The organism is Daejeonella lutea, from assembly GCF_900168015.1.
Taxonomy (GTDB): domain Bacteria; phylum Bacteroidota; class Bacteroidia; order Sphingobacteriales; family Sphingobacteriaceae; genus Daejeonella; species Daejeonella lutea.
Genome location: NZ_FUYR01000001.1, coordinates 791,957 through 907,299, shown reverse-complemented (window position 1 = coordinate 907,299; position 115,343 = coordinate 791,957). Strand labels below are relative to the sequence as shown.

The following is a 115,343-nucleotide window of genomic DNA, read 5'->3' as shown; positions in this document are numbered from 1 at the left end:
CGCAGTAATAGGGGCCCACACGTACGATAGCAAACATATCCAAACTTTTCACGAGGTTCAGAAAAGCATCCAGATCATGATCTCCGGAAAAATTGAATTTTCCTTCTTCAGCCTCATGAAAGTTCCAGAAGGTATAGATCTCGACAGCATTGTATCCGCCTCGTTTCAGACGTTCCAGACGGTCTTTCCAAAGGGCTCGGGGAACGCGCGCATATTCGATCCCGGCTGAAACTAAAAATGTCTTCCTGCCATTAATGATGAATCCCCGCCTGTCGAAATTGATGAATGCGGAAGCTTCCTTGGACGGGGGGAAAATGTGATCGTTCCTGTTTGGGTTTTCAGAGCTTGTAGATTGCCCGATAGCTTCGACAGTTAATGTAATCAGAAGGAATAGAATTACGGAGTTTCTGTATCCCCAACCACTAGTTTTCATGACGCTGGTAAAAGGATTGCAGCTTAATTTTCGCATGCTTGTCATTATATGCCCGATATATCGCCTAAACTTTCTTTTGGGTAATAAAATAGGTGCCATTTTAGGATGTTAGTTCCTTTTTAACACAATAAGTAATTGATTAATATTCACTTATGTGAGGAAAGGTGTTTTGTTTAAATACTTATGAAGTGGGACGTCTTTCGATTAAAATCAATATACATTAGGTAAAAGTGAATAAACCTTAACCTCTCTGAAATCATTTTTTCAAGGTAGTTCTTTAAAGTTTACACATAAAACTTAATCATTAAATGCTAACTAATTTAATTCAACTATGATGAAATTCTACTCTTCTGGTTCTCCGCTTTCTGGACGAACAGAACAGCAAAGCTATGCAAAGCTCCTAAAAAAGCTATTGCTTTTCGCGTTTGTATTATGTGTTTCAAATGTTGCCTTTGCTCAAAAAAGTATTAAGGGCCAGGTAACAGAAAACGGTGCCGGCTTGCCCGGAGTATCAGTTAGTGTAAAAGGTACCAACCGCGGGACTTCCACTGATGCTAACGGAAACTATTCAATAATGGTGCCCGATAAGGAAGCAGTTCTAATATTTAATATGATAAGCTTCACCCGTCAGGAAATTAAAGTTGGTGATCAATCGACAATAAACATCAGTCTAAGGGCTGAAAATATGGACCTCAACGAAGTTGTTGTGGTAGGGTATGGTGTACAGAACCGTCGTGACGTAACAGGTTCTATTGCAAGAATTGATAACTCGGTGCTATCCACCGTTCCGGTCGGATCGTTTGATGCAGCCTTGCAGGGCCGCGCAGCGGGAGTTCAGGTAATTCAGTCGACCGGTATGGCAGGGTCAGGGGCTCAGATCCGTATCCGCGGAACAGGATCTATTACTGCAGGGGGAGAGCCACTTTATGTAATGGATGGTATCCCTATTCCCAATGTAGCCGGTACGTACGGTGCTAATAATGTTAACCCGCTTGCATCTATCAACACAAATGATATAGAAAGCATTGAAATTTTAAAGGATGCATCTGCTGCAGCAATCTACGGTTCTAGGGGTGCAAACGGTGTAGTACTAATTACTACCAAGAGAGGGCAAAAAGGCAAGCCGCGTATCAATTTCGCCAGCAGGCTTGCAACTTCTAATCTTACGGCAGGTCCGGAGATGTTAAATACACAGGAATTTATAACGCTTTACAAGGAAGCCGTTGCAAACGATTTTAAATTTAACCCTACAGGTGCGCCGGCAACACGTCCATTGCCTGGGAACGTCGTTGAGTCAGAAGCACTGAAAACTAATACAGACTGGGCATCCCTTGTTGTGCAGACTGGGCTTTCCACTTTTAACGATTTCTCTATTAGTGGCGGAACTGAAAAGTTCATAGCTTACCTGGGACTTTCCAATGTAAACGAAAAGTCATTCCTTGTGAATGACGCATTCAACCGAAATAGTGCGCGTTTGAATCTGGACTATAATCCCTTCAAGTTTCTAAAAGTGGGGGGGAATATTTCCTACTCGAGCACAAGGCGTAACGTGATCCCCAATGCCTGGGATGGAGGTTACGGTTTGGCGATATCTAATGCCCTTCCGTATTTTCCGGCCTATAATGCCGATGGATCATTGTATACCCCGCCTGTTTCGGCCAATCCTGTTGCTCAGATTGAACAAAGAACGCGTAAAGCCTGGGGTGGAAGAACGCTTTCAAATCTTTTCACAGATGTTACTTTCCTGAAAAATCTTTCGCTGCGTCTGGAAGGAAATCTTGACTACAGTGATAACAGCAATTATGCGTTAACAACGTCAGTTGTAAGTCCAACACCTACTGCTTCAGATGGCCGATCATACCTGACAAATTGGAACACAAAAGCGCTTTTGAACTATTCCCTTGACCTGAATAAAGTTCACCGCTTCCGTTTCATGGCTGGTACTGAACAATTAAAGTATACTACCGGTGGAAAAACCCGCAACGTAACATTCGATCCGGGTAAGGAGGACTGGCTGTACAATAACCCGGCACTTCCGGCAGAAGTAAATCCTGATGGCACTCAAAACACCAATAACAGGCTTACAATAGCCGTTCCATCTGAATACACATTTATCTCACTATTCGGGAGAGTTAACTATACGCTGAAAGATAAATATATCTTCACAGGTACTGTACGCCGCGATGGGTCGTCGCGATTTGGTGTGAACAATAAGTTCGGAACATTTCCCGCAGTTTCTGCAGCCTGGATAATTACCGAAGAAAATTTCATGAAATCTGCCAAAGCATTGAGTTATCTTAAGCTTAAGGCGGGTTACGGACTTACAGGAAACGCTGAAATTGGCAATTACGCTCAATGGGGAACAACCAATGTTCAGAACACTAACATTTACAATGGCCAGCAATTCTGGACAATCAACGCCCTGGCTAATCCAGATTTAAAATGGGAGACAACCACCAAGTATGATGCCGCCCTGGAATATGGTTTCTTGAATAACAGACTCACCGGAGAGCTTGCGTATTATGTGAATAATGCAAAGGATTTGTTTTTAGGCGTGAGAACCCCGACTTCAACAGGCCAGGGATCAGTTCTTGCTAACGTAGGCAAGCTCCGTAACGAAGGTGTGGAGATTAGCCTTAACTCAAAGAATATTGTTAAGAAGAACTTCACATGGTCGACAGATTTGAATCTCGCTCGAAATACCAACAAAGTTATCGATGTTGGAACAGCAAGCCCCGATGCTCTTGGCGGTGTAGGTGACACCCGTGTTATAGTCGGTCAGCCAATCAGTACTAACTTCCTTGTTAAAACACTTTATATAGATCCGGCAGATGGAATGCCTGTTTATGAAATGCTTGACCCAATTACAAAAAAGCCTAACGGTACAACCAAGGTTTATAATTCTCAGCGCGACCGACAGGTTGTAGGCCAGCCTTACCCGGATTTCATCGGCGGTATCGAGAACAGGTTCTCCTGGAAAAACATTGATTTCGGTTTTATGGGATCATTCCAGGTAGGGGGAAGCATCTATGATGATGCTGATAAATTCCAGATGAATAATATAGGCGCATGGAATTTGAAGAAGAGAGCTTTGCAGAGATGGCAAAAGCCGGGGGATGTTACTGACGTGGCCAGACTCACGCTGGGTTCAAGCGGACTTGAGCGCGTGAGAAATACTACCGAGACACTTTATGATGGAAGCTATTTCCGTTTAAAGACTGTAAATCTGGGCTATACATTTCCAACAACGCTTGTTAAAAGACTAAAGCTTTCCAGTGCCAGACTTTCTTTATCAGCAAGTAATCTGTTTACCATCACCAAATTTCCGGGAGATCCAGAGATTTATCGCGACCTGGGAAATGCCCAGCAGCGAAATCTTAGCGCTAATGTAAGCTACCTTACAACTCCTCAGTCACGAGGTTTTACCCTGGGATTAAATGTTAACCTATAACTACAAGAACATGAAAATATTAAAATATAAAATAACTACGCTCCTGGCTGGATCAGTTTTCCTGCTTGCTTCCTGCGAGGATATGGATTTCCTTGACGTAAAGCCGACGAATAATGTTATCACAGATGATGCGATAAAGACCCCAGAAGATCTTCAGAAACTTATGGGATCAGCATACACCCAGGTTCGTGGTGCAGGTTTTATGGGCGGAACTGCTTTGGTTGCTGGTGATGTGATTGCGGATGACGCGACGACTACTAACAGTACTTTCGACTGGTCACAGATCGCCAATCACTCAATGGACCTTTTCAATCCGCCTGGACGAACAATCTGGGGAGGGACGTACAGCGCTATAAACAGGGCTAACATAGCTGCATCAAGTGCTTTGGCAGATGCCATCCTAGGTGGAGCAACAACTCCGTTGGCGAATACCCTTAAAGGAGACGCCGCGTATATCCGGGGACTGGGCCACTTCCATCTGGTAAGATATTTTGGTTTGCCTTACGCAGATAACACAAAAGGAACAGCGAATATGGGAGTTCCAATTCGCACCAGGGGTACAACAACTATTGCTGAATCATACCTGGCCTTGCCACGTGCTACGGTGGACGAAGTATATAACAGTGTAATTGCAGACCTTAAAATTGCAGCAGCAAACCTGCCAGCTACCCGTACATACAACGGTGGTTTTGCCACTCCTGATGCAGCAAAAGCACTGTTGGCCAAGGTGTATTTTTATAAAGGAGATATGGCAAATGCCGCTGCGGAAGCTAAGCCTCTAATGGAATCAGGCAAATACGAGTTGGACGCAGATATGACCGCGAAATATTCACGGGCTCAATTAAAGGGAACCACTAAAGAAGTGATATTCATGATCCCAAGTAGTGCTACATCTGATGATTCTTGGGGATCAATACGTGGCAATTACCGTTCGAATAATACCACGAACCCTATTCCGCAATGGACACCTTCACCAAGCCTTGTCGCAGCTCATCCTGCTGGTGATGCCAGACGGACTCGATACTATGTGACCAAAAGCAATATTGTTTATTCAACCAAATTTGACTACACCCATATGGATGGAATCATTGCCGGCTTTGATGAGCTAATCCTGATCTATGCAGAAGCACTCGCAACTTCAGGAACTCCGGCCGACCTGACCAATGCCGTATTATGGTTGAATAAAATTGAATCCAGGGCATATGGATCTCCAAAAACCACTGTTGCCCTTGGAAAAGATGCAATTATCGCAGCAGTTCGCTCGGAACGTCGCCTGGAACTTGGCCTGCGGGGAGAACGCCTGCACGAACTTAAACGTCTTAAATTGCCTGTTCGGGGAGATGCCTGGGATTCGCGCAAACTTCTTTTCCAGATTCCTGATGAAGAGCAGAGCGGAAATCCAACGATTGGACTGAATTAAAAAATAAACTTAACAAGACTGGTGCAGAAACAAAATGCACCAGTCTTTTAAATTCAACTTATGAAGAAATTATTTGTTTTGAAAGCCGCTGCCATATGCCTTTTGTTCTTAACGTCATCAATTAGTTTATTAAATGCTCAGCAAAACTCTAATGTGAGCGTCTGGCCTAGAGGAGTGTCATATGAAATCTTTGTCCAGTCCTTTGCGGACTCCGACGGGAATGGAAAGGGTGATATTAAAGGGATGACGTCAAAACTAGATTATCTGAAAGATTTAGGGGTTGAGGGCATTTGGTTGATGCCGATGAATCCTTCACCGTCTTATCATAAATACGATGTCACCGACTATTATGATATTCACCCTGATTACGGGACCCTGGCAGATTTCAAGGAATTTATTGCTGAAGCGCATAAAAGAAATATTAAAGTGATAATGGATATGGTGATTAATCATTCCAGCAGATCTCATCCCTGGTTTGTAGACGCCAGATCCAATCCCAACAGTCCATATCGTGATTATTATGTCTGGACCCATAAAGATGATCCCCAAACAACTGTTGAAGGCAGAATTATTGCCGGAGATTCGAATAACCGTAATCGCTGGGTTAAAGTTCCTAATAGCGATTATTTATATTATTCATATTTCGGAGGCAGCATGCCCGATTTGAACTTTGATAACCCTAAACTTCGTGAAGAGATTTTCAAAGTGGGTCGCTTTTGGTTATCTGAAGTAAAGGTCGATGGATTCAGGCTTGATGCTGCCCGGCATATTTTCCCTGATGAACGTCCGAAAGACAACCACCAATGGTGGGTTTACTTCCGCAATGAAATGCAGAAAGTTAATAAGGATGTATATCTGGTGGGTGAAGTTTGGGCACCTGCCGAAATCGTTGGTCCATACATGAAAGGACTGCCTGCATTATTCAATTTTGATATGGGTGCTGCTATTACGAAAGCAGTAAACGAAGAAAAGGAGGGTGCTCTAACCGCTGATCATAAAAAAATAAGGGATTTCTATCAAACCATTAACCCGGAGTACGTAGATGCAACTTTCATCACCAATCATGATCAGAACCGGATCATGAGCATGGTGAACAATAATCCCGACAAGGCGAAAATGGCTGCCGCACTTCTTTTAACCCTTCCAGGATCGCCGTATCTGTATTATGGCGAAGAAATCGGAATGCCAGGTAAAAAACCGGATCAGAATATAAGAGAACCATTTTTATGGGATGCTAAAGCGAAGGACAAATCGCGTGCTACCTGGATAGTTCCGCGTTATGGGACTGATTCAGCAGTGGTATCCGCCGCACAGCAGATTAAGGACAAATCTTCAATGTTTAATCATTACAAGACATTCATCCAGGTCAGAAATACAAGCAAAGCACTTACCTACGGAGAGTTACAGCCAGTAAAGCTGGAAAATGCCGCCCTATGTTCCTTTGTACGTACCACGCCTGATGAAAGTGTGCTCGTATTGCACAACCTCTCCGGCGCTCAAGCGGATGTGAATCTCCCTGAGAATCTTCAAGGCTACAAAAACATCTTATTCAAAAACAAAGACGCCAGTATTAGAAACAGTAGCGTGAAAGTCCCGGCATACAGCACATTGATACTAAAGCGCTGATCTTTTGTCTAGTCCACTCTGAAATAGAAGCCCCCGGGCTTCTATTTTTTTTAGGAATTAATCATAAGTTTGGGAGGATTAACCCGTTTAACTAATGATTTTGAAGCTGAACACTAAGATTGCCCTTGTCTCGCTGCTGACACTTTTCCTTACATCTAAAGCCTTTTCGCAACAGGTTCCTTTAATTCCTCTCCCCAACAAATATGCAAAGGGCGAAGGCAGTTTTACGCTTTCATCGAACACACCAATAATCCTTAATGATCAGTCGCTCCGCGCCAGTGCGGCTTTTTTACAGCAAGAGTTGCTTAAACACACCGGGATCACCCTAAGTGTTCAGCAAAAAGCAAGCGCTCCCGCAATAGTTCTGTCTCATCTTAAAACCGCTTACACTGTTCCTGGTTCCTATCAGCTGAAAGTCAGCCCCGATGAGATACGCCTTGTGTCAGGAACAGAGGAGGGCTTATTTAACGGCCTGAATTCTCTGTTACAACTTGCGAGAACGGCGCCTTCAAAGGGAGGTGAGATTACACTTGCAGCCTGGGATATCACTGATTCCCCGAAATATGAGTGGCGAGGGCTGATGCTCGATGAGTCGAGGCAATTTTTCGGTAAAGAAACAGTAAAGTTCCTCATCGATTGGATGGCTTTCTATAAACTTAACCGTTTTCACTGGCATCTTACAGATGAACCGGGATGGAGGCTTGAGATCAAGAAATATCCAAAACTCACTCTGGTGGGTGGCATTGGCAATCATATAGATCCAACCGCGACGGCAAAATATTACACACAGGAAGATGTTAAAGATATCATTGCTTACGCCGCAGATCGTTTTATTACTGTAATTCCCGAAATAGATATGCCTGGCCATGCTGCTGCTGCTAACAAGGCATATCCCGAATTTAGCGGGGGCGGATCCGAAAAATATCCCGACTTCACTTTCCATCCCGCGAAAAAGGCGACATACGATTACCTTACAAATATTCTCAAGGAAACAAACGTTCTTTTTCCTTCGGGGATGGTTCACCTTGGCGGCGACGAAGTGCATTTTGGAAACGAGCAATGGAGCAAGGATAATGAAGTCCAGTCGCTTATGAGTGATAAAAAGCTGGGCGACTTAAAAGCGGTTGAGGAATATTTTATCCAAAGAATGGCTGACTCGCTGGCAAAGATCAATTCTAAGGTCTTGTTGTGGGACGAGGCAGCGAGCAGCAAACTTTCACCGGCTAATACAATTATTTTCTGGTGGCGTCACGATAAACCTGAACAGCTCGCACTGGCGCTATCAAAGAAGTTTCCCGTGGTAATTACTCCAAGACTGCCACTTTACTTCGATTTTGTCCAGGACAGCAGTCAACGGGTTGGCAGAAGATGGGAGGGCGGATTTAACCCTGTCGATAGGGTATATAACTTTTCTCCATCCAAACTACACACCCCAGGGCAGGCCAGCCTGATAAAAGGAATACAGGCCGCTTTGTGGACTGAACGAATTCCGACGATCACAAAACTCGAACACATGCTGTTCCCGCGGATCAGCGCACTAGCTGAATCAGCGTGGACCAATGATGTTAATAAAAACTATGAGCAGTTCGAAAGCAGACTTGTAGGCCACCTTGAATTATTTCGCAAAGACAAGATATATTTCTTCAACCCGTTTAATATTTCCGAAAATCCAGAGCCATTTGTTGCAGGTCAGAAGGATAATTAATTAACTGGGTGTAGAAATATTAACCCTCATTGGGGTATATAATCCTCAATTCGGGAAAAATAGTTGAATTGACATGGCGATAACGACGATCTTTGCAACTTTATTGCTCTGGCATATCATTTGAACATATAAATATGCCCTCCAAAAGGGCATGTTTTTCATAGGTAGATGTAGGGTCGAATACTTGTATTCGGCCCTTTTTTGTTTAGGATGTATAATGAATCGAATAGGGGTCTACCGCGCCTGACTTTAGAGTTTTAGATAACTAAAGTTAACTCAGAAATTGTTTGGTACGTATTCTCAGACTTCCGGTTTCTTCTCAAATATTCCCGATGGCCATCATCTGCTCCATGGTGGGATTCACACTTCCACCTTTCGGTTCCAGGGTTACGGCAAAGGCTTGAGCGCCTTTCACTGATTTCATACGTTTCATGCCGGAATGGTCATCAGTAGAATCGAAAACCCCGAGATCCACAGGTTTGCCATCAACGAGTGCCCAAAGCTGATATTGATGTTGATCATCATTTGATGGCATGTTCAGCGAAGAAAGGTCAATCATTACTTCTTCCTTTTGCGGACTAAAAGCTACGGTCATTCGTGCGGCAGGAGCTTTTGGAGAACCCTTAAGGTTAACAAGTTTGTATTGTCCGGGTTGCTGATATATCTCAAGGAATTTTTTGTTGTCTTCTAATTCCTTATCCATGTAATTTACACGATTAGAGAATTGCTGGTTTTCCGCTTGCAGAACAGCTAGCTGAGTGTGCGATTCTCTAAGTCTGTTATTGAGGTTTATCAGCAGAATTACGCTGACAAGCAGTAAAGCAACCGAAGCGGCAAATGCATATTTATAAAAACTCGAGGAGCTTTCAACCGGTCGCAAGTGTGTCACACGGGCTTCCTCCACAGGAGAAGTTTCTAATGAATTCAGAATTTTACTACGTACTGACTCTGAAGGCTCAATGGCATTAGATATTGCGTAAGCCTGTAAAGCGTTTTCAATTGCCTCTACCTCGGCCTTTACCTCCGGGTATTGCGCAATCGACTGCTCAACCTCACGAATCTCCTCCCTGCTTAAGTCGCCCAGAACATAAAGTTCCAGGATACCGCTCTCCAAATATGTTTTCAGGTCTTTCACTTAATTAAATACCTTTCTTAACGTAATAATTGCATTTCGTAGTCTCGTTTTTACTGTCCCTAAAGGAATATCGAGTTCCTCTGCGGCTTCAACATGTGTGAAGCCACGGAAATAAACAAGATCAAGTATAACTTTTTGATCCGGGTTTAACTTCTCCACAAGCTCCTTCAAACCGAGTGTTTCAGGATTGATGGATGTGGTAAAACCTTTGTCCACAGATAATACGATATTTTCTATGTCTTCGGTTTTCGAGTGATTGCGAAAATCTTTCGATCTGGTTTTATCTATTGACAGATTCCTGGCAATATTAACCATCCAGGTAAACAAGCGGCCCTTAGAGTGGTCATATGAGGATATTGAATTCCAGATTTTTACAAACGCTTCTTGTAACAGATCTTCAGCAATCTCTTCATGCTGTACAACCCGGTAAATAACACCATAAAGTGCAGCCGAGTACATATCATATAGGGCTTCGGCTCCTTTACTATCCCTGCTGCGTAAAGCCTGAATTAATTCCGGCTCTGATAATGAAAGTTTAATGGTCCTGCTCAACTATTTTTCTGCTTGCCTCTAAGGTCGAATATTTTTTGTGAAAAAAGTAGTTTGGTGGAAAATATCTCAAGACAGAGGTCTGAAGTCGGAGTCAGAGGTCAGCGGTCGAAGCTCAGAGTGGGTAAGATAAGTTGTCGTAAACCTTAGATGGCAGAAATTCATCAGTGTTCAAACCTACAACTTCTGACCACCATCACCAATTGTCGGAAATCCATCAGACCTCGGACTTCAGGGTTCCGTCATCAGATCGCATTCCCGAAAGTTGTATCATTTAATTCACCCCATTAAATCCGCCATCACCGCAATCCCGTAATTCATCGCAACTAACAAAATTTAAATTATGAAAAAAATATTTATCCTAACGATCGCATTAGCAGCTTCTGCGATCACTTCAACTTTCGCACAATCAACTAAAATAGTAGGCGGTGCTGAAATGTATCCGACAAAAGACATCGTAGACAACGCGGTAAACTCCAAAGACCACACAACACTTGTTGCAGCGGTGAAGGCAGCAGGCTTAGTTGAAACTTTAAAAGGCGACGGTCCATTTACAGTCTTCGCACCAACCAATGCAGCATTTGATAAACTTCCTGCCGGAACAGTTGGTACATTGGTTAAACCAGAAAACAAAGCTATGCTTACCAAAATCCTTACTTACCATGTTGTAGCTGGGAAATTGGGATCAAAGGAAATTGCCAAAGCTATTAAAGATGGGAAAGGTACAGCTGAGTTCAGCACCGTGAGCGGAGGTAAAATCTGGGCGATGATGAATGGGAAAAGCCTTGTTTTGAAAGATGAAACCGGAGCAACGTCGATAGTTACCATTGCCGATGTGTTCCAGAAGAACGGAGTAATTCACGTGATCGACTCGGTCATCATGCCGAAGTAATTGCTTTCTCTTTTTTAAAAAGAGCCCTGGTTTAGCCGGGGCTTTTTTTTGTGCTGGAGATTGGAGGTCAGAAGTCGGAGGTCAGAGTTCAGAGTTGGGGAGGTATATTATAAAATACTGTTTAAGAAACTCAGATGTCGGAAATCCATCAGACCTGATACCTCATACCTATATTCACGGAAATCCATCATACCTGATACCTGATACCTAATACCTCATACCTAATACCTCATACCTCTATTCACGGAAATCCATCAGACCTCAGACCTCAGACCTCAGTCCTCATACCTCAGTCTTTCCCCGTTAAATCATAGATATCCTTGATACTCTCCAGAATTTTCTCAAAATTGATATTGAGATCAATGATCCTTCCGGTATGGATATCAAAAACCCAACCGTGGACGATCGGATAACCGGCACGTTTGTAATTCAATTGGAGGACTGCTGTTTTGATCACATTAGTACATTGCTCTTCCACATTCAGTTCAACCAATCTGTCGTAACGCTTATGTTCGTCGGTGATTGAATCAAGCTCATTCTTGTGCATGCGGTAAACATCCCGAATACTTCGCAGCCATGGGTTGAGAATCCCCATATCTTCAGGCTGCATTGCTGCTTTCACACCTCCGCAGTTGTAGTGCCCGCATACAATGATGTGTTTAACCTGCAGGTTTCTAACGGCATAATTAATAACCGACATTACGTTTAGGTCAACGTTATTTACCAGATTGGCAATATTCCTATGAATAAATGCCTCACCCGGACCCAGACCCATAATTTCCTCAGCGGTCACCCGACTGTCGCTGCATCCAATATACAGGTAGTCCGGATTATGATCCCTGGCAAGTTCACTGAAAAAGTCAGCATCGGTACCGGTTTTGCTTTGGATCCACCTTTTATTATTTTCAAAGAGTTCTTCGTATGAGGTCATGTTTCTTCGTTGTTTGTGCAGCTGATGTGAACAAAAATAGGATTTTTATGGTGATTAGGTGAATCTCGCCAAGTCGATAACACTTCCCGACGTGGCACCAGCAAAATTTTCCTGTTCAGGATTTAGTCGATCGGCTTCGTCCCATTTTTTCGCGAGCCCGTCACATTTATTAGCTGATCCGTTGGAAGCATATTACTATTGTACGAATTAAACAACCTGATATTATGAAAGCTTTAACTCTGGTATTCCTGATCCTCTTCGCATTCTCTGATAGAAGCTATTCCCAATGCGGTAAAAATATTAATCTCACGGGATCCAAAACCCAGCATCTCAACGAGAGCGGCAAAGTAACCCGGACGGAAGAAGAAAAATCGTATGTTCATATAAGCAAATCAATCATCACGATAACTGTAAAGGATGAATTCAAAGCTTCCTGCACTATCAAGTCTGTGCAGTGCGACTGGAGTATTCCTTTCAAAAAAGGTAGGACTACCATTCACGCTGTCATGACTAATGATATGGGTGAACCAAAGGATTTGGTTTTGTCGATTGAGGGGAGTGATCTGGGATTGTTCCTTCTGTTTGAGATAATCGGCAGTCCCGGGGATAAGGTTAAAGTAGCGCTGGACAAATTCGAGGAGGCGGCATAGGGTCCGAACTGTAGCTCGTGGCTTTTTTAATTGTCCATTTATCCTCTGTCAATTTCCGCCTTCGTCAATTCAAGGATCATCTGAATAATCCTCTCATCCTTGATTATCCTCTCGTGGCCAACACCCACGTAGTTTTGTGTTTGTATAGACGGATGTTTCTGGATAAAATCCTGTAGATAAGGATAGGGTGATACCATATCCTGACTGTCATAAGCAAGCCAGTGTTTTACGTTTTCCCCAAACCGGTAAACATCGTTCATGTTAAAGTCCGCCGGATCCATGTCAAACCGCTCATTAAAGGTTTGAAAAAAGTAGTCCTGGTCCGGTTGTGAAACATTCTGCGATATCATACTGGAGATAAAATTCTCCTTCAGGCGGATGAGCGGGCTAAGATTGATTAATGAACCAGGAGGTGTATCTGATAAGCCGATTGCATTCGCCATCGCACCCAATGAATGTCCTATTGCAATGCCAGGTGCACCATGATGTTTAACAACAGCTTTCACCGCTCCGGCATAAAGCAGGAGATTGGAAAGCTCTCCTTCAGAACTACCGTTCCCCGGCGCATCAAAGCTGATAATCATGGTGTCGAGCTGCCTAAGCGCATCAATAAGCTCATAAAAGTCAGCCGCTTTGGATCCCCAGCCATGGGTTAGTAAGATTTTTATTTTCCCGCTGCCCCAGATGTATCCGTTGACATTCAGTTCTCTGTTTGCAAAATGGGGATCGCTTACACTTACACTGAACTTCCGTGCTTCGTCCAGCAGTTGCTGCTGATGGTTTCGTACAGGCCATTGGGGAGAATAGCAGATAAATTCCCAGATCAGGGTATTAAGTTCCTCCTTCTTCATATGGTCGGTTACAGCAAGTTGCTTAATGAGCGACCGGAGTTTCTTCATGGCGACAAGTTACTACAATTCATGAATGTTGATTACGCAATCAATCACTACCACTTTTCATTTTCACCGACACGAAACTGCACAATTTTTCTGATCAAGTCGTATGGAATCGGTTCATTCAAAGGAAATTGCACAGAGCCTTTACCCTGTTTGTAGCCGGCCAGTTCTGCTGCAAATTCACTGTGACCGGTAGGGGTAGCATAAAGTCCAATATGTTTTTTATAGCCGGCAAAGTACACCAGCGGCTTGCCTTTTAGCTTGTAGGCTGGCATACCATATGAAATACTTTCAGCAGCATTTGGGGCTATCTCACTAATAATTTCGCGGATCTTTCTTAAAGCCGATTGTACTTCCCCTGGGGATTTATCGATATACTCGTCAACAGATTTGAAGTCAACATTCATAGTATGTACATTAAATGAGTTTTAACAAATTTAGCCAAACTGACAAATGCAGTAAGGGTTAATGACGACAAGTTGGAGGGGGGATTGAGACAGGACCAGGTGAAAGTGGAAAGTTGAAAGTGGAAAGGTGAGAATTGAGAATTGAGAATTGATGGACGGTCGTTGCTAGGCACTTGCCGCATCATAGCGCGCCCGGTTATCATTATGCTTTAGTCCCCACTTTACCATAGCTTCCATCATTTCACTAAGTTCTGCTCCTGCAGGGCTTAAACTATAAGTAACAGACGGAGGAATAACTTCCAGCGCCTCACGCACAACAAGGTCATCCGCAGCCAACTGCTTCAGGTGCTGAATAAGCATCTTTTCTGTGATAGCGGGAATAGCTCGTTTTAACTCACCATAACGCTTTGGCCCGCTCATCAATTGATGAATAATGATAGGCTTCCAATATCCCCCGATCTTTTCCATCACATAATTCACTGGGCAATCTAAAGTAAGTTGCCTGTTAAGATTTCGTGTTGAGCTTTCTTTGATCTCTGTCATATCTACACACTTTGGGGTAAGTACTTGTATAAAAGTAAGTACAAATATACCTTTGGTGTATCATTAATTAAAATAAATCAGATATGAAATTTGTTATAACAGGATCATTGGGTAATATCAGCAAACCGCTGGCCCAAAAATTAGTCGAAGCCGGCCATCAGGTTACGGTGATTTCCAGTCAGCCAGAAAGAGCTAAAGACATTGAGAATCTTGGCGCTAAGCCTGCAATTGGAAACCTTAAGGACATTGCGTTTCTCGCGCAGACATTCCAGGGCGCGGATGCCGTGTATACCATGGTGCCGCCAAACTACGAAACTTCGGACTACCGTCAGTACTTCCGTGATATGGCAAACAGTTATGCAGCAGCCATTAAGAGCGCAGGAGTGAAGCGCGTGGTCAACTTAAGTAGTATTGGCGCCCATTTACCAGAAGGTACCGGGCCGATCAAAGGCTTACATGATTTGGAGCAGATCTTCAGCAGCCTGGACGATGTCGCGATCGTACACCTGCGCCCGGCATATTTTTACACCAATTATTATGCAAACATTGATATGATCCGCCATGCGGGTATCCTGGGGTCTAACTATCCGGCTGATGCGAACCTGGTAATGGCTCACCCTTCAGATATCGCCGATGTAGCTGCAGAGCTTATTCAACAGCCAATTACCGGTAAAACTGTGCGCTATATTGCCAGTGATGAAATCAGCGCAGGGGAAGCGACAAAACTCCTGGGCAGTGCCATTGATAAACCTGAGCTTCCATGGGTGGAATTCAGCGATGAGCAATCATATGCAGGGATGGTGCAGGCAGGCTTATCAGAAGAACTGAGCAGGAATTATACAGAAATGGGCAACGCTGTGAAAAGCGGGATACTATTCGAAGATTATAAAATAAACAAGCCGGAGTTGTCGAAAAGGAAGTTTAAAGACTTCGCGGGAGAGTTTGCTTCGGCTTATTAAACTACGAGCCCATTAATTGCCTCCAGCGAAGCTGGGGGCAATTAAACTATCTGCAAGTCAGACTCAAGCTGAAATAACCATGATTTCTACGCCCATACTGATTACCGATTTACCGGTCACTCATTACTATTAGCCGATCACCCGATTACCACTTAAACTTTCAACCTTTCCTGCAAATAACCACAAAAAACGGAAAGTCCTCATACTCGGAGTGCTTTGGCGGTTTTTCAGAGATTTCCTGAATGTCCAGCAATCCGAATTCACCAAATTCCGCCTCCACTGAAGCCTTGTCATAAAAATAAAGGGGAGCACCTTTTACCAGTTCGTAGCGGTCTTCGCTGATCTTTTTGCCTTTCCCATACGTGGGGGCCGTTTTTGGAATGACTGTGAAGATCATCAGGCCGCCGGAGACAAGCTGATCATAGCAATCCCGAATGAGCTTATGTCTTGCATCTTCACCGAGCAGGTGTATCAGTGCGTAACAGAATATGCCATCGTATTTCACCTTGTCGAAAGGCATCTCAGAAACTGAACCCTGGTAGACAGTCATATCCCTGCCGTAAAACTCACGCAGGAGCTCTATAGCGGTTACTGAGATTTCTATGCCAGTGACTCGCATTCCAGCTTTCGTGAACTCCTCGGCATTTCGGCCGTAGCCAATTCCCGGCACGAGCACGGTTTTAGCGTTTTGCTTTTTGAACAGGTCCTTTGCGATTAACGCAGATTTTGCTGGCTCCAGTCCCCACATTGCTTGCTTTTCAGCAAAGGCAGATTCCCAGAACTCCGGATCATTACTATTACCTGACCGCTTTCTTTTCGCATCTTTCATAGAATGTTTGCTTTTGCTTTTCTGCTAGAATTGCTCATCATCGCTTTAAAGTTAAAACTACTGCTTCTTCCCTTCAAGTTTTCTAAAATACCTATCCAAACTTTCATCCAGATCTTTACCGTCGGTATGTATTTCTTTACAAAACTCCTGGCAGGCTGCCGGATTTTCACTATCGTCACATTGGGTTACACAGTCATTCTGCGTATTGCGCGGCAGAATATCATACATATGTGTAATCGTATAAACAAACAGTATAAAGGTTAGGAAAATGCTGGCAAAAAACTTGATTGGGAATTTGTTATTCTGAACTACTGGAACAGTCGGCGGAGTATTGAAGGGCAATATATATTTTATACGGTCATAATTCCAGCACAAAAGATAGATACAGGCAACCACCATTGCCGGGGCAGTCAACAGCGATCCTTCAAAGCGCACAGCCAGTGAAAGGATACAGATGTTTAGGATGATCGGCAGGTAAATAAGCACTCCTAAAACCACCGTACGGGGGAAGAGCAGGAGCAGAGCAGCCAGGATCTGCGCATACCCGACGAAAGTGTAGTAATAACCCGTATGATGCAAGGCTTCCAGATAATGTCCCATGGGCTGGTTGTTATGCAGGTCTGTAAATCGCTCACCTATAATTTTAACCCAGCCAGGAGGCAAAAAGCCAGCAATAAGCGCAAAGCGGGTAAAGGTGGTAAAATATCGCATCCATCTGTTGCTGACAGTCTTAGCATGTAATGACTCTAATCTTTCTGAAAATCCCATATGGCGAAAGTACTTTGTAGTGCAAAGCTAAGTAATATTATTTCATTTCCTAAAGAAATAAAAGATAGAGGAAGGATCAGTCAGAAAAAGCAACGCAACCCTGTTTTGACCCCAGGTTTGGCTAGGCGAAGAAAATGACGAGGTACCTATCTTCAACATTCTCAAAACCAGGCTGATGTAGGGGGAAGTATTGATAGCCGTACCAAGCAATCAGTTTCTTCTGCTATTGAACGCTATATCCATTGTCAATGTGTCGGAAATCCATCAGACCTCAGACCTCCGACTTCTTACCTCCAACCTCAACAATCGTCCTGAAAGTTAAATTCACTCTGGGCCTTGTAATAAGTTTGCTTGGCGGCAGCCTGTGCAGCCAATGGCTTTGGGTTGTTCCTTTCATCACCAGCAAACTCCCATGCTCTAGAATGAGGGAGACTGTTTCTTTAGATTCCTTATGCTTGAAAGCGAATTTACGTTCGGCGCCGAAGCTCAGGGAGCCTATGGCGCCATTCTTTTGCAGGTCTTTTTCCGCGTCGCTGTGCCAGGCCATCCCCACATCACCATTATGATATAAGTTGAGGAGGCAGGAATTGAAGTGTTCGCCGCTCTTTTCCTCGGCGACTGCTTTTAATTCCAACAGTTCGTTAGTCCAGGGGAGTGCCTGCTTGGTGGTGTTCGAGTATGTATATTCAAAATTACGATCCCCATACCAGGCAACTTTTCTTTTGGTAATGATCAGCTTTCCGTAGATTACCGCCTGATCGTTTTTCCATTCGATATTATTCAGTAAGGTTTCGTAATAATGATCTGCCTGCCGCCGGTCAAACAGCCTGCCGTAATAATTCACTATACCATCCACTGGCAGCAGATTTTTATCAGGTGACGCTATTTCATTGTTGAAGAGATCCATTTTTGATAAGCTGTTTTCATACAATTTCCGCAGGGACGGTAACCTGCGTTAATTGCCTGGCTTTGCGATGCAAAGAAAACCCTGTTTTCGGGTTTCATCCGTTTGCCGGATTTACAATGCAAGGTGCCGAATATTTTTAATTTCTGGTTCCCGCCAAGCGTGATTTTTGTATCCCGGATCAATCGCATTAATTCCGCACTGCTTAAATCAATGTGATGTATCATATGTTAACTGACCGCATCATGAAATATTATTCCCATTGTATACCGTTCGCCGGTGTGGACTTCACTCACCCCATGTTTCATGTTTACCCTGTAATAGCCCTTGGATCCTTTTACCGGCCGGAAGTTCGTTGTAAAGATCAGCATATCTCCCTTTTTTGGAGTCAAAACTATAGCTTTTGATTGAGCCCGGGGTGTTTGCTGTGTGAGTACAAATTCTCCGCCGGTATAATCCTTGCCGGGTTCGTTAAGAAAAACTACAGCCTGGATTGGGAAATAGACTTCGCCGTAGAGGTCCTGATGCAGGGTATTGTATCCGCCCGCACCATACTTCAGGATCAGAACAGTCGCTTTTAACTGGTTATTTGCGCGGCATTCTTTCAACAGTTCTGTGTGTGCTGCAGGGAAGATGGTAGCTATATTCAGCACCTTCATCCAGGAGTTTGCAATGGGAGCGAGGTAAGGATATACATGTTCCCTGATATCCTGGATCAAGCCCGGAAGCGGGTAATTGAAGTATTTATATTCACCCAGGCCAAAGCGGTAACGCTCCATCACGACAGTCTTGCGAAAGATATTTTGATTACTGTAATATGAGATCAGTTCCTGACACAGCTCGTCCGGTAAGAATCGGGAGATGATAGCATAGCCTTTTTCATTCATTTGATCCCTGATGCCTTGCCAGTCCTCTGATGCGATTTTTTCTTTCATTACGGATAATTTATTTAAAGATCAGTAGGAGCATGGTAACGTGAAACCCGAAACTTGCTCTTTTCAGTTACGAGCTACGAGCTGCGCGATATGAGCTTCCACAAAGCGGACGAGAAATGAATTGTCCGCGGTCAGGGCGCTGTTACCACCTCTTATTTCGCTCCGGTTGGTGTGCAGAAATCTTGAGACTTATACCTGATGCTTGCCGCCTTCACTAAAGTTATGGCGGGGGAAGAAAAATAATTTTTAGCAGAGTCTTCATACTTACCGCCTATTTCGCGTTCGGTGTACTGTCCATCCGGGTCGGACCTCACCTTACTAACGGCACCATTCGGGATTAGAACCCAATAACTGTAATGCACCAGTCGTAGTGTTTAAAGCAACAGTAAGCTTTCGTCCGCTATTGCGGTTAATTGAGAGTAGAAAGTGGAGAGTGGACAGATATCCTAGTGCACGTGGCTACACGCGATAGGTGGCCGTCTCAGACTTCCAACTTCATTCCTCATGATTCATTTTTCATTTCTCCATAGGCAGTCATTTTTTATTAATCACAATACCGGTACCTGGTTTTATGTAAAGATAAACCAGGCTTGATGGCAATCGAAATTTTGGCAGTGTTTGGCGGAAAATGGCGGTGCTTGGCGGTGCGCGTAGCATAAACCCGCAGAATTAAGGTTGAAGGGGAAATTCCCGCAGTTTAACGCAGGTCTTTTCCCCGAAGATATGCAATGGAATGGTAGCCCTATCTCAGTGTGATCTCAGTGTTATCTCTGTGTGGTCTCAGTGTTATTAATGTGTTAAAATAAAGCTGGCCCAAGGACATTTAGTTATGCGGGTTTTTTGCGGGTTTTAGCATTTTGTCCGCCCAAACTATTACCTTAGTCACAAAAATATCCAAACATGAGACTTTTAATCATCTTCCTCGCAGCCTTAACTCTGAGCTGTTCTTCAACCAAATCTCAAATCTCATCATCCTCTAATTCAGGAACTACCATTAAAACGGGTGCTGAGCGAACAGAGGAATACGTACCATACTTAAAAGGAAAGCGGGTAGCTATTATGGCAAACCCGACTTCTATCATAGGCAAGACCCATTTGGTCGACAGTCTGCAAAAGTTGGGGATAAATGTCGTTAAAGTTTTCGGTCCGGAGCATGGCTTCCGCGGCAACGCGAGTGCTGGTGCACATGTGGAAGATGAGATTGATGCAAAATCAGGCATTCCTGTGATCTCTTTATATGGCAAAAAGAATAAACCGTCTAAAGAGGACATGGCTGATGTGGATGTGATGGTATACGACCTGCAAGATGTTGGCGTGCGTTTTTATACAAATATCAATGCTTTAAGCCGCCTGATGGAGGTTTGTCATGAAAATGATAAAGAAATGCTGATCCTTGACCGCCCCAATCCGAATGGCTACCTTGTTGACGGTGCGGTTCTCGATATGAAATATAAATCAGGAATCGGCATGTTCCCAATCCCGATGTCGCATGGCCTCACGGTAGCCGAATTTGCGCAAATGGCAAATGGACAGGGCTGGTTGACAAATGGAGTGAAATGTAAGTTGAAAATCGTAAAAAATGCGAACTACCATCATGATATGCCGTATGTACTACCAGTTGCACCTTCACCTAACTTAAATACGCAGCAGGCAATTTTACTCTATCCTTCTACCTGCATGTTTGAAGGAACTTATATCAATCTGGGACGTGGTACTAAATTTCCTTTCACGGTATTAGGTAGTCCGGAGTTAAAAGGAAAATACGAATTTAATTATACCCCGGTGAGCATTAAAGGGATGGCAGAAACGCCACTTTTTATGAACCAGGTTTGCTACGGACTTGACCTCCGCAATTACGATGTGGAAGAATTGAGACGGAAAAAGCAGATAAACCTCGGTTTTATCATGGAGCTGTACAAAGCGCATCCTTACAAAGAGAAGTTCTTCGACTCTAAGCTGAGCAATCAAATGAATAATATTGAGATCCAGATAGGATCGGGGTTATTCAGACAGCAGATTATTGATGGTAAATCAGAAGCTGAGATTAGAGCGAGTTGGGAGCCAGGGTTGAGTCAGTATAAAGAGATGAGGAAGAAGTATTTGTTGTATAATTAATAACTTTCCGCCTCATGCCTGCGGACTGGCACTTACTTTTCCTTCAGCTGAAAAGTAAGCAAAAAGCCGTCGCTGCGCCTGCTGCTGTTGAAGGCACTGCTTTGGCTTGGCTAATGCTTGCCGCACCAGCCGATGCGAAAGAAAGCTGAACGGGGATTCAGTGCTTGGGCTCAAGAAGCGTACACACCGTTTAGCTGGTGTAGAGGGGCCGGCCTGCGGCCTGCGGGCAAACGACGTGCTACTAATCTATTGAAGTCGATGTGTACGATAGGTACGATGTGTACGTCTCGCGCTCCCCTTTTTTCAAGGGGAGCTGTCCCGCTTATTGCTGGACTGAAGGGTCGGTCCCCATATAATTACATTTCGCTTGTTTTCGTGCTTGTCGTTAGGTACGATAGGTAGCTGCCGTTAATTAATCTTTCATCTCTGCAAGTTGCAGAACTCGCCCTCCTGAGTTTTGGCAGTAAAGGCGCGTTTTAGCCCCTGAACAACTTTTCAAAATTTACCAACCATTTAAGTAATGCGGAAGTGGTGTACTGACATTCATACTTGTGCTAACATTAACACGGCTTGCATTGCGCCTTGGGGCTAAAATGTGGATTTACAACAAAAATCGGGCAGGCGCGGGATTTTTGCTTACTTTTTTTCCTGAAGAAAAAAGTAAGTGCCCTTCCCGCGGCACGAGCGGGGAGTAATGAAAATTGTTATCTTCGAATTAATACCTTTCACCCGTAACAAAAATACCGTCTCCTTCACACCATGAAAGCAAAAACCCTTTTACTTCTTATAACCCTTCTCATCACCCTAATAAACCCCACTTCTTCCCAAACTAAGTTTGACTTCTCTAAAAAAGGCAACATCCATGATGAAGTAATCTATTCATGGGACAACTATTATCGCGACTATTTCGCCGGGGAAATTAAAAAGAGATTATTTGAGCAAGGTGATGTCTATATCCTATACGACGCTCAGATTGCCGGACTGCAATCCTTTGTAGAGATGACCCGCAGGTGCAAGGATACAAAACAAATGGCCGAGCTTGTCGATCTGTTAAGCCCGGTTTTTTCCCAATTAAAACCGATAGCCCCCGACAATAGCGCCGGCTGGATCTGCACAGGAGGGAGTATATGTACAGCATACGGACTGCTTGGTAAGGAGGTACCTCTTTGCAGCGTGCAGTTCCTGGGTTTGTTAGGGGCCCTGGCTACGAATATTACGGAAAATATTCCACTGCGTAAGCAAACTCCGGCAGAAAAGACTTTCGTAGCGAACACATTCAATACCATTTCGGTCCAGTTAGACCGTTGGTTTACCCCAAACTATTTTAAGTCGGTTGATAACCGGCTTCCGCGGACCGCTGCCGATATGAAAGATGCGAGTGCAGGTCATTATTTTTCGGACAGAGATCTGTGGTTTTTAACGGTTCTTTCGGATCTGTCTGAACTCCACCTGGCAGGAGTGAAGCCTGCAGCTGAAGATGGACAAAAGGCCTGGGCTGATCTGCAAACTCAGAAGGAGGGTATTGCAAAAATATTTGATCTCTTTGTTGCAAGGAGCTACATCACAACATCTCCTGCTGGCAACAGGGCTGAAATAGATAAAGGCTTTTGGAAGAACCATTTTGACAACAGGTATGCTAAATACGCTGGTCCTGAAGCACCCGTCACCTGGGAACAAGACGCCGCCGGAGAATGGAAGATGATCACCCGGGTTAAATGGGATAGCACTTATCTATCGGACGACGTATCCTGGGACATTAGTCATGCAAGAAGATTGGTCCCTGCTTTCGAAACGTTTGTCAGGAACCACGAAAATATCAAAAAGGTGTGGGGTTATACTAATCCAGCTTTTGACCCCGTCGCCCTTCGCCAGGCCTATGCCAACCAAATCATTCAGAAGATCTGGAATAAGAGCACAACATCCCCTTTATTTACCAATTTCTGGAGCGGAGATAATGGCTGGTACCGGGTTGCCTATGCACACCAGACCGGCAGGAGAATGGAAGGTTACACGCCGTATGGTATGAATGACTCAATGCCCTTAGGGGGTTATCCGATTTGGGGGGCATTTGATCCGACTTTAAGGACAGTTTTCCAGAATCTTTTTAGTTTGTCGCATTCCAATGATCCTGAGGCAAAAAGTTTTATATCTCAGTATTACAAATCGGTCTTTGCCAACAGGTCTAAGAGTTCTGCAAAACCGGTTGGCAGTTTGGCGTTTCTGTCGGATTTGGTTGAGGTATCTGGAGGGAAAGGTAAATAACACCATTAATCGCGCCTCATGCCGGCGCAAGTGCACACACTTTTTGCTTTTGGTCAAAAAGTATGCAATGCCAACCGGAGGGAGACCACGAATTCCATTAAAAACAAATAAAAGTGCTGAGTAAACCCCACCGCTGCACCTGATGCTATTAAAGTCAGTGCTTTGGCCTGGCCTGTAGGTGCCGCACTCCCGCAATTGCGAGACGGAAGAACGGTGAACGGAGATAATGTGCTGATGCTTAAGAAACGTACCTAGTGGTGCTAATGTAAATATGCTGGCCTGTAGCCCGCGTTGTGTACGCTCGCGCTCCCCTTATTTGAAGGGGAGCTGTCAGCTTCTTCAGCTGACTGAGGGGTTTTTTAAATTCGTTTCTTGCTCCTGAACGCCTCTAATCCAAATACCATACGAGCGTTAGATAAATGGCAAGTTGACAATAGACTACTTCTTTTGCCACGTTTCCAACAACCCAAATATCCCCTTATTCTCCAAAATCCACATTCCAATATGATCATCATTAATACCGTCCAGCAGCTCATAGTTAAATACCGGGGTGCCCGCACTCATATCCGTTTTAAAGCAGCGGAATAATATGTCTTCGCGGGTGTTTAGAACAGTGGCAACCTCTGTGATATGCGTTGATAGCAGGAAAAAGCAATTCTTGATGCCTGAGAATAAGCCGGAGATCCGGAGCGAAGCTTCGTAGGCATCTTTGATATTTGTACCTCGGAAAAACTCATCGAATACAACTAATAGCTTCATATGATTATTGATTTGTTCGGCTACTAATTTTACGCGATTGGCTTCAGCGTAGAAGTGGCTTTCGCCGAGCCTGATATTGTCCGGTAAGTTGATAGTTGAGATTATTCCGTCTAAAAGGGACAGGACCATCTTTTCGGCTGGTACCGGAAAACCCAGATGAGCGAGATATACTGCAATGCTCACCGATTTCATAAAAGTTGATTTCCCGGACATATTTGCGCCAGTAATGAACGCCATATTGGTCTGATTGTCCAACGTCAGATCATTCAAAATAGGACGTTCTAAAAGCGGATGGAACACCCCTGTAAGCTCCAGTGTGCTGCCTTTGCGGAAAACCGGGAGTACATATTTCCGGGCTCTGGAACTGGAAGCAACTGAATAAAATGCATCTAAAAGGTACAAGTCGGAAAGAAGCTGCTTTAAAGTTTTATAATGTTTGTTGCGCAGGAGAAAATCTGCACGTTCAACTTCGTACCGGCTGAATGGTTTTCTAGCCCTAAGGCCTTTTAAAATTAAAGGGATCTGCTGAAATTCCTGCAAGCCTTCTGCCAGGCGGGTAAAAAGTGGGAGGGTAGTTTCTTTGCAGAATTCATTGCAGAAAAGAACAATGAAGCGGAGATTTTCTAAGGTTTCGGCAACACCCCTGCGCTTGATATAATAATCCGCCGATGGCATCCAGTAGCGTTTCACGACATTCTTCATGGCATTAACGCGTGTAAATTTTCGCGGTTTGTCTGGCCTGCTGAGATAATGATCCATGAAATCAACTGAGGTTTTGTCGAAGGTCAGATGCTCCACATTTACCATTAGATACCGGATGGTATTTATCCGTTCTGAGATGTTATCTTCATCTCTTAACGGATTCCCGATAATTTCTTTTAACATCAGATCACCGCCATTGGTTATGGTTCTGTTGAAGACGCATACTATGGAATCGCTTCCGCTGCCGAAGATCTGAAGGTCTGATTTGGTTTGGTCGTCGACGTAAAAGGGCTTCATAGGTGTTAGTAAGAGGTTAAGTAGAAAATGTAAGATAATGAAAGGTGCGCAATTATGTGCCTTCGGAAATTTTCCTAGTTTTATACCAAACTTCACACAAAAACTATTCAGCATGAGGCGATTAATGTTAAGTCTGTTATTCCTGGTTCTGATTCAGGCTCCCTCCGTTTTAGCTTCTAATTTTCCGAGAATTCCGCTCGAAGCTGCACTGAAAAGAGCCTCGGCCGAAGGGAAAAATGTGCTGGTTTATTTTACCGCCAGGTGGTGTGCACCATGTAAAAGGATGGACCGGTTGGTTTTTCCGGATAGTGCGGTCAAAGCTGAGCTGGAAAAGCGTTATGTGCCTATCGAAATTGACGGCGAATCAGTACGGGGGGAAGCTCTAAGAAACGAGTTTAACATAGCGGGTTTTCCAACTTTTTTGATCGTTAATGCGGACAGGGTGGTACAACAACGTCGCTTTGGCTATTTGGATGTTAAGCGTTTCATGAATTTTGTGTCCACAAGCCCTGATCCTGCACAGGACGCTGAAAACCTAAAAATAGAGCAATATATCTTGACCCGTCAAGCAAGTCAAAAGACAGCCCCGGCACTAAGTTACGGTTTGAAACTTGGCCCTAATATCTCACGGTTTACTAACTATTCCAAAGAATGGGGTTTGGGATACGAGGCAGGTGCATTTGTGGCTCTGGAAACCAAGCGTCTTTTATTGCGACCGGGACTGAACATGATTGAAAAAGGGGGTGCTGGCACTTCACGCACCTATGTTCAGTTTCCATTAGATATTGGCCTAAACCTTTATAAGGGTTCTGTATTCGGACGTACCGGAGGTTACCGTGTTATTGCATCACCTTATACAGCAGTATTACTAAATAAGAAAAGGTATGTCATGCCGGGTTCAGATCATGGTGTGAAACTCGGTCTCAGTGCCTTTATAGGTAAAAGTAAGCAATCGGAATTTATCCTATCTTCGGACACCGGTGTAAAAGATGTAAATTCTGGTTTTCCTGGGAAACAAAGAAATCAAACATTCGGTTTTCAACTTGCCTTTACATTATAATGAGAACTTTTAAGAATTACCTATTAGTATTACTGGTGTTCATTGCCAGTGGGCATGCTTCAGCGCAGATCTTTGCGCCGGTTAAATGGTCGTATTCTTCTGTAAAGGACGGAGACGGTATTTACACCCTTCTTTTCACCGCCAGCATCGATCCGGGATGGCACATTTACTCGCACGTACAGCCGAAAAAATCCGTTGCCGAACGCCTAGCTATCAAGTTTACCAAGGGCGAAGGAACTCACTTAGAAGGCAATGCACTGGAAGTTGGCAAATTGGAGAAGTTTAGTGATGAATCGCTCGGGATCTACGCATATCAATATTCCGATAAGTTGGTTGTACGGCAGAGGGTGAAGTTGAAGAATCCGGCTTCAAAACAGGTTAGCGGTGTGCTGAGGTATCAAACGTGTAATGATGTGAGGTGCTTGCCGGCAGAGGATGTGGATTTTGTTGTGAAGCTGTAGTGAATTACGAATTACCACCCCTCAGTCCGCCCGAGGCGGACAGCTCCCCTTGAAGGAAGGGGAGCGCTAGCGTACCCAACGCCAGACAATGATTTTTTTACCGAAAAGATCGCAAAGTTTTCGCAAAGGACGCAGAGGGAGAAGGGGTGCATATCCGCCCAGACTTATAACTTATAACTTACAACTTATAACTTACAACTTATAACATACAACGTATAACGTAAAACGTCAGACCTCATTCGCCACCTTTGCAAACTTATTCCGATACTCAATCGGTGTCAGCCCCGTGATTTTTCTGAAAATATCCCTGAACGCTTTAGTATCTGTATAACCGACCCCGTACATCACCTCGGTCACATTCTTTCGGGAGGCTTCAAAGAACTTTTTTGCTGCTTCGATGCGTACGCGCTGAATATATTCCACCGGACTGTTATTTGTCGCATCCTTGAACCTGCGTTCGAAGGTCCTGCGCCCAACGTTTATATGATTAACCAGGTCTTCAACGGTTATCTTGTCCTCATAATTGGTTTCAATATAATCCTGCACCTTTTGAATGTCGGCATCACCGTGGTTTTTCTGCCCGCGGAAAATGGCAAACTGCGACTGGCTGTCGCGGCCGATATCCAGCGCAAAGTATTTGGAGATCATTACGGCTGTTTCGCGGTCAGAGAATTTCTCCACCAGATATAGTATTAAATTCCATAAGCTGCTCGCACCTCCGCTGCTATAAATATTATCATGCTCGGTGATGACGGCGCCATCTTCAACTTCGATCTGCGGGTATTTTTCCCTGAACTCGGAAATATGTGCCCAGTGTGTAGAGCATTTCTTGCCGTTTAGCAATCCGGTTTCAGCCAGCAGGAAGGCGCCTATACAAAGGCTGGCAAGACGCGCGCCTTTCATATGGAGCCGGGTAAAGTTGGGTATGGCTGCGGCATTAGCGAGGATACCTGCGTTCGTATCACCAAAGGTCGGCGGTATAATGAGCAAATCGGTTTCACCGACATCCTTCAGCAGCCGATCGGTTTTAATGGTATACTCTCCATTGTTAGCTGGTACATATTCGTTCAGGCCAACGTACTCAACCTGAAAGATGGGTTTTTTACCGAAGGTGGTAAGAAATTCGTTGGCCGTATTAAAGGTTCTGAAAGCTGGTGTAATTGCTTCTATTACACCGTACTGTGGGACGAAAACTGAAATTTGCATAATTTTAATTAAAGAGGCATAAAAATGGGTGTCGTAATCCAACCCCTAAATTGTCGCTTTTACAACAGACCACCCTTTGTGATCTCTTGCATCTTTGTAGTATAATAATAACCAAAAATTTAGATATCATGACAGCACAAGAAAAAATCACTGTAGCAGCAAGCATAAATGCTCCCTTATCAAAAGTATGGGAGGTGTGGAATAATCCAGCAGATATCATGCAATGGAATACTGCAGATCCAAGCTGGCATACGCCAAGCAGTGAGAACGACCTGAGAACAGGGGGTAAGTTTAAGAACCGAATGGAAGCCAAGGACGGCAGTTTCGGTTTTGATTTTGAAGGAACCTACGACAAAGTAGACCATCACAAGGAAATAACTTACACAATGGCAGACGGCAGATCTGCAACCACACTATTTTCAGAACAAGACGGAAAAACCACTGTAGCGACTAGCTTCGAACCTGAATCACAGAATTCTCCCGAAATGCAAAAACAAGGATGGAAGTCGATTTTGGACAGCTTCGTCAGATATGTTGAAAGTAAATAAGCCCGCCTTCGCTATAGCTATGGTGGGCGATGCGAAGAAATTCTATTAATCTTATCATCCTATTAATCATAATCAATCATGAAAAAGAACAAAATTATCTTCTGCATAGCCACAACCATAATTGTTTTATGGGAAGGTTTGATGCCGCTGGCAACCTGGCTTTTTGCGCCTCAATATATGACAGTGGGCACAAGGGACCTTGGTTACCCCGACTATTTCGCTTTTGCGCTGGTGGTTTGTAAAATCCTCGGTGTAATCGCTATAGCTTATCCGAAGACTCCGGGCAAATTAAGGGAGTGGGCTTATGCGGGCCTAACCTTTAATCTGATCTTTGCCGCCCTCAGCCATGCTTGTGTGGATCAGAATCCGGGTTTCATAGCCATGCCACTAGTGTTTTTGGGAATTCTTGCAGTTTCCTATGTGTACGGAAACAAAATGCGTGCGACCGCTTAAGCCATCGTTTAACAGCAATTTAAATTTTATCAGAAATGGAAAAGAACACAGTAACACTACATCGGATAATTACGGCAAGCCCGGAGAAATTATTCCGCGCCTTTTCAAATCCTGTTGCACATGCGAGCTGGTTGCCGCCTTACGGTTTCGCCTGTGAAGTGCATGAGATGGATTTTAAAGTCGGAGGCAAGTTCAAGATGAGCTTTCTGAATTTCACCACCGACAGTAGCCAGTCTTTTGGCGGCGAGTATCTGGAGATTAAGCCTAATGAGCTTGTGAAGTACTGCGACAGGTTTGACGACCCAAATCTGCCGGGTGAGATAATTACAACAGTAACGCTAAAAAAGGTTTCAGTAGGAACTGAACTTACAGTTGTACAGTCAGGAATTCCTGACCAGATACCAACGGAAATGTGCTACCTGGGCTGGCAGGAGTGCCTGGAGAAATTGAAAAAATTGGTTGAACCAAACATCCCGGATGCATAAAGTGTAATTCATGTTATTTGACAACAGGGATAAATTAACAGGCGGGATCTTTATCACCTTCGCCGGGAATTGTAGAAAAGCTCTCACCTTTTATCAGGGCTGCTTTGGCGGCACGCTGGAGTTTGAAACGTTTGACCAGCCCTTAAAAGGCTTTACTGAAAAGCCGGTAATCAGCGGCTTGCTGGTTTCTGAAAACCTCGTTATCCACGGGTCAGACCTGGTACACGATGAAGGTCGAAGGATCGGCAATTATCTCTCTGTATTTCTCCCTTGCAAAAGCGCTGATGACCGGAGAGTAATCGCCGGTAAACTCCGTGGTGCTTTCGGTGCTTATAATGAAGACGAAAGGTTGATCGAGGTGGTGGATAGGTTTGAGGTGAGGTGGGTATTGGGAATTACAAATTAAAATTTCGAGTTAGACGGAGAGTATGTGAGACACTTCCATGCAACCGTGAATCAGTCAAGTTTGAATTTAACTTTCAAAGACGACAAATATATTTACACGGCCTCCGGTGTCGATGAGACCAAAAACCCTCCGGCAATTCGGGGGCTTTTGGTATGTCGCGGCTGAATGTCTGGATTTAAGAGCAAAGGGCATAATGTTCAGCCAGTTTTTTGGCACAGATCTATCACCGGAACCTGGGCGGGACCTTGATAAAAGAGTTTAGAGGGTTTAGCTTTGCTCCAAAATTCCTATCGCTTCCTCATTTCCCTGCTGCGCGGCGAGATCATATACTGAAAGTCCGCGGGCATCGCTAATATTTTTATCAGCTCCATGGCTCACAAGGAGACGTAGCATATCGTTACGGCCAAACATGGCTGCAAACATTAAAGCTGTGCCGCCATTACCGTGCTGAAGATTTAGGTTTGCACCTTTTTGTATCAATAATTCGACAATATCTCCATAGCCCTTGAATGCGGCCCCCATCAGAGGGGTATTGCCACCATAATCTGCAGCATTCACGTCTGCTCCGTTTTCCAGCAGAAATTTCGCGGTTTCGTATCGTTCATTATAACAGGCGATGATTAGGGGAGTGTAGCCTTTATCATCCCTCACGTCCAGACTAGCACCTGCTTTAACTATTTCTTCAAGTACATCCGCCCGGCCTTGCCGGGCGGCGTGAATTATAACCTCGGGTGTTATTTCCATAAGATTATGCAGGAACTTTCATTGGTTTTTCCCGATCCCAGAAACGATGCATCGCAATCATTTTTATAAAGGTATCACCAATTGATGTATCTCCAATGATGACACCTTCTTTTAATGCCAGTTTTGCCGATTGCTCTTTGGAGACCTTCTTGCCGAAATAAGTCGCATCTATTACCTGCCGGGCAGATGCATCAACTGCAACGGCTTTACAATGGCGAAATGCTTCATTCAAAAAGTGGATTGCATCTGGATCCGCTTCGAGCGTAGCCGAGCTGTTAGTCCCTCCGGGCACAAACACAGCGTCAAACAAAACTGAAGCAGCAGTCAGGAACGACTCGTCGACCGGGATTTCCGTGGAATCTTCAGCTACTACAGGTGCCAGCTTGGGTGCAATAACCGAAACGACAGCCCCCTCAGCTTCCAGCTTGGTTTTCATAGAGTTAAGTGATTTGCTATCCACGCCATCTGCTGTCAGGAATGCGATCTTACGTGTTTTTATCGTGTCTTTAACGGTATCCGCCATACTTAGTGCCGGAGACTTCTCTATCTCACTTTTGATGCCCTTTATTGATTCATAATCAGCCAGCTTTCCGTCCGCAGGAATGCTGAAATTCAATTGTTCAGGATCTTTTGGAACGTGCAGACCTAGATGAAGCCCTACCGGTGTTGCCAAATCAGGGTCAATTTGATTAAGTACCCCCAGCATACGTTCGCGGATGGCTACTGTTTTAACTTTGCCCAGCTCGAATGACAGTGCATCGATCATGTGCTGCTTTTCCGGGTCAGACTGGCTCTGGAAAAACAGGCGTGCCTGACTGAAATGATCGAGGAAGCTTTTGCTACGGGCACGGATCTTTCGAGCGTCGATTCGTTCGTTATATGAAACGAAGCCTCCTTCTGCAGACGGAGCTTGCAATGGGGCATTATCGTTTAAGGAATTTGGTCCGTAGCTCGTTTTGCCCTTGTTAATAGCTTGTCTCATAAAGCCGTCTCGCTGGTTATTATGCACCGGCACGACAGGGCGGTTAATTGGGATTTCATGAAAATTCGGACCGCCGAGTCGGATCAACTGCGTGTCGGTGTAGGAAAATAATCTTCCCTGCAGCAGCGGGTCGTTGGTGAAATCGATTCCTGGAACAACGTGCCCGACATGGAATGCCGATTGTTCGGTTTCAGCAAAGAAGTTATCTGGATTGCGGTTCAACGTAAGTTTGCCAATCCGTTGTACAGGGACAAGCTCCTCAGGAATCAGCTTAGTTGGATCAAGCAGATCAAACCCAAACTTGAATTCGTCCTCTTCAGGAACAACCTGTATTCCAAACTCGAACTCAGGAAAGGCACCTGATTCAATAGCATCCCATAGATCACGGCGATGGAAATCAGGATCCTTACCAGAGATCTTCTGCGCCTCATCCCACGCCACAGAATGTACGCCGAGGAGAGGTTTCCAATGAAACTTTACGAAGCTCGATTTTCCCTCTGCATTCACAAGCCGGAAGGTATGCACACCAAAACCTTCCATCATACGCAAACTGCGGGGAATCGCGCGATCACTCATTGCCCACATAATCATATGGGCTGACTCAGGCATCATAGAAATAAAATCCCAGAACGTATCATGGGCCGAGGCTGCCTGAGGGATCTCATTATCGGGTTCAGGTTTTACGGCATGGACGAGATCAGGAAACTTCATAGCGTCTTGTATGAAAAAGACCGGCATGTTATTGCCAACAAGGTCGAAATTACCTTCCTGTGTGTAGAATTTAACCGCAAATCCGCGTACATCCCGCGCCAGGTCTGTGGAGCCCCGTGATCCGGCTACAGTTGAGAAACGTACAAAGACAGGGGTCTCGCGCCCAGCCTCACCTAAGAAGTGGGCCTTGGTGAGACCTGCCTGCGATTTATAACATGTAAACACGCCATGAGCACCCGATCCCCGGGCGTGTACAATCCGTTCAGGTATACGTTCGTGATCAAAATGAGTGATCTTCTCGCGAAGGATGAAATCCTCAAGGAGGGTGGCGCCGCGCTCACCAGCTTTTAATGAATTCTGGTCATCGTTGATCGGCACACCATGATTGGTCGTCATCGTTTCTCCAGAACCAGATTCAGTATTCCCCTGAAGGTCATCGATCTTTGCATTAGATGGTTCAGGGGCAGATTTTTTCAAGTCTGTTGATTTTTTTGGCGGTGTGGCTTTACCGCTTTCGGATTTATTGGCCTTCGCTGATTTTGTTGATTCTCTTTTCATGAACAGGGATATTACTATGGTACTACAAACTGACCAGAGGTTTGTTCTACCTGAATAGACGGTATAAATACCTGGTTTGAAAAAAATAAAGCCAGGTGCATTGGGTTAAGAGCATAGCCGATGCAGTTAAAAAGACTTAATGAAATTCGTATTTTGCATCAAACAATAATTGCCTTTTTACCTTTATGTAGCGTCACGCTAACAGATCCTATGGAAAAGCCGAAAAATTCACCTGCTAAGTACAGGAATATCAGTTTTGTTTACCATTCAGGGCGCAATGAATTTCTTCATATTGATGATTCTCTTGGTGGACTTAAGCCGAGCGAACGAGAAAATATTACTCCAGAACTTGCTTTATCATTAGTTCATCCTGATGACAGGATCTATGTAAAGGAAAAATTTATAGAATTTTTGCAGGGGTCGCTTTCAGGTGGAGTTGATGTACGGGTAGAATTGAATGGAGAAATCCACCGGGTGCGACTCATACCGTTTGTAATACAAGAAGACGGAGTGGACCTTATTGCCGGTACAGTGAGCGATATTACTGCGGAATGGAAGAATCACGAATCAGTCCTGCGCTATGCAAATAAAAAGAATTCGATTCTTAATATGCTTGCTCACGATCTAAGAGGACCGCTTGAAATAGCCAATACGCTGGTAAAAAGAATTGATACAAAGCTCGAAGATGCTGCACATCTCAGGGATGTCCGAACAATCTCTTCCATCTTAAAAGAATCGATACAACTGATAGCTAACCTGATTGACAGGGAATTATTGGAGACGGTAGAGGTGGAGCTTACGATGAAGCGGATGGACATAGTGATGAAGATCAGCGAATATATCGAGGAATGTAAACGCTCGGGTTCTATTGCTGATCGTGTTTTTGAAATGAGCAGCAGTACTAAAAGTATATATGTTGATCTGGATGAGGCTAAGTTTATGCAGATCATGAACAACCTCTTAACGAATGCTTTGAAGTTTACCCATCCTGGTGGTAATATTTCGGTTGGCATTGAGGAGAAGCAGGAGAGCGTTGTTTTTTCATTTAGCGACAATGGCATTGGGATACCCGACGAATTCCACCACGAACTTTTCGAGAAATTTACCCCCGCCAGGCGTAAGGGTTTAAATGGTGAACCCAGTACAGGTTTGGGTTTGTCAATTGTGAAAATGATCGTGGGATGGCATCATGGGAAGGTTTGGTTTGAAAGTCGCGAACATGAAGGCACGACGATCTTTATAGAGATACCTAAGATTTATACTCCAGAAAGCTAGAAATTACGTTTCGAATCATGCCATCGGAACAGCAGGCATTCAGAATGAAACCTGTCCGTCGCTCAGGAACAGACGCTCATTACCTTCATACGGTCCGACATTCTCAAGGTTAGTTAGAATATCTACCGTTAGATCCAGATAAGCAAAGTTTCGGCTAACCATTTGTAAAACGTTTCGACGAACATTCCAGAATACGCGGTAGTAATGTTGCTTATAGCAAACTAGGTCATCTGCGTGGATAGGATTACCTTTTTTATCCTTTATATCTTCAGGAAAGTCCATTGTGTGAGCTCATGTGAAGTATTATTAGTTAATATACGCAATTTTGATGGTGCGCACTTAATAATGTGGTAAATGTTCGGGGATTCTTTCGCACCTAATTAAATGATAGACTGGTCCGGGAAATTGACTTGATGATGGAATGACAAAAGGTGGTGGCAGTTCAGGATTAGCTGCGCTGATCCTGAATGGGGGGCGTTACACTCTTCAACCCTGCGCTTCTCGTGCCTCGAAGCTGGGTTTGTTGTTTTTACTTCATCTCACAAGCCTGCGGCTTGCAGATTTCGTAAAAACAACAAACCCCCTTCAGCGATGCTGAAGGGGGTTGAAGTTTGTCGGGGTGGCAGGATTCGAACCTACGACCTCCTGGTCCCAAACCAGGCGCGATACCGGGCTACGCTACACCCCGAACATTTAACAATGATAACCGGTGTTCTTCATTTGTTAAGGGACTGCAAAGATAGACTTTTAAGAGTCTGTGGCAAATATTTTTGAAAATATTTTGACGCTTCAGAACAGTGTTTGAAACTGACATTTATAACGTATTGATCCACAGGTTTTATAATCTTATAAGGATTCCTCTGTATTGATTAATTTTAACATTTAAAAGTAAAGGTCTTAAATGTTTCAGGAAGTTTTTATAAGTGTGTAGCCGAATTCAATTGCTAAAAGGCGATGTCGCTTTTATCAAGTTCTTAAAACTCCGAATCAGCTTTGATGTAATGCAAGGCAACAAATCCAGACTTAAAAACCTTTGAGCTCACCAGTTCCAGATCTGTATTTCCCTTTATTAACGTGGTATCCAATAATCGTCGACCTTTTCCGGCAAGAATTGGGTGAATGACAAAATAGAACTCATCAACGAGGTTAAGGGCAATCAGTTGAGAAGGCAAGTCAACACCTCCAGTTGAAATTTTCTTCCCTGGTTCCTGTTTCAACCGGAGGATTTCCTTCTTAAGACCATCGCGGACAAGCCGCGCGTTTCCATCAACACTTTTCAGAGTCTTTGAAAAAACAAGTTTGTCGATGGCTGTGAATTTTCGGGCAAATTCATTTTCGTCCTTGGTTCCAGAGTGACTTTTTGCAACATCCGGCCAATAAGGTACCATCAGCTCGTAAGTCTTGCGGCCGTAGACTAGCAGGTCAACATCGTGCATCAGGTCGGTGAAATACTCATGAACTTCCTCGTTCGCTTTGCCTTTGGTATGCTCGCAGCATCCGTCGGCTGTTAGATTGATGCCATAGATCAAGTTTCTCATGTTACAGGTATTAAGGTATTTCTAAGAATTCTTTTAATGAATATGAAGATAAAAATAAAAATATTGAATACTGCTGTAAGGGGGTAACGCGGACAAAAGGGGGGCCGTACAAGCCAGTTTGCAAATTATATATTGATTATGCTCGATCAGCAGATACTTCGTATGCCTGTCGACAAAAAAGACTTAAGTCCTGTAGAAAAATTCAGAATCCACCGCTTTTACTTTTTTCTGACTTCGTAATAATGAACAGTCCAGACATTTATAAATAAATACCTTTTTAGTGAAAATATTTTTTGCCAGCCTGTCTGAATTACTATATTTGCAGTCCTCGAAAGAGGGTTTTTTATTTAAAGGAGAGATGCCTGAGTGGCCGAAAGGAACAGTTTGCTAAACTGTCGTACTGGCAACGGTACCGAGGGTTCGAATCCCTCTCTCTCCGCCTTCGGTCGCCGAAGCTCCCTACGGCGGACACAGTCCGCTTGAGGAAGCGAAGGAGACCCGGTCGCTAAAGCACTGTACGGCGGACACAGTCCGCTTGAGGAAGCAAAGGAGACCCGGTCGCTAAAGCACTGTACGGCGGACACAGTCTGAGGAAGCGACAGAGACCCGGTCGCTAAAGCGATCCGAGCAATTTCAAAAAGCCAGACATTTATAATGTCTGGCTTTTTATTTTAGGGAATGTGGTTCTATGTCTATATTCTAAGACTTAATTCCGGTAAACATTATGTTGGCTGTACATCAGACCTGAACGGCCGGATAAAGCGACATTTGAAAGGGTATGTTCCCGCCACCAAACAGCATTTACCGGTTGGACTGATATGGTGTTGTTCTTTTCCTGAAAAACACCGCGCTTTCGAATTTGAACTATACTTAAAATCAGGTTCGGGAAGATCTTTCGCAAAAAAGCACTTATTGAAAAAAACACCAATTTCTAACGTTTAATCTGGGATAACCATCTTCGATTTTATCATGCAAATGGAGTCATTTTATCTACAACAACAAGTTTTGACCAAGCGTATTCCCGTAAAATCTTAAATTAAGGTCCTGACGAATTGCCAAAAGGGGCGTAATAAAACCCTAGATATTGAAGCCTTTTTTGTATTTGGAGATACTCACTCTGTATAACCCGAATCAAATTCCACAATCCATTCAATGCCATATTTATCTCTGAACATGCCGGCATAGGTCCCCCAGGGGCTCTCTCCAATGGGTCCTTCTACTTCTCCGCCGGCTGATAGTCCGTTAAATATTTTGTCCGCCTCTTCACGGCTTTCAGCAGCCACTACTATTTTTGATCTGTTTTCCTGTTCATTTACCCGTCCCATAAATTCTGGGACATCATTAGCGATTAACACATTATGTTTGCCAATAGGTAAAGCTATGTGCATCATTTTATTTGCTTCATTTGCCGGTACAGGAAAATCGGCGCTTGCTAAATCTTTAAAACGAACAACCTTTGCGAACTCACCGCCAAAAACTGATTTGTAAAAAGTAAATGCTTCTTCGGCATTGCCATTGAAGTTGATCCAGGGATTGATTGCTCTCATTTTTCTTTTTTTTATTGTGATTATTAATTCGCTGTTTATTTCTTTGACGACAAGGTGGCCAGCAGTTCTTCCAAGTTTTTCAGGGTCATCGCGAAGCCTATTTTGAATCCTTCTAATAACTTTTCCAATCGCTCAAACGATTCATTAAAAATGGTAATGTTTACCGTTGTTATGCCGTTATGCTCGCTGAAATTGTAATCCCATTCAGAACCGGGCAGTTCACGATTTTCATCTTTATCAGAAAAAGCGTTGTACATTTTGAAATTGGTTTTCGGGGTAACAGACGTAAAGTCCTGCACCGCCCAACGCTCCATACCATCGGGGCTGATCATCGCGTAAAACCTTCGTCCACCTTCTTTAAAATCCATATACTTAGTCTTGGCACGCATCGGTGCAGGCGCGCCCCATTGATCCAATAATTCGGCTTTGGTAAAGGCATCCCAAACTAAAGTAAGACTGGCATTGAATTGCCTGGTTATATAAACGGTCTTCGCCGCTTTGTCGACATTGAAATCAAATAGTAAATTTTCGTTTCCCTTATCGCGGGATTTTCCTTCGTTCAACATATATTTTGAGTTTAATGGTTTCCTCTTTCATCAATTTTACTTCGTTTGCTGTTCATTATCCCGCTGGTTATTTTGAGTCGACAACAGATTATCAAGCTGATTAAATTGCACTTCCCAGTTATGTCTGAACTGCGCTAACCAATTGTCAAATTCCCGCATTTTTTTTGGGTTGAAGTGGTAATAAATCTCCCTGCCGCTCTGCTCAGGTTTTATCAGTTCGCACTCGTGCAATACTTTGATATGTTTTGACACTGCCTGACGGGTCATATCAAATTTTTCTGCCATGGCGTTTGGCGTTAAGGCCTGAATAGCGATTAAGGTCAAAATTGCCCTGCGTGTTGGGTCTGATATGGCGTGAAATAAATCTTGTTTCATTTCGAGTATATATTATGCAACCGTGGAGTTGCAAATATAAATGCAACCTTTGGGTTGCGCAAATATTTTATCATTTTTTTTGAGTTTCCGTAAGTGACTGTATTTAATGTCGCATTCCCTCGCTATTTTGTCACATACACCCTAGGGTATTAATTTTACGATTTCCGAGTTTTGATGAGCACAAAATCGAACTCCAAATGTTTTATCCAGGACTATGAGAAAAATAATCGTTTTATCATTCATTACTCTTGATGGGGTAATGCAGGGACCTGGGGCGCCGGATGAAGATCCGTCAAATGGTTTCAAGTATGGGGGCTGGGTTGCGCCTAACTCTGACGAGGTATCTGATAAAGTGATGCAAAAGGAGATGGAGCCGGCTGATCTTATGCTGGGACGAAAAACATTTGATATCTGGGAAAATTACTGGCCCCGTCATGAGGATCAATGGCCGGGCGTTAATGATGTGACAAAATATGTACTGTCCAAAACCAGAACTAAATCCGACTGGAGTAATTCGGTATTTCTAACCGGGGTGGGGGATATTGAAAAGGTAAAAAAATCGGATGGTCCTGACATTAAAATCTGGGGCAGCAGTGAGCTGGTCCAGCTCTTGTTAAAGCATGAATTAGTTGACGAGTTCTGGCTCAACATTCATCCTCTTGTACTGGGCAAAGGGAAAAGATTATTTAACGACCAGGCTGTTCCGGCAGCGTTTGAATTAGTAGAAAGCCAGGTTACGCCCAGCGGTGTTATAATGGTAAATTACAGGCGTAAGGGCGATGTCAAGACTGGAACCGCCGGAGCTTAGAGATTTACAATGGAGCCTGATTTTTAAAAATTGGTGATAGCAGTACTTTTAGGTAAGATAAGCTGGCAAAATAATGAGTCTTTGTAATTCCTTTTTCAGACCCCATGTTTCAAAGATCCGACCTCTGCATAGTCAATCCTCACATGATAGATGCCCATTAACATGGTCTTAAAGATCAGCTTGATCGTTTCAATGTCCTTTAAAGTGATATTGCTGTCTATAAGCTGTTCCTGGTCGAGCTTGTAATCGATAATGCGTTCCACAAGGTTATTGATACTTTGGGCGTCAGGTTCTTTCAGGCTCCGCGAGGCCGCTTCGACGGAGTCGGCTAACATAAGTACAGCGGTCTCCTTGGAAAAGGGGATAGGCCCGGGATAACGGAATGTGTTCTCGTCCACAAATTTCTCAGGAAAGTTCTTAAGGAACGACTGGTAAAAATAATCAACCCGTGTATTTCCATGATGTGTCCGGATAAAATCGATGAGCATTTCCGGGATTTGATTTTTGCGTGCAATCTCAACTCCTTTATTCACATGCTGAATAATGATTTGGGCACTTTGTTCGTAGGAGATGGTATCATGCGGATTAGCCCCTCTATTCTGATTTTCAATAAAGTATTGCGGATTAACAATTTTACCAATGTCATGATAAAGTGCTCCAGCACGGACAAGTAGTGCATTTCCGCCAATTTTAAACATGGCCGCTTCTGCCAGATTAGCGACCTGAAGCGAGTGCTGAAATGTTCCGGGAGCCTTAAAGGCGAGGTCACGCAGCAGTTTTGAATTGGTATTGGTTAACTCCATCAGTGTAACGTCGGAGGTAATTCCAAATCCACGCTCAAACGCGTAAATCAAGGGATAGGCAAGCAGTGAAAGCAGTACTGAAAATATGAACGGGACAAAATTCATCCATTCAATGTCCGCAACCGAACCGTCGCGGATGAGCGAAATGCCGAGGAAAGCAATGAAATAATTAAGCAGGATGAGAAGTGCCGAAATAAGGAACTGCTCTCTTTTTATCAGGTTCTTAATGCTATATATGGCAACCATACCTGCGGAAACCTGAAGAAATGCAAATTCAAAACTATTTGGTACGAAAAAGCCTGCAATAAGAACCACTAATAAATGGATATTCAAGGCCAGGCGTGTGTCAAACAATATCCTGATAATGATAGGAACGATACAGAACGGGATGTAATAAATATTAGGAATTTTGACACGAACAGCCCAGGACAAGGTAAGAAGCATTCCTGTTATGATCAAGAGGATTAAGGACATCTGTCTGTTATCCGCATATATATCTTTTCTAAACAGGTAGAGAAAGACGACCAATAGTGCTATGATCAAACCCGAAATTAGGAATTGACCGAGCATTATTAAATTTCGGTTTCCAACCACTTTAGCATCGTCCTCATACGCCGTTCTTAAGGATTCGAGCTTCTGATAAATTTCCGCACTCACACGTGTATCCCTTGCCACAACAAGCTCACCTTTTTGAACCATCCCACGAGTTGTGGAAATGCTGTTTAATGCGTTTTCTTCCTGCTTATCTGTTAGCTGTTCGTCGTAGACATAATTTGGCCTGAGATGATTCTTAGCAAGTTTAAGTAGCCATTCTTTATTTTGGATTTGCGGGTTTTGCTGAAGTTGTTTTTTCATGTACGCCAATGCGCCATCCAGCGTAAATGCATCAGCCGTATTTAATTGGGTACTAACGTTGTTGGTAAGGAGGCTAAAATTATAATGGGGGCCGTAACGTTGGTATTTTTTTACCTGATCATATAAACCGCGGCTATAGATCTCTTTTAAAAGCGTATTTGCGTACTGATTGTATTTTGCCTTATCTGCAGCAGGCAATCCTGATGTTTTCCACTTGATCTCAAATTCAGAATTTAACGCTTCGATAGCATTTTGTGACAGCTCCAGATCATTCTGGTATATTGGCAGGACGGATTTCAGGATATCTTCGCGATCCTTTTCAATCTCCGCATTCGTCTTCTTGATCGCAAAGCTGTAGGGGGAAAACAAATCCTTTTGCATCCAGACCTTTCCTCTTTCATATTCAAATCGAAAGCGTGCTTGTTTAGGAAGGAAAAGCGTGATTATGGCAACACATAAACCCATCATCACAAACTTGATATTTGAGCTATACTTCCTGTATAAGATTAAGTGTAAATGCTTTTTAAGTCTTGCCAAAGGTTTGGAGTTTGATCAAAAATAGGAAAAATTTGGCTAGGAGCTAACAGCTATGGGCTATCAGTACTTACAAATCTTATTAGACACTTAGCTATTATGATGTTTTTAAAGAACTCATGACTTAATTCCCTTTTCTCATCTTTAATTTGTCTTTTTCCTACATTTTCCTACTTTTGTCGAATAATAAGGGCGCCCATAGCTCAGCTGGATAGAGCAACGGTTTTCTAAACCGTAGGTCTTAGGTTCGAATCCTAATGGGCGTACGAATTTTAAAAAGAAAAAGCCTGTAATTAATCACAGGCTTTTTCTTTTGGAATCACTTTCTGTCCGATATCACAAGCCAATCTTAGTCGATATTAATTGGTCCGAAACCACTGTTATGTAAGTTTTATTGCCCTGGAAGTCAACAAACGATGAGGGACTCACGATCAATTGACCTTGTTCGTAGGTGGGTGTGACATCACTTATACGACGATATCCTGACGATAGTGCTTGTTTAATGAGATTTTCATGTTCTTTTTGATCATAGCTCGAATATTCAATTGAAACTACTCTGCCATTATGAGATGACTTTTTAATACTCGCATATTCCTTTGCAGTTTCCCCTTTATCGTAAAAAGATATATCTCGATCTTCCCTGATAGGGTCTTTGAACGACGCGGATAATTTAAAGCCCTTCGGTTGAACCATTTTTTCAAATTCCTTGGAATCGATAGATATACTTCTCTCCATTTCAGACAGAGTAATTACAGACTGGTTCGTAATAAAAAAGGGACTTAACAGCAGGAATAAAAGTGATTTCAAATACATGGCAATAACTTAAATTACATAAATATACTGCAGTTAAGGTTTCAGCTTATCCTTAAATACTTTTTCAAGTTTCTCGACTTTAGGGAGAATAACTAAGCGGCAATATGGCTCCCGGCCGTTCAGATTATAATAATTTTGGTGATAATCTTCGGCTTTGTAGAAAACCTGCCCCGGAACGATTTGCGTGACTATTGGATTTGGGTACACTTTCGCTTTAGCGATTTCGGCCTTGTATTTTTCAGCCTCAGCTTTTTGCTGCACATCATGATAAAAAATAGCCGAACGATATTGAGTTCCTACATCAGCACCCTGACGATTAAGGGTTGTGGGGTCGTGCATTTTCCAGAAAACTTCCAGGAGATCGGCATATGATATTTTTGCCGGATCAAAAGTAATTTGAGAAACCTCCGCATGTCCGGTTTTTCCCGTTGTTACCTGTTCGTAAGTTGGATTTTTAACCTTTCCTCCCATGTACCCTGATTCAACTTTTGTTACGCCTTTGATACGCTGAAACACGGCCTCTGTGCACCAGAAACATCCCATGCCGAATGTGGCTTTCTTTAATACCGGCTTCTTTTGAGAATAAGCCATTGTGCTAATTACGCTTATGCACAATACAAATATGATCTTCTTAATTTTCATTACGATTGATTTTTGCGTTTAACTTCTGCCGCCGGGATAAATTTTAATGAAATGGAATTAACACAATGCCGGGTGTTTTTTGCGGTAAACCCTTCACCTACGAAAACATGGCCCAGGTGGGCGCCGCAGTTTACACACTGGATCTCTGTACGCATACCATCGGGGTCGGGAAGACGTTTTACTTTACCTTCAATCTCTTCATCAAAACTTGGCCAGCCGCAATGTCCGTCAAACTTGGTTTTTGAAGTATACAATGCTTCATTACATCTTGCGCAAACATATAATCCTTCGCCCATGTCTTTAACGTATTCTCCGCTGTAAGGTCTTTCTGTTCCTTTATGGACGATAACAGCTTCCTGTTCGGCAGTGAGTTTATTGTACCCATTGCTGTCGACACCCGGCACAAAATTGCTGTCCTGTACAGCATTCGTATTTACCTGCTTTTGCTGACACGCAACCGCGAAAACTGAAAAGATAGCGAGGGTGTACAATATTAATTTGATATTTTTCATTATTTAAATTTAGTCCTTGAACAAGTTAATACAATATTATGCTTTTTTAAATCCTGAATTCAGGTTTCAGTCTACCACTCATTTCCTTTCTCATTTTCATCACTTTAGGCAAGGATACCTTGCGGATATATGGTTTGTCAGGATGATTCTTAAAGTAATCCTGATGGTATTTCTCTGCGGGATAAATTTCTTTAAAGGGTTCGATCTGAGTTACAATTGCATTTTTGTAATGACCCGATATCGTAACTTTCCTTATTATATCTTCCACTATCTGTCGCTCTGTGGGAGTCCTGTAAAATACTGCAGAGCGATAGTCGTCACCAACGTCCGGGCCCTGCCGGTTTAATGTAGTCGGATCATGTGCATAAAAAAAAGCTTCAACTAAAGTTGCATAACTTATTACCTTAGGATTGTAGTAAATCTGCACGGATTCTGCATGTCCCGTGGTACGGGAACAAACCTGCTCGTAAGTCGGGTTTTTGACAGTACCGCCCGCATATCCTGAAACGACCTGGTTAACGCCATTCAACTCTGACATTGCTTCTTCCATGGCCCAAAAACATCCGCCTGCAAATGTGGCGACATCTTCACCTTTGGCTGGCGCGGGAAAGCTCGTAAATGACCCGCCGCCTATTTGATCATACGTCCAGGCGATAAAGAGTCCCATAACAGACAAATAAAAGATGAGCTTCTTCATAGAGCTTTAGTTTAGACTACTTACGCAGAAAACGACAGTCTGGTCTTAGAGCAGCTATGGATTATTTCATTATGACACGATGGTGACCTGCTAAAGCTGACCCAGAGTAATTCAACTGGTAAACTATTTCCCCAGGCTCTATGTTATTTCTATCTACGGTCCATCGGCTGATGAAAAAACTTTTTAAACCAGTGGGTTTATAATTTTTCCTATTCATTGTCTGTGAGTTAGCGGTATAAATCCAAAATCTGAGTTTTTTGTTTGCAGATTAAGCCGGAGTTTGTACTTTTGCCCCCGGAGAGCTGGCAGAGTGGTCGATTGCGGCAGTCTTGAAAACTGTTGAACTGTTAAAGGTTCCTGGGGTTCGAATCCCTAGCTCTCCGCTTTCAGTCGCCCAAGCGACTTTCATCGGACGCAGTCCGTTTAAGTTGCGAAGGAGACCTGCCAAAAAGCCTGATAAACTTATCAGGCTTTTTCTATTTCACGATAATCCCAATACCTATCCACCCAGCACTGATTACCGATACCGATTACCTTTTGCTAACTTTTACTCTCCAGTTTCTCCTCAACCACAGGAGATTTGAAAGTATTGAATTTAGGCTTTACAATACGAATACTTCTTTTAGAAAGGTCGATGCTTGCATTTAGCTCAAAACCGACTAATATGATAAGTGAGTTAAGATAAAGCCAGATCATCAAAACGATAAGTGTTCCAATTGATCCGTAAAGTTTATTGTAGTTACCAAAGTTGTTGATGTAGAATGAAAACCCCCAGAAGGTGAGGACGGCCAGGATTGTTGCCATCCAGGAACCTGCACTAAAGAACTTCCATTTCTTAGGATGTGCCGGGCCGTAGCGATACAATAGCGAAATGGTAACAAAATATACTACGACAAGAATGAACCAGCGACCCGCATTAACCACGTAGAGCCAAAACGAATCCTTAAAACGGAGCTCAGTTTTCAGGATCCCGAAAATATATTCACCAATCGTCATGATGATCAGACCGAAGATCAGAGCAAATGAGATGAGAACCGTGAGATAAAGTGCTACAAGTCTTTGTTTGAACCATGGACGGGTTTCTATGAGCAGAGAGGATTTGTTAAAGGCTTGCATCAGCGTATTTACACCATTTGTTGCAAAAAATAAGGCCAGAAAAAAACCGAAGGAGAGGAGTTTGGAGTTCTGGTTACTTACGATATCCAATAAGGTTGTTTTGACCGCTTCATAGGCTTCCAGTGGTAACACAAGAGCTATTAACTCCATCAAAGAATTCTGGAAGCCAGCTACCGGGATATATGGAATAAGTGTAAACAAGAATATGATGGCCGGAAATATCGCCAGCATAAAATTATAAGCCAATGAAGATGCTTTATTTATCAGCTCATCCTTTCCGATCTCCTGGAAAAAGAAACTTGCAACAGTATAAACTGGCAGGGGACTAAATCCGGGTAATATCATAACCTTTGTCCACTCGATAAGCAGATGATAAGGTTTGAAATTTAAAAGGATTTTATGCAGCCAGAGCATCGTTCTTAATTAAAATGTACATTGAGCTTTTCCATGAAATCCGAAGGCGGCAGGCAGGGCCTGTTTCTTTCCTGATTGATGAATACAAGCATGGTTTCGCCAGTATTTATTAATTCTTCCTTTTCATTGAACAATTCATAACGAAAATGGATCCTTACAGAAGGCATAGTCTCCATCGTTACTTTGACCGTGATCTCTTCGTCGTATAATGCAGGCTTAATATACTTGCATTTTAACTCTGTTACGGGCATGATTATTCCGGATTCTTCCATGGATCTGTAAGTCAGTCCAAGGCTTCTAAGCATTTCAACCCGACCCACTTCATAAAATTCTGCGTAATTGCCATAATACATATAACCCATCTGGTCTGTATCAGCATAACGAACGCGAATCTTAGTTGAGTGAACAAACATTACTTCCTGATGTTTCGTGCATTCAGAGCCTGCTGAAACTTCCTGGCGTTTATTGAATGCTCAGCCATAGTTTTAGCGAAATTGTGATAACCCGAGAAATCTTCCTTCGCACACATATAAATGTAGTCGTGGGTAGCATAATTTAAAACTGCGTCAATCGCATTGATGCTTGGCATATTTATCGGGCCGGGAGGAAGGCCAGTATACATATACGTATTGTAAGGTGAACTGATGCGCAGATGCTTGTTGAGCACCCGTCTGATAGTAAAATCGTTTGCAGCGAAAATTACGGTAGGATCTGCTTCAAGCTTCATACCTTTCTTTAACCTATTCATGTAGAGTCCGGCAATTATCGGCATTTCTTTATCCTTTAATGCCTCACCGTCGACGATTGAGGCAAGAATGCTGACTTTGATAGGAGTAAGGCCAATTTTATCAGCTTTAGATTTACGCTCGGCAGTCCAAAATTTCTGATACTCATCATGCATTCTTATGAAAAACTTCTCTGCGGAAGTGTTCCAATACAGTTCATACGAGTTGGGGATGAACATTGTATAAACGTTATCCTTATTAAATCCATATTTTTCAACAAATGATGCAGAATCCAGCAAGCTTCCAATGGATGCAGAATCGGTTTCCAGCTTTTTGGCAACCATCCCAGCCAGGGTTTGTTTAAGCCTCACGTTCTGAAATGAAATTTTGACGGGCTCCTGATTCCCGGCCTTGAGCATATTTATGAATGCCCGGTTGCTCATTCCTTGTTTCAGCCTGTATCTTCCTGGTTTTACCGTGCCGGGATAATCCATATTATTTGCAGCATTCAGAAAAGAGATACTATCCTTCACCATTTCATCTTTTCTGATAGTTTCATAAACATCATCAAAGTTTGAGCCTGTTTTAATGTAGAGGTATTCCGAATTATCGGTTACGTTCGGCCCGAAGTACTTCATGTAATAGTTAAATGCTGTTCCGGCCAGCATAATCACGAACAATATGCCTAAAGCAATGAATACTTTAGTTTTGAAACTTAATGGGCTATTTTGTTTTGTAGTCATTCTATTAAGTAAATGATTTTGAGTTGAGTTTCTGGATAGCCAGTAAACCTCCAGTTAAATTCCTAACGTTTGTATATCCATTTTGTGCTAATAACCTTTTTGCAGTCTCGCTTCTGCGCTGACAGATCACTACTATTTCCTCATCTTTGTAAAAGTCAAGTTCCTCAACATCCCTGATAAGGCTACCAAGCGGAATATTTTCACCGCCGACATTAAAGGTTTGGAATTCCAGGGGTTCACGTACATCGATAACTTTTAACGTGTCATCATCCTTATAACGTAAGTTGAACTCGGCCGCCGAAATATCCATCGTATTATTCCTGGTTGCTTAATACTACATCTATTGGCGTACCCATGCTTATTTTATTCAGGGTATCGCTAAGCGCCGGAAACTGCTTTATGACTTTTGCATTTGTTGAATCCCGGATTGTACCTTCGTACGTTACGCTACCTAAGACCAAAGAAGCCTGACCTAAAGGGAACTTGATCTCACTTAATGTTAGGCCTAACAAATTTGGAATATCAACCTCACTAGCGCCCAATCCGTCTCCCAGCACGAGGTCTACTCTTGAGCCTTTGGGAATTTGTGCCCCCCTAGTAATCGTATTTCCACCAAATGATGAACTAATGACGACATCTCTTGCCACATCAGACACATAAGTGGTATCGCCGACTTTTAGCTGGTAATTATTGAGTATTGACCGGACTTCGAGGAAGGTTTTACCCGCGATATCCGGAAATTTAATATTGGGAGCATCCCTCGTAATAATAAGGTAAATTGTCCGGTTAGCTTTAACATTGGTATTGGGATCCGGATCCTGTTCCACAACAATTCCGGGCTGTTTATCAATCAGGTAAACGGAATCATTAATCTGATATCTAAGCCCCTCGGCTTCGAGAAGTTCAATTGCGCGTTCAATTGATAAGCCTTTCAGTTTTGGTACCGGCATCCCTTCCCCGTGATGGGTGTAAAACCCGAGACTGTAAAAAATAACCAACAAAAAAGAAATGATTGATACCGTTGCAATGATCAGATTCTTGCGGAATGTTTTAGTTTTTAAGTAATCTAAAAATTTACTCATTAATAAGCTGGCTTAATTTAATCTGATTCGTTTCGGATTAACAGGCTATTAGCAAAACAGCAATTAGCACCCAAAAATAATTCAAAATTCAGCAATTACCGAAGATAAAAATTAAGCCCGCTTATAGTCCAATTGTTTTTTAACAATATATTTGGGCCAATGAACAAGATTATAGCTTTAGTAACTGGTGGATTTACAGGAGAGTCCGTTGTATCCTTTAAGAGTTCTGCATTCGTAGAGTCGCAATTAGATAGCAAAAAATATGACGTTTTTAAAATCGTAATCCTTAAAGATGAGTGGTATTACGAGGACAAAAAATCGATAAAGCACCCGATTGACCGAAATGATTTTAGTATCAAAATAGGAGATAAGAAGATAACCTTTGATGCTGTATTTATAATGCTGCACGGATCGCCGGGTGAGGATGGAAAGCTGCAGGGATATTTTGACTTGCTGGGAATTCCTTATACAAGCTGCGATGCATTAACCTCATCGATCACTATGAATAAGGGATACACAAAAGCCGTAGTAGATGGAATTCAGGGACTTCATGTGGCCAAATCAGTTCAGCTTTTTGGAAATTCTAAAAATACCTCCGGGCAATTATTGAGTTCTTTGAGCCTTCCCTTATTTATTAAGCCTAATAGCGGAGGAAGCAGTATTGGAATGAGCAAGGTTACAGCCGCTGAAGAATTGCCAGGCGCCCTTGAAAAAGCGTTCAACGAAGACACACAGGTTCTTGTGGAGGAGTTTATTCAAGGAAGAGAATTTTCAGTTGGTGTTTACAATGGAAAAGACGGAATTGCGGTTCTTCCCGCTACTGAAGTAATACCTTCGAATGACTTTTTTGATTTTGAAGCTAAGTACACTCCCGGTGCAACCGAGGAAATCACTCCTGGCCGAATGACAAATGAAGAAAAATCAAATGTTGAACGGATTGTGAAGGATGTTTATATCAAGTTGAATTGCAGGGGTATGGTCCGGATTGACTATTTCCTGCAGGCAGAAACCAGTAATTTTTACTTCGTTGAGATCAATACTATACCAGGGCAGACCGCACAAAGTTTTATTCCGCAGCAGGTGAAAGCGGCAGGGATGAATATTGGTGAGTTTTATGGTGAGTTGATTGAGAAAGCCCTAGAAAAGTAATCAGTAATCAGTAATCAGTAATCAGTGCGAACGTACCGTACCTGGTAAAGGGTTTTCAATCGATCAATATCTAATACCGATTACTTGGCGCAGCCACTGATTATTGCTTACTTGGCGTAGCCACTGATTACTAAATGGAATATTGTGCGATCATGTCTTCAGACACCTTAACGCCCTTTCCGGTATTAGTGTCGATCATGACGTAATCGAACCAGCCATCACACGACACTTTTGCAGTTTTAAGGTTGACGATTTCAAATTTAACCCGGCAGCCTTTGGGATTAATTGTTTCGATGCCCGTTTCTACAGTAAAGATATCTCCCAATCCCAGGGGCCTCTTGTAGTCGACATGCGCAGTGCGAACAACCCAGCCATAACCCTGTTCGAGAAAGGTTTCCATGGGCATTTTATAGAATACTTCCATTTGTTCGTAACGGGCTGCCAGGACATAGTCGAAATAGGTACTGTTATGTACGTGGTTAAACATGTCGATATCGTCAGGACGGACCTTGAATTGGGTTTTGAAGGAACTGTATTTGCGGGGAGTTTCCATAGAGGACGAAAATCGGGAATTTATTGGGAATTCCAACGTGTGAGCTTTCGGTAAATGGTTACCCATTGTCGGTTACCAGGTTGGGTGTAAAAGAGGGCCGTTAATAAAGAGGTAGTATTTTAAAGCTTACATTCAAGCTGATGACTGCCACCTATGTCGCTTGCAATAGATCCAGCCGGGTAACTGATAACTGGCAGCTGGCAAGCAGTTCAAATCACACTTGCAAATCCCATCCCCAAAACCTATCTTTGCATCCAATTAACAAAATTTATAATCGCTTTAATATTATTCAAGTAATGTATTTAAGTACAGAGTACAAGGCAGAAATTTTTGCCAAGCACGGAAAAGGTGCTACAGACACTGGTTCTGCAGAAGGACAAGTGGCATTATTCACTTCACGTATTGCTCACCTAACCGGGCATTTGAAGAAAAACAAGAAGGATTTTTCTACACAATTATCTCTTCAGAAATTAGTTGGTAAACGCCGCGCCCTGCTGGCATATCTTTACAAGAAAGATATAAACAGGTATCGTGCTATTATCAAAGCATTAGAGTTAAGAGATATTATAAAATAATCTTAGCAAAACATTGCGAAGCCATCCTTTTTTGGGGATGGCTTTTTTACTTTATTAGAATTAAACCAATATAAAAGAAGGTGTGCTCTAAAGAGGAAAAGTACACCGCTATAAACCAATGAGTTATAACGCGATAAAAAAATCATTTGATCTGGGCGATGGCCGTATGATCGAGATCGAAACTGGTAAGTTAGCTAAACAGGCTGATGGTTCAGTAGTAGTGAAAATGGGAGATACGATGCTCCTTGCAACTGTTGTTTCGACAATAGGCGCTAAACCAGGTACAGATTTTTTACCATTATCTGTTGATTACCAGGAAAAATATGCGTCTACAGGACGTATACCAGGCGGTTTTTTACGCCGTGAGGCAAGACTTTCTGATTATGAAGTTCTTATTTCCCGTTTAGTTGACCGTGCCCTACGTCCGATGTTCCCGGATGATTATCATTCTGATACTCAGGTAATGATCTCTTTGATCTCAGCCGATAAAAATATTATGCCTGACTGCCTTGCAGGACTTGCAGCTTCTGCTGCGATTGCTGTATCTGATATTCCATTTAATGGTCCAATCTCAGAAGTGCGTGTTGCACGTATTGACGGTAAATTTGTTATAAATCCTTATCTGAGTGATTTAGAAAGAGCAACAATCGATTTCCTGGTAGCAGGTACTGAGCACGATATCGTAATGGTGGAAGGCGAGGCTGATGAGATTTCTGAAGAAGATATGGTTGCTGCAATTGAATTTGCTCACAAAGCGATCGTGATCCAGGTTCAGGCTCAGAAAGAACTTGCTGAAATGGTTGGAAAAACTAAAAAACGCGAGTATAGCCATGAGTCACATGATGAGGAGCTGAAAAAGAAAGTTTACGATGCTACATATGATAAGGTTTATGCAATTGCTAAATCTAATTCTGCAAAGCATGAAAGAGGAGATGCCTTCGGTGCCATCCTAATGGAATTCATTGGAACTTTAGGTGAAGATCTTGATGATACAACCGGATTCCTTGCGAAGAAATATTTCCACGATGTTCAATATGATGCGATCCGTAACCTTGTCCTTGATGAAGGAATTCGTCTTGACGGCCGTGATGCCCGTACTGTCCGTCCGATCTGGAGTGAAATCGGCTACCTGCCATCTGCTCACGGATCAGCGGTATTCACCAGGGGAGAAACACAATCATTAACTACTGTTACCTTAGGTGCTAAATCTGATGAGCAGATGATCGATGGAGCATTCTTCAATGGTTATCAAAAATTCCTTTTACACTATAATTTCCCTGGTTTCTCAACCGGTGAAGTTCGTCCAAACCGTGGAGCCGGCCGTCGTGAAATTGGTCATGGTAACCTGGCTATGCGTTCGTTAAAGAAAGTTATCCCTGTAGATGATAATCCTTATACTATTCGTATCGTTTCTGATATTCTTGAATCAAACGGTTCATCTTCAATGGCTACAGTTTGTGCAGGTACTCTTGCGCTGATGGATGCCGGTGTAAAGATCAAGGCTCCTGTTTCGGGAATCGCTATGGGATTGATCACTGATGAGAAAACGGGAAAGTATGCGATCTTAAGTGATATTCTGGGTGATGAAGATCATTTAGGAGATATGGACTTCAAGGTTACCGGTACAGAAGCTGGTATTGTAGCTTGTCAGATGGACTTGAAGATCAATGGCTTAAAGTGGGAAGTATTAACTGCAGCGTTAAAGCAAGCAGGTGAAGCACGCCTTCATATCCTTAACGAAATGAAGAAAACTATTTCCGTTCCTCGTGAGGATTACAAACCACATGCACCGCGTATTGTTACCCTGAAAATTGATAAAGAATTTATTGGTGCTGTTATCGGCCCTGGTGGTAAGATCATTCAGGAAATGCAACGTGAAACAGGCGCAACGATAGCGATCGAGGAAAAAGACAATCAAGGTATTGTACAGATCTTTGCTGATAACAAAGAAGCTATCGATAAGGCAGTTAGCCGTATCAGAGCCATTGCTGCAAGGCCGGAAGTTGGCGAAGTATACGAAGGTAAAGTTAAAACCATTATGCCTTTCGGTGCATTCGTTGAGATTATGCCAGGTAAAGACGGTCTTCTTCATATTTCGGAGATTGACTGGACCCGTCACGAGACAATGGATGGTGTTCTCAATGTAGGTGATATAGTTCAGGTTAAACTTTTGGACGTGGACAAACAAGGAAAATTAAAGCTTTCCCGTAAAGCATTGCTTCCTCGTCCTCCAAGACCAGAAGAAACCAAGCCTGCTGAAGCATAATTTTAAGGTGATATTTAGAAGCCTGTCCAGAGCAATCTGGTCAGGCTTTTTTTTTATAAGCTGGTGGCTTTTATATTTCCCAGCGCCAAAACGCCTCAAAATCTCTTTCAAAATTGTAAATTTGATCCATGAATCACCTAATCGCCCCATCTGTCCTTTCAGCAGATTTTGCTAATCTTGAAAGGGATATAATAATGATCAATCAAAGTGAAGCTGATTGGTTTCACATCGATATTATGGATGGGGTTTTTGTTCCCAATATTTCGTTCGGTTTCCCTGTTTTGAACGCCATTAATAAACATGCTAAAAAACCTTTAGATGTACATTTAATGATCGTCGATCCCGACCGATACCTTCAGGATTTTAAAAATTCGGGAGCTGCGAATATAACTGTGCATTATGAAGCATGCACCCATCTTCACCGAACTTTAAGAGCCATTAAAGATCTTGGATGCAGAGCAGGAGTTGCTATAAATCCTCATACTCCAATAAATGTATTGGAGGATATTATACAAGATATTGATTTGGTTTGCCTGATGTCAGTTAATCCGGGATTTGGTGGCCAGCAGTTTATTGAACATACCTATAAGAAAATTAAGGCTCTTAGATATCTGGCAACTGGCCGAAACAATGAGCTCATCATCGAAATTGATGGGGGAGTTGGACCCCAGAATGCCCTTGCGCTTTTGAAAGCAGGAGCCAATGTTCTTGTTGCCGGCAACGCTGTATTTGCAGCGGAGGATCCGTCGCTGGCAATATCTGAATTAAAACGATTAAATTCGGATATATTAACTGCCTAACCTGATTTGAAGCGTACTGGAAATTTCTGTCATTGGTATTTCTTTCCGACAGCTGCGCTTTGCTGTTTTTTACTCATCAGTACTTTCCTGTGGTCAACTGTTGCTCACGCCCAGGATGTTACATCTATCAAAGGCATTGTACGTTCATCAAAGGGAGAACTGCTTAGTGGCGTTACCGTTCAAGTCAAGGGGTCAAAATATATCACACAAACGGATCGTGATGGCGAATATCTAATAAATCCCGTTCCTGTAAATATCACCCTATCTTTCAGTCGCTTAGGTTATAAAACACTCACACTGGACCTCGGCTTGCTACCAATGCGTGAAAATGTCCAGGATGTTGAATTAGTTCCCGAGGTACAATCGCTTGATGAGATAAATATAACTGAGAAATTTAGCGGAAGTAATTTTAAAATAATTGAACCCGATAAGTTTAGCGCTTATCCTAGTGCATCCGGGAGCTTTGAAAACCTGATCAAGAATATGCCCGGTGTTTCCGCTAATAATGAATTGAGCTCGCAGTACTCAGTTCGCGGGGGTAACTTTGATGAGAATCTACTTTATCTGAATGATATTGAGATTTTTCGACCCTTATCTGTGAGCAAAGGGCAACAAGAAAGTCTAGGTTTTGTAAACCCCGATATGGCAACACACGTGAAATTTTCAGCAGGTGGATTTGAAGCGCGATACGGGGATAAACTTTCGTCTGTGCTCGATGTTCGATATTCCCGTCCCGACTCCCTCTCGTTAGAAGCTTCGGCAAGCCTTTTAGGGAGCTCAGCAACACTAAAAGTACCTCTCAAAAACAGCTATATTCTCGCCGGGGTCAGGATCAAAAAAAATCAAGATCTCCTGGAACGACAAAATTTAGCCGGCAATTACAGTTCGAAATTTTCGGATTATCAATTACTGTATCGTCAGAATTTTACCCCTAAATTAAATGTTTCTCTATTTGGTAATTACAACAGGGGAGAGCTGAATGTTGTGCCCGGACAGCGGGAAACCGAGTTTGGTACCTCTGATGAGGTATTGAAGCTATTTGTCAACTATGATGGAGTAGAGACGACTGAATTTAAGTCGGCCATTGGCGCCGTCACATTCGCTTATAACTTTTCAAATAGCGCGAGCATAAAATGGATCAGCTCAATTACAGGTATTGATGAACATGAGAATACAGATCTATTAGGGTGGTACACATTCGACGAAAGGGATGGCCTTAGCCCAGGTAATGGAGGGAGTTTGCTGGGCCGGGGCTCACAATACGATTTTGCAAAAAACAAGCTTAATACTTTAATTTATAATACGGAGCTGAGAAGTTATAAGCAGTATAAAAAATCGTTCTTGGAACTGGGAATTAGGCTGCAGCACGACCAGATAAATGATGATATTGAGGAATATATTGGTCTGGATTCGACAGCTTATTCCAGACCTCCTTCGGCCAACTGGCGCTATTCTGATGTGATTACTCAGCAGAATGACGTGACTATTCGGAGAATCAATGGTTTTTTTCAGAACACGGTTAGTATCAGTCCTTACCTCACTTTCGCTGTTGGCGTACGAGCAAACCTCAATTCATTTACCCGTGAATTGTTAATCAGTCCACGATTCTCATTAATGTATTATCCGGATAACAGTGATGGACTTTTGTTGCGGTTTTCGGCGGGATCTTACTCTCAGGCGCCCTACTATCGGGAATTAAGGAACTTTAACGGGAGTATCAATCCCAACGCTTTGTCGCAACAGTCCTATCAGCTTCTGAGTGGTATCGATCGTAAATTTGATGGTTTAGGCACACGATTAAAGTTCAGTTCGGAAATATATTATAAATTTTTAACCCGGCTTACACCTTATAAAACTGAGGACCTAAAAGTCAGATATTTTGCAGATCAGGAGTCGAAGGGTTATGCAGCTGGTGTTGACCTGAGTCTTAGTGGCAATTTTGCCAAAGATCTCGAATCGACATTTCGTTTGTCGTTAATGAAGACTGAAGAGGATATCAAGGATGACTGGTATTTTATCACCGGAGGTTCGGGGCTCCCAAATAACATTGTCAGGCCCGGATATTTGAAAAGGCCATCAGATCAACGCGTTAACTTGGGTATTCTTTTCCAGGATCGATTGCTGCAAAATCCGACTTATAAGGTCCATTTGAACTTATTATTTGCATCTGCACTACCAACGGGTCCGTCCGGATCACAGCGCTATGAGGATGTCTTCAAGATCCCTCCCTATAAAAGAGCTGATATCGGGTTCTCTAAAGATTTTGCTGATCCTGATAGCAGGAAAATACTGCCGTTCATTAAAAAATATTTTCAGTCTTTGAGTGCACACGCAGAAATATTTAATCTTCTGAATAACAAGAATACGGCATCTTATCTTTGGCTAAAAGATGTCGGCGCAGTGCAATATGCTGTACCGAATTACTTAACCTTCAGGAAATTTAATTTTCGAATTATCGCACGTCTTAAAACCCGTTAGAATATTGTCACGATTTGCAATATAGGGGCCTGAAAAGGTAGAATGTGTCAAAATATTCTGCTACTTTTGGGCAACAAATCCTTAAATCATGACACACAATTTTGGTGCAGGTCCCTGCATTTTACCTCAGGAAGTTTTTAAACAGGCATCTCAAGCCGTACTAGAATTCAATGGTACCGGTTTATCTATTTTAGAAATATCCCACCGTACACCTGAGTTTGAACAAGTAGTTGACGAGACGATCCGGCTTATAAAGGAACTTATGAATGTTCCGGAAGGTTATTCGGTAGTTTTATTACAGGGAGGTGCATCCATGCAGTTTTCAATGGTGCCAATGAATTTACTAGCAGACGGACAAACAGCAAGCTATTTAGATACTGGCGTGTGGGCCAGCAAAGCACTTAAGGAAGCTAAGATAGTTGGAAACGTAAACATTGTTGCTAGCTCTAAAGAAGCCAACTATACATATATACCTAAAGATTTTACGATCCCCGCTGATTCAGCTTACTTTCATTACACGTCAAATAATACAATTTACGGGACAGAGCTTTTCGAAACGCCGCACACAGAAGTTCCGGTTGTTTGCGATATGTCATCAGATATAATGAGCCGGGTTGTTAATGTAGCGGACTTTTCACTCATTTATGCCGGTGCACAAAAAAATATTGGACCAGCGGGTTTGACAGTTGTAATTGTTAAGGACAGCATTTTAGGTAAATCGGGCCGCAAGTTAGGTTCTATGCTTGATTACCAGGTTCAGATAGAAGGCGGGTCGATGTATAATACCCCGCCCGTTTTCGCAATATATGTAGCCATGTTAAATCTTCGCTGGTTAAAATCAAAAGGCGGCATTGCTGATATTGAAAGAGAGAATTTAGCTAAAGCCGAAGCTTTGTATAAGGAAATCGACCGTAATCCATTGTTCAAAGGCACATGTAATGTTGAGGACAGATCGCGAATGAATATATGTTTCGTGATGGAGAATCCTGAGCTTGAAAAACCATTTCTAAAATTTGCAGAAGACAGAGAGATCATTGGAATCAAAGGACATAGAAGTGTTGGAGGATTCCGCGCATCGATGTACAATGCCTTGCCAATAACAAGCGTACATGCTTTGATTGACGCCATGCAGGATTTTGAAGAAAAACATCGCAATTAAGCTGTTCGGACTGATGTTCAGTCCTTTGGTATTAAATGCACAAATTGACCATTAGATAATTTCAATTTACTATAATTATTATGTTTCGAATACTCGCCAATGATGGCATCGACCCAATAGGTAAACAATTGTTAGAAAAAGCTGGGTTTCAGGTAGACACTGATCACATTCCCCAGGCTGAATTATTTGAAGGCTTAAAGAGATATGATGGTATTACTGTCCGAAGTGCAACAAAACTCCGCCAGGATCTTATTGACGCATGTCCTAACATAAAGTTAATAGGCAGGGGTGGAGTTGGGATGGACAATATTGATGTCGATTATGCAAAAGGAAAGGGGATTGCAGTTGTAAATACACCTGCGGCATCTTCACTTTCGGTTGCAGAGCTTGTATTTGCACATTTATTTACAGGAATACGCTTTTTGCAGGATGCAAATCGTAAAATGCCTGCTGAAGGAAATTCAAAATTCAATGATCTTAAAAAAGCCTATGCGAAAGGTGTTGAACTTCGGGGCAAGAGAATAGGTATAATCGGATTTGGCAGAATTGGTCGTGAGACTGCCCGCGTAGCTCTTGGACTTGGAATGGAGGTTCTCGCTTATGATCTCTTTGAAGTTCCGGCAGAGCTTGATATTCAGCTTGCAGGAAACATTACAGTAACCTGTCCAATAAAAGCGCTGAATATTGATCAAGTTATTAAAGAATCTGATTTTATCAGTTTACATGTTCCATTCTGTGAGAAGCCTGTTCTAGGTAAAGAAGAATTTGATAGCATGAAGGATGGTGTTGGAATTGTGAATTGCTCACGAGGGGGTACTATAGACGAAGAAGCTCTAATTGAAGCCTTAAATTCAGGAAAGGTTGCATTTGCCGGATTGGATGTTTTCGACAATGAACCTAATCCTCGTCAGGACCTGCTTTCTCATCCTAAAGTTTCCTTAACCCCGCATATTGGCGCATCAACAAACGAAGCTCAGGAAAGAATTGGTACCGAACTGGCTAACCTGATCATCGATTTTTTCAAAACCATTAAGGTTTAGTTCATTGTAGGTTTGAATCAGCCATTGAAATAAAATGCCAACGATCAAACCCTTTTATGGAATCCGGCCAAACCCTGACTATGCAGGAAAGGTTGTTTTAGATGTTGAGAATTTAAGCCTTGATGAGGCTAAGATTATCCGGCAGGAGAATCCGTATTCTTACGTGAATATGTTGGTTCCGAAGCTGGATAATCTTTTTTTAAGGGGATCCAAGAACGAACTTGCCTTTAAGAAAATAAACGAAAATTTCGAGGAATTTATCGAGAACGGCGTATTAATACAGGATGTAAAACCGTCAGTCTATGTTTATCGAATCTCAAAAGATGGGAAAACTCAGACCGGCATTTGGACAATTACATCGGTAGATGACTGTCTGGATAATACCATAAAGAAACATGAGCTGACTAAGCCTGATCGGGAAGCTGTCCTTATTGATTACCTTCAGCAAACAGGCATAGACGCTAATCCAGTTCTCATTACCTACAAACCTGTTGCGGAAATTGATCGTGTTATCGATCAAATTTGCCAGGGTCTTCCTGATCTTTCCTTCAGTAAAAACGATTCCCTTCATGAATTGTGGAGGACCGATGATAGTCACAATATTCAAACTATTGTTGATGAATTCAAAAAATTGCCATCAGCTTATATCGCCGACGGCCATCACAGGGCGGCAGCAGCATCCCTTTCGGCACTGAAGCAACGTCAATTTAAGCCTGGGTATTCTCGAACCGAAGAGTTCAATTTCTTTACAACAGTGTACATGGCTTCAAACCAGTTGAAGATCTATCCCTTTCACCGTATGGGCAAAGATTTAAATGGACTGACAAGCACTGAGTTTATTGAAACTCTGGGCAAACATTTTGAACTGGAGCGCAGTAATTGTGCTATCATGCCTGAAAGACTGCATAAATTTGGGATGTACATTTCGCGGCAATGGTACAAACTAACACTAAAGACTGCAAAGAACGATCAGTCAAATGCTGTTTCTGATTTGGACGTTAGCATACTCCAGGAATTAGTATTCCACGATATTTTAGAGATTGAAGACTCAAGGGTCGACCCAAGGATAAGTTTCGTAGGGGGGCTTGTAGCACCAGATGTCATTGAAGCCCAGGTTGATAATGGTGAATATGCTGTCGCGTTTACTTTATTCGCTACCTCGATTGAACAACTGATAAAGGTAGCAGATCAGGGAGGGGTGATGCCACCTAAATCCACCTGGTTTGAACCCAAATTCCAGGCAGGTTTGTTGATACACAAGATCAATCAGGTCTAATCTAGTAAGTAAGTTTCACCTTTAACTGCTATTTCCGCAGAATATCCTTCTTCATGTAATGACTGTCTAAAGCTTTCCATAGAAGATATTTCGCCATGTACAAGAAATACTTTTTTTAAGCTTGAGGGTTGTTGGTGCTTCACGAAGTTCATCAGGTCATTGTGATCACCATGGCCACTAAATAAATCAGTCTGTTTAATTGTAGCGTAGACCGATAACTCCCTGTGCCTTATATTTACAATTGGGTCTCCACGTAGCAAACGATTTCCCAGAGTACCCTTTGCACAATAACCGATAAAAAGGATGGTGCAATAGTAATTTGAGATGTTGTAATATAGATGGTCCTGAATACGTCCGCCCTCGAGCATTCCAGCTGAAGAAATGATTATACAAGGTTCGTAATAATTTGAAATTGCCTTACTGGCATTCATATCCTGTATGTATTCAAGATTTTCAAATTCAAATTCGTCTCCTTGCTTCTTATAAAAATCCTGAGCTTCCTGATTCAAAAGGGGGTGATGTTTCCTGAAAATATCTGTAGCATAAGTTGCCATCGGGCTATCCACAAAAACCTTTACACGAGGTAGCAATCCTTTGGTAAATATGCGATTAAGCGAATAGACAAGTGCCTGGGTCCGGCCAACACTGAATGCGGGAATGATCAAACGCCCAGGTGATTTGATACAGGCTTCATTAACTGTTTCGGTAAGCAGTTCTTCAACGCTTTTGGTAGCTTTGTGCCAACGTCCGCCATAGGTCGATTCACAAACGAGGTAATCTACCTGCGGTAATGCTTCCGGATCGTTCAAAACGGGATAATTTTTCCGGCCAAGATCGCCGCTAAAAGCAACAGTTTTAATGCTGCCATTTTCATTTACAGTGAATACGGCTGCTGCCGCTCCCAGCAAATGCCCCACGGGTACGAATGAAAGGCTTATATTTCCCGTAATCGCAAAAGGCTTGTTAAAGCCAATGGTGACGAAACGATCAACCGTTTCCATCACGTGTTTTTGAAGGTATAGGGGTTTGGGCCCGGAGTTGAAACCACGTTTGCTTTTACGCGCCTTGCGCTGCTTGTTCAAGAAAATGTTCACTGAGTCTAATAAAAGAAGCTCGGTAAGGTCGGCGGTAGGTGGTGTGCAGAGGATTTGTCCGTCAAAGCCATGGCGTACCAGTGTTGGCAAATTTCCGGAATGATCGATGTGAGCATGTGTGAGGATGACGACATCAATTTCCGACGGAAGAAAAGGGAACTGTTCATTTTCTTCAAGCCAGGTATCTTTCTCATAATCCAAACCGCAATCAATGAGAATATTGTAGTTAACGGTTTCCAGAAGATGCATACTTCCGGTAACCTGTTGCGCAGCACCCCAGACGGTTAGTTTCATATCAGTAGACAGTAATCGATAAACAGTAATCGGTGGTTAGGCCGAGTAAACAGTGACGGGTATTAATCATTCAGAATCTTCTTTATACTTTACGGTACCTTTGCACTGATCACTGATTACTTCTCAGTAGTTTCGAGCTGCAACTGACTCAAATACCTATAAAGCCCCTCCTTATTTTTCATCAAATCCGCATGGCTGCCGCTCTCAATGACTTTTCCTTTCTCGAGAACAACAATTTTGTCCGCTTCACGAATTGTAGACAATCGGTGGGCAATGATTATCGACGTGCGGTTTTTCATAAGTTCTTCCAATGCTTCCTGTACCAGGCGTTCAGACTCAGAATCCAATGATGACGTTGCCTCGTCAAGGATCAAAATGGCAGGATCTTTCAGAAGTGCACGGGCAATTGCTATCCTTTGCCGCTGCCCTCCAGATAGTTTAACCCCACGCTCGCCAACTAATGTATTATAGCTTTCCGGGAAGCCTGCTATGAAATCATGAGCATTAGCTCGCTTTGCAGCCATAATAATTTCCTCTTCCGAAGCATTTAGACGTCCATATGCTATGTTTTCGCGGATGGTGCCACCGAATAATAAAACGTCCTGTGGAACAATTGCAACCTGGTTTCTCACATCGGTCAGCGAATAAGCTGATGATTCCCTTCCGTCGAACAATAAGCTACCTTCCTGAGCTTCGTAAAAACGTAATATCAAACCTGCAATAGTTGATTTTCCAGCACCGCTTGGACCTATAATTGCAACTTTCTCACCTCGCCTGGCTTCGAACGAAACGCCATTCAGGACGGTAATTTCCTTTCTGGATGGATAAGCAAAAACAACATTTTTAAACTGTAAATCCCCGTTGATCTTTTGAGTGATTTTGTTATTTTCTCTGTGCATAGAGATTGGTTCATTTTGCTCACCAAGTATTTCCAGAACACGCTCACTTGCGCCGAAAGCTTTTTGCATAGTCGCATACAATTCCGGGAAGCTTCCCATCGCTGCTCCCACAAAAGTAGAAAGCAGGATAAACGTGAACATGCTTGCAAGACTTATTTCTCCAGCTTGAACAAGATGGGATCCATACCATACTACTGAAACAATTGTTCCAAATAAACAAAAGACAATAAACGATGCAAATATTCCTCTGAACTTCGCACCCCGCATAGCTATTTTTACTACTTCCCGGATACTCGTATTGTATCTTCCCACTTCATAGGCTTCATTCACAAATGCTTTTACATTTGAAATTCCCTGAAGTGTTTCTTCCACTATGGTGTTTGATTCTGCAAGTTTATCTTGTGCCTTTCTGGATAGCTTACGAATAAAGCGGCCGAAAACAACGGCGATCACCACCATAACGGGTAAGACAGCGAGCAGCATGAGTGTCAATTTTCCTGATACGAGCACAAGAAAAATTATACCTCCTGTAAATATGATCACTTGTCTGATCATCTCAGCCAGGGTAGTTGTTATGGCGTCCTGAATCTGGGAAAGATCGGCTGATAGCCTGCTATTTAATTCACCAACTCTCCTTTGCGAAAAGAAGTTCATGGGTAAGGTAATAAGCTTATGATAAGTGTCACGACGAATGTCTGCCAGACCTTTTTCGGCAACCTCTACAAACCAATTAATTCTGAAATACGAGAATATTGACTGAACGAATAATACTCCAAGAAGTGTCAGAGCTACGGTGTTAATATCAGTAGGGAAGGAGTCAAGTATTTCCCTTGGCATTATTGCACCAGTAGGCTTTGCCGGTGCGCCAGTGCCAATTAACCTGCCCATCAGGAGCGGGAATAAAAATGAACTTCCGCTGGATACTATAAGACAAATAAGACCTAGAAAAAATTTTGTACGATATGGCTTAAGGTAAGATAATAACTTCATTACCTGCCTGATACTTTCCTTATTAATCTTAGCCTTGGGTAGTTCTTCAGCCTGAGCGTTACCGCTGTTCAATCGAGCACGTGCCATTTAAAATTTGGAGTTATTCGTCAGTTATATGACGGGGCAAAATTAGCCTAATTTGGCCAAGTTAGATGCGCTTGATATCAGCTTTACGTAATTTTTTACCTCGTATTGCATAAATTATAGCAAGCGCCAGTGCTATTAATGATGTCGTTAAATAAAATTTCATCTTGTCAAAGCTGGCTGAGTGTTTTATGTTTTCGTCTTTTAGCTTATCATTTTCTTGCTGAAGCTTTGTTATAGTTGATTGAAATCTTTCTATTCTACCTTCTACTGTCACAGCACGGTGTTCTACTTCTTTTTTCTCGAAATCTTTGTAGTCGAGGAGTATTTTTAGCTCAGAAAATATTTCATTGTCCGTTAGCACAATCTTAGTCAGGATATCATTCGAAACCTGCATATCCCTTTTAGTTTTTAAACCGAAAATCCCGGTTCGTTTCGTGAGGCTGTTATCATATTGGCTGAATTTCATGCTTCGGTTTTCAAGAAGCTTATTTATTTTAATTCGTTGTGAATTATAGGCTGAAGTGTCGGTCTGAGCTGAAAGACTCAGGTTGAATATAACCAATATGAACGCCGTAAGAATTCGTTTCATCGTATCAGTTTGTTGAGTTCAGGGTCCATGCCTCGGCTTTTTCAGAAAACAAAGGTTTTACCTTCGCCCACGTTGTCTGAAACAGAACTGAAGATCTGTAGGCATTTAAATGAGCCTCACTTTCCCACTTACTCAACGTAAAAAATATCGTCTCATTACCCGCATCCTGCAAAAGCTCGACACCGCCGCAGCCATCAAAAGAACTAATTAAGCTGGATGTAAGTGAAAAAATTTGCTTGAAACTGTTTACTTTTTCCAACTGGAAGGTCATCTTGACTATCCGCGTTATCACGACTGGAATTCTATTCGGACAATATCGCCGAGGTGAAGACCCAATAAGCCACTGGCGTTACCCTTATTAATCGCAATTTCGAGGTGATTGCTGATCCCAAATAAGCATAATTTCTCACCCTCAGGAACTTCATTGTAGTGCCAGCTCAGCTGTGAAATGGATTCATTTCTTTTAAAGAACAGTGTGAAGTCGCGATTTAACTGGACACGAGTGAATATTTCTTTGGTAATGTTGGTGATAATGTTCTGGAATGAATCGATGTAAATTACGCTTCCCCGGATGATGTCACGCTCTATGACGGGTTGAAGAGTCATACGATCCTCAACACCGGACACCGGAATACCAATGTCCTTTAACTTACCACCTTTTGCTAAATGACTGGCCGCTTTGGGAAAGATATCCGAAAGTGGAAAGTGCAGGTATTTCAAGTCCTGCATAATGTTTAATTCAACAATCTCCGTAGGTTCTTCTTCAAATAACAGGGAGAATATACCGTTATCGGACCCAACAAAATAATGTTCCCGGTACTTCAATGCCAGGTATCTGGTCCGTTCGTTAAATACAGAATCAATTCCAATTAAGTGGACAGTTCCTTTTGGGAAATAGTGAAACGCATTTCTAAGAATGAAGGCTGCCTGAGGAATATTAAAGGCAGAAATATCATGACTTATATCAACAATATTTGCATTTGGCAGCTGGCTCAGGATACTTCCCTTGAGGGCAGCCTGATAAAAATCTTTATAGCCCAAATCGGTCGTTAAAGTAATTATTGCCATTTAAAATGTAAATATTTATTGTTAATCTTGCGATAGATATTGTTGGTACAAATATTGAATTTTAATCTCAAATAAACACCGTGAACTAAAAATAACCACAACTTGAACGAGCTAAATCTAACTTTAGAAAATGTGAACCCAGTCGTGATCTGGGGCGCCAATAATGAAAACTTTGAGATTATAAAAAAACATTTTCCGAAGATAAAACTCGTAGCCAGAGGAACTGATCTGAAAGTTCTGGGAGATGAAGCAGAGATCAATAACTTCAATCTTAAGTTCACCGAGATAGTGAATCATTCGGATAAATTCCAGAGCCTGAGCATTAACGACATTGAGCAGATTTTGGGGGCACCAATTACCGCAATTTCAGAAACCGAGGCAAATTCTCCGAGAAATGGCGGAGGTGGTGATCCAATCGTCTTCGGTCCCAATGGGATTGTAGTCAAGGCACGTACGGCTAATCAACGCCGCATGGTGGACAGCATCAGCAAAAATGACATCATCTTTGCCATTGGTCCAGCCGGAACCGGAAAAACATATACGGCAGTAGCACTTGCTGTTAGAGCCTTGAAAAACAAGGAAATAAAAAGGATTATATTAACTCGACCTGCAGTTGAGGCTGGTGAGAACCTGGGCTTCCTGCCGGGGGATTTAAAAGAAAAGATTGATCCGTACTTACGACCACTGTATGATGCCCTGGATGATATGATCCCGGCTGAAAAGCTTAAAGTTTTTTTAGAAAACAGAACCATAGAAATTGCACCACTCGCTTTTATGCGTGGGCGAACCCTCGACAACTGCTTTGTAATTCTTGATGAGGCTCAGAATTCCACTGACATGCAGCTGAAAATGTTCCTTACCAGGATGGGTCCTACAGCAAAGTTTATCGTAACCGGTGATGTAACTCAGATTGACTTGCCACGAAAGCAGCAGTCTGGGTTAAATACAGCCTTACGTATTCTGGGCGACATCAAAGGGATTGACATCATATATCTTAACGGGGACGACGTAGTGCGTCATAAGCTTGTTAAAAATATCCTCAGGGCTTACGGTGATATCCAATAATAATTCATAATAGCATAAAATACATGAGTGCCATCAAAGAAACCCATTTTAATTTCCCCGGTCAACAGAACTTCTACAAGGGGAAGGTGAGGGATGTATATACCATCGGCGATAAATTTCTTGCTATGGTCGTCACCGACAGGATTTCAGCATTTGATGTTGTTTTACCAGAACCAATTCCTTTTAAAGGTCAAGTTTTAAATCAGATTGCAGCGAAATTTCTCCAGGCTACTGTTGATATCGTTCCTAACTGGGTTCTTGATATTCCTGATCCAAATGTGACGATCGGTAAGATTTGTGAACCATTCAAGGTAGAGATGGTGATAAGAGGTTATTTGGCAGGTCATGCCTGGAGGGAGTATAAGGCAGGTAGACGTTCTGTTTGCGGAGTGGAACTACCGGATGGTCTTAGGGAAAATGATAAGCTTCCCGTTCCGATAATTACACCGACAACGAAGGCATCTGTTGGCCATGATGAAGATATTTCGAGAGAAGAGATCATCAGCAGGGGAATAGTTTCGGAAGAGGATTATTTAGAACTGGAAAAGTACACACGCGCCGTTTTCCAGCGAGGAACAGAGATGGTTGCTGAACGAGGGCTTATATTGGTGGATACCAAGTATGAATTTGGGAAAGCTGATGGGAAGATATATCTCATAGATGAAATTCATACACCCGATTCGTCACGTTACTTTTATAGTGAGGGTTATGAAGAGCTTCAGCTGCGAAATGAGCCCCAAAGGCAATTATCAAAAGAATTTGTCCGGAAATGGCTAATTGAGAATGGCTTCCAGGGTAAAGAGGACCAGGCAATCCCGAAGATGAGTTCCGAATTTGTAAAGTCGGTATCAGATCGTTATATTGAACTTTACGAACATATTACAGGCGATACGTTCATCCGGCAGGAAAATTCTGATCCAGCGGCACGGGTTGAGAAAAATATTAATGAGGCGCTCAAAAGACTCTCTTAATAATTACCTTAAAACCGGAATAAATAATTAAATTAGTACCAACCTGTTCAGGTGTGTTCTGCTTCAAACTACATCCAATGAAATTTACAGTCGATAAACACGAGAAATATGTATTAATCAAGCTGAATGAAAACAAGCTTAATAGTTTGATTTCTCCCCAGCTTAAATCTGAGTTAATCCTTACTAATACTGAGGGCCAGCGAAATATCATCCTGGATCTGTCGAATGTAAAATATTCTGATTCGTCGGGTTTAAGCAGTTTGTTAGTTGGGCACCGTATTTGCAAAAATGCTGAAGGGACTTTTATTCTTACAGGGATCAATGACAATATAGCCAGGCTTATCACTATTTCACAGCTGGAAAACATATTGACCATTGTTGCCACAGTTGATGAGGCCATAGATCTTATTTTTATGGAGGAGATTGAAAAGGAGCTTAAAAGAGAATTGAAATAGGAATAATGAACACACTGCATGAAATTCGAGGTAACAATTTTAGGTAGCAGTTCGTCAACTCCAATTTTTAACCGAAATCCAACCGCACAGCTTCTTAATGTTAACGAAAAGTTTATTCTTATCGATTGCGGAGAAGCCACACAAAACCAGTTATTACATTTTGGCCTAAAGGCAAATCGGATTGACCAGATTTTTATCAGCCACCTCCATGGCGATCATTATTTGGGACTCGTTGGGCTATTATCCTCTCTTCATTTAAATGGGCGAACAAAGCCCATGGATATATTCGGTCCGCCAGAACTAAAGGAAATAATTGATTTACAGTTCCGACATTCGCAGACGTTTCTTAGGTACCCTTTGAATTTCAACGTTACCAATCCATCCAAAAGCAGTAAGATTTTTGAAAACTACGATATCGTCGTGGAAAGTTTCCCACTGGATCACAGAATTCCATGTACTGGGTTCCGGTTTACGGAAAAGCAACGGTTGCGGAAAATGATAAAAGAAAAAATTGAAGAGCTCAACATACCAACTGAACAGGTGCAATTAATAAAGAAAGGTGCGAGTTTCACAGATAAAAAAGGAAAGGTTCACCTGGCTAAAGACCTGACGACCGATGCTGACCGTCCAAAGGCATATGTATACTGCTCTGATACAATCTGCAGCTGGAAATATCTGGATTTTATTAAAGATTCAGATACCTTGTACCACGAAGCAACTTTCCTTCATGATATGCTGGCGAGGGCAGAAGAGACTTTCCATACCACCGCGTTACAAGCAGCGGAGGTTGCGCTTAAATCAAATACCAGGAAATTACTAATTGGTCATTTCTCAGCCCGCTATCGCGAACTTGACCCTTTACTTACAGAGGCAAAAACTTTGTTTCCCAACACATTTCTGGCAATAGAGGGGATGACTTTTGAGATCTAAGGGCACAATAAAATAGGTGAACTGCAGGTTCATTCTAACCTTGTTTCATTAAGAAGCTTTCCCGCAGAGAATTTTATAATTGTCTAAAGGCTCGTTATCAATCTTTCTTCCCACCAAACACAGAGAAACTTACGTATCGTTTTGGATTCGCTTTCAGGTCGATCATAAGCTTATCCAGATTTGCCGCGGCATTGTTAAGATTATTGTACATCTTCTCGTCGTTGATCAATTGTCCCAAAGTTCCCTGGCCGGTATTAACTTTATTTACAATAACTTGAAGATCAGCTACAGCTTTATTAGCTTCAGCAATTGTTTGAGCGAAATTTGCTTTTGCTACATCATCAGACAACTTCTCAAAGTTGCTCATGATATTCGTAATTTTTGCGTTGTTATTCTTGAAATTGCCTGTTATAGATTCAAGGTTACTCATTATAGCTGCAATTTTAACACTTTGCGAAGTAACTAAACCGTCAACGGTTTTGGTCGTTCCTTCCATCGTTTCCAGAGTCCGTGCAATGCTTGCAAAGCTTCTGTCAAAATTACGCTGAAATTCAGGACTTAATGTTGCATTTACTGATGTAAGAACTGAATCCATTCTTGCAATGATCTGCTCCGCCTTCTTTTGGATTGGCTCGATCTGATCTGTCAGATTTTTCTGAATGTTAGCATTAAGTGTGTCGCCATCCTTTGCAAAATCGCTTCCGGTCCCTAACTCGAAAACTATCGCTTTTCCCCCAAGCAAATCGGTGCTTTCGAGTTTTGCTATGGTATTTTTAGGAATAGCGTATTCAGGATCTATTTTGAACTGAGCTAGAATCTGGCCATTTGGTTGGAGTGTGAGGTCGGAAACCCGGCCTATTTGATAACCGTTAACTAAAACAGGTTTGGAAATTGCCAGCCCGTCGACCCGGTCATATCGGGCGTAAAATTCGTTTTCGCTTGAAAATACGTCATTGCCCTTCAAAAAACTGTATCCTATAATCAATATTGCAATTGCAACTGCAGCTAATACACCAACTTTGGTTTCGTTTGTTATCTTCATTTAAACTTGTTTATCAAGAACTTATCAGGGCCCAAGGTATTTTAAATAATGTTATAAACCCACTTTTGGATTTCTTATTACAATAATATTATTTATCACTGAGTTCTGCTTGCTTCTTATAGGTCTGGATTGCTTTTAACAAATTAATCACTATTTCGTTTTGCCCAGCTTCTGAATTCATATATTCTTCCTCCTCCGGATTTGAAACAAAACCTATTTCAGTTAGTACAGCAGGCATTCCGGCTTTTGCCAGGACCGCAAGACTTTGTTCCTTTACCCCTCTATCCGTTCTACCTGCGAGAACATATTCGTCCTGCATATAAGATGCCAGCTTTATGCTTTGTTCACGAAAGGCGTTTTTCATCAGTGAAAGCATAATAATACTTTCCGGGTCTTTTGGATCGTATCCTTCATAATTGTTCTTGTAATCCTTCTCAAGTAAGATGGACTCGTTCTCCCTAATCACAACATCCTGCTCATCAAGTCGCCCAAATCCGGAAACAAAAGTCTCGGTACCGCGTGTCGATGTACTCTGACGGTTCGCATACCGGGGGATTTTTCGCCCTCTACTGTCCTTTCCGTAGCCTACGATCACCCGTTTGATCGGCATGGAATTGCAATGAATCGATATAAATAAGTCTGCCTTTATATTATTAGCTATCCCTATACGTTCATAAAGCGGAACAAATACGTCAGTTGACCTGGTGAGAACGACTTTTACATCTTTTAAATTCGCTTCAATTGCTTTACCAAGCTTTAAGGCAACTTGCAGCGCAATATCTTTTTCCTTTGAGAATAATCCGCGGGTTGCTCCATCATGCCCTCCATGTCCGGCATCAATCACAATGGTTTTAATTCGGTAGGGGACTTCGGTACTAGTTGTTGAGAAAGAAGTTAAGGTTATTAAAAGTAAGACAGGCAGTAATACGTAAATGTATCTAATCAATGGTATATTTTTCATTAATTTTGAGCGTATATTATTATCTATCATCGCAAAAATAATATTCATCATCGGATTTGAAATTAAATAGACCCCTTTTTCTTCATTTTTTAATATTGCTGACTTGTATGGGGTATTTTCATCCGACTTCATATGCACAGCAGCTTATCCTTCGGCCTGACAGCACCAAGCGCGATACTACATTACAATTGCCCCTTAATAAACCAGATACAACAGTAAAAAAAACGACAAGTAAAGGGGGACTAGAATCTGAAGTACTTTACTCTGCAGAGGATTCAATTATTTCGGATCGGCAAACTAATATAGTAAAAATGTATGGTAAGGCTCGGGTGAAGTATCAGGACATGGAACTTGATGCCGACTACATCCAGTACGATCAGAAGAATAATACGCTCTTTGCCAAAGGTTTAATAAATCCCAAAACTAAAAGATATACAGGCAGGCCGCTATTCAAGCAAGGTTCGGAACAGCCGATTACGACGGATTCTTTATTCTTTAATTATAAGTCGAAGAAAGGGAAATCCTACGGAGTTTACACTGAAGCGGAGGGTGGATACCTGCAGGCACAGCAGTTCAAAAAGAACGAGTATGGCGAAGGTAATTTTGTACATGGGGTTTATAGTTCTTGTAATTTGCCGTATCCGCATAATCATTTTGGAATAAACATTACCAAAGGTATTGTTACCGAAAAGCAAATTATAACAGGCCCGGCATATCTTGATATAGAGGGGGTTCCGCTTCCACTCGGTGTACCATTCGGCTTTTTCCCAAAACCCAATAAGCGTTCAGGTGGACTTCTTTTCCCAACGTTTGGGGAAGATGTCAGAGGATTTTTTATGAGAGACCTGGGTTATTACATCGGGCTAAATGATTATTGGGATCTTGCAACACGTGGTACGCTGTACTCCAAAGGATCCTATGAACTAAGCTCGGCAGCCCGCTACAGGAAGAACTACAAATACGATGGCAGTCTTAATTTTCGATTTGCTTCGACGAGAAATGGGGTAGAAGGTACCGAAGCTTTCAAGCATCCAAACAAGGACTTTAATTTAACCTGGAGTCATTCACAAAGCCCGCTTGCAAATCCAGGCACCACCTTTAGTGCATCAGTAAACGCTGGGACAGGATCGTTTTTTCAAAATGTTCCGGGTGCAGTTGCTTACAATCCAACAGAAATAGCACGAAACACCCTTTCATCTAGTATAAGTTACGGGAAAGTGTTTTATGACGGCCTGTTTAATTTTACATCGAGCTTAAGTCACAGTCAGGATATTGAATTAGGAACTGTTGCACTACAATTGCCTCAGTTTAATCTTGGAATGACAACGATCAATCCGTTTGATTCTAAAGATAGAGCCGGCGAACAAAAGTGGTATCAGAGAATTAGCCTCGGTTATACCATGCAGGGTAGCAATTCAATAAATACTACAGAAAGTGAGCTTTTTGACCGAGAAACTTTAAAGAAGTTTCAAAACGGTATACGACATGATATTCCGATTTCGATGTCATTAAATGTGGCAAAATTTTTCCAATTCAATTCAAGTATTAATTATAGTGAGAGATGGTATCTCCAGACTAAGAGGACGAGTATGATCAACACCCGTGACGGGTTCAGGGACACCTCGTATATGGTTTCCGGATTTAGCCGAGTTTACGACTACAGTGTAAATAGTGGTTTTTCGACGAAACTATATGGTAAGTTTAATTTCAAAAAAGGAAACCTGATGGCTTTACGCCATGTTATGACCCCATCGATATCAGCCAACTACCAGCCAGATTTTGGCGCATCCCGATACGGATTTTTTAGGAATGTAGCCAATGATACATCTACGGTTGCTCCACGACGTTATTCGATATACGAAGGTTCCTTGTTCGGTGCGCCTTCAGTAGGACGGGTAGCTGGAATAGGTTTCAGTTTGGATAACAACGTGGAAGCAAAAGTCCGTTCAACTGCAGATTCAACGAAGAGTTCGGTAAATATTCCAATCCTTCAGAGTTTGACTTTTTCCGGGGCATATAACTTTGCTGCTGAATCGTTTAAACTATCGACGATTGGTTTTTCCGGGCGAACGGCATTATTCAAACAGAAAATGGGCATTAACTTTTACGGCACGCTTGACCCTTATCAGCTTGATGGGAGAGGACAGCGGATCGATAAATTTACAATAAGCAACGGCAAACCTGCAAGGCTTACTAATTTCGGTCTGTCCACAGATTTTAGCCTGAATTCAACGGCAATAAAAAGCCGTAATAAGAACCTGAACCAGTTGGAAGCCAATAAGCAGAATCTAACGCTTCAGCAGCAGGACGAATTAAATGCTATCAGTCGCGATCCAAATGCCTTTGTAGATTTCAATGTGCCATGGAATATTAGCGCCTCCTATAGTTTTAACTACTCAAAAAATGACCTGAAAGCAGTTGTCACTAATACTCTCAACTTTTATGGTGATTTTAATGTCACTCCAAAATGGAAGGTTCAATACACTTCTGGCTATGACTTCCAGAGAAACGACCTAAGTTTAACAACGTTTTCTATTTACAGGGATCTGCACTGCTGGGATCTTTCTTTCAGATGGTCGCCTATCGGTCCTTACAAATTCTATAGTATGGATCTGCGTGTGAAAGCATCTATCCTTCAGGACCTGAAATTGAGCAAGCGTCGCGACTTTTACAATAATTTCTAATTTATGCTAGCCGAACTTATTACCATTGGTGATGAAATTCTCATTGGTCAGATTGTTGACACAAATTCTGCCTGGATGGCTCAAAAGCTGAACCTGGCTGGAATTAAAGTAAAACAGATTTCATCGGTGTCTGATGAGAGGCAACATATTTTAAATGCTCTAAGGGAGGCTTCACAACGGGCAGATATTATATTAATTACCGGCGGCCTGGGACCTACTAAAGACGATATCACCAAGAAAACCCTTGCTGAATATTTCAATGTCGGACTCAGAACGGATCAGGGTGCGCTTGACAATGTAAAGCGAATATTTTCTAAGTACAGCTCTCCAATGCTGGAAACTAATCTGCGTCAGGCAGAGGTGCTTGAAAATTGCACAACCATTCTTAATCAGAATGGAACCGCACCGGGAATGTGGATAGAAAACAAAGGAAAAATATATGTGTCAATGCCTGGTGTTCCTTTTGAGATGATGTACATGATGGAGGAATTGGTGATTCCAAAAATAAAAGAGTCTTTTAAACTTGAGTCCATTGTTCACCATACCATCCTTACTGCTGGCATTGGAGAGTCGCTGCTTGCTGATAAAATTTCAACGGTCGAAGATTCACTTCCCGAAAACATTGGACTGGCATATCTCCCGAAGCTTGGAGTTGTAAGGCTCAGGCTGAGCGGCAGAGGTTCGGATAGCGAATCCCTTAAAAAAGAGATCGCACACTACGCCTCTCGAATTGTAGGGCTTGTTGATGAGTTCGTAGTTATTGAAGCTGACCTTCCCCTTGAGAAGGCGATTTTGGATACTATGTCAGCGAAAGGATTGACCTTGTCGACAGCTGAAAGTTGTACCGGCGGATATATTGCCAGTTTGTTAACTAAACACGCCGGAAGCAGTAAGGTTTATTTAGGTGGTGCTGTGTCATATTCAAACGATCTGAAAACGACAATGCTCTCTGTTTCTGAAGAAACACTTTATGAGTATGGGGCTGTGAGCGAGGAAACTGTTTTGGAAATGGCTAACGGCGCATTGGCAAATTATAAATCCGATTATTCTATCGCTGTCAGTGGAATTGCTGGCCCGGATGGCGGAACGGAAGACAAGCCAGTAGGTACTGTATGGGTAGCCATAGCGGGAAAAACAAAAACAATATCCCGGAAATTTCAGTTTGGGAACAAGAGAGCACAGAACATTGAACGATCTGCAATCAACGCCCTGTTTCTTCTGCACAAGCTGGTGAAAGAAGAACAAGCATAACGAAGATGTTCGAAAAAGCTTAGTTTTGTAATCAAATAACCAATTCATTAACTAATATGGCCAGATACGAATTAGTGCTACCTAAAATGGGGGAGAGCGTTGCCGAAGCGACGATCATCAAATGGACAAAGCAGCCAGGTGATTCAATAGATATAGATGAGTCTGTTTTAGAAATAGCAACTGATAAAGTAGATTCTGATGTCCCATCACCGGTAGCGGGAAAGCTTGTTGAAACACTTTACAATGTTGACGATGTAGTTCAGGTAGGAGCGACCATCGCTATCATTGAGACTGGCGGTTCCTCTGATAGCAGTGAAAGAACTCAAGCATTGAAGGATAATACCAAGGCCCCTGAAGTTCCCGATCCTGCAAGACTTCATGCGGAGGAACAAGAACAAGCAAAGCCAAGCCAAATTCCATTGCGCGATGAAGCTCCTGCGCAGGTCGCCGGAACGGCAACGGCAGGAAGATTCTACTCGCCCCTGGTGAAAAGCATGGCGGCGGAAGAAGGGATAAGCTTGTCGGAACTCGATGCCCTCCAAGGCTCCGGATCCGAAGGCAGAGTTACCAAACAGGATGTTCTGGATTATATTTCTAATAAAAGGTCCGGTTCTGCTTCATCAGGATCGGCAGCTCAAACTACTATTGGAGCAACCAATCCTGTGCAGCCAGAATCTCAGGCAGCGGCGCGGATTAAAGTATCCGAAACTAAAGTTCAGCCTGTTGTCTCCTTGTCAGCTGGAGATGAAATAATTGAGATGGATCGCATGCGGAAGCTGATAGCTGAACATATGGTGATGAGTAAACATACTTCCCCCCACGTTACATCTTTTGTTGAGGCCGACGTTACGAACCTTGTTCAGTGGAGAGACAAAGTTAAAAGTGGTTTTGAAAAAAGAGAAGGTGAAAAGATCACGTTTACTCCAATCTTCATGGAAGCAGTTGCAAAGGCGATCAAGGATCTTCCAATGATCAATGTTTCTGTCAATGGAACACAGATCATAAAGAAACGCGATATAAATATAGGTATGGCTGCTGCTTTGCCGTCGGGTAACCTGATTGTACCCGTTATTAAGAATGCTGATCAGCTGAATCTTGTTGGTCTTACAAAAGCAGTTAACGACCTGGCCAAAAGGGCTCGAAATTCTCAATTAAAACCGGATGACACAACTGGAGGAACTTTTACATTAACCAATGTCGGTACTTTCGGTAACGTTATGGGCACTCCAATAATAAACCAGCCTCAGGCAGCGATTTTAGCGGTTGGAGCCATAAAGAAAAAGCCAGCTGTAATAGAAACCGAATACGGCGATGTTATCGCGATCCGGCATATGATGTTTCTTTCCTTATCTTACGACCATAGGGTAGTCGATGGATCGTTGGGTGGATCGTTTATCAGGAAAGTTGCAGATTATCTTGAAGCCTGGGATATCAACCGCGAAATCTAATATCAACTCAATTATTTAATAAGATGAAACACATAAGAGGGTTTTTGATTTGCTTCCTTTTTCTACAATGCCTTAGCCTTACTGGATTCGCCCAACAGTCGCCACCATTTTTTAATGAGATCGAAACTTTTAAGAAGCAGGATGCGATTAATCCTCCACCCAAAAACGCTATTGTTTTTGTAGGAAGCTCTTCTTTCAGAGGCTGGACCAATGTTCAAAGTTATTTTCCAGGTTATACAATCATTAACAGGGGATTTGGTGGCTCAAGTTTGCCTGATGCTATTCGATATGCCCAGGATATAATAATTGCATACCAGCCTAAACAGGTCGTGATTTATTGCGGTGAAAATGACTTTACTGCCGAAGGTGTAAATGCCGATATCGTATTTGATAGGTTTACTACATTATTTGAGATCATACGAAAGGACCTTCCTAAAGCACATGTGGTTTTTGTTTCCTTAAAACCCAGTCCAAGTCGACTGAAGTTTCTACCGGAAATGGTCAAAACAAATGCTATGATCAAGGAATATCTTAAACAGTACCGTCGCACAGGTTATGTGGACGTATACTCAAAAATGCTCCTTGCAGATGGAACGCCGATGCCTGATATTTTTAAAGCTGATAAGCTGCACATGACCGAAGCCGGATATGTGATCTGGCAAAAAGCGATAAAACCATATTTGAAGAAATAGAATAAGGAGCAAAGAGCAACGACTTTGCAACACACGGTCTTCGTTCTTTGCTCCTTGTTCCTTAATTCAATATTAGGCCGTTTCGAATTGCAATCTGGTAAGCTCCTCAAATTTTCCTGTTAGCGCTCCAGCCTGGGCGATGAATGCGCCATCTTTTTCGATTAGGTCTTTCTTTGAAATTAGTTCACTTATCTTAATTCCACCTAAAACGTACTTGAGTTCAACACTTTGATGTTGTTCGGCTATAAAATCAAAATTAAGCTGCCCAATGAGACCATCACTTTTATATCTGATGTATACAGGAATTACATGATCATTTTGAAGCTTTAATTTTGAATCATTAAGAAACTTCTTGTACTCATAACGGTATTCGTAGCGTAAAGCAGCAATATCAGAAAGAACAGCGGACCCGGTTGGATGACCACCTGCACCTTTTCCGTAGAATAATTGCTGATCAGCAAAAGCAGCTTTAACAGACACGGCGTTATATTCGTTTTCTACATTGTAAAGGAAGTCGCTCTTCGGCACCAGGCGCGGGAGTACATATAACGCGATCTCTTGCTCATTTAATTTTTTCGCCGTTGGAACTAACTTGATCTTAAGGTTATGTTCCTTGGCGAAGTGTAAATCAGCCCCCGAAAAATTCTGGATACCTACATTCAGAACTTGTTCTGGCTTTACAAAAGCACCATAAGCATGAGCTGCAGCAATTACCAGCTTATATTTCGCGTCATACCCTCCAACGTCCAACAAAGGATCTGTTTCTGCAAAACCCAGGTCCTGAGCTTGTTTTAATGCATCACCATATTCTAGCCCCTCATTAGCAATTTTTGAAAGAATATAATTTGATGACCCATTGAAAATACCACTGATTGAATGCAAAAGCTCATTATCATAGTATTCTTCCAGATTCCTGATAATTGGAATACTGCCACAAACTGCTCCCTCATAGAGGAGAGAAGTTCCATGGGTGTTTTGGAGGGCAACAAGTTCATTAAGGTGTTCAGCAATCATTTTTTTATTGGCTGAAACAACATTTTTCCCATTTTTTAATGCATTTGCAGTGATATCAAAAGCTGCATCTGCATCATTAATTAACTCAACAATAGTATTGATTTCCGGATCATCTAAAATATCAGAGGCATCAGCCGAAAACAAGCTTTCCCGAAGCGTCCTGGGTTTTGAGGGATCCTTAATTACGATCTTCCGGATCTCAATATTAAGGTCTTTAGTGCTAATTATATCATGAAGTCCCTGGCCCACTACACCAAAGCCGAATAGGCCAATAGTTAATCTTTTACTCATTTAAGCAATCTTATGTAAGCTAATCACCTGATTTTCGGTTTCAGCGTTGTTTATAAAAGTCCCAATTTCTTTAGTTAATATTTCTGTTTCAATCAAAAAACCATCATGCCCGTAAAAGGAATTTAATTCAGCAAAACGGGCTCCGGGTATGTTTTTAGCCAGAAATTGTTGCTCTTCCAATGGGAATAAAACATCATTCACAATTCCGATCACCAGGGTTTTAGCCTTAATCTGCCGTAATGCATCTCCTATTGAAGCTCTTTTTCGCCCAACGTTGTGGCTGTCCATTGCTTTTGTCAGATACCAGTAGCTGTAAGCGTTGAAACGATTTACTAATTTTTCACCCTGATAATTCTGATATGATGAAGCCTTAAAATCTTTAACTTTTTCATTACCAACTTCTAATTGCGTAGCTCCATAGGTACCATAAGTTCTGTATGATAAAAGGGCTATGCTTCTTGCAACTTTTAAGCCTTTTTTACCCCCGCTTGGCGATTGAGAGTAAAAGGTACGGTCGGAAGTTATAGCTAACCTCTGGCTCTCATTGAAAGCTATGCCCCATGCCGAATGCTGGGCGTTGGCGGCTATAAGGACAAGTTTTTTAATCCTATGTGGTTCGAGGATTGACCATTCCATTGCTTGCTGACCACCTAACGACCCGCCGATCAGCAAACTAATTTCCGGCAATTCCAGATAATCGGCAAGGATCTGATGTGCGGCAGCGAGATCTCTCACTGTAAATTCAGGAAAAGACAGGTAGTAGGGCAGTCCGGTAACTTTGTTTTTGCTTAACGGGTTGGTTGTCCCATAATTGGAGCCGAGTACATTTGCGCAGACAATAAAATGCTCTTTAGGATTAAACAAGCAGTTATCGCCGAAGAGTCCCTTCCACCAATCAAATACATCGGAATTAGCCGTAAGCGCATGACAAACCCATATAACGTTATCCTTTTTTTCATTCAAAGAACCAAAGGTGTGATAAGCGATCTGTAAATCGTTTATTTTTTTACCACTTTCAAGCTTGAATGGCTTTTTATGATTATGTAATTTTTCAGAGTTCATTCTTGTTTTAAATCATCGGGCAGATACCCAATAAGAAAGTTATGATCTATTTAATAGCGGCAAATGCCTGTTCCAGGTCAGTTTTAATATCATCAATGTGCTCAATTCCTACCGCAAGCCGCAATGATGACGGATTTACTCCCGCAGCCAATTGTTCCTCATCAGTTAACTGTTGATGTGTAGTTGCAGAAGGTTGAATGATTAATGTTTTTGTGTCTCCAACATTAGCTAAATGACTTATCAGCTTCAAGTTGTCGACAAATTTAGTTGCCGATTCCTTTCCACCTTTCACTTCAAATGAAAGCACTGCACCGAAGCCATTCCGCAGATATTTCTTTGCTCTTTCATGAGTAGGACTACTTGGCAGACCCGGATATTCAACTTTGTCTACTTGTGGGTGACTTTCCAACCATTTAGCAATTTCCAGGGCATTATCTACATGACGTTGTACCCGCAGAGATAATGTTTCCAGGCCTTGTATTAGCAAAAATGAATTAAATGGAGATTGGGACGGACCAAAATCGCGTAAACCCTCTACACGTGCACGTATAATGAACTGAATATTTCCAAATGGTCCGCCGATTCCGAAAACATCCTTAAATACTAAACCATGGTAACCTTCCGATGGCTCTGAGAATTGAGTGAATTTTCCGTTTCCCCAATTGTAATTCCCACCATCGACAATTACACCTCCAATGCTTGTACCATGGCCGCCTATCCATTTCGTGGCAGATTCCACAACGATATTGGCTCCGTGTTCCAGGGGACGGAAAAGGTAACCTGCTGCGCCAAATGTGTTATCAACAATCAGCGGCAGATCATGCTTCTTAGCGATTTCAGCAATTTTCTCAAAATCAGGAATACTGTAACTAGGATTTCCGATGGTTTCGAGATAAATCGCCTTAGTTTTATTGTCTATCAATGAGTCAATACTTGCCGGATCATCCCCTTTAGCAAAGCGGGCCTCAATTCCTAACCTTTTGAATGATATTTTAAATTGGTTGTATGAGCCACCGTAAAGAAATGATGAGGTTACAAAATTGTCACCGGCCTGCAGGATATTGGTTAAGGCAATGAATTGTGCAGCCTGGCCCGATGAAACTGCAAGAGCTGCAACACCACCTTCCAGGGCGGCTACCCGTTTCTCAAAAACGTCAGTGGTAGGATTCATTATCCGGGTGTAAATATTTCCGAATTCTTTTAAGGCAAACAGATTTGCACCATGCTCAGAGCTGTTGAACACGAATGAAGTGGTTTGATATATCGGAACTGCACGTGAACCAGTTGTAGGATCTACTTCCTGACCTGCATGTAATTGTAATGTTTCAAATTTTAAATTTGGAGTCGACATAAGTTTAATTTGTAAAAAGGGTGAGTTGTAAACGGGTGCATGAAACTTCAGTGACCTGACATTAAATCAACCCTATAAGGCTAATAGCCTTATAAGACTTTAATAACGACAGGTCCAGCGCATGCAAAATCTGATATCACACTGATCAGATTTAAACTTTACTTTTTCCGTTTCGGAAAATACAAGGGTGGTGTTTTCTCTTTTCATTCTAAAAAATTTATATTTCCCTTACGGGACAGGAATTGGCACCTTCCCCGAATTGACCGGGGGGTTGTCAGTGGGTCATAGAGCCTGATCTCTCGCCACTTCTGTATAAATCAATAAACCAAGAGCTTACTGAAGACAGATTGGTATTGCTACCAAATAATATTTCAAATATAGGTTCTTCTGTATAATCAAACCAAATTTAATTTGTAAAAATTTTTATTTCATTGATTATCAATCAATTGCCTTAAAAGCATTTTCCAGGTCTTCTATAAGATCTGAGATATTTTCAAGTCCGACCGACACTCTGATTAAATTTTGCGGGGTTTTCGTGGCTGGTCCTTCGACGGATGCACGGTGCTCAACCAGGCTTTCTACCCCTCCTAAACTAGTTGCCTGAGTAAAAACTTTAAAGGCATTTACTACTTTAATTGCTTCGTCCGCTCCGCCTCTCACTAAAAATGACAGCATACCCCCGAAAGAACTCATTTGATTTTTGGCTATGTCATGCCCGGGATGGGTTTCAAGTCCAGGATAGTATACCTTTTCAACGAACGAACTTTTTTCCAGGAAACGCGCTATAAGAACAGCATTTTCGTAATGCCCTCGCATACGATAGGGCAGCGTTTTTATCCCCCTAACGGTCATATAACAATCAAATGGTGCTGGCACAGCGCCACCAAGAACCTGAATTGCCCGGATTTTATCCCACATCGAATCTTTCACTGCAGTCACCAGGACACCTCCAAGAACATCGCTGTGTCCGCTGAGATACTTTGTGGTTGAATGCATAACAAAATCACATCCGAGATTTAAAGGAAGCTGGAAAATAGGAGTACTGAACGTATTGTCGCAAGCAGTAAGAATTCCCCGGGATTTTGCCAGGACAACCAGAGACAGAACGTCACAGACTTTTAACAAAGGATTGGAAGGGGTTTCGATCCAGATCAATTTGGTTTCCGGTCGAATCAGCTGCCGGACTTTAGCGATGTCAGACATATCTACAAAGTCGACCTCCAACACACCTTCAAAAACCTGAAGCAATTGCGTTCGCAATCCATGATACATATCATCTGGTGCAATAATATGTGAACCACGGGGCAGTGACTGGAAAAGTGCGGCAGCGGCCGCATTACCTGATGAAAATGCGCATGCATCCGGACCCTGTTCTAATCTTGCTATTACATTTTCGAGTGATTTCCTGTTAGGATTATCTATCCTGGAATAGATAAATCCTTCGGGATAGCTTCCATCAGCGGCTCGCTGGTAAGTAGTAGATAAAGAAATTGGCTGAATAACCGCCTTAGAATGTTCGTCAATTTTATTTCCGGCGTGAATGGCAATGGTTTCGATTTTCATCTGGTATTTTGTCTAACAGGCTGCCAGGCCTTAATGAGTAGCTATATTTGTGCTTTTAATCGGGCTTAATTTACAACTACCTATTGATATTATTAAGAACGTTGTCTAAAGGATATTTTTTACGCGCTTTTACAAGCAAATGATACGGGTTCGGTACACTAATCGTATTTTTGCACAAAGTAATCTGAATGAATTCTGAATTAAGTTTCAATCTGCTTCTTGCTGATCAAAGCCTTTCCGCAGATCTTCGTGCAATTGCAGAGAAGGTGAGATCGGGAGATCGTATTTCTTTCGATGAATGTGTTTTATTATATGAAAAGGCTGAGCTGGGATACCTTGGAATACTAGCCAATTCCATCCGCGAAAAGCGACATGGCGACAAAACCTACTTCAATCGTAATTTTCATATTGAGCCTACTAATCTTTGTGTTTACGATTGTAAATTCTGTTCGTATTCGGTATTAATAAAAGAACGTTCGGACGGGTGGGAGTATACGATGCAGGAAATGCTGGATATTGTAAAAAAATATGATGGCCAACCTGTTACGGAAGTTCATATTGTTGGCGGAGTTCTTCCACAATATGATGTAGCATTCTATTCGGAATTGTTTACGTCCATCCGGAAGCACCGCCCTGACTTGCATATTAAAGCATTAACACCGGTTGAATATCATTACATTTTCAAGAAGGCAAAAATTGATTATGCTACGGGTATGAAAATGATGAAGGATGCGGGACTGGAGTCTATTCCTGGTGGTGGTGCTGAAATATTTCACCCGGACATTCGGGTCCAGATCGCAAAGGATAAATGTACCGGTGATCAATGGCTGGAGATTCATGAGGAATGGCACAAACTGGGAATGAGATCTAATGCCACAATGCTTTACGGACATATCGAAGAATACTGGCATAGGGTGGATCATATGGAAAAGCTGAGATCTCTGCAGGATAAAACCGGCGGCTTTCAAACATTTATACCCTTGAAATTCCGAAATCAGGACAATCAAATGTCAGATATTCCGGAAGTTTCAGTAATAGAAGATCTGAGAAATTACGCTATAGCTCGCATCTATTTGGATAATTTTGAGCACATAAAGGCATATTGGGCAATGATAAGCCGCAGTACCGCCCAATTATCGCTGAATTTCGGTGTTGATGATATCGACGGCACTCTTGATGATACGACTAAAATATACTCTATGGCAGGAGCTGAGGAGCAGCACCCAGCAATGACTACCCAGGAATTGGTTGAACTCATCAAAAATGCTGGACGGCACCCGATAGAACGTGATACTCTTTATAATGTAATCACGGATTATCAAAATCATGAATTTCCTCAGGAAGAAAAACCTAAATTTTACAAATTACCAGTGCTGAATTGAAGAAAACACTATTTATAATCCGCCATGGCGAAACAGATCTGAATAAGAGAGGTGTTGTTCAAGGCCGCGGAATGGACACAAACCTGAATGATCACGGCAGAGCGCAGGCGGAGGCCTTTTACCAGGCATATAAGGACGTCCCTTTTGATAAAATTTATACCTCTACGCTCAAGCGGACACATCAAACCGTTAAACAATTTATTGATTCTAATATCCCATGGACGCAATATCCTGGTCTCGATGAGCTTGGCTGGGGCATTTATGAAGGGTTGGAAAGCAACGATCAGATTAAAAACGAATTTGTAAATATTCTTGGTAAATGGAGTGCTGGAGAGCTTCATCATAAATTCGATAAAGGAGAAAGCCCACTGGAAGTTAAGGAAAGACAGCTGACTGTTCTGGAGAAGCTTATAGAGGTTAACGATGATAAGAATATCCTTATTTGTATGCATGGACGCGCGCTTCGATTATTCCTCTGCCTTTTAACTAACAAGCCCCTTACTGAAATGGACTCTTTCCCTCATCTCAACACTACTTTGTACAAAGTCGAATTCGACGGGAAGGATTTCCATATCGTTGACTTCAACAATACCGATCATTTAAAATCCCTTCCGATTCGTTTTGAATAAGATTAAAATATCCGCTGTTTCCTATACTAATTCCAAACCATTTGTATTCGGTTTAATGCATTCCGGAATATTGAATCAGATTGATTTAAGCTTAGATATTCCTTCAGAATGTGCCCATAAATTGATTAGTAATCAAGTAGATATAGGATTGGTACCTGTAGCTGCTTTGCTTGAAATTCCAGATTATAAAATCATATCGAGCTATTGCATTGGAGCAACAGGCCCTGTCGATTCAGTATTTATATTTAGCAACAAGCCTATCGGAGAAGTTAACACAATTAAACTCGATGAACAATCAAGAACTTCAAATAACCTGGCAAAAGTGTTGCTAAAAAACTATTGGAATCTTAGTCCGAAAATAGTCGATGACGGGCCCGCTGATGCATTTGTACAGATTGGTGACCGGACTTTTGGCAAAAAGAATGAATACGCCTACAGGTACGATCTCGCGGAGGAATGGCAAAAGTTTAATGGCTTACCCTTTGTGTTTGCTGTATGGGCTGCTAATAAAGTGATTCATGATAATTTCTTACTGGACTTCAACGCGGCATTAAAGTATGGCCTTGATCACCGTAATGTTGTGATAGAACAACTCCCTTCCCGGGAAAACTTTGATTTTGGAGATTATTTAACCAACAAAATCGATTATCGGCTCGATCATAAAAAACTTGAAGCGCTTAGCACATTCCATCAATTCATACGTGAATTGTGATGGCCTCAATGGAGTCGGTCTAAAACTAGTTTAATAGCCTTATCAATAACTATCCCCGGATTTGCTGAGAATTCCCTATTGGTCCTACTTGCTAGGATAGCATTAACAGAGATTGCTTTGTGTCCTAATACAGACGCTAATGCATAAATCCCGGCGGTTTCCATTTCCAGATTGGTCAAGCGATAATTTCCTGACCTAAAGGAACTGAATAAGGAAATAAGATTAGAGACAGCAGTTTTTGCGCGAACTTCTCGTCCCTGAGGTGCATAAAATCCAGGTGCGGTAACTGTAATCCCTTTTTCCAAGTCTTTCCCAATGGTATCCATGAGACTTTTATCTGCCGCTGTAAGATATGGTGAAATACCTTGAATATGTTTGAAATGTGATCTTATTGAGTCGAGCAATTGATGCTCATCGCCTGATAGGTTAGGTAGGTAATAATTCATCAAGGCATCCAGCCCTAATCCAAACTCAGAAACTAAAATGGTATCCATAGGAATATCATTTTGAATTGCTCCGGATGTACCGATGCGAATGATGCTTAGGTTTTTTAATTTATCATTCACTGTCCGTGTATGAAAATCGATGTTAACTAGCGCATCGAGCTCGTTTAAAACAATATCTATATTGTCTGTACCGATACCGGTGGATATAACAGTGATGCGTCTTGATCCCAAATAACCAGTATGGGTAATAAATTCGCGCTTGCCTTTTTTTAGTTCGATCCGGTCAAAATGCTGGCTAACCTCGCTAACCCTGTCAGGATCACCGACTGTTATAACAGTATCGGCGATATCCTCGGGCAAGAGGTTCAGATGGTAAACGCTGCCGTCAGGATTTATTATTAGATCTGTATCTGATATATTTTTCATTCAAAGCAATTGATTAGGCAAAGCTATATCTAATCTTAAAGGGTGTTAATAAATTTGAGATTTATGGTGCTTATCTTTTTAAATCGCCCTATTATACGCTCTTGGCCTGATTGACGTATTTCGAGTTTGATGAGGCAAATTGTGTCTGATGCTTGCTCCATTATTTTAAGATTTTCATCTTTGATTATCTTCATTACTTCGTTCATCTGTGCATGCCCGAACCTGATCTCATATGCAGAACTTATACTTACTTCAACAACTTTTGCGCTGCTTATTGCTTCTACCGTAGCTTTTTTATACGCATTGATAAGTCCTGGTACTCCCAAGAGCGTTCCGCCAAAGTATCTAACTACAACCACCAGCACATTCGTGAGATCATACGAAAGGAGGGTATTCAGGATTGGCCGGCCTGCTGTCCCAGATGGTTCACCATCATCACTAAGGCGGAAGACAGACTGGTCGGGTGTCAGGCGGAAGGCCCAGCAATAATGGTTAGCTTTGGGATGCTCAGCTCTCAGAGAGGTTAACATAACCTTTACCTCAGATTCATTTTGGAGAGGGAAGATGTAAGCAATAAATTTACTGCCTTTGTCACGGAAAGTGCCTTCAGAGGTAGTTTTTACAGTTTTATAGGTATCGTCGAAGAGCATATTTTTAGGCGCGGGATATTAAGACGATCGAGATAAGGGCTAGTAATACCCCCAGGTAATTTATCTTGCTTAGCTTTTCATGAAAGATCAAAACGCCTACCAGCGATCCCAGAACAATTACTCCAATGTTCATCGCTGAAAAAACCAGTGAGGGCTGGCTTGCCAGGGCTTGATGCGCCTTGAGGTAGAAGAGAATGTTTCCAAAATTAGCAATTCCCAGAATCCAGCCGCAAAGAACATTGATGAGTGCAAACTTGATCTTTCCGGCAATATATAATGTAGATAAGTAGATGGCGGAAATAGTGAATGCCATAATGAAAACGACTAGTAACGAAGATGTAAATGGAACTGCAACTGTTTTAGCGATCTGTTTAAAAAGAACGTCTATCACACCCATTCCAATAAACACCGCCAGAGGGTACACCCAGTATGATGTTGTGCCGCCTTCATTCTTTTGCCATGGAACTGAACATATAATAGCCACAAAAGCTAAAACAATGCCTGCAATCTTTAGTGTTGAATGCTGCTCTCCAAAGAACAAAAATGCAGCTAAAACCGGAATAAAAAGCGACAAACGCTGAGCTACATCGGTTTTAACGATACCCGTATACCTTATGGAGAGAGCGAGGATCACAAAAAGTGACGGGAGCAATATACCCAGAATCACATATGCAGGCAATAGGCTTCCTCCCAATGGGGGCATAACTGGATCATAGATGATATAGGTCAAACCAGCCGCGATAGAATAATTCCATAGAATTGCCTGTCGGGTATCTATAGCGTATCTTTTTGCCAGTTTCAAAAGGACAGAAACGAATACGCTGCAGCAGATGCTCAGTATAATATAGATCATCTTATGATTCGTTTTGCCATGTATTCAGTTCGTCAGATCCTACGGTGATGGTGTGTAAAGGTTTGCCCTCCAATACAGGCGCAATAATACCACTTTCCCATTCCTCTTTTCCTGTAAATACCCTGGCTTCGTCCCATAAACCGGCATTGATAAAAAGATTAAGTACGGTTGCTCCGCCTTCAACGATCACAGATTGGATATCCATTAAATATAACTGGTAACAGATTAACTGGGGCAGAAGATTGTCAAAATCCTCAAGCTCAAGATATTTAGTTCTCCCGATTAATTCTGTTCTTAATGCATTGAAGATGATAGTGTCCTGGCTCTGGTCAAAGATATTTAAGCTTGAAGAAAGTTCCAGATTTCTGTCAACGATGATGCGTATCGGCGATTTCCCTTTCCATTCTCGCACATTTAACCTTGGATTATCCGCTAACGCAGTGTTTTTCCCGATCAAAACGGCATCTTCCTCGCTCCTCCATCGGTGGACTAGTTGTCTGGAATTTGACGAAGTGATCCATTTCTGACTTCTGTTTTCGGGAGCAAAAAATCCATCTTTAGTTTGCGCCCATTTAAGAATTATATAAGGGCGCTGCTTTTGTATCCTGGTGAAAAAACGTTTGTTTAAGGTGTAGCATTCATTTTCAAGAATTCCTTCAATAACCTCTACACCAGCATCTCTCAGTCTCGTAATTCCGTTTCCGTTCACATGTGGAAATGGGTCACGGCAGCCAATCACAATTCTCGGAATATTGCTGTTTATGATGAGATCAGCGCAGGGAGGGGTTTTGCCAAAATGGGAGCAGGGCTCTAAACTGACATACATTGTCGATCTCTTAAGCAGCGCTGGACCATCAGCATTTGATTCAAGAACATTTTTAATTGCGTTTACCTCGGCATGAGCTTCGCCAAATTTCATATGGTAACCCTCGCCAACAATTTTACCATCAGATACTACAAGCGCGCCAACCAAAGGATTCGGGCTAACTGACTCTATGCCTAAAGCAGCGAGTTCAATACAACGGCGCATAAACATCTCATGGTTTATCATGCGGTAAAAGTAAGGAGGATAACAGTATTATTTTAATAAACATTGTCGAAACACAGTCCCTGTTTATAGATTCAAATACTTTACTTTGCGCCATGACAATTGCCAGCATTGAAAAGATCTTTATCGAAGACCTTACAGGCTTATATGGCCCTGAAGAAGCAGGGAGTATTGCCTGGCTGGTTATTGGTTTCGTCTGTAAGATTAATCGCACGCAATACCTCAATAATAAAAATGATGATCTTAGTGGGCGTGAGGTGACGACCTTTCATAGAATCCTAAGCGATCTGAAGAAAGGCGTACCTGTCCAATACCTCCTTGGAGAAACCGAGTTTTATGGTTCCATATTTAAGGTAAACTCCTCAGTTCTGATCCCCCGGCCTGAAACTGAAGAACTAGTAGATTGGGTTTTGAAAGATCTTAAAATAAGAATTGCTGAGCTGCAAGAACCAACGTTATTGGATATTGGAACCGGAAGCGGTTGTATCCCAATCAGTATCAAGAAATATTTGCCGAACCTGGGAGTGGCGGCTCTGGAAGTATCAAATGATGCATTAGAAGTCGCTAAAGAAAATGCTAAATTAAACCACACTGATATACACTTTACTCTGGATGATATTTTAAATCCTACCGCCGATTGGCAGACTTTTTCGGTCATCACCAGTAATCCACCTTATGTCACACTTGCTGAAAAGAATCACATGCATGTGAACGTACTGGAACATGAACCGCACCTGGCCTTATTTGTGCCCGAGGACGATCCCCTAGTCTTTTATGAAGCAATTGCCCGGTTTGCGAGCCAACATCTTGAAAAAGGGGGATTTATTTATCTGGAAATAAATGAAAATCTGGGGCAGGAAACTGTTTCACTACTCAGTAGAAAGGGTTTTAGAAATATTCAGCTACGCCAGGACCTGCGCGACCGGGATAGAATGATAAGAGCACAAATGTAATCTCAGGAAACGTTTGCAACGTAACAGGTACTACTTACAATTTATAAATCTAAGAAATGGTATCATCATATGAAGCCTCTTTAGAGGAACTGTCAGTCCACAGAATTGGTAATAAAGCTCAGAACGAATTTTACAACTTATCCGATCAACCCCTTGAAATAACTGATGAAATGCTTGGACGGTTGCTGATGCAATATTTCCTTATCCCTTTTGAAAAAGAGAATGAGGTTTACCGCTTTATGCATTCCAGCAGTGATCTGAATTTAAATGAATTATTTCACTTTAGTTCACATATTTTCGCTGATGAAAGTAGATTTCATGAACTAAGCGGGCAGATCACTAAACACCTGTTTGATATCTCAAACCATCCAAAAATCAAATCAGGAGAGCTGTATATCGCCAGGTTTAAAGACCTGCAGTTGGAAGGACAACTTGTTGATGCTATTGGCATCTTTAAGTCAGAAACTAAAGAACCTTTTTTAAAGATAAATTCCGCTCAAGGTGGTTTTGATCTGAGTTACGAAGAGCAGGGAATAAATATCCATAAACTCGATAAGGGTTGTTTAATATTTAATTCGGATAAGTCGGAAGGGTATAAGGTGATGGTTATAGATCAGACTAACCGTAACGATGCAGCTTATTGGAAGGATGAATTTCTTAAGCTGAGGATCAGGAATGATAACTTCAATAAAACAAGCAATACACTTAACGTTTGCAAGGATTTTTTCTCTAATAAAATTGAGGAAGATTTTGACATCTCCAAAGCCGATAAAATCGATCTTTTAAACAAATCGTTAAAATATTTCAAAGAAAAAGACAGTTTTGACATCGATGAATTTGCAGAAGATGTTATAGGGAATGAGAAAGCAATAAAATCATTCAAAAACTTCGCTCAAGATTATAACAATGAATTTGATGCCGGACTTGAGGGCTCGTTTGATATTTCCACCGCAGCTGTAAAAAAGCAGGCGCGGGTTTTTAAAAGTATATTAAAACTGGATAAGAACTTTCACATATATATCCACGGCAACAAAGAGCTTATTGAAAAAGGCTTCGATGAAGATAAATCGATGAATTTCTACAAAGTGTACTTCAAAGAAGAACAATAAGGTTTTTGGGATAGGGCCTTAGGATCATTGCGATTGCCTAATTTCGAATGCCTTTTAGCTCCTTGGGTGGAAATGAACAATCGTCTCTCTCAGATAATCCCGGTCAAGGTGAGTATAAATCTCGGTGGTCGTAATACTTTCATGCCCAAGCATTTCCTGCACAGCACGCAGGTCAGCACCACCCTCAATTAAATGAGTTGCAAACGAATGCCTGAATGTATGCGGACTGATATTTTTTGTAATTCCTGCCGCCTTCGCAAGGTCTTTTATAATTAAAAATACCATAATCCGGGAAAGCGGGTTACCCCTTCTGTTCAAAAACACAAAGTCTTCCTTTCCTGGTTTTACCGGAACATGGATTCGAACTTCGTTCAAATAAATTCTAAGAAATTTAATCGCTTCAGATCCAATGGGAACCAGCCTTTCTTTATTCCCCTTGCCTAAAATTTTGATAAATTCAATGTCGAGATGAAGATTTGAAATCTTCAGTCCCGTTAATTCCGAAACACGCAGGCCGCTACCATATAAAGTTTCAAGCATCGCTTTATTCCGCTGACCTTCTGGTTTTGAGAGGTCAATAACGTCCATGATGCTATTGATTTCGACGATATTGAGGGTATCGGGCAATTTACGGGTCATTTTCGGGCTTTCCAGCAAAGAGGATGGGTCGTTTTCCATCTTATTTTCAAGTACCAGAAATTTGAAAAACGATTTCAGACCTGAGAGTACACGTGCTTGAGTGGGAGGGATCATGCCTAGTTCATTTACCCACACGAGGAAATCTTTAAGGTCGGTTTTCGTGACTTTTACCGGGCTTTTTTCTTCGCCTTTGGACATGAAAAATTGCCACAACTTGTCCACATCATGCAAATAGGCCTCTATGGTATTTGCTGACAAGGATCGTTCAAGTTTTAAATAAGCCTTAAAGCCGCGGCGGCTTGATTGCCAGTCCAAATTATTTTCTAAGTTTGATTAAAATTATTTCTGATGAAGATACAGATCATTAACGGACCAAATTTAAATTTACTTGGAGTACGGGAGAAATCTATTTATGGCGATAGCAGTTTCGAAGATTATCTAAAAACACTCAGAGATAAATATTCCATAATTGAGATAGAATACTTTCAAAGTAATGTTGAGGGCGAAATTATCAATAAACTGCATGAAGTTGGATTCAGTTATGATGGGATAATCCTTAACGGTGGCGCTTACACACACACATCAATTGGAATAGCGGATGCCATAGCTGGTATAAATACAACAGTGGTGGAAGTTCATATTTCAAACATTTATGCCCGGGAAGAATTCCGTCATACATCCCTTACTGGCAAGAATTGTAAAGGTGTCTTGACTGGTTTTGGCCTGGATGGATATCGCCTCGCGCTCGAAAGTTTTTTATAAACGATCAAACGTTTTCTTCTTTAGAACGAAGTACTGCCAAACAATACTTATTCTCATCATACCTGTTCTGTTATAATGTGATTTATTTATCCTGGCGGCTTTTTTTCCATTCTTAAAGATCGCTTTAAAGAATGCAATATGGGCTTTGTTGATGGCCATTGCATGTTTTGGCCGCCCATCAACCAAAAACTTCATTAAAGAAACCAGATCAAGCCATAATCTTGCGAAGATGATGATACTGGCATTGAAAAACGATAAATTCTTTTGTATAAGAACCAGATTATTTCTGAAGTTGAGGTATGTCTTGAAGGGACTTTCAGCATTTAGTGTACCTCCGCCAACGTGATAAACAACGGAGTCCGGACAGTACATAATTCTATAACCCTTATTTTTCAATCGCCAGCATAGATCTATTTCTTCCATATGAGCGAAAAAATCTTCATCAAGTCCGCCCGCTTCCTCCCATTTTTCCCGTTTGATAAACAGTGCTGCCCCCGAAGCCCAAAATATCTCAGTTTCGCGATCATATTGACCATTATCCAACTCAACAGAATCAAAAATGCGGCCCCTGCAGAAAGGATAGCCCAGGATATCAATGTAACCACCTGCTGCTCCTGCGTACTCAAACTTTTTCTTATCCGTTTGAGATAAAATCTTAGGTTGGGCAGCTGCGATACGGTCGTCGCGCTCCATTTGTTCAATAACTGGTTGAATCCAGTCTGCCTGAACCTCCACGTCCGAATTAAGCAAGACGTAGTAATCACTTTTTACTTGTTCGAGAACTTTGTTGTATCCACCGGCAAACCCGTAGTTAATTTCGTTAGAAATTATCTTGATCTGAGGATAGTTCTTCCTTATAAATTCCAGCGAACTATCCGTGGAGGCGTTATCACCGACGATAATCTGAAGATTAGAAAAAGTGCTGGCGCAGACCGAAGGAAGAAATTGTTGCAAATGAACCAATCCATTCCAATTCAGTATTACAACGCTAACGCTGGGCACTTTACTCATTTCTTGATATCCTCAGGTTTGAACTTCCATCTCTTGTGCGACCAAAGCCAATAGTCCGGTTGCTTTTCTATGAGATCTTCCAGTTTTTTCGTGTGGGCTGTAGTTATTTCATATTCAGAACAATCGTTCGGATTCTCTATCAACGGTTCAACTACACTTTTATAGTGTCCTCTTTTTATGCGCTTTATACTGAAATATACAACTGGACTATTCGTTTTGGAAGCAATCTTTTCAACTCCCAAAAAAACGGCTGTAGGTTGATTCAAAAAATCAGTAAAGTATTGGGACTCTTCGCGTACAGGTGTTTGATCACCCACGAGCACCAGCACATGCGGGGTATTCTTATATTCAGTAATCTTTCTCAAAGTTTGTTTCATCGGAACCATTATCGTACCGAACCGGGCACGAACTTTTGTAATTAGCTGATCGAATTTGGTATCAGACAATGGTTTATAGACAACAAGCACATCACGATCTAGCTCAGACGGAATTCCAAGTGGTCCCCATTCCCAGTTTCCGTAGTGCCCTGAGACCGCTATTACCGATCTTCCAGCCTCAAGATGCCTGCTGATTGCTTCCAGATTTTCGAACTGGTAGCGTTGTTGCAACTCTTTTTTTGTTATTGAGATGCTTTTTGTTGATTCCATGATCATATCAGCCAGAAATTTATAAAATCTCTTTTCAATTCCCGCGCGTTCAGCGGCTGATCTATTAGGAAAGGAATTCGCCAGGTTATTATGAACAACTTTACGGCGGTATTTAAAAACATGATAAAGTAAAATAAACAATAGATCAGAAATGAGATAAAGCAGCCAAAAGGGAAGAAGTGAGATGAGCTTAAGAAGAATAGATACTAGTCCGAATAAAACTTTGTTCATTCTGAAAATTCTAATTACTCAAAGTTGCTATAATTAATCTCTCGACGATTGCGAACATTCCTTATCGCTGGCTTGTTTAATTTACTAATTTCGGCATCCGGATCACAAACTTAACTCATACAATGGTAAAAGGCGCAATTTTCCCTTTATTTTATCTGCCTCCAATCGACTATTTCAGCAAGTTGCAAGAAAACAGAAATCAAGTTGTAATTGAAAATGCGGAGCATTTTGAGAAGCAAAGTTTCCGAAACCGCGCTTCTATACATTCGCCGAATGGTAAACTTGATCTAATAGTTCCTGTCATCAAAGGCTCCAAAAATCATACAAAGGTTAAAGATGTGAAGATCAGCTACGACTTCAACTGGCAGCGTCTCCATTTATTGAGTCTACAAACAAGTTATAGAAGTTCAGCGTACTTCGAGTTTTACGAGGATGATCTAATGCCTTTCTATGAAAAACGGTGGGATTTCCTTTTTGATTATAATGAAGATCTTCTGGCCTTGCTTTTGCGCTTCCTGAAGCTAAACATACAGTACGAATACACAAACAATTTTGAAAAAGAACACTTTGCCAGTCCGGATTTCAGGAGCAGTATTCATCCGAAACGGTCAATTTTAAATGATGGTCGTCCCTATTTCCAGGTCTTTGAGGAAAGAAATGGATTTATACCAAATTTAAGTATTGTTGATCTTTTATTTAATCAGGGTCCGCAGAGTAATAAGTACCTTTAGAAATGGCTAAGATCCGGCGCATCCACCTTAAGTCTAAAAAATACATTCCCGTTCCCGGAGTAAGCCCTGGTTCTATACAACTGTATGAAGGATCATTACAACCTAAAATAACAGCGTATTCTTATGGAGTGTCAGCTTATCACTGCGAGAATCTGGAATCTCTGGATGAACTTGACCAACATTTTAAGAAACATCCAACATTAACACACTGGATCGACATCCGGGGAATTGGGGATCTCGGGCTCTATGATTATTTTGAAAAAAAATTTAAAGTTCACAAACTCGTACTCGAAGATATTGCTAATATTCAGCAGCGCCCCAAGATCGATGAGTATGACGACTACCTCTTTGCGGTAAGCCGAATGCTTTATGTAGACGCTGAACTGGAAATTGAGAACGAACAAATGTCATTTTTGCTTTTCCCAAAGGTGCTTTTCAGTTTTCAGGAAAATTACACAGATACGGTCGAGCCAGTTATTCACAGACTAGAGCAGGGGAAGGGCAACATTCGAATCAGCGGAACATCTTACATGCTTTATTCATTGATGGATATCATTGTAGATAATTACTTCACCCTTATTTATAAACTTGGGGATGAACTCGAAACTATTGAGGAACTGTTGTATCGCAAACCTGATAAGACCCTGATGTATCAAACTCAATCCATAAAGAGGGCCATGATAATGATCAGACGAGCAGCCTGGCCCGAAAGGGATAAGATGAACGACATGATCCGAAGTGAAAGTAAACTGATTCATAAACAGACAAAGCCTTTCCTTAAAGACACCTATGATCATTGTATGCAGGTAATTGACCTGGTTGAAAGCTATAAAGATGTGACGACCAGTCTTATTGATATGAACTTATCGTTCATTAGTAATAGAATGAATGAGATTATGAAAGTTTTGACGATCATTTCCTCCATTTTTATTCCCCTTACGTTCATCGCTGGCGTTTATGGAATGAATTTCGCTTATCAGGATCCAGAGACGGGGAAGATCTTAAAACACAATATGCCGGAACTTTATTCAGAAAACGGTTATCTGTATACTATGGGAGTGATGTTGGTCATCGCTATCATGCAGATGATATACTTCTGGCGCAAAGGCTGGCTGAGCAACAAATAAGAGACACTTCTGGTCAGAGTAAAGTAGTTTATCCTGCCGTTTCTCATCCGTAATCGCTACTTTTAACCATGCAATCTTTCGAACTGGACAAATCGGATATCCTGAAGATCAGAAAAGCCCTCGAAGAGGATGATTCTGCATTGAAGGCACTTGTCGCCGAGTATCATCCATCAGAGATTGCGATCCTTTTCGAAGGATTACCACAGGAATCGCGTGAGAGGATTATCAGCATTCTTCCTGCTGAGGTCGCTTCTGAGGTTATTTCCGAGATGGATGCCGAGTTCCATCCTGAAAAATTACTGGAAAATCTTCATCCGGAACGTAGATCGGAAATTGTCGAAGAGCTTGATTACGATGACGCAACGGATATCATCAGCCAGCTTCCGGAGGAACAACAACAGGAGATTCTTGAAGAGCTGGATGAAGAAGATGCATCTAATATTCGATCACTTTTAAAGTACGACGACGACACCGCAGGTGGTTTAATGAACACCCAGGTGATCAAGATCAGTATGAAATTGATGAAAAAGGATGCACTTGAGCTCGTGATTCAACAATCTGAAGAAATGGAGGAGTTCTATACTATCAACGTTATCGATGATAAAAATGTCCTAAGGGGTATCGTTTCTTTGAAAGATATAATAAAAGCCCGAAATAATGTCAGGATTGAAGAGATCATTAAGACAGATTTTGTGTTCGTGAAAGCAGATACAGATCAGGAAGAAGTCGCCCGCTTAATATCACAATATAATTTAACCAGTATACCCGTAGTTGATGACAATATGCACCTTCTGGGCCGGATAACCTTCGACGACGTCATCGACGTGATGGAAGAAGAAAATACTGAAGATATTTTGAAAATTTCCGGGGTTTCGGAGGATGAAGAGTTGGCTGGTAACTGGAAGGAGGCGGTAAAAAGCCGTTTACCCTGGCTTATATTGAATTTAGGTACAGCATTCCTGGCTGCTTCGGTTATCAGATATTTCGACAGTTCAATAGCCCGAATGGGAATATTGGCGGGCTATATGGTTATGATTGCAGGCATGGGAGGGAATGCCGCAACCCAAGCACTCGCCGTGACCGTAAGACGTATTTCTTTAAATGACCTGACAGACAATCAAGCCTATCGCACGGTTTTGAAAGAATTTACTGTCGGACTTATAAACGGCGCAAGTATCGGATTTGTCATCTTTCTTTTTGCCGTGTTTTACGATGGTAATCCAATGCTTGGGCTTGTAATCTTTGTGGCAATGACAGGAAACTTAATTATTGCGGGAATGGCTGGTTCTTCAATTCCGCTGATGTTAAAAAGGGTTGGTATCGACCCTGCTATCGCTTCGTCCATTATCATCACAACATTCACAGATGTTTTTGGCTTTCTTCTCTTGCTTGGTTTGGCTAGCAAGCTGTTATTGTAGCCCTAATAACTTATACAATATCCTTTTTAAGGCTTGGGTTTTTATTCTAAATTTGCTTACCGGCAAAATGTACCACTTACCATATGACTGAGATCAAAAACAACTGGACAAAAGAAGAGATATCAGAAATCTATCACAGCCCATTGCTGGATCTTATTTATCGTGCGGCAACTGTGCACAGAGAAAATAAAGATTATTCTGAGGTTCAAATTAGCAGTTTACTATCAATAAAGACAGGTGGTTGTCCAGAAGATTGTGCTTATTGTCCGCAGGCAGCACGTTTTCATACCGATTTGGAGGTGCAGGCGCTGATGTCTGTTGACCAGGTTACAGATGCTGCTCAAAAAGCGAAAAATGCCGGAGCATCCCGATTATGTATGGGTGCCGCCTGGAGAGAAGTCAGGGATAACCGCGATTTTGATCGGGTTATTGAAATGGTCAAATCAGTAAATTCTCTAGATATGGAAGTATGCTGTACTCTGGGCATGCTTACTGAGTCACAAGCACAACGTTTAGCGGATGCCGGCCTATATGCATATAACCATAACCTTGATACATCCGAAGATGACTACAAAAGAATCATCACTACACGAACTTACGATGACCGCCTCAAAACAATTGATAATGCCAGGAAGGCTAAATTAACAGTATGCAGCGGTGGTATAATAGGATTAGGTGAAACGGTCGAAGATCGAATTTCAATGCTGAAAACCCTGTCTAATATGGTTAAACATCCAGAATCGGTTCCTATCAATGCCCTTGTTCCAGTTAAAGGAACTCCTTTGGCCGATCAGCCAAGAGTTCCAATTTGGGATATGATCCGGATGATAGCAACAGCACGAATTATTATGCCTAAAACAGTTGTTCGTTTATCTGCAGGCCGGACTGAAATGAGTTTAACTGACCAGGCATTCTGCTTTATGGCAGGGGCCAATTCTATATTCGCGGGCGATAAATTATTAACGACGCCTAACCCGGCGTTTAATGAGGATATGGAAATGTTTTCATTATTGGGTTTGAAGCCTCGTGAAGCATTTAAAAATGGCAGACCAAGGGTTAGGGTTGAGGAAGAGGCTTTATAATATTTGAATTTTTATATTTTAAATGCAAAAGTATATCAGGATCATCTACGTATACGATGCCCTTTGCGGGTGGTGTTATGGTTTTAGTAAGGTGATCCACGCCTTTTATGAAAGCCACGGATCCATATTCCCATTTGAGGTTCTTAGCGGAGGTATGATGACTGGCGAACGAGTGGGGTCAATAAATGACATTGCCCCATTCATCAAAAGTGCTTATAAGACTGTTGAGGATACTACGGGGATTAAATTTGGAGAGCCATACCTTAAACATCTGGAAGAGGGTACAATGATCCTGAACTCGGAAAAGCCAGCAATAGCACTCTCCGTATTTAAATCATACTTACCTGAAAAAGCTGTGGCGTTTACGCACGATCTGCAAGATGCTATCTACTTTGAAGGACAAGATCCAAATGAGAACGAATTGTATCGTTACCTTGCCGTTAATTTCGGAATTGACCCTGACGATTTTGAAGTAAAACTTCAGGAAGAATCATTTAAAACTGCCGCATTCTACGAATTCTCACTGGCAAAGCAGATACAAGTAACAGGATTTCCAGCTGTATTAGTTCAGTCAGGAGAAACCGGTTTTTACCTCATTGCAAAAGGATATACAGATCTTGATACACTTGAACTCCGTCTGCAGAATGTTCTGAGCGAAATCCAGGCGAGTTAGTTCGGTATCAGTTTTTGGATATCCTGGATTAGTTTGTTAATGTAATCCAACTGCTCGTAGAGTAAATACTGATCTTTTGTAGCGGGAGAATCTGGTGCGGCCTCAGGAAACCGGAGTTCTGCCTCATTAAAATCTTTTGCTCCCAATTTCCTTATTATTTCACCCAAAGTATATAATGATTTGCGTATTAGTTTGATGTGACTTTCATTTGTTTCTGGTTTATCAGCATTCTGCAGGTTCGTGATCAACGTCGCGATGTAAGAAGAAAGTATATGATTCAAGACCACAAATTTATGGACCTCTTTATTATTCTGTTGCTTACTTTTTGGTTCAGACTGCATCCGCTGAAAAGCACTTCCAAGGTTTGCAGAGCTTACAAATACATCTTTCCGTGAGAGTTTATATGATGTGATATCAAAAGGTCTTTCGGCAAGTTCGTTGGCCACATTCACTAAATAATGGTAGTTAGCTATTAGTGCTTCACGCATGAAATTCCTAAGGTTGCGGTACTCCCAGTTTGGAAGGATTATAAAACTTGCAGCTAAGGCGATGAAAGAACCTATAAACGTATCAATAATCCTTTCCTGAGCTATGCTAATATTATTCTCACCAAGAAAACTAAACAAAATGAGCGTATATGGGGTCATGAACAAAACACTGACTACATAATTCAGCCTTTGGAAGCTAAACATCCCGACCATAAAAACCATCAGTAAAATAAAGAGCGTAAATTGATCTTTAACAAAAATGAGTATTAAAGCGCCAGCAACGCCACCACAAAGTGTACCTATTAAGCGCTGAACATTTCTTTGTTTTGTTAGGCTGAAGGCAGGTTTCAGGATCACCAATATTGTCAGAAGGATCCAGTAACTGTGGTGACCAAATGGGAATAATTTAGAAACCAGATATCCAATTAAACACATCAACGCGACTCGTATTGAATGTCTGAACATTGACGACTTAAAAGTGAGGTTATCCTTAAGAAGCTTTATATCGAAGTCCTGGTGTGAAACAAATTTTTTAAGATCTTCAGTACTGCGGATATTTGCTCCTGATAGCTGTGGATTATCAAAATAGCTGTAAATCTTCCTTACTCTGCTCGCCATATTACGGACATTTATAAGGATCTTCTTGAGCACCAGATTGCTTATATTTTGTTCCTCTACCTTATCAATGTCAATTTTGAGAGCGTCAAGTGCAGCTTTATAGTGATGCAAGCGTACAGGTTTATCATTGCTGACGATGAAATAGCTTAGATTATCCAATTCCTCGCTAAACTTCAGTATGACCGCTTTAAAACCTTTCAAAGCATCAGTCTTGCCAAACTTCGACCGTATCGCCTGGTAATCATAATGCGTTGCCATGGTTTGCTCGAACAAATCGACAATGTCCACGAACACTAGAATTAGCAAGCGCCCGGAACTCGTTGATTCCTTGACCATCAGCCGGCTTTTAAATAAAAGTTCCCTAACAATATCCTGATGTTGATTCACTATAATCTGTTGTTCAACAAGTTTCTTGTAATTCTCATCATGATCTGTTGCAAGGTCATAAAATTCCGACTTTATTCTAACGAAGGTGGCCACCTCCCGAATACATTCTCCTAAAGCCTGCTGCGCCAGTCGGTAGGGGCGAATTTGAGTTAAGGATAAGCTAAGGAGGGTGTACCATGCTCCGCCGGCAAGAATATATATCGCGTGCATCCAAATCCCCGAGTGTGCAACAACATTCTCATCAATGGTGAGGATCATGATGATTAGGGCAGCTGTTCCCACAGACGAAGCTCGATTGCCGTAAATGGAAAACATGGAAAAGAAGAAACACAGGGCAACTATCTCTATTCCAATAAGGATAGGATTCCAGTTGACGAGACTGGTCAATACAGCGGTGAGAAATACAAAAAGATTGCAGAAAAGCATTCCATTTCTCTTATGAACCACTGGGCCGGGATTGTCAGCTATGCTAATGCACAGTGCACCAAGAGAGATAGTTAGGCCGGTTGAAAGAAGGTTCAGATTATAGAAGACAAGAGAGGGGAGTAGCACCCCAAAAGTTATTCGCAATCCATCGGAAAAATATTGGCTGAAAATGAACGACTTAATTTCCCTCGATTGATTCATTATAACAAAAATACCCTTATCTGAACTGATTATCAATTCAGATAAGGGATAATTTATACTGCTGTTACGCGGGTTTCTATATTACCGCGAGTTGCCTTAGAGTAGGGGCACACACGGTGGGCCTTATCTGCAAGTTTTTGTGCTTCCTCGGCTGGAATTCCAGGAATGTGAACATCGAGTTCAGCAGACAGTGCAAACGCATTACCATCTTTATTAAAAGAAACGTGGACATCGACGCTTGCCTCAGAAGAATCGACGCCCTCATGTTCAGCTATTGTCCCTAAGGCACCCAGGTAACAAGCACCCCATGCACCGGCAAACAGTTGCTCGGGATTGGTAGCACCACCCTGGCCGCCCATTTCGTGAGGTTTATGAAGATCCATTTCTAATATTCCATCTGAAGACTTAATATGTCCATTACGACCACCTTTTGCAGTAACTACTGCCGTATATATTTTTTCCATGATTTTGTTTAATTGAATGGAGCAAAAACTGTTCCCACTAAAAGTATTAATGCATTTAATAATAAATATTCTTTGTGTACGGGCAGCCTTAAAATAAAAGCTTGGTTCTAAAATTAAAGAAATGTGAATAAGCCAAAGTTTTGAGGATGTTGATTGTTGAAGATATATACATGCTAATCAACTTATTATCAATTGAATAAGGTCTTTTTCTATGTTTATAAGTTCAGCTTTTTTGTGAGCAACCTGTTTATAAAAACTATGATTTTTCTCTTGACACAGGTCCACGTTTAGCCTACCTTAGTATTAATAAGAACGAGGTACATTGACAGTCTGAAATAAAATCCCAAAAGATCCGAAGCCTTCGGGTTTCATCAGATCCGGGATTATTTAAACTTGATTCAGAACAGATCGCAAGATTTGTTTGAAAAGATCAGGATCGAAATGACAGACGTTATTAAAAATTGCAAACAATCTAAGGAATGAATGCAATTAGGATAAAGGGCCACGGGAATCTTGCTTGAAAGATCATTGATTCTACGAACCGGTTAAGTGCCATAAAGCTTATGCTTTTGATCAACTACGGTTGTGAAAAAAGTTAAAACGGAAACTGGAATCGCAAGAGGATGGTTTCCGTTTTTCGTTTTAAATGAATTCTATATTGTATTTTTCCCAGTTTTCAATTTTAAATACCAAGAAGCTCACTGAGTGGGAATTGAATACCTGGCGGTCGGGAATCATCAGAACAAGATACAACAACTTCACACGCCAATCTCGATAATTTACTTAGCAATAGTTCACTGCTAATGTTAATAATTTGGAAATCGATGAGATGTTAACAACCGGTTTAAAATGTAGTTAAGTTTCACTATACCAATTATATTACGAATAGAATTAGGTTGAAAAGACAGTTAATTTTGTTAGTAACCTTGTTATTAAATAGCTTCATTTTTCCCTTGACAAAAGCCAAGGATGCACTATATTAGTATTATTAAAACGGACGTACTTTGACAGCCTGAAACAATATCCACAAAAATCCGAAGCTCTCGGGCTTCAACAGATTTTGGATAATTTAAGCTTCAATTCAGACCGGCATTGTGAGATAAAGGCTGGAGATGATAGCTCCTAAGGACAGGCATTACCTATTTTGCAAACATTCTATGGAAGGGTTGCGATGATAAAGTAAGGGTCAACGGATACTAAAGGTTTGAAAAGACCGGCAGGAACGAACCAGGCAAAGTAAAGAAGAATTAATACTTTGAGCGACTATGGTTGCGAAAAAGTTAAAACGGAAACCCCAATCGAAAGACCAAGGTTTCCGTTTTTCTTTTGCACAAAATCCAATTCCCCTCAAACCTTCTTGCGTTTTTCTTATTTTTGATTAAATGGGAAAAGATAATTCTACGGCACAGGGTAAGATATTTGTTCTGGACACTTCGGTCATATTATACGATCACGATGCATTCCAAAACTTTCAAGAACATGATGTAGCGGTTCCAATTCAGGTGCTTGAAGAACTTGATAACTTCAAGACTGGAAATGACACAAGGAATTACGAAGCCAGAAGCTTTATCCGGTTGATGGATAATATTTCCAGAAGTGCGCTCCTAAATGAGTGGATCCCATTAAAAGGGAAGGGGAGAGGGAGCTTTAAAGTAGTAATGGATGAGGTGCCCGAGAAAGTCAATGCAGAAAAAATTTTCGGAGAAGGGAAATTTGATCATCGAATTTTGAATGCCGCCCTTAGTCTCCAGGAAAAATACCCGTCCAAACGGATCACGCTTGTTTCAAAAGATATTTGTTTAAGACTTAAAGCAAAAGCTCTCAATCTATTTGCTGAGGATTATGAAACTGGAAAGGTCAAAAATGTTGAAGAACTATATACCGGAAAGACAGTCGTCAGCAATTTAACAAATAAGGTAATAGACGAGCTTATCAGTAAAAAAACTCTGCCCATAGAAAAAACAGGTGTTAGTATAATTCACGAAAATCATTTTTTTACTTTAAACAGCAAGAATAAAACAGCGTCAGCATATTACAATCCTAAAAGGTTCGAACTGGAGTATATCCCTCATCAGTCGGTTTATAATATAGAGCCGAAAAATCCGGAACAGGCTTTCGCTATTCATGCATTGATGAACCCGGATATTAAATTAGTAACAATTCAGGGCAACGCTGGTACCGGAAAGACACTTCTTGCTATAGCCAGTGCGCTTGAACAAAGAAAGAATTATAGACAGATATTCGTGACCAGACCAATTGTCCCTTTGAGTAACAAGGATATTGGTTTTTTGCCTGGAGATGTTAAGTCTAAGATAGATCCTTATATGGCTCCAATCTGGGATAATCTAAAATTTATCAAGGACCAATTAAATGATGATGATAAAGCCCAGGCGAAAATTGATGAACTGGTGTTGACCGAAAAGATTTCAGTGGCCCCTTTGGCGTTTATCCGTGGACGAACATTAACCAAAATATTTTTCATTGTTGACGAGGCTCAAAATTTAACACCTCATGAAATAAAGACAATAATATCAAGAGCTGGAGAGGACACCAAGATTGTTTTTACTGGAGATATTTATCAAATAGATACACCATATTTGGATGCCGAAAGCAATGGATTATCTTATTTAATAGATAAGGCTAAGAATCATCCATTGTATGCTCATATAACACTACAAAAGGGCGAGCGAAGTGAGTTAGCTAATCTTGCGAATGATTTATTGTAGATTATAAATATGTCTATACAAAAAAAGCCTCCGATTTCTCGGAGGCTTTTTTGTTCAGTGATATATGTTGATTTAGTAAACAACTTTCACATTAACAGCGTTAAGGCCTTTTTTGCCACGCTCAACTTCGTATTGAACTTTATCGTTTTCACGAATTTGATCAATTAGACCTGATGAGTGAACGAAAACGTCTTCTTCACCTGATTCTGCGGGCACGATGAACCCGAATCCTTTAGTTTCATTAAAAAACTTTACTGTACCTTCTTTTTGCATTGTGTTATTTATTAATATAATAAGAACAAAGGTACGGAAAATAGATTCGATTTTAATTAATATTATTCATCGAATCGCTGTTGACAGTTTTTTACACGGTCATCACCATTATTTTCCAAAGATTATTTTTAACGCTCTAGCTCTACCAACGACATTTGGAAGATGTTCAACCATAACTATTCAAAGGTTCAGATGCTGATTTTGACGTTCTATATTGTATTATAATTAATATTATGTTAAATAGAAAAGTAGACTGCGTACTCCTATCTTAGTATCATACCATTTTAGTTACACAAAAAAAGTCCGGATATAACTACCCGGACTCTTAATAATTGGAATTGTGTTTCGTTAAAGCGCTTCGATCTTCTTAGTTAGTTCTTCAACCTTAGCATTGTCTTTTTTAACAAGATAATACGTTTTGAGATTTTCAAGAGCTATTCTGGATTTAGGATCTAATTCCGTAGCTTTCTGAAGGTATGGAAATGCTTTTTCAAATTCTACTGAAGCTTTCTTCATTGCCGCGTCATACTCCTTTTGTTGTGATGGAGGAAGCTTGTTCGCCTCATTGTAGAGCGCAATTCCCTTATTCAGCATAACACCACCAATATTAATACTTGCGTCTGCAAATGTTGGATCGATTGCGATAGCTTGCAAATATGACTCTTCCGCTTTCACTGGATCACCAACTGTGCTATATGCAATACCCAGGTAATAAGGATATAACTTATTTTTTGGATCTCTCTTAGCTTGCTCAGCGATTTTAGTAATAACTTCTTTTTGCTTGCCAGACATTAAACTTAACTCAATTTCCTGTGTTGCTAACGCCGGATCTTTAAATTTAGTTGCACCTTCGCCGGCGATGGTAATAGCTTTAGCTGTATCACCTTTCATCGAATATAACCGAGACAGATCAAGGTAAATCTGGTTGTTTGCTGAAAAATTCGTTTTTACTAATGCCTCGTAATTCTTTATTCCTGCATCGTAATTTTTAGAATTTATGGCTGAAAGGCCAGCATAGTAAGTTATTGTAGTATCACCTGGACGATACGTTAATGCATTCGTAAAAGCTGTATAAGCGTCCGCGAAATTATTGGTTTGGTAAGCCTTAACACCTTGATTTAACTCATATTGGCTAAATATTGCTCCATTTACATGGTCAAGATTTGCTTTGTTGGCACCATCTTTATCCAGTTCGACTGCTTTCTTATAAGCAGTCTGTGATTCAGCAATAAGCGGTTTGGAGGTGGCTGGGACACTATCCATTAAAGCTAGTTCACCATAAATTAACGCTTTGTACGTCCATGCTGCCGGGTCGGCTGCAGTCTTTTCATTTGCTACTGCCTTATCCACCGCTGTTTTAGCTGTTTTCAGGCTTGGAAGTGCTAATGGCATTGAATTCGCGTCCTTTAGCTGGACATAACTGTCATAATTTTTCTTAGCATTTGCCACTTCCCCTTTTTGCGCATATACTAACACAGAGGAAGCTGTTAGAACAGCTGCTAAAATGAAAGATTTAATTTTCATGTTATTCTAATTTAATTTGAGTTGGTTTATTCTATTGTTTATTCTTTGCAGTTCAATGTTATCTCCAGTATGTTTATATAAGACTGATAACGATGTCAATGACTTTAACTCATTTGGGTCAATTTCGTTTGCCTTTGATAAATAATATTTTGAAACATATAAAACACTATTCTTGCTTGTATCCCGCAGGTATAAATTTAGATACAGTAACCCTAACGCATAATTTCCCTCATAATTATTAGGGTTTATATTTAAAACGGCTTTATAATATTCCTCGGCTTTTAAAGTGTTGCCCACCATTTCGTTTGCAAAGCCAGCAAGATAGTTTAAATTGACATTGTATTCATCTAATTTTAAAGCCCTTTCGGTAAATTTAGCTATTTCAGCATAATCGTTACGATTTACCAGAAGATTAATCAGTTTGAATATGAGGTCTCTGTTTTCAGGAAAGGCCTCACTCCCAGCCTTCAACGAATTTACTGCTGCTAATTCCTCCCCTCGTGCATCGTATAGATTTGCTAATACGAGATAGTATTCGGGCTTTGGTTTTTGTCTTATAAGTTTGATGTAGTAAGAAATGGATCCTTCATAATTACCTACTTCCTGGTGCAACAATGCCAGATTATGGGTTATCGAATAATTGTTTTTATCAAGGGAATCAAGGATTGTAAAGTATTTCAACGCATCGGTAAACCTTCGTTCTTTAAATGAGGTATTTGCCCGATATAAATAAACCTGTTGAAGCTGGCCGTTTATATAGTCAATTTCATAGGAAGCATCTGATGCTGATTTAGATGCTTTAATAAACTTTAGAGAAAATTTTGCGACTTCAAGCGGGTCTTTTGAATATTTCAGTTTCAAATTTGAATCTGCCCGGGCAAGAGTTGAATAAACTAAACTCCGGATTAAGTTATTTTTGAAAGCATTTGAGTCTGATTTTGTTTTAAATGCATCATCGATAAGCTTTCGTGCAGCCTCAAGGTCCTTTATATCCTTTGATTTGGAATATTTTGCATAGCTGTTCATCGCATCCTTGGTGATCAGGGTTTGAGCCTGCAAGGGTGCGATGAACAACAGCATAATTGATAAAAGAAATATAAATATTCCCTTCATTGTAATTTTATTCAGTTTCCGGAGTCTCTGGTTCTTCAGCCGTATCGCCGGATTCAGCTGAGGAATCTTTCGTCGGTTCCGAAGAATCACTTTCTTCTAATGCAGATGAGTCATCGGAGATTTCAACATCCTCATCAGACTCCTCCTCGTGTTCAACCTTTGTGATCGACGCGATTGAATCATCTCCTTTAAAAGTAATTAAGCGTACACCCTGTGTTGCACGGCCCATTACTCGGAGATCACTCAATCCGATTCGGATAACGATACCAGATTTATTAATAATCATAAGATCATCATTATCGGTAACATCTTTTATAGCAACGAGTTCACCAGTCTTTTCTGTAACATTGATGGTTTTAACCCCTTTTCCTCCCCTATTAGTAACGCGATAATCATCGATGTCAGTACGTTTGCCATAACCATTTTCAGAAACGACTAAAACCGTAACTTCTGGATTATTGATGCTGATCATACCCACAACTTCATCCTTGTCGTGTGCGAGTGTGATACCCCGTACACCTGTTGCAGTACGGCCCATTGGACGAACAGTTGATTCGTTGAAACGAATTGCCCTGCCTGAACGAAGTGCCATTACTATCTCACTTTCACCAGTGGTCATACATGCTTCCAGCAACTGATCACCCTCATTAATGTTAATTGCATTTATTCCGTTAGCCCTTGGACGGGAATATGCTTCCAGAGAAGTTTTCTTAATAGTTCCCTTCTTGGTACACATGATAATAAAGTTGTTTTCCAGGTAATCCTGGTCTTTTAGATTTACAACTTTAATATATGCCTTAATATTCTCTTCCTTTGGAATGTTAATAACGTTTTGGATAGCGCGGCCTTTACTTGTCCGTGTACCCTCAGGGATTTCGAATACCCTCAGCCAGAAACATTTTCCTGTTTCGGTGAAGAAGAGCATATAATTGTGATTTGTTGCAATCAGGATATGTTCGATAAAGTCCTTATCCCGTGACTGAGATCCCATTGATCCCTTACCTCCTCTGCCCTGTTTCCTGTACTCTGTTAACGGTGTACGCTTGATGTAGCCTTCGTGTGAAATCGTGATTACGACCTCTTCGTCTACAATGAAATCCTCCATACGCATATCATCTGCAGAATGCGTGATTGAAGTCCTACGCTCGTCTCCGAATTTATCTCGTATTTCTATGAGTTCCTCAGTGATAATCTTCATTCTAAGACTCTCATCAGCCAGAATCTGATTCAAATATTCAATGGTCTTCATCAGTTCGGCATATTCTTCCTTGATCTTATCTCTTTCAAGTCCGGTTAACCGGCGAAGAGTCATATCCAGGATAGCACGTGCCTGAATATCAGACAGACTGAAACTCTCCATCAAGCTTATTCTCGCGTCTTCAGGACTGTTCGAAGCACGGATAAGTCTAATTACTTCATCTAAATGATCGAGAGCTATCAACAAGCCTTCGAGAATGTGTGCGCGTTTCTCCGCTTCAGCCAGGTCGAATTTTGTTCTCCGAATTACCACCTCATGACGGTGATCAACAAAGTGTCGAATAAGATCCTTAAGATTTAATAACATCGGCCTTCCATTCACAAGCGCAATATTGTTTACGCTAAAGGATGTCTGCAGGGCTGTATACTTGAAGAGGTTATTAAGGACAATAGAAGCATTCGCATCTCGTTTGATTTCGTACACGATTCGCATTCCATCTCTATCGGATTCATCCCGGATCTCACTTATCCCTTCAATTTTTTTATCGTTAACAAGACCCGCAGTCTGCTCAATCATGTTAGCTTTATTGACCTGATAAGGGATTTCATTAACGATGATCCGCTCACGGTCGCCTTTGTAGACTTCAATCTCAGCCTTTGCCCGCATGACTATCCTGCCACGACCGGTTTCAAAAGCTTCCTGAACACCAGAATATCCGTATATGATTCCTCCAGTAGGGAAATCCGGAGCTTTTACGTGATGCATCAAATCTGCAACGGTAACTTCATTGTTTTCAATGTATGATATTGTCGCATTCACCACTTCTGTCAAATTGTGGGGCGGCATGTTTGTGGCCATACCAACAGCAATTCCAGATGCTCCGTTTACAAGCAGATTGGGTATGCGCGAAGGAAGAACAGTTGGTTCCTCAAGTGTGTCATCAAAATTTAGCTGGAAATCAACAGTATCCTTGTTTATATCAGCCAGCATTTCCTCGGCAATCTTTTTAAGGCGTGCTTCTGTATAACGCATTGCTGCTGGTGAATCCCCGTCAACCGACCCAAAGTTACCTTGTCCGTCAACCATGGGATAACGTAAGCTCCACTCCTGGGCCATCCTTACCATAGCAAAGTAAACCGATGAATCTCCGTGAGGGTGATACTTTCCTAATACATCACCGACAATACGAGCTGATTTTTTGTGAGCTTTACTGCTTGTAACACCAAGATCAAGCATTCCGTAAAGTACCCGACGGTGTACAGGCTTGAGTCCGTCACGTACATCGGGAAGAGCACGGGAAACAATGACAGACATCGAATAATCGATGTAAGCTGACTTCATTTCCTCTTCTATATTAATTGGGATTATTCTATCGTTCTGCGGCGCTAAATTATCGTTTTCTGTATCTTCAGCCATGTTTTATCAAATTCTGATTTTGTGTCTTTCAAATTAATTGAAGGCTTTTTAAATCATCGGCAAACCTTCACTTTTTAAGCCTTGCGAAGTTAGCAAAATTCATGGTCTTTACGCTTTGAATGGTAAAATAATCACCCTAAGATGAAGGGTATTTTTACACATTTTTGGCACTCAGATTATGACTTAACTTAAAGCTGCTGTGAAGAATAGAAATATCGCCGTCTAATGGTGGAAAGTCAAAGAATTAATCGTCGTTGAGAGCCTTCTTATATACATCCAGAGCCCTTTTTCTTGCGAATTCATGCTCCACGATTGGTACCAGATGATACTTGTTAAAATCTTTTATCCAGGTTTTTATATAATGTAGTTTCGGATCAAATTTGAGTGTTTGGGAAGTTGGATTGAAAATCCGGAAATATGGCGCCGAGTCGCAGCCGCTTCCGGCCGCCCATTGCCAGTTTCCGTTGTTTGAAGATAACTCATAATCAATCAGTTTTTGAGCAAAATATGCCTCCCCCCAGCGCCAGTCGATCAGAAGGTGTTTTGTCAGAAACCCAGCAACGATCATCCTAACCCTATTGTGCATCCATCCTATTTCATTTAGTTGCCGCATTCCGGCATCAACAATGGGATATCCGGTTTCACCTTTGCACCATAATTCAAACTCGTGCTCATTGTTCCGCCAGGGGATATTATCGTATTTCTTCTTGAAGCTTTGGTCCACGACATGAGGGAAATGGAATAAAATCATCATAAAAAACTCCCGCCAAATCAGTTCATTGAGCCAGCTTTCATTCCACTTAAAGGCTAGTGAAACAAGGTGACGGATACTTAGAGTCCCAAATCTCAAATAAGGGCTGGCCTGGCTCGTACCAGCGATTCCTGGCAGATTACGTGTCTTATGATAATCGCCAATTGTTTCAGCATCGAGTTTTAAAGGCAAGAGAGTTGGATGGAGATTGGTAAACCCAAGTTCTTTGAGCGATGGAATTTGCTTGAAATCGATTTTAAGCAATGCCGCAAGTTGCTTTTCACTTTGAAAAGTTTCAGGCTTATTTTCATTGTATTTTTGCCTCCATTTCTTTGCATAGGGAGTAAACACCGTATACGGTGATCCGTCAGATTTTAGTATCTCTGATCGTTCGAAAATCACCTGGTCTTTAAACGTTTGGAAGTTTATTCCTTTAGAATTAGCCAGCTTCCTAATCTGGTTGTCACGAAGAATTGCATATGGTTCGTAATCGTGATTTGAAAAAATTTCTCTTACATTAAAATTCTCGAAAATCTGTTTGAATGCATCTAAAACAGGGCTATGAAGGACATAAAGCGAAGATCCAGTTCTTCTTAACTGAGTGTCAATATCGCAAATTGTTTGGTGGATAAAGGCGACACGCGCATCGTGCTTTTCGGTCAACTTATCCAAGATTTGAGGATCGAAAATAAATACAGGTAAAACTGGATATTTGGAACTAAGGGCGTAGTAAAGTGCCGTATTGTCTACCAAACGGAGGTCTCGTCTAAACCAGAAAATGCTAACCTCACGCTTCATTCAATCTATTGGGAGTATATTTCTGTTAAAGCATCATCCAGGGCGGGGTAGCGAAACTGAAAACCTGCATCAATTAATTTCTGAGCAGAATTACGGTCACTAATCAGAACGATCTCACTCATTTCCCCAAGCAATGTTTTAAGAACGAATTCTGGAACATTGACCGGCCAGACCGGCCTGAACAGCTTCTTTGCCATAGCTCGCGTAAACTCCGAATTGGTCACAGGAAAAGGACTTGATGTATTATAGACGCCGTTATAAGTTGAATCTTCAACAACCTTTTCAAAAATCGAGATCATGTCGTAGAGATGAATCCATGGTATCCATTGCTTTCCGCTCCCTAAAGCAGCTCCGGCAAAAAAATTAACGGGTTTTTCGAGTTCGACAAGAGCTCCACCGTGTCGGGTTAGGACGATACCAATTCTTAGCTTAATAATCCTTTTACAGAACTTAGTCCCTTCATCGATTGCATCCTCCCATTGTTTACAACACTCCGCCAGAAATCCAGTTCCATTGCTGCTCTCTTCTGTTAATACTTCATCCCCCCGATTTCCATAGTATCCACCTCCTGAAGCGGAAATAATAGTGTCAATCTTTGCCCCAGTTTTTTCAATGGTGTTAAACAATAGCCTTGTGGATTTTACGCGGCTATCAACAATTTCCTGTTTACGTTTTTTTGTCCACCTTTTATCTGCGATCCCTGCCCCTGCTAGATGTATAATAGTGTCAATTCCATCAAGGCATTTCGGGTCGATTTGGCCAGTATCGATATCCCAGTAAAATGCTTCTGCGTTTTTAACTCTGGAGGGGTCACGGGTTAGAATTTTTATGGCATGTCCTCTTTTTTGGAGATTTCGAACAATTCTGCTTCCGATAAGTCCTGTGGCTCCGGTGATAAGTATATTCCTTGGGGTGATAGACTGGTTCATTGACATTGTTACTTGAATAACCTATTCAGGGTTTCCTCCCGAAATTTAAAAATCTTTCTGATTTTTTCCCTGACAATAAAATTATGAACTATTGTTCCGAGTAAACCCAAAGGTAACTGATACTTTACTTCGTCATGCATCAGAACTCCATTATCTTTTGCCGTGAATGTGTGGGTATGTTCCCACAATAAGTACGGTCCTTTTACCTGCTTGTCGATAAAAAGAAGAGGTTTATCTACTTTGGTAATTTCAGTTTGCCACTTTAAGGGTATTCCCAGGAGTGGTTTCACGGTATAATCAATTATCAAACCTTCATAAACTTCTTTCCCCTCCAGATTGGTGTGAATTTTAAATGCCATTTCAGGTGGGGTTATGACTGCAAGATTAGCCGCTGATGAAAAGAAATCCCAGGCCGTTTGAATGTCGGTATTAAGAAATTGCTCACTTTTGAAAGTGTAGATCATATCATTTTTCGTCAAGGTGTTCCACAACTTTTGCCAGGCAGATTTTCAACCATTCGGTATAATTATCCGGATGAGCCAAAATATCTTTTTGCAACTCTCTCATGGAAATTAATTTCCAATCCATCACTTCATCTGGATTTGGTTTAGGGATTTTATCAGTAAAACCAAAATACACATGATCGAATTCGTGCTCGATCAGGCCATTCTCAAGTTCAGCGCGATAGGTAAAACTAAACGCAAAATTTAATGGACATTTTAGGCCCATTTCCTCCGCGATACGCCGGGTGCCAGCGCTCTTTATATCTTCTCCCTTTCGGGGATGACTGCAGCAGGTATTACTCCATAAACCCGGTGAGTGATACTTTTGCAATGCCCTTCGCTGCAACATTAAAAAACCCATAGAATTGAAGATAAAAACCGAGAAAGCTCGATGTAAAACACCAGTTTTGTGGACACTTGTCTTATCTAAAACTCCTATTTCAACATCATTTTCATCCACTAAAACCAGCAGCTCATCATCATTATCATGGGTATTCATGTTTTAATTATTCTGTTTTAAGTAGCTTGTAATAATCTTTTTTAGCTCCGGATCCCTAACATTTGAAATTGACTGAGTTAGAAAAGATTTGTCGGCTGTCATATGGTCATTATAGCCTAAGAATGAAGGCACGTTATTCTGAATGGTATATCGCAAAAACCTCAATTCAACATTTTTATTGTCCGCCTGAATTGCTTTCTCCAACATACCCTTGCCTTTCTTGAAATAAGATAACTTGCTGAAAGGATTAATAACATATTTTGCCATCAACATGTTAGCGCCCCCCTTATAGCCCAGCAGCAAGGGATTATTTTTCTCGTTATAAGGATGAAGCTCCTTAATAAGATCCTTGCAAACCTTCTCAGACGATGTGGATTTGTGAAATTTCAGCCTTACAGTGCTTGTGGATGGGTCCTTAGCCAGCAGATTTACCCCGACAAAAGTCACAATCAAAAATACAATCATCTTCATACCCATTTCATTTTATTTTGTACCAGACAGTTGATCATCAAACCAAGTTTCCGGCCATTATTTATTCTGACCCGCTCTGTTAAAACTTTGTGAGCAGGTAGACTTTTTATCTTATTAAACAAAGTTTTATAGTAGATGTACGCGAGATAAACACCTCTTTTAGAAGAAATAGGGAGTTTTCTAATTCCAATTAGTGCAGCATTAAAATCTTCTTCAATCTCTAGCTCGATTTGTTCTTTGGAGACATGATTAAACTCCTGAATATCAACACCAGGGAAGTAAGAACGTCCCAAAATTTGATAGTCGTCCTTCATATCTCTCAGAAAATTAACCTTTTGAAATGCAGCACCCAATTTCATAGCAGAAGGTTTAAGCTCCTCAAATTTTGCTTTGTCGTTTTCAGTAAACACATGCAGGCACATTAATCCGACGACTTCAGCTGAACCTAATATATATTGGTTGTAATTGTTGGTATCATACAATACCTTTTCCAAATCCATTTCCATACTCCGGAGAAACAACCTGATTAGCTCCAAGTCAATTTCATATTTATTTACCGCATTTTGGAAAGAGTTCAGAATTGGATTGATTGAGATTTTACTTTCAATTGCCTCGTAAGTCTCGGCAGTAAGTTTTTCCAGCAAATGCCTTTGCTCAAACCCATCAAAACTGTCAACAATTTCATCAGCTAGCCTTACGTAACCATAGATCGAATAGATTGCATCTCGTAATCGAGCATCTATGAAATAAATTCCCATCGAAAAACTGGTACTATAGGTGCGAGTGGTCATTCTGCTGATCTCTACAGAGAGATTATCAAATAGAATCTTCATGTAATTTCTTGTTTAGATGTTTTTGTAAAGTTTCGGCAACAATCTTTCCTGAAATCAAGGCTGGTGGCACTCCAGGTCCGGGAACTGTTAGCTGTCCGGCATAGAAAAGATTACTAATCTTTTTGTTTCGAATGCCAGGTTTAAGTACCGCTGTCTGCATTAGAGTATTCGCAAGGCCATAAGCATTGCCTTTATAGGAGTTATAGTCTTCTATAAAATTACTTACACAATAAGATCGCTTATAATCGATAAATTCATGCACCTCCTCTCCCGTTTGTTCCTCCAGCCTCTGTACCATAATCTTGAAATACTTATCTCTCAACTCCTCACTGTCGGCTAGTCCCGGTGCTATTGGCATTAAAAGGAATAGGTTTTCATGTCCTTCTGGGGCCACAGAATCATCAGATTTTGATGGGCAGCACACGTAAAACAATGGTTTCACAGGCCATTGTGGTTTTTTATAGATCTCTTTGGAATGTTCCAGAAGGTCCTCTTCGAAAAACAAAGTGTGGTGATGTATTTTGCTTATTTTTTTCCTGATTCCTAGATAGTAAATAAGGCAGGATGGAGCAAATGTTTTCTTTTCCCAGTATTTATCTGAATAATTCCTTTCGGAGGATGGGATAAGCTTACTTTCAACATGGTGATAGTCTGCTGATGCTACGACAGCATCAAATTGCAGGTGCGAACCACTAACACTCACGCTGGTTACCTGATTGATTTCGATATTTATCGCTTCCACCGGGCTGTTGAAATGGAATTTTGCACCAAGCTTTTCTGCTAGCCCTTTTATTGCTTCAATAACTGAGGCAAAGCCGCCATTCGGATACCAGGTTCCTAACTTTAAACCGGCGTAATTCATCAAGCTGTACAAAGCAGGTGTATCCTGTGGCATCGCCCCAAGGAATAACACCGGAAACTCCATTATTGCAATCAGTTTGGGGTTGGTAAAATATCGCCGGACATGGCTACTAAAGGAGCTGAACACCTGAAGACGCATAGCGCCTTTCATAAGGTCGAAATCAGCAAATTCCATAAGAGAAATCCCTGGCTTATAAACTAGCTTACCCATGCCGGTATCATACTTGAACTTTGCTTCTTCCATGAACCGATCAAGCTGCGCCGCACTCCCCTTTTCGATAGACTCAAAAAGGGCGCGCAACTTTAAATAATCGTCAGGAACCGCAATGGTTTCATTTTCAGGAAATACAATATCAAATGATGGTGACAATAATTTTAAATCATACACTTCGGAAACCTTGACCCTGAAGTCGGCAAAAAAGCGTTCAAATACATCCGGCATCCAATACCAGCTTGGCCCCATATCAAAAACATACCCTTCCGGACTCCGGAATTGTCGTGCCCGGCCTCCGGCAGTTTCATTCTTTTCGAAAACGTGCACATCATGTCCAGCAGAAGCCAAATAGCAAGCCGCGCTTAAACCAGAAAAACCAGAACCTATAACCGCAATTTTCGACATATCCTAGACTGTATTCAATTGTTTTATTTCATTGTGAAGAGAACTTATGTCACGGAGCCACACTGATTTTTGTCTCAAATCGAGTTGACTGAGTAATTTTTGGTTGCCTGCCAGGTAGATCTTTTCACCATTAAACGCATTGTTTAGATCATTGACGTACTGATTGATGTTTTCAAAAAGATTATAACGCACTAAAAACAGTAACAAGTACTTTGGGTTTATATCTCTCATAGCCGATAAAGCAGCTTCATACGATACACTACTACCAAGGTATACAACTTTATGCCCGCTTTTCCGAATAATAAATGCTGCAAACAAAAGCCCGATCTCATGATATTCGTCTTCAGGAAGAAATAACAGCCATGTATTGGAATTTAGAGCCGCAGGCGGCAATGCATCGATAGCTTTTAAAATTTTTTGGCGGACCAGGTTACTTATGAAATGCTCCTGAACACTGGGTATTACATTTGCTGACCACATGACCCCAACACGCACCAGCATTGGGTATATTATCATTTGATACATACTCTCTAAGCCGTATTTAGCGAGCGCATCTTCAAAAAGTGCTTCAAATCGGCTTTCGTCGTAACACATACCAGCAGAAATTAGCTGCGATACAAAATATTCATGATTGTCATGTATAGATAAATCATTGCTCTGAAGAACAAGGGTGGACAGCTTTTCATCGGGCATTGCACATAATTCAGAAACTTTATGCTTGGTTTCCATCAGGCTTACGATATTTAATAGTCGCCTTAACTGTTCGCCATCATAATAACGGGTATTTTTTTC

Annotated in this window: 110 protein-coding genes, 4 tRNA genes and 1 riboswitch (2 of these 115 running past the window's edge); of the genes, 49 read left to right on the top strand and 65 right to left on the bottom strand. The window is 41.6% G+C overall.

The genetic code is table 11. The features are described from left to right. On the bottom strand, positions 1-433 hold the start of the coding sequence (locus tag B5X60_RS04005; RefSeq protein WP_170878377.1) for a beta-galactosidase. 2,156 nt of this gene lie to the left of the window's left edge; 433 of the gene's 2,589 nt are visible here — the first part of the coding sequence; its start codon is at positions 431-433; the stop codon falls past the left edge of the window. A gap of 331 nt (positions 434-764) precedes the next feature. Here B5X60_RS04005 and B5X60_RS04000 point away from each other — a divergent pair, with 331 nt between their 5' ends. The 4 genes from B5X60_RS04000 to B5X60_RS03985 all read left to right on the top strand — a co-directional run bounded on the left by B5X60_RS04000 (position 765) and on the right by B5X60_RS03985 (position 8,635). Beyond that, positions 765-3,884 (top strand): SusC/RagA family TonB-linked outer membrane protein, encoded by a 3,120-nt coding sequence (locus B5X60_RS04000; protein WP_079701359.1) that lies wholly within the window; start codon positions 765-767, stop codon positions 3,882-3,884. Between the two features lie 10 nt (positions 3,885-3,894). Beyond that, positions 3,895-5,304 (top strand): RagB/SusD family nutrient uptake outer membrane protein, encoded by a 1,410-nt coding sequence (locus B5X60_RS03995; protein WP_170878376.1) that lies wholly within the window; start codon positions 3,895-3,897, stop codon positions 5,302-5,304. Between the two features lie 60 nt (positions 5,305-5,364). Further along, positions 5,365-6,930: an alpha-amylase family glycosyl hydrolase gene (locus B5X60_RS03990; RefSeq protein ID WP_079701357.1), complete on the top strand. Its 1,566-nt coding sequence runs from the start codon at positions 5,365-5,367 to the stop codon at positions 6,928-6,930. A gap of 94 nt (positions 6,931-7,024) precedes the next feature. Continuing rightward, a complete protein-coding gene (locus B5X60_RS03985; protein WP_079701356.1) occupies positions 7,025-8,635 on the top strand; it encodes a beta-N-acetylhexosaminidase in 1,611 nt (536 codons plus the stop codon). Between the two features lie 319 nt (positions 8,636-8,954). Here B5X60_RS03985 and B5X60_RS03980 read toward each other — a convergent pair whose 3' ends face one another. After that, complete coding sequence (locus B5X60_RS03980; protein ID WP_079701355.1) at positions 8,955-9,770, bottom strand: anti-sigma factor; 816 nt, start codon at positions 9,768-9,770, stop codon at positions 8,955-8,957. After that, positions 9,771-10,322 carry an RNA polymerase sigma factor gene (locus tag B5X60_RS03975; RefSeq protein ID WP_079701354.1) on the bottom strand — a complete coding sequence of 184 codons (552 nt, stop codon included), beginning with the start codon at positions 10,320-10,322 and terminating at the stop codon, positions 9,771-9,773. It lies immediately after the preceding gene. A 340-nt stretch (positions 10,323-10,662) separates the two neighbouring features. Here B5X60_RS03975 and B5X60_RS03970 point away from each other — a divergent pair, with 340 nt between their 5' ends. Beyond that, positions 10,663-11,211: a fasciclin domain-containing protein gene (locus B5X60_RS03970; RefSeq protein WP_079701353.1), complete on the top strand. Its 549-nt coding sequence runs from the start codon at positions 10,663-10,665 to the stop codon at positions 11,209-11,211. Positions 11,212-11,500: 289 nt separating this feature from the next. On the opposite strand, the gene B5X60_RS03965 is transcribed toward B5X60_RS03970, so the two are convergent. After that, positions 11,501-12,142 (bottom strand): carbonic anhydrase, encoded by a 642-nt coding sequence (locus B5X60_RS03965; protein ID WP_079701352.1) that lies wholly within the window; start codon positions 12,140-12,142, stop codon positions 11,501-11,503. A 224-nt stretch (positions 12,143-12,366) separates the two neighbouring features. On the opposite strand from B5X60_RS03965, the gene B5X60_RS03960 reads away from it, so the two are divergent. Next, on the top strand, positions 12,367-12,792 hold the full coding sequence (locus B5X60_RS03960) for a hypothetical protein (RefSeq protein ID WP_079701351.1): 426 nt from the start codon (positions 12,367-12,369) through the stop codon (positions 12,790-12,792). Between the two features lie 38 nt (positions 12,793-12,830). Here B5X60_RS03960 and B5X60_RS03955 read toward each other — a convergent pair whose 3' ends face one another. The 3 genes from B5X60_RS03955 to B5X60_RS03945 all read right to left on the bottom strand — a co-directional run bounded on the left by B5X60_RS03955 (position 12,831) and on the right by B5X60_RS03945 (position 14,638). Next, entirely contained in the window at positions 12,831-13,691 is an 861-nt protein-coding gene (locus tag B5X60_RS03955) for an alpha/beta hydrolase (protein ID WP_079701350.1), read from the bottom strand. Positions 13,692-13,738: 47 nt separating this feature from the next. Next, on the bottom strand, positions 13,739-14,095 hold the full coding sequence (locus tag B5X60_RS03950; RefSeq protein WP_079701349.1) for an iron chaperone: 357 nt from the start codon (positions 14,093-14,095) through the stop codon (positions 13,739-13,741). A gap of 165 nt (positions 14,096-14,260) precedes the next feature. Continuing rightward, entirely contained in the window at positions 14,261-14,638 is a 378-nt protein-coding gene (locus tag B5X60_RS03945; RefSeq protein ID WP_079701348.1) for a winged helix-turn-helix transcriptional regulator, read from the bottom strand. A gap of 83 nt (positions 14,639-14,721) precedes the next feature. Here B5X60_RS03945 and B5X60_RS03940 point away from each other — a divergent pair, with 83 nt between their 5' ends. Next, positions 14,722-15,597 (top strand): NAD(P)H-binding protein, encoded by an 876-nt coding sequence (locus B5X60_RS03940; RefSeq protein WP_079701347.1) that lies wholly within the window; start codon positions 14,722-14,724, stop codon positions 15,595-15,597. Positions 15,598-15,757: 160 nt separating this feature from the next. On the opposite strand, the gene B5X60_RS03935 is transcribed toward B5X60_RS03940, so the two are convergent. From B5X60_RS03935 to B5X60_RS03915, 5 genes are all read right to left on the bottom strand, one after another. Next, on the bottom strand, positions 15,758-16,426 hold the full coding sequence (locus B5X60_RS03935; RefSeq protein WP_079701346.1) for a class I SAM-dependent methyltransferase: 669 nt from the start codon (positions 16,424-16,426) through the stop codon (positions 15,758-15,760). A gap of 57 nt (positions 16,427-16,483) precedes the next feature. After that, complete coding sequence (locus B5X60_RS03930) at positions 16,484-17,194, bottom strand: hypothetical protein (RefSeq protein WP_079701345.1); 711 nt, start codon at positions 17,192-17,194, stop codon at positions 16,484-16,486. Between the two features lie 271 nt (positions 17,195-17,465). Next, on the bottom strand, positions 17,466-18,101 hold the full coding sequence (locus B5X60_RS03925) for an alpha-ketoglutarate-dependent dioxygenase AlkB family protein (RefSeq protein WP_079701344.1): 636 nt from the start codon (positions 18,099-18,101) through the stop codon (positions 17,466-17,468). Beyond that, complete coding sequence (locus tag B5X60_RS18525) at positions 18,077-18,289, bottom strand: Ada metal-binding domain-containing protein (protein ID WP_262485817.1); 213 nt, start codon at positions 18,287-18,289, stop codon at positions 18,077-18,079. Before B5X60_RS18525 ends, B5X60_RS03925 begins: the two co-directional genes overlap by 25 nt. 39 nt (positions 18,290-18,328) lie before the next feature. Further along, positions 18,329-19,033, bottom strand: a complete 705-nt coding sequence (locus B5X60_RS03915) for a 2OG-Fe(II) oxygenase (RefSeq protein ID WP_079701342.1) — start codon at positions 19,031-19,033, stop codon at positions 18,329-18,331. 900 nt (positions 19,034-19,933) lie between these two features. Between B5X60_RS03915 and B5X60_RS03910 the strand changes: the two genes are divergently transcribed. Then, on the top strand, positions 19,934-21,148 hold the full coding sequence (locus B5X60_RS03910) for an exo-beta-N-acetylmuramidase NamZ family protein (RefSeq protein ID WP_079701341.1): 1,215 nt from the start codon (positions 19,934-19,936) through the stop codon (positions 21,146-21,148). A 759-nt stretch (positions 21,149-21,907) separates the two neighbouring features. Beyond that, positions 21,908-23,410, top strand: a complete 1,503-nt coding sequence (locus B5X60_RS03905; RefSeq protein ID WP_079701340.1) for a hypothetical protein — start codon at positions 21,908-21,910, stop codon at positions 23,408-23,410. 438 nt (positions 23,411-23,848) lie between these two features. Here the strand turns inward: B5X60_RS03905 and B5X60_RS03900 are convergent, their stop codons facing one another. Continuing rightward, complete coding sequence (locus B5X60_RS03900; RefSeq protein ID WP_170878375.1) at positions 23,849-25,168, bottom strand: MutS-related protein; 1,320 nt, start codon at positions 25,166-25,168, stop codon at positions 23,849-23,851. 112 nt (positions 25,169-25,280) lie between these two features. Between B5X60_RS03900 and B5X60_RS03895 the strand changes: the two genes are divergently transcribed. Both B5X60_RS03895 and B5X60_RS03890 read left to right on the top strand, forming a co-directional pair. Beyond that, positions 25,281-26,228 (top strand): thioredoxin family protein, encoded by a 948-nt coding sequence (locus B5X60_RS03895; protein WP_170878374.1) that lies wholly within the window; start codon positions 25,281-25,283, stop codon positions 26,226-26,228. Continuing rightward, complete coding sequence (locus B5X60_RS03890; protein WP_079701337.1) at positions 26,228-26,689, top strand: protein-disulfide reductase DsbD domain-containing protein; 462 nt, start codon at positions 26,228-26,230, stop codon at positions 26,687-26,689. Before B5X60_RS03895 ends, B5X60_RS03890 begins: the two co-directional genes overlap by 1 nt. 228 nt (positions 26,690-26,917) lie before the next feature. Here B5X60_RS03890 and B5X60_RS03885 read toward each other — a convergent pair whose 3' ends face one another. Continuing rightward, positions 26,918-27,895, bottom strand: a complete 978-nt coding sequence (locus tag B5X60_RS03885; protein WP_079701336.1) for a GlxA family transcriptional regulator — start codon at positions 27,893-27,895, stop codon at positions 26,918-26,920. A 128-nt stretch (positions 27,896-28,023) separates the two neighbouring features. Here B5X60_RS03885 and B5X60_RS03880 point away from each other — a divergent pair, with 128 nt between their 5' ends. The 4 genes from B5X60_RS03880 (at position 28,024) to B5X60_RS03865 (ending at position 29,787) form a co-directional block, all read left to right on the top strand. After that, positions 28,024-28,443 carry an SRPBCC family protein gene (locus tag B5X60_RS03880; RefSeq protein WP_079701335.1) on the top strand — a complete coding sequence of 140 codons (420 nt, stop codon included), beginning with the start codon at positions 28,024-28,026 and terminating at the stop codon, positions 28,441-28,443. Positions 28,444-28,521: 78 nt separating this feature from the next. Beyond that, positions 28,522-28,896, top strand: coding sequence for a DoxX family protein (locus tag B5X60_RS03875; protein ID WP_079701334.1), 375 nt, complete (start codon positions 28,522-28,524; stop codon positions 28,894-28,896). A gap of 35 nt (positions 28,897-28,931) precedes the next feature. Continuing rightward, on the top strand, positions 28,932-29,381 hold the full coding sequence (locus tag B5X60_RS03870) for an SRPBCC family protein (protein ID WP_079701333.1): 450 nt from the start codon (positions 28,932-28,934) through the stop codon (positions 29,379-29,381). Positions 29,382-29,391: 10 nt separating this feature from the next. Further along, the gene (locus B5X60_RS03865; protein WP_079701332.1) at positions 29,392-29,787 is read left to right on the top strand and encodes a VOC family protein; all 396 of its coding nucleotides are present in this window, start codon (positions 29,392-29,394) and stop codon (positions 29,785-29,787) included. Between the two features lie 267 nt (positions 29,788-30,054). Here B5X60_RS03865 and B5X60_RS03860 read toward each other — a convergent pair whose 3' ends face one another. Both B5X60_RS03860 and B5X60_RS03855 read right to left on the bottom strand, forming a co-directional pair. Beyond that, positions 30,055-30,531, bottom strand: coding sequence for an ankyrin repeat domain-containing protein (locus B5X60_RS03860; protein WP_079701331.1), 477 nt, complete (start codon positions 30,529-30,531; stop codon positions 30,055-30,057). A gap of 4 nt (positions 30,532-30,535) precedes the next feature. Beyond that, positions 30,536-32,782 (bottom strand): catalase, encoded by a 2,247-nt coding sequence (locus B5X60_RS03855; protein WP_079701330.1) that lies wholly within the window; start codon positions 32,780-32,782, stop codon positions 30,536-30,538. Positions 32,783-32,992: 210 nt separating this feature from the next. Between B5X60_RS03855 and B5X60_RS03850 the strand changes: the two genes are divergently transcribed. Then, positions 32,993-34,057, top strand: coding sequence for a sensor histidine kinase (locus B5X60_RS03850; protein ID WP_170878373.1), 1,065 nt, complete (start codon positions 32,993-32,995; stop codon positions 34,055-34,057). Positions 34,058-34,096: 39 nt separating this feature from the next. On the opposite strand, the gene B5X60_RS03845 is transcribed toward B5X60_RS03850, so the two are convergent. The 3 genes from B5X60_RS03845 to B5X60_RS03835 all read right to left on the bottom strand — a co-directional run bounded on the left by B5X60_RS03845 (position 34,097) and on the right by B5X60_RS03835 (position 35,595). Beyond that, on the bottom strand, positions 34,097-34,339 hold the full coding sequence (locus B5X60_RS03845) for a hypothetical protein (RefSeq protein WP_079701328.1): 243 nt from the start codon (positions 34,337-34,339) through the stop codon (positions 34,097-34,099). 332 nt (positions 34,340-34,671) lie between these two features. Then, positions 34,672-34,745 (bottom strand) — tRNA-Pro (locus B5X60_RS03840). A gap of 286 nt (positions 34,746-35,031) precedes the next feature. Further along, a complete protein-coding gene (locus tag B5X60_RS03835) occupies positions 35,032-35,595 on the bottom strand; it encodes a dihydrofolate reductase family protein (protein ID WP_079701327.1) in 564 nt (187 codons plus the stop codon). A gap of 352 nt (positions 35,596-35,947) precedes the next feature. On the opposite strand from B5X60_RS03835, the gene B5X60_RS03830 reads away from it, so the two are divergent. Beyond that, positions 35,948-36,034 (top strand) — tRNA-Ser (locus B5X60_RS03830). Between the two features lie 239 nt (positions 36,035-36,273). Further along, complete coding sequence (locus tag B5X60_RS18600; RefSeq protein WP_079701326.1) at positions 36,274-36,537, top strand: GIY-YIG nuclease family protein; 264 nt, start codon at positions 36,274-36,276, stop codon at positions 36,535-36,537. Positions 36,538-36,707: 170 nt separating this feature from the next. Here the strand turns inward: B5X60_RS18600 and B5X60_RS03820 are convergent, their stop codons facing one another. The 3 genes from B5X60_RS03820 to B5X60_RS03810 are packed head-to-tail and all read right to left on the bottom strand — an operon-like array spanning position 36,708 to position 38,083. Continuing rightward, on the bottom strand, positions 36,708-37,142 hold the full coding sequence (locus B5X60_RS03820; RefSeq protein WP_079701325.1) for a VOC family protein: 435 nt from the start codon (positions 37,140-37,142) through the stop codon (positions 36,708-36,710). 35 nt (positions 37,143-37,177) lie between these two features. Beyond that, entirely contained in the window at positions 37,178-37,708 is a 531-nt protein-coding gene (locus tag B5X60_RS03815) for an SRPBCC family protein (RefSeq protein ID WP_079701324.1), read from the bottom strand. A 36-nt stretch (positions 37,709-37,744) separates the two neighbouring features. Beyond that, entirely contained in the window at positions 37,745-38,083 is a 339-nt protein-coding gene (locus tag B5X60_RS03810) for an ArsR/SmtB family transcription factor (protein WP_079701323.1), read from the bottom strand. 214 nt (positions 38,084-38,297) lie between these two features. Here B5X60_RS03810 and B5X60_RS03805 point away from each other — a divergent pair, with 214 nt between their 5' ends. After that, entirely contained in the window at positions 38,298-38,891 is a 594-nt protein-coding gene (locus B5X60_RS03805) for a dihydrofolate reductase family protein (RefSeq protein ID WP_079701322.1), read from the top strand. 95 nt (positions 38,892-38,986) lie between these two features. Here B5X60_RS03805 and B5X60_RS03800 read toward each other — a convergent pair whose 3' ends face one another. Continuing rightward, positions 38,987-41,086 (bottom strand): HD family phosphohydrolase, encoded by a 2,100-nt coding sequence (locus B5X60_RS03800; RefSeq protein WP_407641461.1) that lies wholly within the window; start codon positions 41,084-41,086, stop codon positions 38,987-38,989. Positions 41,087-41,275: 189 nt separating this feature from the next. On the opposite strand from B5X60_RS03800, the gene B5X60_RS03795 reads away from it, so the two are divergent. Further along, positions 41,276-41,349 (top strand) — tRNA-Arg (locus B5X60_RS03795). A gap of 70 nt (positions 41,350-41,419) precedes the next feature. Here B5X60_RS03795 and B5X60_RS03790 read toward each other — a convergent pair. The 4 genes from B5X60_RS03790 to msrA (B5X60_RS03775) all read right to left on the bottom strand — a co-directional run bounded on the left by B5X60_RS03790 (position 41,420) and on the right by msrA (B5X60_RS03775) (position 43,747). Continuing rightward, complete coding sequence (locus B5X60_RS03790) at positions 41,420-41,818, bottom strand: hypothetical protein (protein ID WP_139377351.1); 399 nt, start codon at positions 41,816-41,818, stop codon at positions 41,420-41,422. Between the two features lie 111 nt (positions 41,819-41,929). After that, positions 41,930-42,538, bottom strand: a complete 609-nt coding sequence (gene msrA / locus B5X60_RS03785) for a peptide-methionine (S)-S-oxide reductase MsrA (protein ID WP_221406195.1) — start codon at positions 42,536-42,538, stop codon at positions 41,930-41,932. Continuing rightward, positions 42,538-43,050, bottom strand: coding sequence for a methionine-R-sulfoxide reductase (locus B5X60_RS03780; RefSeq protein ID WP_079701318.1), 513 nt, complete (start codon positions 43,048-43,050; stop codon positions 42,538-42,540). The genes msrA (B5X60_RS03785) and B5X60_RS03780 overlap by 1 nt, the downstream gene beginning before the upstream one ends. A 46-nt stretch (positions 43,051-43,096) precedes the next feature. Continuing rightward, positions 43,097-43,747 carry a peptide-methionine (S)-S-oxide reductase MsrA gene (msrA, locus tag B5X60_RS03775; RefSeq protein ID WP_079701317.1) on the bottom strand — a complete coding sequence of 217 codons (651 nt, stop codon included), beginning with the start codon at positions 43,745-43,747 and terminating at the stop codon, positions 43,097-43,099. A 296-nt stretch (positions 43,748-44,043) separates the two neighbouring features. On the opposite strand from msrA (B5X60_RS03775), the gene B5X60_RS18220 reads away from it, so the two are divergent. Next, positions 44,044-44,130: transfer RNA gene (locus B5X60_RS18220), tRNA-Ser, on the top strand. Positions 44,131-44,287: 157 nt separating this feature from the next. On the opposite strand, the gene B5X60_RS03770 is transcribed toward B5X60_RS18220, so the two are convergent. From B5X60_RS03770 to B5X60_RS03750, 5 genes are read right to left on the bottom strand one after another with little or no spacing between them, the layout of a single operon-like run. Beyond that, positions 44,288-45,277 (bottom strand): YihY/virulence factor BrkB family protein, encoded by a 990-nt coding sequence (locus B5X60_RS03770; RefSeq protein ID WP_079701316.1) that lies wholly within the window; start codon positions 45,275-45,277, stop codon positions 44,288-44,290. Between the two features lie 5 nt (positions 45,278-45,282). Next, complete coding sequence (locus B5X60_RS03765; protein ID WP_079701315.1) at positions 45,283-45,690, bottom strand: acyl-CoA thioesterase; 408 nt, start codon at positions 45,688-45,690, stop codon at positions 45,283-45,285. Then, positions 45,690-46,745 carry an endolytic transglycosylase MltG gene (mltG, locus tag B5X60_RS03760; protein ID WP_079701314.1) on the bottom strand — a complete coding sequence of 352 codons (1,056 nt, stop codon included), beginning with the start codon at positions 46,743-46,745 and terminating at the stop codon, positions 45,690-45,692. Before mltG ends, B5X60_RS03765 begins: the two co-directional genes overlap by 1 nt. A 4-nt stretch (positions 46,746-46,749) precedes the next feature. Beyond that, complete coding sequence (locus B5X60_RS03755; protein ID WP_079701313.1) at positions 46,750-47,055, bottom strand: rhodanese-like domain-containing protein; 306 nt, start codon at positions 47,053-47,055, stop codon at positions 46,750-46,752. A gap of 4 nt (positions 47,056-47,059) precedes the next feature. Beyond that, positions 47,060-47,827, bottom strand: a complete 768-nt coding sequence (locus B5X60_RS03750; protein ID WP_079701312.1) for a PASTA domain-containing protein — start codon at positions 47,825-47,827, stop codon at positions 47,060-47,062. 159 nt (positions 47,828-47,986) lie between these two features. On the opposite strand from B5X60_RS03750, the gene B5X60_RS03745 reads away from it, so the two are divergent. Further along, the gene (locus B5X60_RS03745) at positions 47,987-48,976 is read left to right on the top strand and encodes a D-alanine--D-alanine ligase (protein WP_079701311.1); all 990 of its coding nucleotides are present in this window, start codon (positions 47,987-47,989) and stop codon (positions 48,974-48,976) included. Between the two features lie 130 nt (positions 48,977-49,106). Here B5X60_RS03745 and B5X60_RS03740 read toward each other — a convergent pair whose 3' ends face one another. After that, complete coding sequence (locus tag B5X60_RS03740) at positions 49,107-49,529, bottom strand: acyl-CoA thioesterase (RefSeq protein ID WP_079702293.1); 423 nt, start codon at positions 49,527-49,529, stop codon at positions 49,107-49,109. A gap of 296 nt (positions 49,530-49,825) precedes the next feature. Between B5X60_RS03740 and rpsO the strand changes: the two genes are divergently transcribed. From rpsO to B5X60_RS03705, 7 genes are all read left to right on the top strand, one after another. Next, the gene (gene rpsO / locus B5X60_RS03735; RefSeq protein WP_079702292.1) at positions 49,826-50,104 is read left to right on the top strand and encodes a 30S ribosomal protein S15; all 279 of its coding nucleotides are present in this window, start codon (positions 49,826-49,828) and stop codon (positions 50,102-50,104) included. 118 nt (positions 50,105-50,222) lie between these two features. Further along, positions 50,223-52,370 (top strand): polyribonucleotide nucleotidyltransferase, encoded by a 2,148-nt coding sequence (gene pnp / locus B5X60_RS03730; protein ID WP_079701310.1) that lies wholly within the window; start codon positions 50,223-50,225, stop codon positions 52,368-52,370. Positions 52,371-52,498: 128 nt separating this feature from the next. Further along, positions 52,499-53,170, top strand: coding sequence for a ribulose-phosphate 3-epimerase (gene rpe, locus B5X60_RS03725; RefSeq protein ID WP_079701309.1), 672 nt, complete (start codon positions 52,499-52,501; stop codon positions 53,168-53,170). 6 nt (positions 53,171-53,176) lie between these two features. Beyond that, positions 53,177-55,648 carry a TonB-dependent receptor gene (locus tag B5X60_RS03720; protein WP_079701308.1) on the top strand — a complete coding sequence of 824 codons (2,472 nt, stop codon included), beginning with the start codon at positions 53,177-53,179 and terminating at the stop codon, positions 55,646-55,648. An 88-nt stretch (positions 55,649-55,736) separates the two neighbouring features. Next, positions 55,737-56,807, top strand: a complete 1,071-nt coding sequence (serC, locus tag B5X60_RS03715) for a 3-phosphoserine/phosphohydroxythreonine transaminase (RefSeq protein WP_079701307.1) — start codon at positions 55,737-55,739, stop codon at positions 56,805-56,807. An 80-nt stretch (positions 56,808-56,887) separates the two neighbouring features. Beyond that, positions 56,888-57,847 (top strand): D-2-hydroxyacid dehydrogenase, encoded by a 960-nt coding sequence (locus B5X60_RS03710; protein WP_079701306.1) that lies wholly within the window; start codon positions 56,888-56,890, stop codon positions 57,845-57,847. 34 nt (positions 57,848-57,881) lie between these two features. Then, positions 57,882-59,123 carry a DUF1015 domain-containing protein gene (locus B5X60_RS03705; protein WP_079701305.1) on the top strand — a complete coding sequence of 414 codons (1,242 nt, stop codon included), beginning with the start codon at positions 57,882-57,884 and terminating at the stop codon, positions 59,121-59,123. Here the strand turns inward: B5X60_RS03705 and B5X60_RS03700 are convergent. The 5 genes from B5X60_RS03700 to B5X60_RS03680 form a co-directional block, all read right to left on the bottom strand. Then, positions 59,120-60,511, bottom strand: coding sequence for an MBL fold metallo-hydrolase RNA specificity domain-containing protein (locus B5X60_RS03700; RefSeq protein ID WP_079701304.1), 1,392 nt, complete (start codon positions 60,509-60,511; stop codon positions 59,120-59,122). The genes B5X60_RS03705 and B5X60_RS03700 overlap by 4 nt on opposite strands. Before the next feature lie 116 nt (positions 60,512-60,627). Further along, a complete protein-coding gene (locus tag B5X60_RS03695) occupies positions 60,628-62,487 on the bottom strand; it encodes an ABC transporter ATP-binding protein (protein WP_079701303.1) in 1,860 nt (619 codons plus the stop codon). A gap of 61 nt (positions 62,488-62,548) precedes the next feature. Beyond that, on the bottom strand, positions 62,549-63,076 hold the full coding sequence (locus B5X60_RS03690) for a hypothetical protein (RefSeq protein WP_079701302.1): 528 nt from the start codon (positions 63,074-63,076) through the stop codon (positions 62,549-62,551). A gap of 4 nt (positions 63,077-63,080) precedes the next feature. Continuing rightward, positions 63,081-63,368: a putative quinol monooxygenase gene (locus B5X60_RS03685; RefSeq protein ID WP_079701301.1), complete on the bottom strand. Its 288-nt coding sequence runs from the start codon at positions 63,366-63,368 to the stop codon at positions 63,081-63,083. Continuing rightward, positions 63,365-64,144, bottom strand: coding sequence for an SAM hydrolase/SAM-dependent halogenase family protein (locus B5X60_RS03680; protein WP_079701300.1), 780 nt, complete (start codon positions 64,142-64,144; stop codon positions 63,365-63,367). The genes B5X60_RS03685 and B5X60_RS03680 overlap by 4 nt, the downstream gene beginning before the upstream one ends. A gap of 102 nt (positions 64,145-64,246) precedes the next feature. Here B5X60_RS03680 and B5X60_RS03675 point away from each other — a divergent pair, with 102 nt between their 5' ends. The 4 genes from B5X60_RS03675 (at position 64,247) to B5X60_RS03660 (ending at position 67,565) form a co-directional block, all read left to right on the top strand. Beyond that, positions 64,247-65,209, top strand: a complete 963-nt coding sequence (locus B5X60_RS03675) for a PhoH family protein (protein WP_079701299.1) — start codon at positions 64,247-64,249, stop codon at positions 65,207-65,209. Positions 65,210-65,232: 23 nt separating this feature from the next. Further along, positions 65,233-66,180, top strand: coding sequence for a phosphoribosylaminoimidazolesuccinocarboxamide synthase (locus B5X60_RS03670; protein ID WP_079701298.1), 948 nt, complete (start codon positions 65,233-65,235; stop codon positions 66,178-66,180). A 77-nt stretch (positions 66,181-66,257) separates the two neighbouring features. After that, on the top strand, positions 66,258-66,635 hold the full coding sequence (locus tag B5X60_RS03665; protein WP_079701297.1) for an STAS domain-containing protein: 378 nt from the start codon (positions 66,258-66,260) through the stop codon (positions 66,633-66,635). Between the two features lie 18 nt (positions 66,636-66,653). After that, entirely contained in the window at positions 66,654-67,565 is a 912-nt protein-coding gene (locus B5X60_RS03660; RefSeq protein WP_079701296.1) for a ribonuclease Z, read from the top strand. 97 nt (positions 67,566-67,662) lie between these two features. Here B5X60_RS03660 and B5X60_RS03655 read toward each other — a convergent pair whose 3' ends face one another. After that, positions 67,663-68,607 (bottom strand): MlaD family protein, encoded by a 945-nt coding sequence (locus B5X60_RS03655; protein WP_079701295.1) that lies wholly within the window; start codon positions 68,605-68,607, stop codon positions 67,663-67,665. 88 nt (positions 68,608-68,695) lie between these two features. Next, entirely contained in the window at positions 68,696-69,568 is an 873-nt protein-coding gene (locus B5X60_RS03650; RefSeq protein WP_079702291.1) for an N-acetylmuramoyl-L-alanine amidase family protein, read from the bottom strand. A 107-nt stretch (positions 69,569-69,675) separates the two neighbouring features. On the opposite strand from B5X60_RS03650, the gene B5X60_RS03645 reads away from it, so the two are divergent. The 4 genes from B5X60_RS03645 to B5X60_RS03630 are packed head-to-tail and all read left to right on the top strand — an operon-like array spanning position 69,676 to position 75,643. Next, positions 69,676-72,252 carry a putative LPS assembly protein LptD gene (locus tag B5X60_RS03645; RefSeq protein ID WP_079701294.1) on the top strand — a complete coding sequence of 859 codons (2,577 nt, stop codon included), beginning with the start codon at positions 69,676-69,678 and terminating at the stop codon, positions 72,250-72,252. Between the two features lie 3 nt (positions 72,253-72,255). After that, entirely contained in the window at positions 72,256-73,503 is a 1,248-nt protein-coding gene (locus tag B5X60_RS03640) for a competence/damage-inducible protein A (protein WP_079701293.1), read from the top strand. Positions 73,504-73,559: 56 nt separating this feature from the next. Next, the gene (locus B5X60_RS03635) at positions 73,560-74,951 is read left to right on the top strand and encodes a dihydrolipoamide acetyltransferase family protein (protein ID WP_079701292.1); all 1,392 of its coding nucleotides are present in this window, start codon (positions 73,560-73,562) and stop codon (positions 74,949-74,951) included. 23 nt (positions 74,952-74,974) lie between these two features. Further along, positions 74,975-75,643, top strand: coding sequence for a GDSL-type esterase/lipase family protein (locus B5X60_RS03630; protein WP_079701291.1), 669 nt, complete (start codon positions 74,975-74,977; stop codon positions 75,641-75,643). A gap of 72 nt (positions 75,644-75,715) precedes the next feature. Here the strand turns inward: B5X60_RS03630 and B5X60_RS03625 are convergent, their stop codons facing one another. From B5X60_RS03625 to B5X60_RS03610, 4 genes are all read right to left on the bottom strand, one after another. Then, positions 75,716-76,948, bottom strand: coding sequence for a homoserine dehydrogenase (locus B5X60_RS03625; protein WP_079701290.1), 1,233 nt, complete (start codon positions 76,946-76,948; stop codon positions 75,716-75,718). After that, positions 76,949-78,010, bottom strand: a complete 1,062-nt coding sequence (locus B5X60_RS03620; protein WP_079701289.1) for a homoserine O-acetyltransferase family protein — start codon at positions 78,008-78,010, stop codon at positions 76,949-76,951. It lies immediately after the preceding gene. 46 nt (positions 78,011-78,056) lie between these two features. Next, positions 78,057-79,361: an O-acetylhomoserine aminocarboxypropyltransferase/cysteine synthase family protein gene (locus B5X60_RS03615; protein ID WP_079701288.1), complete on the bottom strand. Its 1,305-nt coding sequence runs from the start codon at positions 79,359-79,361 to the stop codon at positions 78,057-78,059. Positions 79,362-79,575: 214 nt separating this feature from the next. Further along, a riboswitch (SAM riboswitch) is annotated at positions 79,576-79,680 on the bottom strand. 119 nt (positions 79,681-79,799) lie between these two features. After that, entirely contained in the window at positions 79,800-80,924 is a 1,125-nt protein-coding gene (locus tag B5X60_RS03610; RefSeq protein WP_079701287.1) for a trans-sulfuration enzyme family protein, read from the bottom strand. A gap of 188 nt (positions 80,925-81,112) precedes the next feature. Between B5X60_RS03610 and mqnE the strand changes: the two genes are divergently transcribed. From mqnE to B5X60_RS03595, 3 genes are read left to right on the top strand one after another with little or no spacing between them, the layout of a single operon-like run. Then, positions 81,113-82,306 carry an aminofutalosine synthase MqnE gene (gene mqnE, locus B5X60_RS03605; RefSeq protein ID WP_079701286.1) on the top strand — a complete coding sequence of 398 codons (1,194 nt, stop codon included), beginning with the start codon at positions 81,113-81,115 and terminating at the stop codon, positions 82,304-82,306. Then, complete coding sequence (locus B5X60_RS03600) at positions 82,303-82,935, top strand: histidine phosphatase family protein (protein WP_079701285.1); 633 nt, start codon at positions 82,303-82,305, stop codon at positions 82,933-82,935. The genes mqnE and B5X60_RS03600 overlap by 4 nt, the downstream gene beginning before the upstream one ends. Further along, positions 82,928-83,647, top strand: a complete 720-nt coding sequence (locus B5X60_RS03595) for a menaquinone biosynthetic enzyme MqnA/MqnD family protein (protein ID WP_079701284.1) — start codon at positions 82,928-82,930, stop codon at positions 83,645-83,647. Before B5X60_RS03600 ends, B5X60_RS03595 begins: the two co-directional genes overlap by 8 nt. A 5-nt stretch (positions 83,648-83,652) precedes the next feature. On the opposite strand, the gene B5X60_RS03590 is transcribed toward B5X60_RS03595, so the two are convergent. Genes B5X60_RS03590 through ribD form a run of 4 tightly spaced genes read right to left on the bottom strand, consistent with a single transcriptional unit; the run spans position 83,653 to position 87,073 of the window. Next, complete coding sequence (locus B5X60_RS03590; protein WP_079701283.1) at positions 83,653-84,519, bottom strand: nucleoside phosphorylase; 867 nt, start codon at positions 84,517-84,519, stop codon at positions 83,653-83,655. A 35-nt stretch (positions 84,520-84,554) separates the two neighbouring features. Continuing rightward, complete coding sequence (locus B5X60_RS03585; protein ID WP_079701282.1) at positions 84,555-85,169, bottom strand: IMPACT family protein; 615 nt, start codon at positions 85,167-85,169, stop codon at positions 84,555-84,557. Positions 85,170-85,173: 4 nt separating this feature from the next. Continuing rightward, complete coding sequence (locus B5X60_RS03580) at positions 85,174-86,022, bottom strand: DMT family transporter (protein WP_079701281.1); 849 nt, start codon at positions 86,020-86,022, stop codon at positions 85,174-85,176. Position 86,023: 1 nt separating this feature from the next. Then, positions 86,024-87,073 carry a bifunctional diaminohydroxyphosphoribosylaminopyrimidine deaminase/5-amino-6-(5-phosphoribosylamino)uracil reductase RibD gene (gene ribD, locus B5X60_RS03575; protein WP_079701280.1) on the bottom strand — a complete coding sequence of 350 codons (1,050 nt, stop codon included), beginning with the start codon at positions 87,071-87,073 and terminating at the stop codon, positions 86,024-86,026. A gap of 92 nt (positions 87,074-87,165) precedes the next feature. Between ribD and prmC the strand changes: the two genes are divergently transcribed. Beyond that, positions 87,166-88,023: a peptide chain release factor N(5)-glutamine methyltransferase gene (gene prmC, locus B5X60_RS03570; protein WP_079701279.1), complete on the top strand. Its 858-nt coding sequence runs from the start codon at positions 87,166-87,168 to the stop codon at positions 88,021-88,023. A 56-nt stretch (positions 88,024-88,079) separates the two neighbouring features. Beyond that, positions 88,080-89,132, top strand: coding sequence for a nucleoid-associated protein (locus tag B5X60_RS03565; RefSeq protein WP_079701278.1), 1,053 nt, complete (start codon positions 88,080-88,082; stop codon positions 89,130-89,132). Between the two features lie 54 nt (positions 89,133-89,186). On the opposite strand, the gene xerD is transcribed toward B5X60_RS03565, so the two are convergent. Continuing rightward, on the bottom strand, positions 89,187-90,086 hold the full coding sequence (xerD, locus tag B5X60_RS03560) for a site-specific tyrosine recombinase XerD (protein ID WP_079701277.1): 900 nt from the start codon (positions 90,084-90,086) through the stop codon (positions 89,187-89,189). Positions 90,087-90,119: 33 nt separating this feature from the next. Between xerD and aroQ the strand changes: the two genes are divergently transcribed. Then, positions 90,120-90,533, top strand: a complete 414-nt coding sequence (aroQ, locus tag B5X60_RS03555; protein WP_170878371.1) for a type II 3-dehydroquinate dehydratase — start codon at positions 90,120-90,122, stop codon at positions 90,531-90,533. On the opposite strand, the gene B5X60_RS03550 is transcribed toward aroQ, so the two are convergent. Then, positions 90,528-91,544, bottom strand: coding sequence for a glycosyltransferase family 2 protein (locus B5X60_RS03550; protein ID WP_079701275.1), 1,017 nt, complete (start codon positions 91,542-91,544; stop codon positions 90,528-90,530). The two genes, aroQ and B5X60_RS03550, sit on opposite strands and share 6 nt — an antisense overlap. After that, entirely contained in the window at positions 91,541-92,422 is an 882-nt protein-coding gene (locus B5X60_RS03545; protein ID WP_079701274.1) for a lysophospholipid acyltransferase family protein, read from the bottom strand. The genes B5X60_RS03550 and B5X60_RS03545 overlap by 4 nt, the downstream gene beginning before the upstream one ends. A gap of 122 nt (positions 92,423-92,544) precedes the next feature. Between B5X60_RS03545 and B5X60_RS03540 the strand changes: the two genes are divergently transcribed. The 5 genes from B5X60_RS03540 (at position 92,545) to B5X60_RS03520 (ending at position 97,453) form a co-directional block, all read left to right on the top strand. Beyond that, a complete protein-coding gene (locus B5X60_RS03540) occupies positions 92,545-93,153 on the top strand; it encodes a WbqC family protein (RefSeq protein ID WP_079701273.1) in 609 nt (202 codons plus the stop codon). Positions 93,154-93,155: 2 nt separating this feature from the next. Then, the gene (gene corA / locus B5X60_RS03535; RefSeq protein ID WP_079701272.1) at positions 93,156-94,280 is read left to right on the top strand and encodes a magnesium/cobalt transporter CorA; all 1,125 of its coding nucleotides are present in this window, start codon (positions 93,156-93,158) and stop codon (positions 94,278-94,280) included. A gap of 68 nt (positions 94,281-94,348) precedes the next feature. After that, positions 94,349-95,698: a magnesium transporter gene (gene mgtE, locus B5X60_RS03530; RefSeq protein ID WP_079701271.1), complete on the top strand. Its 1,350-nt coding sequence runs from the start codon at positions 94,349-94,351 to the stop codon at positions 95,696-95,698. 83 nt (positions 95,699-95,781) lie between these two features. Further along, complete coding sequence (gene bioB / locus B5X60_RS03525; protein ID WP_079701270.1) at positions 95,782-96,780, top strand: biotin synthase BioB; 999 nt, start codon at positions 95,782-95,784, stop codon at positions 96,778-96,780. 22 nt (positions 96,781-96,802) lie between these two features. Then, complete coding sequence (locus tag B5X60_RS03520; RefSeq protein WP_079701269.1) at positions 96,803-97,453, top strand: DsbA family protein; 651 nt, start codon at positions 96,803-96,805, stop codon at positions 97,451-97,453. Here B5X60_RS03520 and B5X60_RS03515 read toward each other — a convergent pair. Next, positions 97,450-99,573 carry an FUSC family protein gene (locus B5X60_RS03515; protein WP_079701268.1) on the bottom strand — a complete coding sequence of 708 codons (2,124 nt, stop codon included), beginning with the start codon at positions 99,571-99,573 and terminating at the stop codon, positions 97,450-97,452. The genes B5X60_RS03520 and B5X60_RS03515 overlap by 4 nt on opposite strands. Positions 99,574-99,626: 53 nt before the next feature. Next, on the bottom strand, positions 99,627-100,037 hold the full coding sequence (locus tag B5X60_RS03510; RefSeq protein ID WP_079701267.1) for an organic hydroperoxide resistance protein: 411 nt from the start codon (positions 100,035-100,037) through the stop codon (positions 99,627-99,629). Positions 100,038-101,419: 1,382 nt separating this feature from the next. Here B5X60_RS03510 and B5X60_RS03505 point away from each other — a divergent pair. Next, positions 101,420-102,763: a PhoH family protein gene (locus B5X60_RS03505; RefSeq protein WP_079701266.1), complete on the top strand. Its 1,344-nt coding sequence runs from the start codon at positions 101,420-101,422 to the stop codon at positions 102,761-102,763. Between the two features lie 72 nt (positions 102,764-102,835). Here B5X60_RS03505 and B5X60_RS03500 read toward each other — a convergent pair whose 3' ends face one another. The 12 genes from B5X60_RS03500 to B5X60_RS03445 all read right to left on the bottom strand — a co-directional run. Beyond that, the gene (locus tag B5X60_RS03500; RefSeq protein ID WP_079701265.1) at positions 102,836-103,036 is read right to left on the bottom strand and encodes a cold-shock protein; all 201 of its coding nucleotides are present in this window, start codon (positions 103,034-103,036) and stop codon (positions 102,836-102,838) included. Positions 103,037-103,384: 348 nt separating this feature from the next. Beyond that, complete coding sequence (locus B5X60_RS03495; protein WP_079701264.1) at positions 103,385-104,560, bottom strand: tetratricopeptide repeat protein; 1,176 nt, start codon at positions 104,558-104,560, stop codon at positions 103,385-103,387. 6 nt (positions 104,561-104,566) lie between these two features. Beyond that, complete coding sequence (locus B5X60_RS03490; RefSeq protein WP_170878369.1) at positions 104,567-105,586, bottom strand: tetratricopeptide repeat protein; 1,020 nt, start codon at positions 105,584-105,586, stop codon at positions 104,567-104,569. Between the two features lie 94 nt (positions 105,587-105,680). Beyond that, positions 105,681-108,287, bottom strand: a complete 2,607-nt coding sequence (gene gyrA / locus B5X60_RS03485) for a DNA gyrase subunit A (RefSeq protein WP_079701262.1) — start codon at positions 108,285-108,287, stop codon at positions 105,681-105,683. A gap of 244 nt (positions 108,288-108,531) precedes the next feature. Further along, a complete protein-coding gene (locus tag B5X60_RS03480) occupies positions 108,532-109,836 on the bottom strand; it encodes a cryptochrome/photolyase family protein (RefSeq protein WP_079701261.1) in 1,305 nt (434 codons plus the stop codon). 5 nt (positions 109,837-109,841) lie between these two features. Continuing rightward, entirely contained in the window at positions 109,842-110,765 is a 924-nt protein-coding gene (locus B5X60_RS03475; protein WP_079702290.1) for a TIGR01777 family oxidoreductase, read from the bottom strand. 8 nt (positions 110,766-110,773) lie between these two features. After that, the gene (locus B5X60_RS03470) at positions 110,774-111,229 is read right to left on the bottom strand and encodes an SRPBCC family protein (RefSeq protein ID WP_079701260.1); all 456 of its coding nucleotides are present in this window, start codon (positions 111,227-111,229) and stop codon (positions 110,774-110,776) included. A 1-nt stretch (position 111,230) separates the two neighbouring features. After that, positions 111,231-111,767, bottom strand: coding sequence for an isopentenyl-diphosphate Delta-isomerase (idi, locus tag B5X60_RS03465; RefSeq protein ID WP_079701259.1), 537 nt, complete (start codon positions 111,765-111,767; stop codon positions 111,231-111,233). Positions 111,768-111,770: 3 nt separating this feature from the next. Then, complete coding sequence (locus B5X60_RS03460) at positions 111,771-112,238, bottom strand: hypothetical protein (RefSeq protein ID WP_139377350.1); 468 nt, start codon at positions 112,236-112,238, stop codon at positions 111,771-111,773. Next, a complete protein-coding gene (locus tag B5X60_RS03455; RefSeq protein WP_079701257.1) occupies positions 112,235-113,071 on the bottom strand; it encodes a phytoene/squalene synthase family protein in 837 nt (278 codons plus the stop codon). Before B5X60_RS03455 ends, B5X60_RS03460 begins: the two co-directional genes overlap by 4 nt. After that, entirely contained in the window at positions 113,055-114,551 is a 1,497-nt protein-coding gene (locus tag B5X60_RS03450; protein WP_079701256.1) for a phytoene desaturase family protein, read from the bottom strand. Before B5X60_RS03450 ends, B5X60_RS03455 begins: the two co-directional genes overlap by 17 nt. A gap of 3 nt (positions 114,552-114,554) precedes the next feature. Continuing rightward, on the bottom strand, positions 114,555-115,343 hold the 3' portion of the coding sequence (locus B5X60_RS03445) for a MerR family transcriptional regulator (RefSeq protein WP_079701255.1). Its footprint extends 105 nt past the window's final position; the window shows 789 of its 894 coding nt (coding positions 106-894); the start codon falls outside the window, past its right edge; it ends in the stop codon at positions 114,555-114,557.

Bases quoted from the DNA above. Each gene is read 5' to 3' on its own strand.
- B5X60_RS18600 (WP_079701326.1), top strand. From the start codon at position 36,274: ATGTGGTTCTATGTCTATATTCTAAGACTTAATTCCGGTAAACATTAT.
- B5X60_RS03505 (WP_079701266.1), top strand. From the start codon at position 101,420: ATGGGAAAAGATAATTCTACGGCACAGGGTAAGATATTTGTTCTGGAC.
- B5X60_RS03880 (WP_079701335.1), top strand. From the start codon at position 28,024: ATGACAGCACAAGAAAAAATCACTGTAGCAGCAAGCATAAATGCTCCC.
- B5X60_RS03680 (WP_079701300.1), bottom strand. From the start codon at position 64,144: ATGGCAATAATTACTTTAACGACCGATTTGGGCTATAAAGATTTTTAT.
- B5X60_RS03940 (WP_079701347.1), top strand. From the start codon at position 14,722: ATGAAATTTGTTATAACAGGATCATTGGGTAATATCAGCAAACCGCTG.
- B5X60_RS03805 (WP_079701322.1), top strand. From the start codon at position 38,298: ATGAGAAAAATAATCGTTTTATCATTCATTACTCTTGATGGGGTAATG.
- B5X60_RS03860 (WP_079701331.1), bottom strand. From the start codon at position 30,531: ATGGAAATAACACCCGAGGTTATAATTCACGCCGCCCGGCAAGGCCGG.
- B5X60_RS03580 (WP_079701281.1), bottom strand. From the start codon at position 86,022: ATGATCTATATTATACTGAGCATCTGCTGCAGCGTATTCGTTTCTGTC.
- B5X60_RS03765 (WP_079701315.1), bottom strand. From the start codon at position 45,690: ATGTTTGTTCACTCAACTAAGATTCGCGTTCGTTATGCTGATACAGAC.
- B5X60_RS03625 (WP_079701290.1), bottom strand. From the start codon at position 76,948: ATGAGTAAAAGATTAACTATTGGCCTATTCGGCTTTGGTGTAGTGGGC.
- B5X60_RS03450 (WP_079701256.1), bottom strand. From the start codon at position 114,551: ATGTCGAAAATTGCGGTTATAGGTTCTGGTTTTTCTGGTTTAAGCGCG.
- B5X60_RS03810 (WP_079701323.1), bottom strand. From the start codon at position 38,083: ATGAAACAAGATTTATTTCACGCCATATCAGACCCAACACGCAGGGCA.
- B5X60_RS03960 (WP_079701351.1), top strand. From the start codon at position 12,367: ATGAAAGCTTTAACTCTGGTATTCCTGATCCTCTTCGCATTCTCTGAT.
- B5X60_RS18525 (WP_262485817.1), bottom strand. From the start codon at position 18,289: ATGCGATTGATCCGGGATACAAAAATCACGCTTGGCGGGAACCAGAAA.
- msrA (WP_221406195.1), bottom strand. From the start codon at position 42,538: ATGAAAATTAAGAAGATCATATTTGTATTGTGCATAAGCGTAATTAGC.
- prmC (WP_079701279.1), top strand. From the start codon at position 87,166: ATGACAATTGCCAGCATTGAAAAGATCTTTATCGAAGACCTTACAGGC.
- gyrA (WP_079701262.1), bottom strand. From the start codon at position 108,287: ATGGCTGAAGATACAGAAAACGATAATTTAGCGCCGCAGAACGATAGA.
- B5X60_RS03855 (WP_079701330.1), bottom strand. From the start codon at position 32,782: ATGAAAAGAGAATCAACAAAATCAGCGAAGGCCAATAAATCCGAAAGC.
- B5X60_RS03490 (WP_170878369.1), bottom strand. From the start codon at position 105,586: ATGAACAGCTATGCAAAATATTCCAAATCAAAGGATATAAAGGACCTT.
- B5X60_RS03950 (WP_079701349.1), bottom strand. From the start codon at position 14,095: ATGAATGTTGACTTCAAATCTGTTGACGAGTATATCGATAAATCCCCA.
- B5X60_RS03705 (WP_079701305.1), top strand. From the start codon at position 57,882: ATGCCAACGATCAAACCCTTTTATGGAATCCGGCCAAACCCTGACTAT.
- B5X60_RS03585 (WP_079701282.1), bottom strand. From the start codon at position 85,169: ATGCTCTTCGACGATACCTATAAAACTGTAAAAACTACCTCTGAAGGC.
- B5X60_RS03640 (WP_079701293.1), top strand. From the start codon at position 72,256: ATGCTAGCCGAACTTATTACCATTGGTGATGAAATTCTCATTGGTCAG.
- B5X60_RS03895 (WP_170878374.1), top strand. From the start codon at position 25,281: ATGAGGCGATTAATGTTAAGTCTGTTATTCCTGGTTCTGATTCAGGCT.
- B5X60_RS03670 (WP_079701298.1), top strand. From the start codon at position 65,233: ATGAGTGCCATCAAAGAAACCCATTTTAATTTCCCCGGTCAACAGAAC.
- B5X60_RS03630 (WP_079701291.1), top strand. From the start codon at position 74,975: ATGAAACACATAAGAGGGTTTTTGATTTGCTTCCTTTTTCTACAATGC.
- B5X60_RS03460 (WP_139377350.1), bottom strand. From the start codon at position 112,238: ATGAAGATGATTGTATTTTTGATTGTGACTTTTGTCGGGGTAAATCTG.
- B5X60_RS03550 (WP_079701275.1), bottom strand. From the start codon at position 91,544: ATGAGTAAAGTGCCCAGCGTTAGCGTTGTAATACTGAATTGGAATGGA.
- B5X60_RS03610 (WP_079701287.1), bottom strand. From the start codon at position 80,924: ATGAAAATCGAAACCATTGCCATTCACGCCGGAAATAAAATTGACGAA.
- B5X60_RS03770 (WP_079701316.1), bottom strand. From the start codon at position 45,277: ATGCTCTGGCTGCATAAAATCCTTTTAAATTTCAAACCTTATCATCTG.
- B5X60_RS03870 (WP_079701333.1), top strand. From the start codon at position 28,932: ATGGAAAAGAACACAGTAACACTACATCGGATAATTACGGCAAGCCCG.
- pnp (WP_079701310.1), top strand. From the start codon at position 50,223: ATGAGTTATAACGCGATAAAAAAATCATTTGATCTGGGCGATGGCCGT.
- rpsO (WP_079702292.1), top strand. From the start codon at position 49,826: ATGTATTTAAGTACAGAGTACAAGGCAGAAATTTTTGCCAAGCACGGA.
- B5X60_RS03915 (WP_079701342.1), bottom strand. From the start codon at position 19,033: ATGAAAGAAAAAATCGCATCAGAGGACTGGCAAGGCATCAGGGATCAA.
- mgtE (WP_079701271.1), top strand. From the start codon at position 94,349: ATGCAATCTTTCGAACTGGACAAATCGGATATCCTGAAGATCAGAAAA.
- B5X60_RS03925 (WP_079701344.1), bottom strand. From the start codon at position 18,101: ATGGATCTCTTCAACAATGAAATAGCGTCACCTGATAAAAATCTGCTG.
- B5X60_RS03850 (WP_170878373.1), top strand. From the start codon at position 32,993: ATGGAAAAGCCGAAAAATTCACCTGCTAAGTACAGGAATATCAGTTTT.
- B5X60_RS03455 (WP_079701257.1), bottom strand. From the start codon at position 113,071: ATGAAGATTCTATTTGATAATCTCTCTGTAGAGATCAGCAGAATGACC.
- B5X60_RS03875 (WP_079701334.1), top strand. From the start codon at position 28,522: ATGAAAAAGAACAAAATTATCTTCTGCATAGCCACAACCATAATTGTT.
- B5X60_RS03835 (WP_079701327.1), bottom strand. From the start codon at position 35,595: ATGAGAAACTTGATCTATGGCATCAATCTAACAGCCGACGGATGCTGC.
- B5X60_RS03480 (WP_079701261.1), bottom strand. From the start codon at position 109,836: ATGAAGCGTGAGGTTAGCATTTTCTGGTTTAGACGAGACCTCCGTTTG.
- B5X60_RS03655 (WP_079701295.1), bottom strand. From the start codon at position 68,607: ATGAAGATAACAAACGAAACCAAAGTTGGTGTATTAGCTGCAGTTGCA.
- B5X60_RS03700 (WP_079701304.1), bottom strand. From the start codon at position 60,511: ATGAAACTAACCGTCTGGGGTGCTGCGCAACAGGTTACCGGAAGTATG.
- B5X60_RS03695 (WP_079701303.1), bottom strand. From the start codon at position 62,487: ATGGCACGTGCTCGATTGAACAGCGGTAACGCTCAGGCTGAAGAACTA.
- B5X60_RS03820 (WP_079701325.1), bottom strand. From the start codon at position 37,142: ATGAGAGCAATCAATCCCTGGATCAACTTCAATGGCAATGCCGAAGAA.
- B5X60_RS03750 (WP_079701312.1), bottom strand. From the start codon at position 47,827: ATGAGTAAATTTTTAGATTACTTAAAAACTAAAACATTCCGCAAGAAT.
- serC (WP_079701307.1), top strand. From the start codon at position 55,737: ATGACACACAATTTTGGTGCAGGTCCCTGCATTTTACCTCAGGAAGTT.
- B5X60_RS03650 (WP_079702291.1), bottom strand. From the start codon at position 69,568: ATGAAAAATATACCATTGATTAGATACATTTACGTATTACTGCCTGTC.
- B5X60_RS03510 (WP_079701267.1), bottom strand. From the start codon at position 100,037: ATGGAAAAAATATATACGGCAGTAGTTACTGCAAAAGGTGGTCGTAAT.
- B5X60_RS03790 (WP_139377351.1), bottom strand. From the start codon at position 41,818: ATGGAGAGAAGTATATCTATCGATTCCAAGGAATTTGAAAAAATGGTT.
- B5X60_RS03565 (WP_079701278.1), top strand. From the start codon at position 88,080: ATGGTATCATCATATGAAGCCTCTTTAGAGGAACTGTCAGTCCACAGA.
- B5X60_RS03470 (WP_079701260.1), bottom strand. From the start codon at position 111,229: ATGATCTACACTTTCAAAAGTGAGCAATTTCTTAATACCGACATTCAA.
- B5X60_RS03955 (WP_079701350.1), bottom strand. From the start codon at position 13,691: ATGAAGAAACTCCGGTCGCTCATTAAGCAACTTGCTGTAACCGACCAT.
- B5X60_RS03665 (WP_079701297.1), top strand. From the start codon at position 66,258: ATGAAATTTACAGTCGATAAACACGAGAAATATGTATTAATCAAGCTG.
- B5X60_RS03780 (WP_079701318.1), bottom strand. From the start codon at position 43,050: ATGAAAAATATCAAATTAATATTGTACACCCTCGCTATCTTTTCAGTT.
- B5X60_RS03890 (WP_079701337.1), top strand. From the start codon at position 26,228: ATGAGAACTTTTAAGAATTACCTATTAGTATTACTGGTGTTCATTGCC.
- B5X60_RS04000 (WP_079701359.1), top strand. From the start codon at position 765: ATGATGAAATTCTACTCTTCTGGTTCTCCGCTTTCTGGACGAACAGAA.
- B5X60_RS03495 (WP_079701264.1), bottom strand. From the start codon at position 104,560: ATGAAAATTAAATCTTTCATTTTAGCAGCTGTTCTAACAGCTTCCTCT.
- B5X60_RS03540 (WP_079701273.1), top strand. From the start codon at position 92,545: ATGGTAAAAGGCGCAATTTTCCCTTTATTTTATCTGCCTCCAATCGAC.
- B5X60_RS03500 (WP_079701265.1), bottom strand. From the start codon at position 103,036: ATGCAAAAAGAAGGTACAGTAAAGTTTTTTAATGAAACTAAAGGATTC.
- B5X60_RS03990 (WP_079701357.1), top strand. From the start codon at position 5,365: ATGAAGAAATTATTTGTTTTGAAAGCCGCTGCCATATGCCTTTTGTTC.
- B5X60_RS03515 (WP_079701268.1), bottom strand. From the start codon at position 99,573: ATGAATCAATCGAGGGAAATTAAGTCGTTCATTTTCAGCCAATATTTT.
- B5X60_RS03710 (WP_079701306.1), top strand. From the start codon at position 56,888: ATGTTTCGAATACTCGCCAATGATGGCATCGACCCAATAGGTAAACAA.
- B5X60_RS03620 (WP_079701289.1), bottom strand. From the start codon at position 78,010: ATGAACTCTGAAAAATTACATAATCATAAAAAGCCATTCAAGCTTGAA.
- B5X60_RS03520 (WP_079701269.1), top strand. From the start codon at position 96,803: ATGCAAAAGTATATCAGGATCATCTACGTATACGATGCCCTTTGCGGG.
- bioB (WP_079701270.1), top strand. From the start codon at position 95,782: ATGACTGAGATCAAAAACAACTGGACAAAAGAAGAGATATCAGAAATC.
- B5X60_RS03900 (WP_170878375.1), bottom strand. From the start codon at position 25,168: ATGAAGCCCTTTTACGTCGACGACCAAACCAAATCAGACCTTCAGATC.
- B5X60_RS03635 (WP_079701292.1), top strand. From the start codon at position 73,560: ATGGCCAGATACGAATTAGTGCTACCTAAAATGGGGGAGAGCGTTGCC.
- B5X60_RS03740 (WP_079702293.1), bottom strand. From the start codon at position 49,529: ATGGAAACTCCCCGCAAATACAGTTCCTTCAAAACCCAATTCAAGGTC.
- B5X60_RS03945 (WP_079701348.1), bottom strand. From the start codon at position 14,638: ATGACAGAGATCAAAGAAAGCTCAACACGAAATCTTAACAGGCAACTT.
- corA (WP_079701272.1), top strand. From the start codon at position 93,156: ATGGCTAAGATCCGGCGCATCCACCTTAAGTCTAAAAAATACATTCCC.
- B5X60_RS03885 (WP_079701336.1), bottom strand. From the start codon at position 27,895: ATGCAAATTTCAGTTTTCGTCCCACAGTACGGTGTAATAGAAGCAATT.
- B5X60_RS03845 (WP_079701328.1), bottom strand. From the start codon at position 34,339: ATGGACTTTCCTGAAGATATAAAGGATAAAAAAGGTAATCCTATCCAC.
- B5X60_RS03905 (WP_079701340.1), top strand. From the start codon at position 21,908: ATGAAAGCAAAAACCCTTTTACTTCTTATAACCCTTCTCATCACCCTA.
- B5X60_RS03965 (WP_079701352.1), bottom strand. From the start codon at position 12,142: ATGACCTCATACGAAGAACTCTTTGAAAATAATAAAAGGTGGATCCAA.
- msrA (WP_079701317.1), bottom strand. From the start codon at position 43,747: ATGAAGAAGCTCATCTTTTATTTGTCTGTTATGGGACTCTTTATCGCC.
- B5X60_RS03930 (WP_079701345.1), bottom strand. From the start codon at position 17,194: ATGGGATTTTCAGAAAGATTAGAGTCATTACATGCTAAGACTGTCAGC.
- mltG (WP_079701314.1), bottom strand. From the start codon at position 46,745: ATGACTACAAAACAAAATAGCCCATTAAGTTTCAAAACTAAAGTATTC.
- B5X60_RS03995 (WP_170878376.1), top strand. From the start codon at position 3,895: ATGAAAATATTAAAATATAAAATAACTACGCTCCTGGCTGGATCAGTT.
- B5X60_RS03475 (WP_079702290.1), bottom strand. From the start codon at position 110,765: ATGAACCAGTCTATCACCCCAAGGAATATACTTATCACCGGAGCCACA.
- B5X60_RS03985 (WP_079701356.1), top strand. From the start codon at position 7,025: ATGATTTTGAAGCTGAACACTAAGATTGCCCTTGTCTCGCTGCTGACA.
- B5X60_RS03660 (WP_079701296.1), top strand. From the start codon at position 66,654: ATGAAATTCGAGGTAACAATTTTAGGTAGCAGTTCGTCAACTCCAATT.
- mqnE (WP_079701286.1), top strand. From the start codon at position 81,113: ATGAATTCTGAATTAAGTTTCAATCTGCTTCTTGCTGATCAAAGCCTT.
- B5X60_RS03615 (WP_079701288.1), bottom strand. From the start codon at position 79,361: ATGTCGACTCCAAATTTAAAATTTGAAACATTACAATTACATGCAGGT.
- rpe (WP_079701309.1), top strand. From the start codon at position 52,499: ATGAATCACCTAATCGCCCCATCTGTCCTTTCAGCAGATTTTGCTAAT.
- aroQ (WP_170878371.1), top strand. From the start codon at position 90,120: ATGAAGATACAGATCATTAACGGACCAAATTTAAATTTACTTGGAGTA.
- B5X60_RS03865 (WP_079701332.1), top strand. From the start codon at position 29,392: ATGTTATTTGACAACAGGGATAAATTAACAGGCGGGATCTTTATCACC.
- B5X60_RS03910 (WP_079701341.1), top strand. From the start codon at position 19,934: ATGAGACTTTTAATCATCTTCCTCGCAGCCTTAACTCTGAGCTGTTCT.
- B5X60_RS03545 (WP_079701274.1), bottom strand. From the start codon at position 92,422: ATGAACAAAGTTTTATTCGGACTAGTATCTATTCTTCTTAAGCTCATC.
- ribD (WP_079701280.1), bottom strand. From the start codon at position 87,073: ATGATAAACCATGAGATGTTTATGCGCCGTTGTATTGAACTCGCTGCT.
- B5X60_RS03755 (WP_079701313.1), bottom strand. From the start codon at position 47,055: ATGGATATTTCGGCGGCCGAGTTCAACTTACGTTATAAGGATGATGAC.
- B5X60_RS03645 (WP_079701294.1), top strand. From the start codon at position 69,676: ATGGGGTATTTTCATCCGACTTCATATGCACAGCAGCTTATCCTTCGG.
- B5X60_RS03815 (WP_079701324.1), bottom strand. From the start codon at position 37,708: ATGTTGAACGAAGGAAAATCCCGCGATAAGGGAAACGAAAATTTACTA.
- B5X60_RS03935 (WP_079701346.1), bottom strand. From the start codon at position 16,426: ATGAAAGATGCGAAAAGAAAGCGGTCAGGTAATAGTAATGATCCGGAG.
- idi (WP_079701259.1), bottom strand. From the start codon at position 111,767: ATGAATACCCATGATAATGATGATGAGCTGCTGGTTTTAGTGGATGAA.
- B5X60_RS03745 (WP_079701311.1), top strand. From the start codon at position 47,987: ATGAACAAGATTATAGCTTTAGTAACTGGTGGATTTACAGGAGAGTCC.
- B5X60_RS03970 (WP_079701353.1), top strand. From the start codon at position 10,663: ATGAAAAAAATATTTATCCTAACGATCGCATTAGCAGCTTCTGCGATC.
- B5X60_RS03690 (WP_079701302.1), bottom strand. From the start codon at position 63,076: ATGAAACGAATTCTTACGGCGTTCATATTGGTTATATTCAACCTGAGT.
- B5X60_RS03590 (WP_079701283.1), bottom strand. From the start codon at position 84,519: ATGAAAAATATATCAGATACAGATCTAATAATAAATCCTGACGGCAGC.